The sequence below is a fragment of the uncultured Senegalimassilia sp. genome, assembly GCF_934636665.1.
In the GTDB taxonomy this organism is placed as follows: Bacteria; Actinomycetota; Coriobacteriia; order Coriobacteriales; family Eggerthellaceae; genus Senegalimassilia.
In genome coordinates, this window is record NZ_CAKUAT010000007.1 from 1 (window position 1) to 115,343 (window position 115,343).

The following is a 115,343-nucleotide window of genomic DNA, read 5'->3' on the forward strand; positions in this document are numbered from 1 at the left end:
CAGGTCGGCTACTACTTCGACCCGACGCACCCCACCAAGGCCGTGGCCGACGCCGCCGCGACCGTCGGGGCGCAGGCGCCGCTGCTGTGGCTGGGCGCCGTGGTCGTGGGCGCGGTCGTGCCGCTGGTCGTCTGCGTGCTCGCCCGCAAGAAGGGCGACGCCGCCAGCTGGAAGCTGTTCGGCTCCGTGGCCGTGGTCGCGGCCCTCGTCGGCGCGGTCTGCCTGCGCGTCGCCTTCTACAACGTGGGCCTGTCCGTGTTCATGTTCTACTAGGGCGCTTCCCCGGGTTCGGCCGGACCGCTTGGCCCGGCCGCCCATGGCGGCCCGGGCCGATGCCCTTGCGGGGCTTCGGCCCGCCAATCCCCCTGCTCCGCCGTCGGCGATCCCTCTCCGGCGACGGGGCGGGGAAGCGGGCGGCCCCGGCAGGGTTCCCGGCCCTGACAACCGAATACCCTCAAGCGGCCCCTTCCGCTTGGAGACACCCTTTCCCCAAACCCCCCTTGCAAACAGGGACGTCTCCAAGCGGAAGGGGCCGCCTTGGGTCTTGGGGCCGGACGCTTAGGGGATGTAGCGCTATCTGTTTGAATCGCGTTTCACTTGTGCATGGTTGAGCGGTGCGATGGCGTCCTGCTACGCTATGCAGCGCCAAACGCAAAGGCGATCCGCCTAAAGGAAGGAGCTCATCGTGCAGGAAGTGCTGTTCATCGAGTACCCGAAGTGCTCAACGTGCAAGAAAGCGAAGGCGTGGTTGGACGCGCATGACGTGGCGTATGCGGATCGCGACATTGTGGCGGATAATCCCACGGCGACCGAGCTGGCAGATTGGCACGCGAAAAGCGGGCTGCCGCTGCGCCGGTTCTTCAACACCAGCGGGCAGCTGTATCGTCAGCACAATGTGAAAGCCCAGCTAGATGCAGGCATGTCTGATGCGGAGGCTTATGACCTGCTGGCTACCAACGGCATGTTGGTAAAGCGTCCCATCGTCGTCGGCCCCGATTTCGTGCTAACCGGCTTCAAAGAAGCCGACTGGGAAGCTGCACTGCTATAGGCTTTTCGCATAGGCGTTTTGCGCTTCCGCTAGACAAATAGGAAAAAAGGAAACCGCCGAAAATCAATTGGCGGCTGAGCTTAGCGCCGGCGGAATCGCAAGGCCGATTTCGCAAGGCGCCCGTGCCGCTGTTTTTCCAGCTTCTTAATTCGGCATGCGTCAAGATCGGAAAGCGACGGATTAAAAAGCCCCGCATTGTGCGGGGCTTTTTGCGTTTGCTTGAGCTTGCGCTCGCGCCCACGAGGTGGGGTGCGGTGCTTTGCGCGCTCGATAAGCTATCGGGACGGTTCTCGGCCAACCTTTTTATGCCAGCTGTTCGGTGAAGTTGCTGGGCTCGATGGCGCACATGCGCTTGCCGTCTTGCAGGCGTATGCGGCCGATATGCAGCTTCATAACGCCGGCGGTTTCCAGGCTGGTGGTGGTGAAACGCGAAACCACCAGCTGCTTGCTTGCCTTTCCTGCCATGGAGTACACGCGGCGCGCGTCCTTCGCGTGCTCCTTCTCCTGCTTGTCGAGGGGCATCTCGGAGCCGTCGAAGTACTCGCGGCAGGGGATGAACCCGTTCACGAAACCGCTGATGATCAGCACCTTCGGCGAAAGCCCCGCGACTTGGTCGAAGGGGATCACCAGGACGGCGCTTGCGGCATCGATGCGGGGCGCCAGCAGGCGGCTGCGGAAGCGCTCGGCCATGGCGGCGGCGGAGTTATCCTGCTCACCCAAGCACAGCGCGCTCACGATGCCCGGTGCCGTTGCGCCCTTCTCGCCCGTGACCGCCTCGGCAACCTTGTCCAGCAGCGCCGTGCCCTCAAGGCCGCTTGCGGATTCGATGAGCGCAAGACCAGCTTCGTACGCGGCGCCGACGCGCTTGGCGCCCACGATGTGATCGGCATCGCCCTCGTTCGCGGCCAGCGCGCCGTTCGCCATGTCGCGAAGAGACCCCACCAGGTCCTTATCCTGCTCAGCGGCGTATTTGCGCAGGTTCGCCATGGCGGAGCTATTGGCCAGCCAGTCGCCGTACCCGCACCAGCAACGCCATGCCATCGCATTATCGGGATCGGCCACCAAATCCAACGCTGTCAGCACGCGGGCGGGCACGCAACGTTCGTTGTCGCGGATATCGCCGCGTACCGGCTGGCGATCGGCCAGCGCTTGCGCAGGAACCTTGGCGGCCAGCAGGGCCTTCACGATGTTGCGGCTCCATACGCCGTTGGGTGTCGCGACCGTCACGTCGGCGGGGCTCATGCCGCCAGCCACGGCATCGGCCACGAAGCGCGCGACGGCGCCGAACTCGTCTTCGGGTAGCGTGGCTTCCAGCATGGTCGTCTGACCTGCGACGGCGTCTTCCGCTGTGTGGAACGCGATCGACTGCATCGCGGGGTCGGCCAGCAGCTTGGCGGCTCCGGCCGCCCCGGCTGCGCAGGCGTGGCACGCGGAAAGCTCGATATCCTCGGCACCTTCGTGCGCATCCATGAACTCGTCCAAGCCCGCGGCGTAAGGGTAGCTATCGTAGACCTGCACGCAGGCGGCGCGGTCACCGGCGATCGTAAGCGTTTCGGATGCCACCAGGTCGGCCAGCAGCTGCGATGCCCTGCTGATGCGCTGATAGTCGTCCACTAGCACGTGGGCGAACGAGTGCGTGCTGCGCGCGCCGGCGTGGCCGCGCAGATAGTTCACCGCAAGGTTGCCCGCTTCGGGCTCGGCGATGCTGCGCGTGAAGGCCAGGTTCGCCTTGAGCAGCGCGTGCACGTTGGCCTCCTCGCCGGCCAGCAGCCAATTCGGATCGGCGTCGGCAAGCTCGGTCCAGCTGCGGTAGAAGAACTTCAGCATCTCGCGCAGGCGCTTCGGGCGCAGCCCGCACGTCTTCATGTCCTCAAGCAGGAAGAGCTCCTCATAGGCGGTGAGCAGGCGCGGCTCGCGGCCCGACCAGCGCACCGCCTCGGCATCGGAGAGCACCTCGAGCGCCAGGGCCCGCGGCGTGGTCACCGTGACCCCATCGGCGTTCACGTCGGCGACCTTGGCTGCAGCGCCCAGGCGCTGCGTGAACGATTCGCATGCCTGGGGCGTGGCGCACAGCGCCAGCACGCTCTCGGCTTTCTCTCCGTTCGAGAGCAGCGAGCATACGCGCTCGATCAGCTCCTGCGTCTTCCCGCAGCCGACGCCGCCGACGATGCGCGTTGCCTTGACTTGCGAAATATCCTGGCTCATGTTCGACCTCCCAGCCGTTGTTCCTTACCTATTTATATATATGTTCGCGATCTTCCCCGGCGGGCGGGTTGGAGCGCGCTGCCGTCGGGTGTCGCCGACGGGTCGTTGTCTCTGCGAATCCCCTCCTCGGGCCAGCCGTCGGAAGGGGCCGCCGCAGCGGGGAGGGGGACTTCCCGCTGCGGCTTCTCGGGTTGAAGGAAGGAACGGCGGCCCCTCCTGAAGTGGGGAGGGAGGGGAGGGTGAAGGGGCGCCGCTCCCGGGCAGAAGGTGGTCTATCCCCAGAACCCTTGCTAGGCCACCCTCTGTCCGGGAGGTCGGACGCGCGTCGCGCCCGGCTATTCCCGATGCTGCGTTTCCTGCGCTGCAGCTTGCGCATCGCCACGTTGTGACGCTTATTCGTCGTTGTCCTTCAGGGAAACGGGTTCGCCCTTCTTGGCGATCAGCGGCATGCTGATCGCGTGCGCAGGGCAGGCGTCCACGCATGAGCGGCATTTCGTGCACTCGCTCCATGCGGCTTCCGAAAGCTCGGGGTGGCGCGGGTCGATGCCCTCCTCGCAGGCGCGCCCGCAGGCGCCGCACTTCTTGCCCTGAGCCGTCTCCAGGCACTTCGAGTCGTCGATGGTGGGCTTGAACGTGCGGTTCAGCTTGGCGATCAGGCTCATGAACGCCGAAAGCGGGCACAGCTTATGGCACCATTTCCTGAACAGCAGCACCTCGGCGATCAGGATGGCGGGCACCACGATGAGCGACCACGTCACATCGCCCTGGGCGAACAGGTTCACCAGCAGCAGAATGGTGGCGAAGGTCAGCCCGATGGGGCATACCAGGCAAAACACCGGGAAACCGAAGATGAACGTGGACAGCAGCGCACCGCCCAGCACGAAGTGGCGGGCGTCCACGGCCTCGCCGCGCTTTTTCGCGCAGCTTGCGCAGCCGGCCAGGCCCTTCGAGTCCTTCTCGCAACCGGTGGCTAGCGCCGCCTTCTCGTCCTCGGTCAGCGGCGCGATGTCGGCCGTCTTACCATCGGCGGGCTTTGCGGTCTTCGCCTGCTTCTCGGGCTTGGTGAATATGCCGCGCAGCTTCTGCACCAGGGGAACAGGGCACATCCAGCCACAGAACGCGCGGGCGAACACGATGATGAGCATCACCATGATGACGAGTGAAATCACGGCGCGCGGCACCATCATCTTGCTGGCCAGCATGGTGCCCAGCGCTCCCAGCGGGCAGAGGATGGAGATATCCCAGATGCCCGGCGCGGAAATGGTGCCGATGCCCAGGTTCGTCAAAAAGCCCACGAATACGATGGCTATGATGGCGAGCGCGGTTATGGTGCGCAGCGTCTTCGAATTGCGTTTCATGACCGCACCTTACCTTTCGACCTGGTCAAGCGGCTTGATGGTGATGGCACGCGAAGTGGCGCCCTCGGAAATGGAGCCGTTTTGCAGCGACACGCACACGCTCTCGCAGGCGCCGCAGCCGTTGCACTTGTTGTCCAGCACCACGGGACGGTTCTCGTCGTCGAGCTTGATTGCCTCGTAGGGGCACGCGTCGTAGCAGAATCGGCAGCCGATCAGCTTGTATGCCAGGCACCAGTCGGTGTTGATGACGGCTTTGCCGATGATGGTGTTCTCCTTCGTGGCGCCCGCCGGCAGCTCCAGCGCGCGCGTGGGGCAGGCCGAGACGCATAGCGGCGTGCCGCCGTTCTCCTCGGTGCACCAGTCGCAGTAGCTGTCGCTGAAATCGAACGTAGGCGTGCGCATGTTCAGGATGCCGTCCTCGATGTGCGCCGGGCGGATGACGTCGCGCGGGCAGATCTCGTAGCATTTCTCGCAGCGGATGCATGCGCTAATCAGGCGGTCCTCATCCTGTCCTCCCGGAGGGCGGATGATGGCCTGCGGGTTCGCCAGCTTCAGCCCGCCCAGGCCCAGCATCACCGCGGCGCCGCCGATGCCTAGGCACAGCGTGCGGCGCGTCATGCCGCCGGTTCTCGCTTGCTTTTCCGCGGCGTCCGGCGCCGTTGCCGCGCCAGCCGCTTCCCTCGTCTTCTCCGCGCGGCCTTCGGGCAGGTCCGTGCGGTTGTCCGTGTTGTCCATCTCTCCTTCTTTCGCTCGCGCCCGATGCAGTCCCCCTTGGCCGACGCCCTCTACGCCGGGAAGCCTGGCCGTGCAAAACCGCCAGCGCGCCGGCTTCGAAGCGCGCTGGCGGGTGCTGCCCGTTACTCGTCCTCGGTCAGGACGTCGTCCAAAAACGCCTTATCGGTGTTCAGGAAGCCGTCGGTGAGGTAGGCAAGACCCTGGTAGAGGTCGGTTTTCGCGAAGCGCTTCATATCCGCGGTCATCATGGGAACCCAGGACAGCAGATGGTCTTCCAGGAAGTTCCTTTGCGTGGTCAGCAGCGCGGCGGCCTCTTCTTCGTCGCCCTTGCGCAGCGCCTCGGCGGTGCGGTTGGCCAGCACTTGCTCGAATTCCAGCTCCAGGGCTACGTGGTCCTCGCCTTCCTTCCAGCTGTTCTTCTTGTCAAGGCCGGCGGAGCGGTAGATGGCCAGCACCTCGTCGCGGGCGTCCTGCATGAGCAGGCGCTTCTCGGAGGTGTACACGCTCTCGAACGGATAGGCGGCGCTGTAGGCGTCCACACCGTGGCCGATGAACACGCGGGTGTAGTCGACGGCCAGGTCGGTCAGGCTATTCTCCCAGGTGTTGGACAGGTACTTCGCCAGACGCAGGTATCCTTCGTCCACATCGGCGTTGCCTGTGGAGGCGGGGAAGCGCATGCCGTGCAGGTCGTCGAGCAGCTCCTGGTCGATTTCCACACGGAACAGGCGGCTGAGCAGGCCGTACGTTGCGGCGCGCTGCTCGATCAGCTTGATCAGCTCGTCCATGGAAGCCTGCTCTGCGGTGGTGTTGGCGTTCTCGGTCATGGTTAGTCCTCCTTAGAATCGGCCGCGGACTCGTCCACGACATCTGCCAGCATTTCCAGGCCCTGCTTGCCCGTCTCGGTGGTGAACCAGGCCTTGCGCCACTCCAGCGCGTCGCATTGCTCCAGCTTGTCCACGAAATGCGGGGCGTACAGGCGGGGCTTCTGCACCAGCGGATCGTTGTCGACCTCGCCGTTGATGGTCGGGGTGGCGGCGCCGTTTTCGGCTGCGCACAGCGTGAGGATGCGCTTGTAGATGACCGCGTACGCCGCGTCCTCCTCAAGCAGGGCGCGCAGGCGCTCGATAGGTTTGTCGGAATCAAGTTTTGCCTGGCCAGGCTCGGTGATGCGCCAGAACATCTCGACGGGTTCGGCGGCTTCCAGATACTCCACGCCGTCCACGACCACGGTTTTGGGCTCGTTGTCGGCCTCGTCGGCAGGCTGGCCGTCGGCGGTGACGCGCTCGATGGCGCCGGCGCGCTCGAGCAGGTTGCACAGGTTTGCGGCGGTGTAGACGCTGAAGTTGTCCTGCTGAAGCTTATCGACGTGGGCGTTCACGGCCTCGGCGGTTTGCGGCTCCTCCACGAAGGACAGGATGCCCAGCAGCACCTTGCGGCGTGGGACCATGGAGTCGAACAGGTCGTCGATGCGCTCGGCAGGCGTGCGGTCGTCGGTTTTCGCTTCGGATTGCTGTGCGGGTGCATCGGTTGCCGAGCTGATGGCGGTGTAGTCGCCGCCCTCGTCGTCGTTGTCGTCCGCGCCGGTGTCCTCCAACGGATCGAACTCGTCAAGCTCGGAATCAAAGGATAGATCGAAAGTGGAATCAGACATGCTCCGCCCCTCCCAGACATTGCTAGCAACAAAACAAGCGCCTGCCTTCTGGCACGACGCTACAGTGCCGGCCCGTAAGACCGACTCCGGGAACTTCACCCCTGAAGCTCCGACTTTTGCAAACAATGTCTGCCGCACGCATATGGTGCGCCGGCGGACTCCCCGCGACGATGATAGGCGCGCCGCATCGGCGATGTCAAGCCCTGAGTTGCCGCGTCAGGTTATTCGAATTTGGGGATAGTCGTGTTCGCGTTTGACAATGCGCAGAGGGTTGCGCCATACTGCGCGGCGGGGTTTGGGGAAGAATGCAAGTGGACGACGGACCCGGCCGCGTGGGGACGTGCGCCGGCCCGCTTTGGTTTGGAGAAAGGAAGCTGAAGCCATGACCGCTTTTATTCGACCCTCACTGATTCTTCGCATGGACCTGGACGAACGTTTATTCAACGACGAATGCGTCTCCGACATCAAACGCTCGTACTCCTATGTGTCGCCATCGCTTGTGCAAGCGCACAAGCCGGTGGACGGACAGCGCCCGGAGAACGTGATGCGCTTCATGATCAAGCTGCACCGCGCCTACTGGGACAAGTCCGACGAAGCCGCGCAGCAGCTGTGGGAGGGCGTCATGCCCAAGTGGCTGCACAACATGCTCTCGAAGGTGTCCAATACCATTACCGCCGCCAACAACGTCCGCGCCGAAAATGGGCAGCCGGCGTTTCCGTACCACTGGCTTGAGCTGGAGTTCGGCGACAACGCGCTCATCGCTGTGAAGACGGGCTCCGACTCTTCTTTCCCGGCCGATGGGGTGGACATGGTGGAGCGCGTCCGCGACCTTATGAACGACGGCGCGTTGGGGCAGGATATTGCTTGCGTGCGCATTCCGTCGCGTGCCAGCTACGAGGCCCAGCTCGCAGCCGCCGAGCAGGTGCAAGCCGAAGCCGCCGCAGCCGCCGAGCAAGGCGAATCCGCAGGTCAGCAGGATCAGCAGGCCGTCGACGTCGCTGCTGCTGACGAGGGGGAGGCCGTCGTTGCGGCCGACCAGGTTGCCGACGTTGCCGACGCCGCCGAGCCGGCCTTCGCCATGCCCGAGCTGCCCGCGTTCGACGTGGACTACGGCACCTGGGGCATCGAGTACGCCGACGGCACCGTGCGCGAGTTCGATGCTGCCGCCGGCACTTTTGCGTAGGCGAACGGCTATACTAACCAGTGCAAGGGGGTAGACGAGAAAGGGGCAGCAATGCCAAGTGCCAAGAATTTCCTCGGTCTGCTCGAAAAACTACAGAGCGCCGATATCACGGTTCATCAGAACCGCTGCGCCGTCGTGCGCAATCGCAATGCCACGTGCATGAAGTGCGCGGAGGTGTGCACGTCGGGCTGCATATCCTATAACGACAACGAGCTGATCATCTCGCCGGAGAAATGCATCGGCTGCGGCACGTGCGCCACCGTGTGCCCCACGTGCGCGCTCGAGGCCCATCGTCCCAACGACGCCGAGCTGCTGCATCGCTGCATCCAGGCCATGCGCGCCGCCGACGGCGAGGTGGTCATCGCGTGCGAGCAAATCGTGAATGCTGCAGAAGGGCTGCTTGACCTGGAGAAAGTCGTGTCCGTCACGTGTCTTGGGCGCGTGGAGGAAAGCCTGCTGGTCACCCTGGCCGTGGCCGGCGCCAAGCACGTCAGCCTGGTGGAGGGCAAGTGCGCCGCCTGCGAGCACGCCACCGGGTTCCATATGGCCGAGCAGGTGCGCGATACCGCCAACACGCTGCTGGAAACGTGGAACAGCGACATGCGCGTCGACCTGGTGAAGAAGTTCCCGCACCAGGTGCGCCTCGAGGGCAAATCCAGCTTCGACGCCGGCAAGCGCAGGTTCTTCGCGGAAATGGGCTCCGAGGCGAAGGCAGCCGCCGGCACCACCGCCGACTATGCCGTGAAGGAAACGCTCGGCATCGAGGAGAAGCCCGAATCGCGCTTCCAGAAAGTGATGGAGGACGGCACGTTGCCCCACTTCATCCCCGATCGCCGTGAGCTGCTGCTGAACAGCCTGTCCAGCTTGGGCGAGCCGCAGGACGTCATGATCGAGACGCGCCTGTGGGGCCACGTCATCATCGACCCGGACAAATGCAGCAGCTGCCAGATGTGCGCGACGTTCTGCCCGACCGGCGCCATCAGCAAGTTCACCGACGAGGACGGCACGTTCGGCGTGGAGCATTTCCCTGGCGATTGCGTGAAATGCCGTTGCTGCACGGACATCTGCCCGCAGCAGGCGCTCACGCTCTCCGACGAGGTGTTCGCCGTCGACCTGCTCTCGGGTGCGGTGGAACGCTACGAGATGAAGCCGCCCGCGCATCCCGTGGGCGATCCGCATCAGATCTGGCACACCATGAAGGACCTGCTCGGCTGCGATCAGGTCTACGAGCGCTAAATCCGCTTCCATAGCTTCCGCATGCGGGGCCGTCCTACGGGGCGGCCCCGTTCTTTAAGCCCGTTTTCAGGCTGCGCCGTATACTGTTGACCAAAAGAATGCATGCCTGCGCCCTGCGGTGCGGGTTCGGGAATCGACGGAAGGCACACCATGCAGATCCTCATCGTGGAAGACGACGTGCGGCTGGCCCGCGCGCTGGCGCACATCCTGGAGGAGAACGGCTACGGCACCGACGTGGTGCACAACGGCGCCGATGGGCTGGCCTATGCCGAAAGCGGTATCTACGACGTGGTCATCCTGGACGTCATGCTGCCGAAGATGGACGGTTTCGCGGTAGTGGCCGAATTGCGCCGCAAGAACGTGAGCACGCCGGTGCTGCTGCTCACCGCGCGCGATGCCGTGCCCGACAAGATTACCGGTCTGGACAGCGGCGCCGATGACTACATGACCAAGCCTTTCAGTCCCGCCGAGCTGCTGGCGCATCTGCGCGCCCTCACGCGCCGCCAGGGCGAGGTGATCTTCGAGAAGCTCGATGCGGGCGATCTTTCGCTGAATCTGGAAAGCTATGACCTGACGTGCGGGCAGAAGACCATCCATCTGTCGTTCAAGGAGTTTTCCCTGGCGAAGGTGCTTATGAGCAATGCCGGCCAGGTGGTGTCGAAGGAGCTGCTCATCGAGCGCGTGTGGGGTGTGGAATCGAGCGCCGAGGACAACAATGTGGAAGCCTATGTCAGCTTCCTTCGCAAGAAGATGCGCTTTCTGGGCTCGCAGGCGTGCATCGAGACCATCCGCAAGGCTGGCTACCGTTTCGCCGCCGACGGCGCCGCGGCCTAAGGCGGCCGCCCTATGCTGAAAAAGCTCCGCATCAAGTTCATAGCGTTGAACATGGCCACCGTCGCCGTCGTGCTGACGGTGGTTTTCACGACTATCTGCGTGGTGAACCATCGGCAAAGCGTCGCCACGGTCGATGGCGCGCTCAACCAGGCCATCGCGCAGGCCGCCGAGCACCAGGGCAGGCAGATGGGGAAGGACGCGTTGGGCGAAGGCCAGCCCGCGCCTGACGATGGCGGGGCGGACGACCCGGCCGTCTCCGGCGACCAGGAGACGTCGGCCCAGGTTGCCGGGCAGGCCGCCGGCTTTGCGGAAGCCGATGCCGCCGTGGGCCGGGAGGACGTCGGGGCCGATGCGCTCGCCGGCTCTGCCGATCAGGAGCTCGCCGTTGCCGACTCCTCCGACGTCGCGGCGCCGCCGACCATCGGCGGTCGCGAGCGCGACGGGGGGCAGGTCATCCCCATGGCGCTGTTCTCCGTGTCCGTGGACGGGGCCATGACCGCGCTCGGCCGCTACAACACGGCGTCTATCAGCCAAGACGTGCTCGAGCAAGCCGGTCAGCAGCTCGCCGGCGCCGACGAGGGCTTCGGCAGCCTATCCGACCTGGGCCTGTTCTACGTGAAACGCCAGGCGGGCGGCGTCATGTATCTGGCGTTCGCCGACATGGGCAGCGCGAGCGGCTGGCGCACCCTGGCGGCCACGCTCGCCGTGGTGGAGGTCGCGGCGCTGGCGGTGTTCTTCGTTATCAGCCTGTTCTTCAGCCGCTGGGCGCTGCGCCCCGTCGCCCGCGCTTGGACGCAGCAGCGCCGCTTCGTTGCCGACGCGTCGCACGACCTGAAAACCCCGCTCACCGTCATCCTGGCCAACACGTCCATCGCGCTCGAGCATCCCGAGCGCAGCGTGGCAAGCCAAAGCCAATGGCTCGAGAGCACGCAGCACGAGGCCGAGGCTATGCAGGGCCTGGTGGGCGACTTGCTCGCGCTGGCGAAGATGGACGAGGAGGAGGCGGCCGCGCAGTCCGGCGCCGCCCGTCCGGCCTTCGAGGAAGTCGACCTGTCCGACGTGCTCGAAGGCGAGGTGCTGCAGTTCGAATCGGTGGCGTTCGAGCGCGGCGTGAAGCTGGAATCGCAGGTGGAGCCCGGCATCGAGCTGCGCGGCAACGAGCAGCGGCTGCGCCGTTTGGCGGGCACGCTCATCGACAACGCCTGCAAGTACGTCGACGATGGGGGAGCGGTCGACGTGTCGCTTTCGCGCTCGGCCAAGCAGGCGAGGCTTGCGGTGCGCAACACCGGCGCGCCCATATCTCCCGAGGACCTTCCCCACGTGTTCGACCGCTTCTATCGCGCGGACAAGGCGCGCACGGGCAGCGCCGGCGGGCACGGTCTGGGGCTCGCCATCGCGCGGGCCATCGCCGAGGAGCACGGCGGCACGCTAACGGTCTCCAGCACGCAGGCCGAAGGCACCGTGTTTACCGCAACCCTGCCGTTGAAGTAACCCGCGAACAGGGGACGGAGGTGTGTTCGCGGTTAACCCCCGCACTTCCGTCGACGTATCCGTGTGAACACACCTCCGTCCCCTGTTCGCGAATCAAGTGCCCCTGCCCTGCGCCGCTCGCCGCGTTGCTTTCGTGGAAGCTCCGCCGGGGCGCTCATCGGTGCTATCATACGTGTTTACTTGCAAATCACGGAACAAGCGAGGCAGCCCATGCTTTTGTGCGCGCAGTACGTGCTTCCCATCACGTCGGAACCCATCCACAACGGTGCGGTGCTCGTTCGCGACGGCGCCATCCGCGACGTCGGCGACGCCGCCATGCTCAAGTTGCGCTATCCCGATGAGGAAGTCTCCGATTTCGGCCAGGCGGCCATCCTGCCCGGCTTCGTCGACCTGCACACCCACCTGGAGAACGCGGTCATGCGCGGCATCGTCCACGATGTCCCCTACGCTACTTGGATCATGACCATGCGCGAGCTGTCCGCGAAGATGGACGCCGCCGATTGGTACGATTCGGCCATCCTGGGCGGCCTCGAGTCGCTGTCCAGCGGCATCACCACCGTGGCCGACATCACCACTTCGGGCGCCAGCTGCACCGCCATGCAGAAGCTGGGCATGCGCGGCGTCGTCTACCGCGAGGTGGGCGCCATGGACCGCCGCCGCGTGGACTTCGCCATGCATCAGGCTGAGAACGACCTGGCCCATTGGCGGGAAGAGGTCGATTCCGACCGCCTTGCCGTCGGCCTGGCCCCGTCGTCGCTGTTCACCTGCAACCCGGAGATCTTCCGCAAGGTCGCCCAGCTCGCCTCCAAGGAGAACCTCCCCGTGGCGCTGCGCCTGGCCGGCGACCGCGAGGAGTGCGACTTCGTGCGCTACGGCTCCTCGCCCTTCTCCGTCCACTCCATGGACACCACGCGCTGCTACGTGGAGGTCCCGCCGTGGCTGCCCACGGGCACCACGCCGGTCAACTACGTGCTGAACTGGGGCGCGTTCGAGAGCGACAACGTCATGATGGTGCACGGCGTCTACGTCGACGACCATGACGTGGCCAAGCTCAAGGAGTACGACGTCTCCGTGGCCAGCTGCCCGCGCATCAACGCCCAGCTGGGCATGGGCGTGGCCCCGCTCGCCGAGTTCCTGAACAACGGCCTGCGCGTGGGCCTGGGCACCGACAGCCCCGCCGCCACCGACTCCACCGACATGATCTCGGAGATGCACATCGGCATGCTCATCCAGCGCGCCGTGAATCCGCGCAGCTTCATGAAGTCCTCCACCATGCTGGAGATGGCCACCATCGGCGGCGCCCGCGCGCTGCGCATGGACGACAAGGTGGGCAGCCTGGAAGTGGGCAAGCTGGCCGACGTCATCGCCGTCGACCTGTCCGGCTCGCACCAAACGCCGGCCACCGACCCGGTCTCGGCCGTGGTCAACGCCTGCAACGGCTCCGACGTGCTCATGACCATGGTGGGCGGCAACGTGCTGTACGAGAAGAGCAGCTGGCATGTGGGCGTGGAAGTGGCCCGCAGCATCGCCCGCGTCATCGAGATCCGCAGCAAGCTGAGGTAGCGCGCCATGGGAACGAACCAGAAGCTCACGGCCAAGCAGAAGGCCGAACGCATCAAGGCGGCGCAGGAGCGCGAGGCGCGCGAGAAGGCGCGCCGCGAGGCGGCTGCCCGCACCAAGAAGATCTTCACCGTGGTGGTGTGCGTCATCCTGGTGCTGGCGCTCGGCATCCCCACCATCGCGCTTTCCGTGCTGTCCATGTAGCAACCCTTGGCAGCGGATAACGCCCCGGTCCCCGAATGCTGCTTCCCTAGCAGAACTTTTCTGTAAAGGAAGTGCGCGCGAAGGGGGTCGGGGCGTTTGTGCTACCATGAATGGCTGTCGCGCGCAAGCGCGAAAAGAGTAAAGGGAACGCACGCAAAGGGGAATGCTTTGTTTGGTATCGGTGGATTTGAGCTCTTTCTCATTCTGCTGTTCGGTTTCCTGCTGTTCGGCCCCGACAAGCTGCCCGCAATGGCGAAAACGCTTGGCAAGGCCATCGGCAAGTTCCGCAACGCGCAGGAGGAGATGAACAAGGTTATCAAGAACGAGGTGTACGACCCCGATTCCGACGAGCCGTTCAAGAACCCGCTCGACGTCATGGAGAAGGCCGCCGACGCCGGCAAGAAGGCCGCCAATGGCGCAAGCAGGGCCGTGAACAGCGCAAGCAAGGCCGTGTCCTCGCATAGCTCCTCCGCCACGGCATCCAAGCCGCGCCCGGCGGGGCAGCAGGAAAGCTTCAGCGAGCGCAAGGCCCGCTATGATCGCGAGCGCGCCGCCAAGCAGGCTGCCGAAGCCGAAAGGGCCGAGGCCGCCAAGCAGGCCGCGCTGGCAGCTGCCGACGCCAAGTCGGCCGAGGCCGCAGCTCCCGAAACCGCCGCGCAAGCGGCTCCTGCGGCGCCCGCCGCACCGGCAGCGCCCGCTGCAGAATCTTCCGCCACCGAAACGAAGGGGGAGTAACCGATGCCTATCGGACCGGCGCGAATGCCCCTATTCGATCATCTGGGCGAGCTGCGCATGCGCTTGGTGCGCATCGTCGTGTGCCTGCTCGTCGGCGTGTGCGTGTTCTACTTCGCCACGCCCACCATGGGCCAGTTCCTGATGATCCCCATCGCCGAGTACCTGCCGAAGGGCCCCGACGGCCTGCCGTCGTTCATGGCCATCGACCCGTTCGAGGCGTTCTCCACCCGCTTCAAGATCTCCATCTGGGCGGCCATCGTGGCCTGTTCGCCGGTTATCCTGTGGCAGCTGCTGGCGTTCTTCCTGCCGGCGCTCAAGCCCAACGAGCGCAAGTGGTTCATCCCCACGTTCGCCGCGGCCGTGGCGCTGTTCATCGTGGGCACGGTGTTCTGCTACTGCATCATCCTGAACCCGGCGTTCCAGTGGCTCACCGACCAGGCCATGGGCCTGGGCACCGTCACGCCGCGCATGGCCAGCTACGTGGATATCATCATCAAGTTCGAGCTGGGCTTCGGCGTGGCCTTCGAGTTGCCGCTGGTCATCTTCTACCTGGTGGTGTTCAACGTGGTGCCGTACAAGAAGCTGCGCGATAGCTGGCGCGGCATCTACGTCGGCCTGCTGGTGTTCTGCGCCATCGTTACGCCCGACGCCTCCCCGGTCACCATGGCGCTCATGTTCGCCGCGCTGATCGTGTTGTACGAGGTGTCGCTGCTGCTGGCGCGCATCGCCTTGGGCAGGCGCATCAAGAAGCAGAACGAGGAGCTTGCGAAGGAGGAGGGTGCTGCTCAGGTGGCCGCTCCCAAGACCAAGAAGCTCAAGGCCGTGAAGCGCAAGTAGCTTCGCCGGCAAACATATATGGTTAACCTGAAGGCCCGCTGCGTGCGGGCCTTCTTGGGATAGTATGGGGTTCGTACCAATGGCGTGCGGCGCGGGCGCTGCACGGTTTCGCGGATCGAAGGAGCTGCATGCACGAGCTAGGAATCATGACCGGCGTCATGGAGGCGGTGGAGAAGTCCGCCGTGCAGGCGGGCGCCACGAAGGTGCTCAAGGTCACGCTGTCCATCGGCGAGATGACCGAGGCCATCGAGGACTCGCTGCGCTTCGCGTTCGAAGTGCTCACGGAAGGCACCATGAGCGAGGGCGCGGAGCTTGAGATCAACATGGTGAAGCCTCGAAGCCTTTGCTTGGATTGCGGCGCCGAGTACGAGCACGACCGCTTCCACATGGTGTGCCCCGAGTGCGGCGGCTACAACACGAAGCTTTTGGCCGGTCGCGAGCTGCAGATCGACTCCATCGAGGTCGACCTGCCCGATGACTAACGGGCACCGGCACAACGTTGCGTGGCGGACGCTTGCCGTAGGGACGGCCGCCTTCGAGCGTACGCGCCCGATGACCCTGCCGGAAGACCGCGCGGGGGGCTCTTCCCCGTGTGGCGCTGCCGGAAGGCCGCGAGCGTTCGCGTTCGCCGCGCCTTCCCAATCTGGTTCATAACTCAAACCGCTGCTTGATCAATAGGAGGAATCAGCATGCAAATCGATATGAAGCAACCCATCCTTGACAAGAACGATCAGCTGGCGGCGCAGCTGCGCAAGCGCTTCGCCGACAACCACGTGTACGTGCTCGACCTGCTTGCCAGCCCTGGCTCCGGCAAGACGTCCACCATCCTGGCCACCATCGAGGCGCTGCGCGACGAGTTCAACATCGCCGTCATCGAGGGCGACATCGCCAGCAACGTGGACGCCGAGAAGATCAAGGCGCAGGGCATCGCGGCCGTGCAGATCAACACGGGTGGCGCATGCCACCTGGAGTCCAACATGATCAGCCGCGCCATCGACGTGCTCGACCTGGAGCGCCTGGACCTGATCATCGTGGAGAACGTGGGCAACCTGGTGTGCCCGACCGACTTCGACCTGGGCGAGAACGCCAAGGTCATGATTTTGTCCGTGCCCGAGGGCGACGACAAACCACTTAAGTATCCCGGCGTTTTCCAGGCGGCGAAGGTGGTCATCCTGAACAAGGTGGACACCATGCCCGTGTTCAACTTCGATCGCGAGGCGTTCGACGCCAGCGTGCGCCAGCTCAACCCGCAGGCTCCCATCTTCCCCATCGCCGCTACCAAGGGCGAGGGCGTCGAGGAATGGGCAACCTGGCTGGCCGAGCAGATCCGCGCCATCCAGTAGCACGGCGAACATATCCCGTCCAAGCAGGCGGCATGTCGCAAGGCATGCCGCCTGCTTGCGTTTTCGGACGTTTCCCGACGTATGCCCATTGCTGCTTCCAAAGGGGTGACAAAACTAGGCAAAAATTCCGACAAGTGCGGCGAATGTTACAAGCAGAATAGCAGGTCATGCGCTCAAACCGATAGATTCCCTAAATGATATCCCTCTGACTTGACACCCCTCTGCCACCTTGCAATAATCAGCATGAGTGGATTAAGGGCACATCGAGGAGCTCCGTTTCGCGGAACGGCCCTTCCCGGTTGCTGGTGATATGCCGACCGTCCCCTGGGGGCGAAACGCATCGCGTTCGCATGGGTGGGGAAGCGCCGGCAAGCGGCGCGCCGGCTCGTTCTTGCAGCAAGTTGACGCGTTCAGACGAGAACGAACGGAGCTGCTATGAACTCGACTCGCTATTCGGCCGTGTCGCGCGAAGCGTCTCGTGCGGCAACATGCGTCGGGCTGTCCCTGGCGCTTTCCCTGACATTGACGCCTATCGCCTTGCCGGCCCACGCTGACGAACCCGCAGCGGGCTCGCCGTCGCAGGTGGCGCAGGGCGTCGAATCCCTTTCCGTGCGCGGCATCGACACGCTCTCCGTCGGCGGCGACGCCTTCGACGTGGCAACGGCGGTGGGCCTTGGCGGCGCCACGCTGTACGCCGACGTGTCGGTCGGCGGCGAGGTTCGCCAACATGACCTGCAGTACGCGTACGACAACCCCCAGGACCAGGCGGGCGTCATCTCGCTGAACGCCAAGGCCGGCTATGTGGCCTCGCACAGCGGCAAGATCTCCCTTGACTTCTATACGGCGGCAACGGCCAATCGCCAGCAGGCGGCGCCGGTGCTTTCCGCAACGGTATACGCCGTCGCCATGTCGGTCGACGGTCAGCCGGCGGGCTCGGTCGCCGATTCGCTGGTGGGCATCCGCACGGCGGTTGCCGGCGACGAGACGCAGCCCTTCGAGGCGCCGCGCCTGATCGTGCGCAACGGCAGCACCTATCGCCTGGCCGGCGGGGCGTCGTCGGCCGTCCCCGCGCTGGAAGACGGCGTGCTCTACGTGAGCTACGAGAAGGTGGAAGCCGCCGACGTGGCTGCCAGCGTCGCATACGTCGACGAGGACGGGAACGTGCTTCTGCGCGATGAGCTGGGCATGCTCGGCGCCGACGAGTCGCAAACCGTGGCGGTGCGCGATACGGTGGAGGCGAACGGCCGCGTGTACGTGCCCGTTTCCAAGATGCCCGCCGTGACGGTGTCGGCCGCGCAGCCCGAGGTGACCATCCATTGCCTGCCGCGCCGCGAGGCCAGCACGGAAACGCAAACGGTATCCATTTCCTACATCTCCGCCGACGGCGCATCGCTTATGCGCGACAAGGTGGAGGTCGGCGCGGGCGGCTACCTGTACGCGCCGCCGACCGTGTTCTCGCAGGCGCATAGCGGCTCGGTCGACCGCTACGTGCTCAAGGGCGCGCGCGACAACCGCGGCAACGTCTACACGGCCGAGCAGGCCGCCAAGCTGTCGCTGACCCTGGACGGCGCTCCCGAGTTCACGCTGGAGTACGCATCCGAGAACGCCCAGCTCGCCTACACGGCGAACATCGCGTTGGTGACCCCGGCGGAAAACGGCCGGGTGTCCATCGAGGTGGTCTCCAGCGAAACGGCGCAGGTGGCAGATGGCCAGCCTGCAAGCATCTCCCTGCCCGCCACCTATGAGCGCGATGGCGAAACGTACACGCGCTTCGGCTCCGAGAGCACGCTGACCTATACCTGGCAGGACTTCACGAGCGGCCGCCCTGCATCGGACACCGTGTACTACACGCGTTCCGACGTGCAGGCGCCGGAAGCTTACCAGGTGAACGTCCGCTATGTGGACGTTGCTAGCGGCAAGCAGATCGGCGGGGAAACCCTGACTTGCCAGCCGGATGGCCAGGCGCTGCAGATCTCCGGGCCCGAGCAGTTTGAGGCGGACGGCGTCGCCTATCAGCGCCTGTCCGGCCAGGAAGCTCCCATCGTGCACAGTTTCTACGCGCCGTACCGCACATACACCATGTACTATGCGCAGCCCGGGACGGTGCTGGAAGGCGACGTCATCGTGGTGCGCACCGACATCGTCGACGGCGGCGTGCGCTACTACATCATCGACCCCGTAACCGGGGCGGTGACCGCGGACGGTTCCGCGGGCGGCCTGACCTCGGGTGCGCAATACGCCACCGTGACCACGGGTTCTGCGGATGGGGAAGCCGCCTCCGCGGCAGGCGGGCAGTCCGATGCGATCGCGCCCGACGGCAACACGGCCTACGAGGAGCGCATCGCTGAGAGCGAGACCCCGCTGTCCGACTACCAGGCCGGCGCCGAGTCGGGGATTGCTTCCATAGCGGGCCTTCGCGCATGGTGGCCTGCGGTGCTGGCGGGCGTTGCCGCCGTGGCGGCTGCCTGCATCGCGCTGTTCGTGCGCGGCCGCAAGCGCAAGGCGGAAGGCGAATCCGGCTCCAACGACATCAAGGGGGCGTAACGGGATATGAAGGCAAGGAACGAAGAGATGAACCGCCACGCGGTAGAGCATACGAACATGAAGACCCGCGCGCGCCGCATGCGCGCGGGCGTTCGCTCGCTGTCGAGCAAGGCGCTGTCCATTGTGATGTCCGCCATCCTGGTGGTGGGCCTGTCGCCGCTGACGAAGGTGTCCACGGCCACCGCCGGCGAGGGCGGAAGCAGTCAGCTGCCTTCGGGCACGTATTGGTACAACGGCGACGTGAACTTCACCACCATCGATTCGTCGAACGGGTTCACGTCCAGCGTGTGGAATGCGTACCGCGACACGGGCAAGGATGGCTCGGGCAATGCGCTAGGCATCGCCGGCAGCTTCCACCTGGTGGCGTTCAATACCCTGAACTCAAGCAGCCACATTTATGGCAACATCCTGGCGAACCATGTGTATGGCTTGCAGGACTTCGGCATCAAGCCCGAGTTCCTTAAGATTTACGGTCATTCCACGTTGAGCTATATCCAGGACTACCAGAGCACCTGCCCCCGTTTCGCCGAACAGTCTTACTCCGATCAGGCGATCGTGTTCGGCGGCAACACTTCCACGTTCAACCTGTTTGCGAAGACCACGAACAACAACCAGGTAATCAACTACGCCAACACGAAGACGTCGGGCACCGAAGTGCAGTTCCCGCGCACCGTGGCGCAGGACTTGGATACTGCAACTGCGCCGTTCATCGACATGAGCGCCGTGAAGGCTGAAACCTCGCAGCTGTCGAGCTCCCTTGCGGCGCACAAAACCGCCGGGGCAACGTTCGATTTCAAGGACCAGAACCGCAAGACCATCACGTACACGCAGGGCAAGGGCTGCGCGTATCTGACCCTGCCGCTTTCCGAGCTGACGAGCAATGGCAACCCCATCTATATCAAGGGCCTGCCGCTTGACGGTTCTGCTGCGCTGGTTATCAACGTGGACTGCGGCAACGCCGATGCTCCCATCCCCGATCAGGTGTGGCTTGATGCCGGCAACGGCCAGAACGCCGGTCTTGGCGAGAACGACGCCGATACGGGCTACGTGCTGTGGAACTTCACGAACGCTAAGTCCGTCACCGCAACGGGCGTGGTCAGCTCCATCCTGGCGCCCGGCGCAACCATCAATCTGAAGGGTAACTCGTGCGGCACGTTCATCGGCGAGAACATTAACGTGTCCGGCGAGACGCACACCCGCCCCTTCCACGGCAAGTTCGATGATGGCAAGCCTGCCACCACCTCCGTTTCCGTGAACAAGACGTGGCTCGACTCGAAGGGTAACGCCGAGACCTCCATCAGCCATAACGGCGTGCAGGCGCAGCTGTATGCGAACGGTAAGGCATCGGGTGATCCGGTGACGCTGAGCGCCGACAACAACTGGAGCCACCAGTGGACCGACCTGCCGGTGAACGATGAGTCCGGCAAGGCCATCGAATATACGGTGAAGGAGCTCACGCAGGTCGCGGGCTATGATTCGACCGTGACCGGCAGCGCGGCTGCGGGCTTCACCATCGTGAACAAGCATAAGCCCGAGGTGGAGATTTCCATCGCCAAGGTATGGGACGACAATGACAACATCGATCAGGTGCGCCCTGACTCCGTGACGGCTCGCGTTATGCGTAGCATCGAGGGCGGCACGCCCGAGCAGGTCGGCGACTCGATCACGCTGAACGCCGAGAACCGGTGGCAAGCAAGCGTAAGCGGGCTGCCCACCACGGACGCGAATGGCAACCAATATATGTATACCGTTGTGGAAGATGCGGTTAGCGGGTACAAGGGCACCGTTGAAGGTTCCTCTAGCACGGATTCCAACGGCAACGTGAGCTACATGTACACGCTGAGGAACTCGCACGCCCCGTCGGTGGTGAACCTGAGCGTTTCCAAGGTGTGGGATGACGCCGGCAACCAGGACGGCGTGCGCCCCGAGCAGGTGTCTGTAGACGTGCTGCGCTCCGAGGGCAGTACCACCACCAAGACCATCGTGGCGACTCTGAAACTTTCCGCCGAGAACAACTGGACCGCAACGCTGGAAAAGCAGCCGGTCTACGGCAAGAGCGGCAAGTACACGTACTCGATCAGCGAGGCGAAGGTCGACGGCTACACGGGTTTGGTCGAAACCGCCGTGGATGAGAGCGGCAACTACGCCTTCACGCTGACGAACACGCACGCCGTTGAAGCCACGCAGGTCGGCGTGACCAAGGTATGGGACGACGCCGAGAACGCCGATGGCCTGCGCCCTGATTCCGTCGAGGTTGAGCTTTTGGCCGACGGCGCGGCAACGGGCAAGACCGTCACGCTGAACGCGGAGAACAACTGGACCTTCACGTGGGACAACCTGGCGAAGAAGGCCGGCGGCAAGGACATCGTCTACACCGTGCGCGAGGCGAATGTTCCCGAGGGCTACGCGTCCGTCGTGACCGGCGGCTTGGCGAAGGAGAACGGGACGTTCTCCTACACGCTGGCCAACAAGCATGCGCAGGCGAAGACCTCCGTGTCCGTGAGCAAGGAATGGGTCGACGGCAACGATCAGGACGGCCTGCGCCCCGATTCCGTCCAGGTGCAGCTGTATCGCTCCGTCGACGGCGGCGTAGCCGTCGCCATGAACGGCTACAAGATCACCCTGAACGCTGACAACAGTTGGAAGGGAAGCTGGACCGACCTGCCGGCGAACGAGGACGGCAAGCAGATCGCCTACACTGTCAAGGAAGCGGACGTTCCCGCGGGCTACACCTGCGCGATCTCCGAGAACGCCGGCGAGAGCGGCGCGTTCTCGTACAAGCTGACGAACACGCACGAGGTGGGCAAGACCTCAGTGAAGGTGGCGAAGGCCTGGGACGACTCTAACGACCAGGATGGCCTGCGCCCTGCATCGGTGAAGGTGCAGCTGTACGCCGACGGCGTGGCGGCGGGCGGTCCGGTCGAGCTGAACGCGGCCGACGAATGGAGCTACGAGTGGACCGGCCTTGACGCGAAAAAGGACGGCAAGGACGTCGAGTACGCGGTCGCCGAGATCGACGTGCCTAAGGGCTACACCTGCGAGGCGTCCGAGAACGCCGGCGAGAAGGGCGCGTTCTCGTATCAGCTGACGAACAAGCACGAGACCGAGAATACCGCCGTCAGCGTGCAGAAGGTCTGGGACGACGCCGACAACGCCGACGGCCTGCGTCCCGCGTCGGTGCGGGTGCAGCTGTTTGCCGACGGCAAGGTAGCGGGCCAGCCCGTCGAGCTGAGCACCGCCAACGAGTGGAAGCACGCATGGGGCGACCTGCCTAAGCTGGCCGACGGCAAGGCCATCAAATACACGGTCGCCGAGGTTGATGTCCCCGAGGGTTATACCTCCTCGGTGAAGGGCAACGCCTCTTTCGGCTTCACCATCACTAACTCGCACACGGTCAAGACCACGGCCATCGGCGTGAAGAAGGTCTGGGATGACGGCAACGACCAGGACGGCCTGCGCCCCGCCGAGGTGACTGCGCAGCTGCTGGCTAACGGCGAAGTTGTGGCCGAGGCGAAGCTGAGCGCCCAGAACGCGTGGGCCCATCAGTGGACCGACCTGCCCACTATCGCCAACGGCAAGGCCATCGAGTACACGGTCGCGGAAACCAACATTCCCGAGGGCTATACCTCCTCGGTGATGGGCAGCGCCGCCGACGGCTTCACCCTGGTGAACGCGCACACCACGGCGACTACTTCGGTGAGCGCGCATAAGGAATGGAAGGATTCCGCGGGCAATCCGCAGTCCGGCGTGCATCCGGCCGTCACCGCGCAGCTGTATCGAACGGTCGCGGGTCAGACGAGCGTCATGGCCGGCTATGCGGCAACGCTTGATGAGGCCCATGGCTGGGCAGCCTCGTGGGACAACCTGCCCGCGAAGGACGCCGGCCGCGACGTGGAGTACTCCGTGCAGGAGGCCGACGTGCCCGCCGGCTACACGTCGAGCGTGACGAAGGCGGCCGACGGCACCTATTCGTTCACTCTTACGAACACCGCCGAGAAGCGCACGAGCGTCAGCGTGGCGAAGGTGTGGGCCGACGGCGGCAACGCCGACAACATGCGCCCGGATTCCGTGACGGCGCAGCTGTACCAGGTCGACGCGCAGGGCAACCAGGTTGCGGTCCCTGGCAAGTCGGTGGAGCTTTCCGAGGCCAATAACTGGGCGTTTACCTGGGACGACCTTGCGGTGAGCGATGCCGACGGCAACGAGACCTCCTACACCGTGCAGGAGGCGAACGTGCCCGAGGGCTACACGGCAACGGTTTCCGGCGGCATGGTGGACGGCGCCTATTCCTTCACGCTGACCAATACCCATGAGCTGAAGACGGTCGATATCAATGTGTCGAAGGTGTGGAACGACCAAGATGACGTCGACAACCTGCGTCCCGCTTCGGTGACGGCGCAGCTGTGCTACGTGAACGCCGGCGGGCAGACGGTGCCGGTCGAGGGCGCTGAGAACAAGGTGCTCGATGAATCGAACGGCTGGGCCGCCGGCTGGACGGGCCTGACCGCCAACGCGGACGGCAAGGCCGTCAAGTACACCGTGCGCGAGGCCGAGGTTCCCGAGGGCTACACGTCCGCGGTGTCCGGCATCGACAACGGCGACGGCACCTATTCGTTCACGATGGTCAACACGCATGAGGTCGAGGAAGCCGAGTTTGCGCTGAGCGGCTACTCGGTGCGCTCCATCTCCGCGCCGGCCCCCGAAGCCGACAAGGTGTGCTACGTGGACCCGAAGATCACGAAGGAGATGGTGGGGCGCGCGCTGCAGAGCGGCGAGTTCACCTTCCAGCTGATCGACGACCAGACGGGCGCCGTTGTGTCCCAGGCAACCAACGACGCACTGGGCATGATCGACTTCGACGCCGCGAACAACCAGGCGGCGCCGGGTATGGAGCCTTCCTGCCTGAGGTTCACGAATACGGGAACGTTCACCTATATGGTGCAGGAGCTTCCGGGAAGTGCCGACCCGACGGTCGAGTACTCCACCGAGCGCATCGAGTTCGTGGTGACCGTGGATGAGGTCGACGGCGCTCTGAAGGCGACCGACATGCATTACGTGTGCTACAAGGACAAGGACGACACGGTGGGCACGTCGATCGACGCGATGAGCGATTCGACCGTGCATCCCACCATCACCAACCACGTCAAGCCCATTCAGCTGGGCCTGACGAAGGTCGATGCAGCTGATGCGGGCAAGACGCTGCCGGGCGCGGTCTACGGGCTATATCGCGCGAGCGATTCCGGCGACGTGTTGGTGTCGAAGGCGACCAGCGACAAGGACGGCCACATGACCTTCCTGACGGGCGCCGGCAGCGCCGAGGTCATCTCGGAGGGCGTCGACTACTGGTTCGCCGAGATCTCCGCGCCGCAGGGCTATGCGTTTTCCGATACGCCCACGCAGAGTTTCCGCATCAATCGCGTGGGAACGGGCGCCGAGAGCAAGTATCAGCTGACTTATGATGACAAGAGCAAGGGCAAGTTCTACGATGCCGGCACCGTCATCGAGTTCGGCGACGGCGCCAAGCCCGTTACCGACACGGCTCTCGAGATAACCGTCGCGAAGGTGAACTCCGCGTGCACCGGCCTGGCCGGCGCGAAGCTGGGCGTGCGCCTGGCCGACGGCACCGACCCCATCAAGGAATGGGCCAGCACCGGCGCAGGCCAGGTGTTTACTGGCCTGAAGGCCAACACGCCCTACGTGCTCTACGAGGCAGAGGTGCCCGAGGGCTTTGCGAAGGCCGGCGACGTCACCTTCATGCTCGACGAGCGCGGCGCCGTCCAGCTCATCGATGGCGCATGGGGCGAGAACGTCCTGAACTCCTACGCCTCCGGCAGCCAGCTGACCCTGGTGGACTACACGAACAAGGAAATCGTGGAGAAGAAGCAGGTCCAGCGCGAGGAGGGCAAGACCGCAGGCAAGCTTTCGCAAACGGGCGACCAGCTGCCCGTAGCGCCGCTGGCCGTCGTAGCTGTGATCGCCCTGGCGGCAGCAGCGATCGCCAGCATCGCAGCGGCGAAGCGCCGCAAGCGCTAACGGCCGGGCCCGACGGGTCCTAAGCGGCAGCAGCAGGCATTGCGGCCGGCAAGCAAGGTTTCATGAAGCGGCGCGTCCTCCGGGGCGCGCCGCTTTTTGCGTGCAGGGAGGGGTGGACGCGTGAACGGGGTGAACAGGGGACGGAGGTGTGTTCACGATTCGTCGCCAGAAGCGCGAAGGTCAACCGTGAGCGCACCTCCGTCCCCTGTTCACGTTTCGCAGCCCGCGGGATGCCCGCCTTCGCGCCGTCTCGGGTTCGCTGGTCGTGGGATTCGACCGGTTGCCAAGCTGTTGCGTGCTGGCAATCACCTGGAAACACTGCTTGGGCATACTCATATGCGAAGGAATCCCGCTTGTGCTGAAAGGACAGCTTTATGCGAGCGAACGATATGTACAAGGCGTGCGCGGACGCGCTGCGAGCCTATGCGGAGGGCGCCGGCTTCACCGACATGGTGGTGGGGCTTTCCGGCGGTATAGACTCAAGCGTCATCGCCGTCATGTGCGCCGACGTGTTCGGTCCCGAACACGTGCACGGCGTCATGCTTCCCGGCCCTTATTCCACGGAGCATTCCCTGGACGATGCACGCGAGCTGGCGGACAACCTGGGCATCGAGACGCACGTCGTGTCCATTTGCGAGCCGTTCGAGGCGTTCGAGGCGGTGCTGCGCCGCTCGGGCTGCGGCAAGCTTTCGGGCACGGCGTCGGAGAACACGCAGGCGCGCTGCCGTACCGTGGTGCTCATGGCGCTTTCCAACGCCAACGACTGGATGCTCGTGAACACGGGCAACCGCAGCGAATCCATGATGGGCTACTCCACGCTCTACGGCGACACGGCCGGCGCGTTCGCCCCCATCGGCGGCCTGTACAAGACCGACGTGTACGCCATCGCGCGTTGGCGCAACGAGCGTGCCGAGCGCGACGGCCAGGTGCCGCCCATCCCCGAGCACGTGCTGGTCAAGCCGCCCAGCGCCGAGCTGGCGCCCGGCCAGGAGGACGAGAAGTCCATGGGCATTGACTACCCCACGCTCGACCGCATGCTCATCGCGCATTTCGAGCACGGCGTCAGCGAGGATGGCCTGGTGGAGGCCGGCTTCAACCGCGCCGACGTCGAGCGCGTGCTGGCGAAGGTGCGCTCGCAGGCCTTCAAGCGCGCCCTCGAGCCGCCGTATCCCGACACCAAGTTCTACGAATAGGGAAGCGCCCGCGGCGCCCCGCATATCGAGAAGATGTGACGCGCGCCGAACCGCCGGCCGCGTGCGCAGCGTGTGCGTTACCATGGCTGCGATATCGAAATGGGGGACGGTGCCCACTGCCGGTTGCACGGCGGCGGGCACCGTCCCTTCGCCATCTAGTGAAAGAGCATGCCCTACATGAAACGCCGCGATTTCTTCAAGCTGGTCGGTGCCAGCGCCGCCTTCGCCGCCGTGCCCCTGCTGTCGTCGTGCAGCTCCACTGTGATCCCCTCGGCGGACGGGACTGGCGTGCTCGGCCAGCCCCAGGTGTCGTTCTCCACGTCGGTGGACGTGCTCATCCTGGGCAGCGGCATGGCGGGTCTTTCGGCTGCCATGGACCCCTCCGAGGCGGGGCTGACGGTCATGGTGGCCGAGAAACTCGATGTGCTGGGCGGCGAAAGCTACGAGTCCAACGCCGTCATGGAGGTGTGCGGCAGCCAGCTGCAGAAGGACGCGGGCATCACCGAGACCTGCGACGATGTGTGGCCCGAGCGCAAGGAACAGCTGAAGAACGCCGGCGTGACCGATCTTGATTTCGCGAAGCGCCTGTTCTACGCGGCGCCCGAGTGGGTCGACCGCATGAAAAGCTCGTACGGCGCGCAGTTCGCCGACCCCGCAAGCTATTCCGCCAACGAGGCGAACCGCCGCCGCGTGCTCCCGAAAAACGGCATCGGCGACACGGAGAGCATCATGATGCCGCTGCGCGACAAGCTGGCGGCGAAGGGCGTGCAGTTCTCCACCGGCTACCGCGCCACCGGGTTCATCCTGGACGAGGCGGGCAAGGTGTGCGGCGTGCGCTTCTCCACCAGCAAGAAGGACCAGTCCGGCGTGGTCGACGTGCATGCGCGCGCCGTGGTGGTTGCCACGGGCGGGTTTGCCAGCAACCAGTCGCTCGTGCGCGAGTATCTGTCGGCGTGGGAACGCATCGGCTGCTACACCGCCGCGTCCATGGGGGAGGGCCACAAGCTGTGCCAGGCGCTCGGTGCGCAGCTCAGCGACATGAGCGTGACCCCTTCGGTGATCAGCGATCTTCCGCAGGCGGCCGCGTGGGGCATGTTCGCGCCCACGCTCGTGGTGGACGCGCAGGGCAACCGCTTCGGCAACGAGGACTACATGCGCGACCTGTGCGCGGCGTGCTTCACCCAGGAACGCGGCTATTTCTGGACCATTTTCGATAGCGGCATCTCGGAGAGCGGGCAGGCGCGCAGCGCGGCGCAGGTGACGGCGAAGAACGCGTCGCGCCTGGTCGGGCCGTGCGACACGGTGGAGCAGCTGGCGTCGGGCATGGGCGTGTCCGAGGACGTGCTGGGCAAGACCGTCGACCGCTTCTCCAGCATGGTCGAGGCGGGCAAGGACTCCGATTTCGGGCGTAAGCAGTTTTTGGAGAACCTCAAGCCGCCGTATTACGCGCTCAAGCAGTTCCCCGTGCGCTTCCGCACCCGCGGCGGCGCGGTGGTGGACGGCGGCGGGCGCCTGCTCGACGCCAACGGCAAGGCCATCGCGGGCGTGTACTGCTGCGGCGCCGCCGCGCAGGGCGGCGGCGAGAGCCTGACCACCAACGGAGCCTTCGGCATCCTCGCCGGCAAAGCCGTGACCGAGGACCTGGGAGCGGCGTAACCGCGTCCGCGTGATTACCCCGGGCGGCGTATGGCGCGCTCGGCGCGCTCGGGATACCATGGACGGCATGGATAACCTTCTTATGACATATCGCGACATGACGACGCGTGACTGGCTGGTAGATGCTGTGGTGGCGCTGGCAGCGTTCGCCGTAGGCTGCCTGCAGCTTATGCTCACCGCGTCGTCCATCATCATTCCCGACTTGGCGCTTCGCCAATATCTCGGCGTGGTCAACGTGGTGCCCGACCTGCAGGTGTTCGTGGGCCTGGGCATGACGGTGGTGCCGCTTGTGCTGCGCCGCCGCTTCCCGCTGCCCGTGTTCGCCGCGTGCCTGGTCATCTTCCTGGGCCTGCAGGTCAGGTTCTCGGGCTTCTCCATGACGGTGGTCGGGCCGCTGGTGGCGCTCTATACCGTTGCGGCGGAATGCGGTACCGTGCCCGGCGTCGCATGCGGCGCGGCGGCGGTGCTGTCGCTGCTGTTCGCCGGCGCGCCCATGCAGGCCGCCAGTATGGTGTTCTTCACACGCTTCCAGAACATCGCGCTCATGGTGGCGGCGGTGCTCGCCGGCTACGCCTACCGCACGCACGCCGCGTACGTGCACGAGGTGGAGCAGCGCGCCGTCGAGGCCGAGCGTACGCGCGAGGAGGAGGCCGCCCGCCGCGTGGAGGAGGAGCGCGTGCGCATCGCCCGCGAGGTGCACGACATCACGGCGCATTCGCTCTCGGCGGTGAGCATCCAGCTTGCCGCGGCCGAGCGGTTGGTGGAGCGCGACCCCCAGATGGCGAAGGAGGCCGTATCCACGGCCCGTGCCACGGCGAAGGCCGCGCTCGATGACATCCGTTCGATGATCGGCGTGCTGCGCCACGGTGATGACGCCGCCGAGACCATGCCCGCTGCGGGAACGAACCAGGTGGGCGAGCTGGAGTCTTATCTGCGTGGCGCAGGCCTGGATGTGACGCTCGACATGACGGCGTACGACCGCGCGCGCGTGCCCGCGCATATCGACATGGCGCTGTTCACCGTGGCGCGCGAGGCATGCACGAACGCGGTTCGGCATGCGCAGGCGCAGCGCGTGTCGCTGCGGTTCGCGGTGGAAGGCGGCGAGGCCATGCTCTCGGTGATCGACGATGGCGCCGGCTGCGGCGTTGCGGTGCAGCCGGCCGACATGGCCGCGCCGCAGCTGCCGCGGGCGGCAGACGGCGCGGGCCACGGCGTTGCGGGCATGGCCGAGCGCGTCCACGTGCTCGGCGGCTCGTTCTCTGCGGGCGATGGCGAAAACGGCGGGTTTTGCGTACGCGCAAGCATCCCGCTTCGCGGAACGGAGGCATAGCGAATGGAGCAGACGCTCAACGGCGAGGGCGCGGCGGGAGCGCAGAGCCCCGTGCGCGTGCTGGTGGCCGACGACCAGGACCTGGTGCGCAGCGGCTTCCGCATGATCTTGTCGTCCTACGACGGCATCGAGGTGGTGGGCGAGGCGCGCGATGGCGAGCAGGCGGTGCAGCTCGCCGAGCGCCTGCGTCCCGACGTGGTGCTCATGGACATCCGCATGCCGCGCGTCAACGGCATCGACGCCACGCGCGCCATCCGCTCCAACGCCGCGCTCGCGGACGTGCAGGTGCTCATCCTCACCACGTTCGACCTGGACGAATACGTCTACGACGCGCTGTCGGCGGGCGCCGGCGGCTTCCTTCTCAAGGACGCCGAGCCCGACGAGATCGCGTCGGCGGTGCGCGTGGTGGCGGCAGGCGAGGCGCTTATCGAGCCGTCCATCACGCGCCGGCTCATCGAGACGTTCGTGGCGGCGCGTCCGGGCGTGCCCGCGGGCGCCGCGGCGCGCGGCATCGACCAGCTGACCGACCGCGAGCGCGAGATCCTCACCCTGGTGGCGCGCGGACTGAACAACGACCAGATCGGCGAGCGCCTGTTCATCAGCCCCGCAACGGTCAAAACGCACCTCGCGCGCATCATGGCCAAGCTCGACGCGCACGACCGCGCGCAGCTGGTGGTGCGCGCCTACGAGAGCGGTTTGGTGAAGCCCGGCGTGGCATGAATAGCTGGCGAAAGGGGGAGTGCCGGCGGCTATCGGCCGCCGACGCTCCTTCTGTCTTATACGCTTGCACAAGAACTTTTCGGAGCGCGCTATAAATCACCGTAATCCACTTGCAATCGGACGGTCGGCTGCTATAGTAGGCAATGTGTTTAGCACTCGTTACCAAAGAGTGCTAGCACTCAGAAAGACAGAGTGGTTAAATAACGGGTATGCGAAACCAATCTCGCGTAATCGATGCGAAAGGAAGGCAGCGTTATGAATCTGAAACCCCTGGGCGACCGCGTTATCGTGAAGGCCGACGAAGCTGAGGAGACCACGGCTTCCGGTCTGTTCATCGCATCCGAGGCCAAGGAAAAGCCTCAGAGCGGCGTCGTTCTGGCAGTCGGCGCTGGCAAGCCCGATAAGGACGGCAACCTGGTTCCCGTTCCCGTGAAGGTCGGCGACAAGGTCGTCTACGGCAAGTTCGGCGGCCAGGAGATCAAGGTCGACGGCGAGGACCTGCTCATCCTGCGTGCCGACGATCTGTACGGCGTCTTCGAATAAGTTTCGATCGTTTCACCTCGTAAGTAAGCATGGGCCCGCGCCCGGTATCTTGGAACCGCGCGCGGGCCGCATTCGAAAGGAAGCTTTAGAATGGCTAAGGATATCAAGTTCGAGGCTGATGCCCGCAGCGCTCTGGCCGCAGGCGTCAACAAGCTGGCAAACGCCGTCAAGGTCACGCTCGGCCCCAAGGGTCGCTACGTCGCCCTTGAGAAGTCCTTCGGCGCTCCGCTGATCACCAACGACGGCGTCACCGTCGCCAAGGAAGTCGAGCTGGAGGATCCGGTCGAGAACATGGGCGCCCAGCTCATCCGCGAGGCCGCTGTGAAGACCAACGACGTCGCCGGCGACGGCACCACCACCGCCACGCTGCTGGCCGACGTGATCGTCTCCGAGGGCCTGCGCAACGTCACCGCCGGTGCTGACGCCCTGGGCATCCGTCGCGGCATCCAGAAGGCGACCGACGCCGTGGTCGAGGCAATCAAGGCCGACGCCACCCCGGTTTCCACCACCGAGCAGATCACCAACGTCGGCACCATCTCCGCTGGCGACGCCGTGATCGGCGCCAAGATTGCCGAGGCCATGGACGCCGTGGGCAAGGACGGCGCCATCTCCGTCGAGGATTCCCAGACCTTCGGCCTGGACATGGACATCGTCGAGGGCATGCAGTACGAGCGCGGCTACATCAGCCCCTACATGGCCACCGACATGGAGAAGATGGAAGCCAACCTCTCCGACCCCTACATCCTGCTGACCGATCAGAAGATCTCCAACATCCAGGATATGGTCCCGCTGCTGGAGCAGATCATGAAGACCGGTCGTCCGCTGTTCATCGTGGCTGAGGACGTCGAGGGCGAGGCTCTGGCCACCATCCTGCTGAACAAGCTGCGCGGCACCTTCACCGCCGTGGCCATCAAGGCCCCGGGCTTCGGTGACCGCCGCAAGCGCATCCTCGAGGACATCGCCGCCGTCACCGGCGCGCAGGTCATCGACAAGGACTTCGGCATGACCCTGGCCGATGCCAAGATCGAGATGCTCGGCACCGCCAAGACCGTCAAGGTCACCAAGGACCGTGCCCTGATCGTGGACGGCGCCGGCGACAAGGCCGCCATCCAGGACCGCATCACCCACATCAAGAAGGAGCTGGAGCGCGTCGACTCCGACTTCGACCGTGACAAGCTCCAGGAGCGCCTGGCCAAGCTGTCCGGCGGCGTGGCCGTGCTGAAGGTGGGCGCTGCCACCGAGGCCGAGCTCAAGGAGAAGAAGTCCCGCATCGAGGACGCCCTGCAGGCTACCCGCGCTGCTGTCGAGGAGGGCATCGTCGCAGGCGGCGGCGTGGCTCTGATCAACGCCATCCCGGCTCTGGACACGCTCGAGATCACCGATCCCGACGAGAAGGTCGGCGTGGAGATCATCCGCAAGGCCATGGAGGCCCCCATGCGCGCCATCGCCCAGAACGCTGGCTTCGAGGGCTCCGTCATGGTCGACAAGGTCCGCCACATGGAGAAGGGCGAGGGCGTGAACTTCGCCGACGGCACCACCGGCAAGATGATCGAGATGGGCGTCAACGACCCCGTCAAGGTCACCCGCACGGCTCTGCAGTCCGCTGCTTCCGTGGCTGCCCTGATCCTCATCACTGAGTGCACCATCAACGAGATCCCGAAGGATCCCGATCCGGCGGCCGCTGCTGCTGCCGCAGGTGCAGCCGGTATGGGCGGCATGATGTAAGCAACAGGTTCATAAACCTTGCAGCAAAAGGGCCCGCTTCGGCGGGCCCTTTTTACGTCTTGAGGGGGAAGGCGTGGCGGCTGTCACAGCCTGCTTATGCGTGCCTGCGGTGTTAGGCGCGATCGCGGCGAAGAGCGTCCCGGGCGCAGCCGCCGCGGCTTTTGCCCGGCATATCGCGATACGACCGGCGAAACGCTCGCATCGGAAGCTCGGACCGCCTACTTAGGTTCCCCGGCTGGGCGCCCTCGTCGCCACTATTCGATTGCCGGAATGCAGCAAAAAACGCCCTCCTGCGGTTGCAGGAGGGCGTTTGCGGCTTCGTGTGCGGTTAGCAGGAGGTCGGATGGCCTTTACAGCCCTTCGGCCTGGAAACGGCGCAGGAGGGCTTCCTGATGGTGCGAGTACTGCAGCGCGACGTCCTTCGCCACTTTGCCATCGCGCACGGCGTTGAACAGCGACTGGTCCATGGTCTGCATGCCGGAGGCGCCGTTGGAGGCGATCACGGAGTCGATCTGGTAGGTCTTCTCCTCGCGGATGAGGTTGCGGATGGCGGTGTTCATGTGCATGACCTCGAACACGGGGATGGTGGTGCCGTCGAGCGCGGGGATGAGCATCTGGCTGACCGTGGCCTGCAGCACGAGCGACAGCTGGGTGCGGATCTGGCGCTGCTGGCTGGCGGGGAAGGCGTCGATCATGCGCTCGATGGTGTCGGCGGCGCTGGTGGTGTGCAGCGTGGAGAGCACCAGCTGCGTCATCTCGGCGGCGTTGATGGCGGTGCCGATGGTCTCGGCGTCGCGCATTTCACCCAGCAGGATGACGTCGGGGCTTTCGCGCATGGCCGAGCGCAGCGCCTCGGAGTAGTTGGCGATGTCGGTGGGGATCTCGCGCTGCGTGATGATGCAGGAGCCGTGCTTATGCACGAACTCGATGGGGTCCTCCATGGTCAGGATATGGCCCGTGCGCTTGTGGTTCATGCGGTCGAGCATGCATGCCAGCGTGGTGGACTTGCCGCAGCCGGTGGGGCCCGTCACCAGCACCAGGCCCCTGTTCAGGTCGGCCAGGCGCATGACGGACTCGGGGATGTTCATCTCGTCGGGGTCGGGCAGCCCGAAGGGGATGACGCGGATGACGGCGCCATAGGAGCCGCGCTGGCGGAAGATGTTGGCGCGGAAACGGCCGACGCTCGGGACGGCGAAGCTGAAGTCATCGTCGTGGTTGACGCTGTCGGTGAACAGGCTCAGGTCGCGCCCGGCCAGCTCGTAGACCGTCTCGATGTATTCCTGCGTGTCGGCCGGGGTGAGCGGGGGCGTGTCCGTGCGCACATGCGATCCGCCTGCCTGGTACGCCAGAGGCAGGCCGGCGATGATGAACACGTCCGAAGCGTGCACCTCTATCATCTTCTCGAGTAGGCTTTTCAGTTGCATGGCGATCCTCCTATGCTATTGCTTCTCGTCGTTAGTTAGTGGAAAGAAGAGCTTGCTCGGGAAGCTCTTGCGCGGTAGTCATCTTCCAGGCGTCCACGGTATAGCCGTTCGCGGTGATGGTTGCCGTGGCGGCAAGCTCCTTGCCGTCTTGCGCGACGACCGTGAACGTGACCTGTGTGCCCGCCACGTCGATGAAGGACCGCAGGTCGTGGGCGCCGCTTGCCTCGGCGGCGTTCTCCAGCAGCTTGTCGGAGCGGTGCTGGACCAGCGCGGCGGCCGCTGCGGGCGAGCCGCTTTCGGTGATTTGCTCGTCTATCTGGGCGAGCAGCGCCTGGCCGAAGGCGTCGAGCTCGTAGGTTTGCGACAGCGCGTCGGCTTGCCGCTGGGCCATGGCCTCGGTTGCGTGCGTGGTGGTGACGCACAGCATGGCCAGCACCGCCAGCAGCAGCACGGACACCAGCGTCAGCAGCGTGATGGGGCCGATGCGCACGCCTTCCCCGGTTCGCCTTGCCATGCTATCTCACCCCGCTTTCGTATCGCGACGCGTCGAGCGCGTACACTTCGCCGGAATCGTCGCTCACGGTGATGTGCGCCGTGTACAGCGTGCCCCGGCCCTGCGCGTTAGAGTCGACGTCGCAGCTGACCGTCAGGCCGTCGGAGCCGTCGACGATGGATACGATCCCGGTGGCCACGCCCTGGCCGACCGTCTTGTCGGCGGCGACGGCCGCAGGGTCGGAGGAGAACTCCTCGGCGGCGTTCTGGGCCAGCAGCGTAGCCCTTGTCAGCTCCTCGGCCTGATGCGCTGCGACCGCCGAGTGCGCGAACAGCTGCGTGAACACGGCCATGGACGCGATCAGCACCGCCATAAGCACCAGCGCCTCGATGAGGAACGCCGTGTTGACCTTGGTCTTCGAGACGTCTTCGATCTGCTCGTTCTTCGTCATCCTAGGCACCTCCCTGCATGTAGCGAAGGGCCACCTCGGCGGTTCCCTGATCGGTGGTCACGGCAAGAAGGCCGTTGGAATACGAGAAATCGAAGGTGTCGGAAGTTGTCACCTCGGTGGCCTTCTCGGGCGTGTACCCGCTGCCTGCCAGGCTGTACTCCTGCACGACCTTGCCTTCGTACAGGTAGAAGCGCGTCTCGTACGTGCCGGAATCCAGCGGCTCCACCACCACGAGAGACTTGCCCTCCGGCCCCTGGCCTTGGGCGATGGCGCCCTTGGAATCGTTGGCGCGCACGACGTTGCAGATGAGCCCCGCCCCTTCGCGCTGTGCGCTGCTAGCCTGCTGATCTGCGGAAATGGCTTTGTATACGGTCACGCCCGAGATCATGGCCAAGAGCAGCGCCGCAAAGAACACCGCTAGCAGCAGCGTGGGGAAGGCGCGCCTTGCGGCGGCCCCTTTTTCGTTGGACGGCGCATCTTGCGTCACGGAAGCGATGGCGTGGATGCGCTGCTTGTGGGTTTCGTTCGCCTGCGGGTTCATCGGGGCGTCACCACCACGCTGGGCATGATGTTGTCGGCGAAGCACTCGTAGGTGATCACGTAGTCATCATGGTTGATGGTCAGGCCGTAGCTTTCCTCAAGGTGCTCGAGCGAGCTCGGGTAGCTGCCCTCGATGGCGCAGCACTGCTTGGCTGCGGCCAGGACGGAATCGCGCAGGGCCACGGCGCCTTGTGTCTTGGCGTTCTCCTGCACGACGCCGTATACGGCGAAGGCGGCGACGACGAGCGCCGCTACCAGGCATGCGGTGACGGCGATGCGCTTGCGCCGCCGCTTGATATCGTTGTCGGTGAGTTCGTGGAACATGGCTGTCACCTGCGGTTTCGCTACGCGATCGATCCCATGATGCCGATGAGCGGCAGCATGACGGCGATCAGGGTTGCGCCGACGGCGATGGTCAAAAACGCCGCCAGCGTGGGCTCGACTCGGTCGACCGCGGCGTCGATCTGCACGTTGGCGTCGTCGAAGAACACCTGCGCAAGATGGCCGAGCACCTCGTCGACGGAGCCAGCACGCGTGCCCATGAGCAGCATGCGGCCGTACACGGGCTCGACGATCTCGTGCTCGTTGATTGCCTGGGCAAGGCTGCGCGGGTTATCAAGGTCGATCATGGAATCGTAGGCGGCCTGCAGCTTTGCCTTAAGCTGCGCATTGTCGATGGTGGCCATGGCCTTGCGCATGGCGTCCTCTTCCTGCACGCCCGATGCCACCAGGGACGAAAGCGCGCTGACGAAGCGGGAGAGCGCCAGCTGGTACATGGCCCGGCGGGTGCCCGGGTAGCGCTCGAGCATCTTCAGCACGCGGTCGCGCCCGCCCTCGCTGCGTGCGCAGATGGCGATGTACAGGGCGGCTATGGTGGCGACCAGCACGATGGCCAGGGCGACCCAGCCGATGGCAACGGACACGCCCACGGTGTTGAAGGATCCCGAGGTCATGGAGCCGGACAGGTTCTCGTAGGCGCTGGAGAAGATGGGGAGGATGACCGCTACGGTGAACACCAGGATGACGCTCATGATGCACAGCAGCGCCGCCGGGTAGCCGACCGAGTTGCGCAGCTTGGCGAACGCGCGGCCTTCGCTATCGTAGTAGCGCCCGAGGCTTCGCAGCACGCGCTCGGTACGGCCCGATGCCTCGCCGACGCGCACCGTTTCCGTTGCGTAGGCGGGGAAGGCGCCGGTGGCCTCCATGGCGTCGGCAAGGTTGGATCCTTCGACGACTTTGGAGTAGACCGCGTCGCAGACGCGCTTGAACTCGGATTGCTCGCGGTTCTCCGCAAGCATGTGGACGGCTTCGTCCGTTTGGACGCCGGCAGCCAGCATGGTCGCCACGCTGCTGCAGAACGCGCTGATGGCGCCGCTCTCCAGAAGCTTTCCTGTCATCGGTACCTCCTGGGTTATCGGTTAAAACGTTCGTTATTGTCTCACATATAGTAGGCGATGACGTGCGTTTTCGCCTGTTTTTGAGAAGAAGCTGATACCCCGGGGCCACTATGTAGCGGGCGAAGGGATTTCAGTAGCGAGCGCTTCGGCCCGCGCGGGGTGGGATGCCGGTGGGATAGGGGCTTGCAACACCATGCGCCACCTGGGGGAACGGGGGTTGGCTTCGGGCGGCGCTTTCGGCAGCGATTCGGTGGGCTCCGTCCCTGCCGCATGGCTGCGGGGATGTTGCGCGGCTAGTACACGTAGCGGTCGGTGTAGCTTTCCCCGTCCCCGACGTTCGCCCCGCCCCCTGTTGCCGCGAAGGTCAAGTCAATGCGCGACCAGGTGTTCGGGGAAACGCTGAAGCGGGCGCTCTGCCAGGTGCCGTCGATGTTCACCATGATCCAGGCGTGGTAGATGCCCTGCGGCGAGACGGTTCCGGTGACGATCTTCGCGGGGATGCCTTGGCTTCGCAGCATGGCGGCGCCCAGGCTTGCGTAGTCGAAGCAGATGCCCTTGCCCGACTGCAGCGTCTCGTCCGGGTCGGGGATGTATCCGGTGGAATCCTTGAGCTTTGCGGCCTTGTCGTCGTCGTAGGCGACGTTGTCAACGATGTAGGTGCAGATCGCGCGTAGGGCCTCCCCTTGGTTCTCGCAGCCTTCGACTAGCTCGCGGGCCTTGGCCACGCAGCTGCTGGAAGCGGTGTAGCTGCAGTAGACGTTCGGGCGCAGGAACGGGGCGAACTCCGAGGTCAGCGCGACGTCGATGTCGGCGCTGCACAGCTCAACGTAGTTGTTGCCCGACGTGTTGCGCATGATGCGCACCGTGTACGGGCCGTCGCCGAACGCCAGCGGGCACGCGATGGGCGTGCCGTCTTGGGGAATGTCGAAGCTAGAGCTTGCTTGACCGCTGATGACCTGGGCTTTTATGCGCGCGCTCGAAGCGGCGCTCACGCTGACGTAGCCGTTTTGGGCGTGGGATGCATCGATGAGCGCGTCGTTGGCGCCCGTGGCGGCGCTCGCGTCGAACTGCGCTTCCTCGACTGTTGCGGCAGGGGAGAACGCGGCGCCGATGGCCTGGTCCTTGCCGGCGCCTTCCGCGCCGCCGGATCCGCTGCATGCGGTAAGCCACAGCAGGGCGCAGAAGGCCGTCGCCGCGATGGCGGCGATGAGCGGGGAGGTGCGCCTTGTCTGTGCGGATGATTCCATGATGCGTCGATTATACGCGTGGAGGGTGGGGTTTCGGCCTGCGCAGCTAAACGGTTTTGACACGAGATCGTTCGTTCGCTCCATCGTTCATCACATTGTCGGGAAAGCCCGGAAACCCCTTCTATCGGAGGGGTGACAGTTCTGTGGACATACAAAAGGGGCGTTGTTTGTTACGGGCGAATCGAAGAAATGGGCAGAATCGTATATTGAACTGGGATTTCGTATATGAATTTATTTGATTTGAATGCAGATAATTAGTGGCAGGGGAGGTACAGAATAGGGGGAATCGTTATATAATTGCCCACAATAGCCTACGCTAGGCCGACTGCGCGCTTCGAATGATCGCGCGCGGCGGCGAGACGGGCTGAAACGGTATTTCAACTGCGAACGTTTCCGACGGAAACGCTTGATGAGGTGAACAATATGAAGGCAAAGAACAACGAGCTGACGGTGGAGAGCATGACGCAGCGATATTCGCTGGGCCACAAGGCGCTGTCCGTGGCGCTGTCCGTCGTCTTGATGGGATTCGGCTGGCCGGCGGTCTCGCCGTCGCAGGTGTACGCCGGGGATGGCGAAGCCGCAGACGATGCGGCGGCGCAGGTGGAAGGCGCCTCGTCCGGTGCAGCCACGAGCTCGGCCGACAAGGCCGCTGATACGGTGGCAAGCTCCGCGGCGTCCGCGGCAAGTTCTGCAGCGCCTGCAGCAAGCGAGCAGACTGCGTCCACGACGTCGCAGCAGCAGGCGGCTTCGGGCGCTTCCGAGTCCGCGCAGCCCGCTGCAACGCAGCAGGTCGAAAGCGCGAAGGAGGATGCCGACACGGCCGACGTCGAGCTGGTGCTGGGCAACGCCTCCATCACGTATATGAACCAGGTCGTTTCCGCGCCTGCGCATAAGGTCACCGTGCCCGTGAAGGACGACTTCAAGTTCACGGTGTCCCCCGATAACGGCTATAGCCTCACGAAGGCGGTGCTCAAGGTTTCAGGCAAGGAGAACCCCATCTCCCCCGATGACCAGGGCGTCTACACCGTCTCCGCCGCCGACGTCGCCGCTGGCGCGACCGTGACGCTCGAGACCGAGGCTGTTTCCAGCGATTCCGGCAAGGATACCGCCGCTGTCTCTATCGAAGGCGACGACGCCGCCGCCGAGGAGGCGCAGGTCTCCGCCGTGGGCGCGGGTGCCATCTCCGGCCCCAACTCCGTAGCTCAAGGCAACACCATCACGCTTACCTATAACGGGGATATGAGGATCGACAACTGGTATGGCGGCGATGGCCTTTTCTCCGGATGGGACGTTTCGGCCGACAAGAAGTCCATCACGCTGACCGCAACCAGCAACTGGGCGTTCACCGGGTCCGAGAAGACGACGACCATCTACCTGGGATACATTGACCAGTCCGGCACGTGGCATAACCAAGGTGACGACCGCTTGGCTTTCAACGTGACCGTCAAGAAGCGCACGTTCACTGTCGTGCAACCGGAGCCGGTCGCGGAAGGCCAGGATCATTTCTGGATTCCGCAGATCAAAGACGACGAGACGGGAAAGGTGTTCAGCCTTGCCGATGCGCCAAGCGGCGCTTTCCTCCCGTTTGAATACTATCGAGATGGCCAGAGGATCGAAAACGCCAGCCAGTATTGGCATGATGCGAACGAGTTCTCTAAGCCCGGCACCTATACGGTAATTGTCAAGCCGAATAACGGATGGATCTACGACTTCGAAGCCGTGGGTCAGATCGAAATCACCATTCCCACCAAAAAGCCCGACAGCACGGACTTCGAGAAATGGATCTATACTGGCGAAAGCGTTGACCTGAAAGGCGACGGAAGCGCGTGGTGGGGCGAGTCGTGGACGGTGTCCAGCGGCTCCGAGAACATCGAGCTGTCCGAGTCCAGCAGCGGGTCGCGAATCGCAAAGGGCCTTAAGGTCGGCGATGCGACAGTGCAGCGCGAGTACTACGCTTTGGGCTGGCATACTGAAACATTCATCATCCATGTGATGAAGAAGCCGGCGGCGACGTCGCTGTCCATTTCGGGGGATGACACCGTCGAGCAGTTCAAGAACATCACGCTGACCACGGACTCAGATACGAATGTCACGTGGACGTCGAGCGACCCCTCGGTCGCCACCATCGATGCCTCCGGCAAGGTGATCGGCGTCAAGGCGGGCAAGGTCACCATCACGGCAACCACGGTCACTGCGGAGGGCAAGGTGCTCACCGCCACCCACGAAGTGACGGTGACGAAGTCGAAAGCCTCGGCGATGAGTTGCTATCTGTTCTTCCAGAATAGCCCTACCGCCAACCCGGACAGCAACGGCACTGCCTCCTGGTTTCCCTCCGGTGGAAATCATGCCTTAGGGGTCAAGGTCAATCTTGACGGTTTGAACCTTCCGGGCGGCAAGAACAGTTACGACAACGTGGCGAATCGCGTGACGCAATGGCCTGATGGAAGCACGGGTTCAAGCTGGGTGCTCGATAGGAACGGCGCATATAACCAGTACTGGAACGCCGTTTTCCAGGCGTGGAAGGACACGCTCTCCAAGGAGCAGGGCACTCAGATCACGGAAGACGACGTGGAGGAGATTGCGCTCTATCCGTACAAAATCTCGAATAATACGAACGTCGGTTGCGGGTACCACCTTGACTGCAAAGTGGTGGTGAAGTGCAGCAAGGCGATCAATGCGGTGTTCTATCTGCAGGATGCCAATGCGTCTGGCTTCGCTCAGTATGATGCTGCTACGTACAAGCTGGAAAAGGGCATTGCGCAGGTTGCCGCCCCTTCCAAAACCCCCGCTGATGAGAAGACCGTCAACGGTGTGAAATATAAGTTCATGGGATGGTATTCCGATCAGGCTTGCACGCAGGCGGTGTCGTTCCCCATGCGCACGAGCGAGAACGTGAACTACTACGGCAAGTATGTGGCTTGCGATCAGTCCATCCAGGTCAACTATTATCTTAAGGGGACCACAATCCAGGTTGCGCCATCCAAGACCCTTTCCGGCTACATGAAGGGTCAGAAGGTTGTGCAGAGCCCTATTTCCGTTGAGGGCTATACGCCTGTCTCCAGCGAGTCGAAATCCGGTGTGGTGGGCACTGATTCCTCCATCGACTTCTTCTACACCGCAAATCCGGTGGGCTATCGCGTCGAGTATTGCTGGACGGGTTCGGACACCCCGTTTTTGACTGAGAGCGATTCGGACCGCCATGATTCGGACCATCATGTGGGCGACACGGTCGCCGGGATTGAGCCCAAGACGTTCGAGGGCTATACACCGGTCAGCGATAACGTCAAGGACCTCAAACTCGGCGTCGACGAGTCCCAGAACGTGGTGAAGTTCTACTACCGCCAGAACGTTTCGCTGACGGCGAACACCGATTCCAAAACCTATAACGGCTCCGAGCAGAGCGTCGAAGGCTACAAGACGAACCTTCCCGGGGGCGAGAGCACCAGCTTCGACGGCGTGACGCTCGAGGGCGGCAAGGGCACGAACGCCGGTGACTACCCGTATACGTTCGCGGATGGCACCATCGGCAAGGTCAGCTCCGATAACAAGTACGTCGTGACCGGGACGACGGACGGCAACCTGCACATCAGCCCGGTTACCGACGAGGTCGTCGTGAAGATTACGGGCAAGACGGGTACCGAGAAATACAACGGCAAGCAGCAGGCCGTCTCCGGTTGGGACGTGACCGAGGCGCCCGACGGCTTCGATCAGTCGAAGATCGCCCTTGCGGAGAGCGCAACGGCTGAGGCCAAGGGCAAGGATGCCGGCACCTACAATATGGGGCTTACTGCCGCTAGCTTCGTTTCTTCTGACGGCAACTACGCCAAGGTGAAGTTCGAAGTCGTCGACGGTTCGCTTGAGATCACCAAGCGAAAGGTGACCCTGTGGTCCGAGGACGGCCATAAGAACTACGACGGCCGCACGCTCCAGCGTCAAACCGACATTCGCGTCGACGGGACGAAGGACGTCTACGACAAGGATAAGGACACCACCACCCAGAAGACCTTCGAGGGCGACGGCTTCGTCGAGGGCGAGGGCGTGGACAACAAGAACGTCAAATGGTTCGACGAGAACAACATCGCCCCCGGCTGTTATGACAACAAGTTCGAGTGCAAGCCCCGTTCCGGTACCAACTTCGATAACTACGAGATCACGTACGAGTACGGAAAGCTGTACGTGAACAAGCGTGCCGACAACAAGAAGTACGAGGTCACCGTCAAAGGTGCAAGCGGCACGTCCGGCTATGATGGGCAGCCTCATAGCGCAACCGGCTTGGAGACGACCTCCTATACTAATAAAGAAGGCGTTCAGTTCTCCATTCGGGCTAAGACGTCCGGTGCCGAAAGCAAGGTGGACGCCGGCACGTATGAGAACAAGGTTTCCGACGTCGTCGTTACCGACCCCCATGGCAACGACGTGACCGACCAGTTCAAGATCACGACTGAGAACGGAAAGCTCACCATCGATACGCGTCCGGTGACGATCACGGCTGGGTCCGCGGAAAAGGAATACGACGGCAGCGCGCTGACCGCTGATCAGGCCAACCCGAAGTTTACTACCAAGGGCTTCGTCGACGGCCAAGACATCTCCGACGTTGCCGTCGAGGGCTCGCAGACCCAGTGCGGCACCTCTGCCAGCACCATCAAGGACAATAGCTGGAAGTTCCAGGAGGGGACGAACGGGAACAACTACAGCGTCACCACTGCGCAGGGAACGCTGACGGTGAAGCATCGTTCGGACGACAAGAAGTACGCCATCACGCTGATGGGTAAGAGCGATAACGGCGCTACCTATGACGGCAAAGAGCACACGGTGTCTGGCGTGGAGCAGGATAAGTGGACCTTCGACGGCGTTGAGTACACTGTTTTCAATTACCATGCGAACGTTTCGGGCACGGATGCTGGCACCTACAAAAATATCGTCACGAGCGGCGAAGGCGGCTATAAGGTGACCGACCCGAACGGCAACGACGTGACGGCGGAGTTCTCCATCAGCGTCGCCCCGGGCACGCTGACCATCAAGCCTGCCGAGGTGACCGTGACCGCCGGCTCTGCGACCAGGGCTTACAACGGGTCTCCGCTGACCGCCGCTGAGGCGGAACGCGAGTTCGCCGCCGAAGGCTTCGTTGGCGAGGACGATATCGCATCCGCTAAGGTCGACGGCTCCATCACCGATGTCGGCGAAACCGCGAGCAACGTGGTGCAGGAAAGCGTTGTGCTCAAGAGCGGTACCAAGGCCTCCAACTACAGCATCACGTACAACCCCGGCAAGCTTGAAGTGACGCCCAACACCGACGAGGTGGTCGTCACCATCGCCAAGAAATCTGGCACGAAGGATTACAGCGGTTTCGAACAGTCCGTCAAGGGCTACGAGCTTCGCGACATCTCGAACAGGGAATATGCCGCCACGGATATCGAGTTCGTTGGCTCCGCTGACGATCAGGTTGCCAAGGGCACCGATGCCGGCACGTACGAGATGAACCTCAAGCCCGAGGACTTCAAGAACAACAGCGTCAACTTCACCAACGTGAAGTTCGAAATCCTCGACGGCTCGCTCACCATCACGAAGCGCGCCGTGACGCTGACTTCCGCCACGCCGGCTGAGAAAACCTACGACGGCAACCCGCTTGAGGATCGTACCGTGAGCGTTACGAGCGGTAGCCTGGCTACCGGGGACAAGTTCATCGCAGATGTTACGGGTTCTCAGACCGACGCCGGTAGCAGCGCCAACGCGTTCACGTACAAGCTGGTGAACGCTGCGGGCGAGGAGCTGGCGCAAGACGCCGAGGGCGCCTACCGCAACTATAACGTCACCAAGGCAGAGGGCGTCCTGAAGGTGAACCCGGTGTCCAATGAGGTCGTCGTGACCATTGTGGGCAAACATGCCGAAGGCGCTTACAACGGGAAGCCTTTGACGGCTACCGGTTATACCTTTGCGTCCACTAACGCGCTGTACACCAGCGCAAAGGTTGCTTTCTCCGGCGAGAACAGCGTGTCGCGCACCGATGCCGGCACGACCGTCATGGACCTGCAGGGCAAGTTCAAGAATGCCGATGACGTCAACTTCCCCAACGTGCGCTTTGAAATCACGAACGGTTTCGTTGCTATCTCCAAGGCGGAGGTGAAGCTTCAGTCCGCCGACCTTGAGAAGGAATATGACGGCACGGCTCTGACCAATAAAAAAGGTGGCGAAGAGCAGACCCCGCTTGCGGTGGAGTCCGGCTGGGCCGAAGGCGAAGGCGCCGCTTATACCTTCACCGGCTCTCAGACGTTGGTGGGCGGCAGCCCCAACGCGTTCAGCTGCACGCTGAATGAGAACACCAAGGCAGCCAACTACGAGATCAGCGTGATCCCCGGTCAGCTGACGGTGACCAATCGCCAGGCGCAGTACCAGGTCACGGTCGAAGCGAACTCCTCCACCGGCAATACGTACGACGGCGTTGAGCACGCGGCGACGGGATTGAAAACGTCCGAGTTCACGGTGGACGGCCAGAAGTACACGGTCGAGGGCCTGAAGACCTCCGACCCGAAGGCCGTTAACGCCGGCGAATATGCGAACACCATCAGCGGCGCGCCGGTGGTGAAGGATGCTGACGGCAACGATGTGTCCAGCCAGTTCGCCGTAAAGCTGGTCCCGGGTGAGCTGAAGATCGCGAAGCGCTCCGTCGCGCTGACTTCGGCAAGCGAGAGCCGGGTGTACAACGGCGAGGCGCTGACAAACGATCGCGTCACCGTTGGCGGCGACGGCTTCGTTGCGGGCGAGGGCGCAAGCTATAGCGTGACGGGCACCATCACCGACGCTGGCACGGTGACCAACTCGTTCACGTATGCGGCCAATTCGAGCACTAACTTCGACAACTACACTATTACTAAGAAAGAAGGCACCCTTGAGGTGACGCCGGTTGCCGACAAGGTCACCGTCACCATCACGGGCAAGAGCGACACGCTGTCCTACAGCGGCTCCGAGCAGAGTGTGGCCGGTTACGACATCAAGGCATCCAATCCTCTGTACAAGGAAGGCGACTTTGCCTTCAGCGGAAAGGCCGTTGCCAAGGGCACGAATGCCGGCACCTATTATATGAACCTGGCTTCCGGGCAGTTCTCCAACATTAGCGGCAACTTCAGCAACGTGGAGTTCGTGGTTGTTGACGGCGCGCTTAAGATCAAGGGCGGCACGATTGACGCTGACGGCGTTGTCTGGGACGTGCACGATGTGCAGAAGGTCTACGACGGCAAGCCGCTTTCTGCGTGTGTCGCAACAGCCACCGATGAGTTCGGCAATGCGCTCAAGGTGGAGTACAGCATCGACGGCAAGCAGTGGACGGACAACCCGTCCGAGATCACGCTGACCCATTTCGGCGCTCAGCTGGTGATGCTGCGTGCGACGGGCGCAAACTACGCTGATGGTCAGTACGCGGAAAACGGGGAGTGGGTCGCCATTACCAGCCGCCCGGTCAAGTTGACTTCTAAGGGCGATAACAAGAAATACGACGGCAAACCGCTTACCAATGATACCGTGACGGTTGAAACGAAGGGCAAGGGGACCGGCTTCATCGAAGGCGAGGGGGTGTCCATCAACGTCACCGGCTCTCAGACCGATGCCGGCGAAAGCGACAACACCTTCGACTACACCTTCAACGAAGGCACGAACGCCGGCGACTACCTGGTGACGACCAAGTTCGGTAAGCTCGTGGTGACCGCGAGCGATTCCGAGGTGTTTGCGACCATCGCCGGCCATAACAAGACCGTCGAATATAACGGCTCCGAGCAGTCCGTCGAAGGCTACGACTTCGTCGAGGAGGCATCCAATCCGCTGTACAAGGAAGGCGACTTCACCTTCAGCGGCGAAGCCATTGCCAAGGGGACAAATGTCGGAACCTACGACATGAACCTTGCTTCCGATCAGTTCGCCAACAAGAGCGGCAACTTCTCGAAGGTCACGTTCGGCGTAACGGATGGCGCGTTGACCATCACGCCGAAGTCCATCGTTCCCGATTCCGGGAACCCGAAGAACACGATGTCCGTCGATTCGCCTGCGGATGTCGTTTACAACGGCCAGGATCAGACATGGACGCCCGTCGTTAAGGATGGGGAGCGCACGCTTGAGGCGGGCAAGGATTACACCGTCGAATATAGCACCGCCGACCGCACCAATGTTGCCGGCGAGATCACGGTGACCATCAAAGGCATCGGCAACTATACCGGCGAGGTCAAGCGCACGTACCAGATCACCAAGCGCACCGTTAATCTGAAATCCCAGAGCAGCTCTAAGCCCTACGACGGCACCCCGCTTGCCAAGCCCGAGGTTTCCGGCTGGCAGCAGCAGGGAGACACCGGTTTTGTGACGGGCGAGGTTTTCAACGTTCGCGCTACGGGTTCCGTGACCACCGTTGCCCAGGGCGAGGTCACCAACTCGATCGCATACGATGCGAACGCTGGTTATAGCGCGAACAATTACGACATCTCCAAGGACGAGGGCAAGCTGAGCATCACGGCGCTTGCGGCCGAAGATGGCATCACCATTACGCCGAACAACGCTACCTATATATATGATACGTCATCGCATGAGGCGGGCGCCGCAACGGCTTGGGCTTCCGTTGCGGGAACCGACGTGAACCTTGAGTATCGTGTCAAGGGTAGCGCCGATACCGAGTGGCGCAGCAACCCTTCCGCGATTACGGCGATCAACGCCGGCACCCTGACCGTCGAGGTTCGCGCTTCCGCCGCGAACTACAGCGGCTATAAGTATGCAGAGCAGACGCTTACCATTCAGAAGCGCGACGTCGAGCTGACGTCTGCCAGCGCCTCTAAGGTCTACGATGGTGCGCCCCTTACGAAGGATTGGGTCGACATGGGCCCGAATCGTCCGGACACAGGCTTCATCTGGACCGACCTTGCCGGCGATGGCCAGGTGCGCGCAACGGGCTCGCAGACCGAGGTCGGCTCCTCCAAGAACGCGATCTCCTATCAGCTCAAGCCCGGTGCGGAGAACAACTACAACATCATCCCCGATCACGTCGGCACCCTTACGGTGACGCATCAGTCCATCGCGCCCGATCCGCAGAACCCGGATTCCTATAAGGGCGTCGCGATCAACGAGCCGAACGACCATGTCTACGATGGCGCGGAGCACAAGTGGGCTCCCGAGGTCACCGACAAGGACGGCAACAAGCTCGTTGAGGACGTCGACTACGAGCTGACGTATTCCGAGAACACGACTGACGCGGGCACGGTGACCGTGACGATCACCGGCAAGGGCAACTATATGGGCACGTGCGTGAAGACGTATGAGATTACGAAGGCCCCGCTGACCGTGAACGCCGGCAGCGCTTCCAAGGTCTATGACGGCGAAGCCCTGACAGCGGGCGCGACGATCGAGGGCCTTGTCGGCGACGAGACCGCGACCGCCCAAACCCAGGGTTCCCAGACTGAGGTCGGCTCGTCCGCCAACACGGTGTCGGGCTTCACGTGGGATACCGCCAAGGAAGGCAATTACAATATCGTCGCGCAGAACGACGGCACGCTGACCGTCACGCCGAAGGGCATCGCCCAGATGACCGTCGGCAGCCTGCCCGACGTAACCTACAACGGTGAAAGCCAGCAACAGAAGCCGGTCGTGAAAGACGGCGAAAAGGTGCTGACTGAAGGCGTCGACTACGAGCTGACGTATTCTGAGAACACGACCGATGCGGGCATGGTGACCGTGACCGTGACCGGCAAGGGCAACTACGCCGGCAGCGTCGACGTGGCGTACCTCATCACGCCCGCGCCGCTGACGGTGAGCACGCCGAGCGCCTCTAGGGTCTACAACGGCAACGCCCTGACCGCCGCCGGCTCCATCTCCGGCTTCGTCAACGGCGAGTCCGCGCCCTTCGAGACCACCGGCTCCCAGACCGAGGTCGGCACGAGCGACAACACCTACGCCATCGACTGGGCGGCGGCCGGCGCCACCGCCAAGCAGGCGAACTACACGGTCTCCGAGACCGTCGGCAAGCTGACCGTCACCGAGTTCGCTGGCCGCGTGGTCGCGACGCCGGGTAGCTATTCCGGCACCTACGACGGCCAGGCCCACGGCGTCGACGTGACGGTGTCCGGCCTGCCCGAGGGCTATTCGGTGAAGGCCGCGCGCTCCAACGCCACGGCCACCGACGCGACCGACGAGGCGGGCGTGACCGCCTCGGTCGATGAGCTGGTCATCGTCAACGCCCAGGGCGAGGACGTCACCGACAAGCTGGATATCGAGAAGCAGACCGGCGCCATCAAGATCGCGCCGGCGAAGCTGACGGTGACCACGCCGAGCGCCTCCAAGCCCTACGACGGCAGCGCGCTGACGGCCGAGGGCAAGGCGTCCGGCTTCGTGAACGGCGAGGCGGCCATCCTCAAGACCACCGGCAGCCAGACCACCGTCGGCACGAGCGCGAACGGCTACGAGCTGGTATGGGACGACAACGCGAAGGCGGAGAACTACACGGTCGAGGAGAACCTCGGCACGCTCGAGATCACCAAGAGCATGGTCGGCATCGTGGTGATCCCGCAGGGCGGCACCAAGGACTACGACGGCACGGCCCTTGAAAGCGCCGGGGTCAACGCGATCGGCGTGCCCGTGGGCTTCACCCTTTCGGCCAAGACCAAGGGCTCCATCACCGACGCCGGGTACGTTACGGCCGAGGTCGATTCCTATATCATCACGAACGCCGCCGGTGAGGACGTCACCGACCAGTTCGGTAATGTGGCAACCGGCAAGGCCTCGCTTGTGGTGACCAAGCGTCCGGTGACGCTTGTCTCCGGCGACGCCTCCAAGGTTTACGACGGTACCGCGCTCACCGAGAGCAAGGTCAGCGTGGAGGATGGCTCGCTTGCCTCCGGCGAGGAGCTCGGCTACGACTTCTTCGGCTTCCAGACCTCCGTGGGCTCCAGCAAGAACACCTTCGCCGCAAAGCCCGGCAACGGCGCCACGAAGGTGGAGAACTACGACATCACCTATAGGTACGGCACGCTGACGGTGAGCGCGCAGTCCATCAACCCGGACGACCCGACCCCGGGCGCGTATGCCGGGGTGAAGGTCAACGCCCCGAGCGACGCCATCTACGACGCGCGCGAGCATAAGTGGATTCCCGTGGTCACCGGCAAGGACGGCAACGCGCTCGTCGAGGGCCGCGATTGCACGGTGGCCTACAGCACCGACGACTTCACCAACGTGACGGGCGCCATCAAGGTGACCATTGCGGGCATCGGCGACTACACCGGCTCCGTCACCAGGGAGTACCAGATCACGCCCGCTTCCGTGAAGCTTGCGTCCAACACGCGCGAGTTCGTGTACAACGGCGCGTACCAGTCCGACGACGCGGTGACGGTCCAGGGCGCCGAGGCCCTGTTCCGCAGCCAGGTCGATGACCTGAAGGCGGTCGGCAAGGTCATGACGGTGGCCGAGGGCAAGGTTCCCAACACCATCGCCTTCACCTGGAAGGACGGCTTCAAGGCAAGCAACTTCGCCATCGAGAAGAGCGAGGGCGAGCTGTCCGTCGTCGCGAAGGACATCGTCTCCTCTGCCGACATGACGGTTTCCAGCCCGAGCGACCTTGTCTACGACGGCCGTGAGCACAAGTGGGCTCCCGAGGTGAAGGACGGGGAGAAGGTCCTGACGGAAGGCGTCGACTACACGGTGTCCTACGGCGCCGACGACTTCACCAACGTGACGGGCGCCATCAAGGTGACCGTGACCGGCCAGGGCAACTACGCCGGCAGCGTCGAGCGCGCGTACCGCATCGCGCCCGCGCCGCTGACGGTTACCACGCCGAGCGCCTCCGGGGTCTACGATGGCAACGCCCTGACCGCCGCCGGCTCCGTCTCCGGCTTCGTCAACGGCGAGTCCGTGCCCTTCGAGACCACCGGCTCCCAGACCGAGGTCGGCACGAGCGACAACACCTACGCCATCGACTGGGCGGCGGCCGGCGCCACCGCCAAGCAGGCGAACTACACGGTCTCCGAGACCGTCGGCAAGCTGACCGTCACCGAGTTCGCTGGCCGCGTGGTCGCGACGCCGGGTAGCTATTCCGGCACCTACGACGGCCAGGCCCACGGCGTCGACGTGACGGTGTCCGGCCTGCCCGAGGGCTATTCGGTGAAGGCCGCGCGCTCCAACGCCACGGCCACCGACGCGACCGACGAGGCAGGCGTGACCGCCTCGGTCGACGAGCTGGTCATCGTCAACGCCCAGGGCGAGGACGTCACCGGCAAGCTGGATATCGAGAAGCAGACCGGCGCCATCAAGATCGCGCCCGCCGAGTACCATGTCGTGACCGAAGGGGCCTTCAAGGTCTACGACGGCACCGCGCTGACGGCGCCCGGCAAGATCGTCGGCCTGGTCAACGGCGAGGAGGCGTCGCTTTCCGTGACCGGCAGCCAGACCGATGCGGGCTCCAGCGCGAACGCATACGTCATCGCGTTCGACAAGTCCGCGAAGGAAGGCAACTACGTCCACGGCGCCGATACCATCGGGTCGCTGGAAGTGACCGCCGCCAAGGCGGAGGGGAAGATCTCGCTGAGCGGCAGCTCCGCCTCCAAGGTCTACGATGGCAAGCCGCTTGCGGCGAAGGCGGCCACGGCAGCGGTCCCGACGCAGGATGCGGTGACCATCGAGTACAGCCTTGACGGCGCGACGTGGACGACCGACCCCGGCTCGCTCACGGCGACCGACGTGGCAGATTCCGCAACGGTCCAGCTCCGTGCGTCCAGCCAGGGCAATTACGAGGGCTACGTGTACGGTTCGCAGCAGCTGTCTATCGCCAAGCGCGCGGTCAACCTGAAGAGCGACAGCGCCTCGAAGGTGTTCGACGGCATCGTGCTCACCAGGCCCGAGGTTGCCGGCTGGAAGCAGCTCGGCGACGAGGGCTTCGTCGACGGCCAGGTATCCGACGTCCGCGCCACGGGCAGCGCTACCCACGTCTCCGACGGCAAGGTGGCGAACACGATCGCCTATACCGAGGGCGAGGGCTTCAACGTTGACAACTACGCCATCTCCAAGGACGAGGGCGTGCTGAGCGTCACGGCCAAGCAGATCGTCGCGGCCGACATGACCGTCCAGGCCCCGGCCGACGTCGTGTACAGCGGCAAGGCCCAGCAGCAGAAGCCGGTCGTCAAGGACGGCGACAAGGTGCTGGTCGAGGGCGTCGACTACGAGCTGACCTACTCCGGGAACGCGACCGACGCGGGCACCGTCACGGTGACCGTGACCGGCAAGGGCGACTACGCCGGCAGCGTCGACGTGGCGTACCAGATCGCGCCCGCGCCGCTTTCGGTGGCCACCGAAAGCGCTAACAAGGTGTACGATGGCAAGCCCCTGACCGCCGGCGGCAAGGTCGACGGCCTGGTCAACGGCGAGACCGTCGCGTTCAAGCTGGTCGGCAGCCAGACCAAGGTCGGTTCGAGCGACAACGGCTACAGGATCGAGTGGAACGGCACGGCGAAGCGGGCGAACTACAGGCTTGAGGCCGAGACCATCGGCAAGCTGACCGTCACCGAGTCTGCCGACGAGGTGGTCGTGACCACCACGGGCGGCACGTTCGCCTACGACGGCGCGTCCCACGGCGCCACCGTCAAGGTGGCCAACCTGCCCGAGGGCTACTCGCTCGAGACCGCCGAGTCCGCGGCAAGCGCGAAGGACGTCTCCGACGGCGAGGTGGCCGCCACGGCCGACGTGCTCGTCATCAAGAACGCCGAGGGCGAGGACGTCACCTCGAAGCTCAGCATCAAGTTCGTCGACGGCACCATCAAGGTGGAGCCGGCGAAGCTGACGGTGATTACCCCGAGCGCCTCCAAGGTCTACGATGGCGATGCGCTGACGGCCGAAGGCAAGACGTCCGGCTTCGTGAACGGCGAGGCCTCAACCCTCAAGACCACCGGCAGCCAGACCGAGGTCGGCTCGAGCGTGAACGGCTACGAGCTGGTGTGGGACGGTAGCGCGAAGGCTGAGAACTACACGGTCGAGGAGGACCTCGGCACGCTGACGGTGTCGGCGCAGTCCATCGATCCCGACGACGCCGGCGCGTTCGGCGGCGTGACGGTCGGCTATCTGGCCGACACGGTGTACAACGGCGCCGAGCAGCGCTTCGAGCCCGAAGTGGTCGACAAGGACGGCGAGGCGCTGGTGAAGGGCCGCGATTACGAGCTCTCCTTCTCCGGCGACGCGAAGAACGTCGGCGAGGTGACTGTGACCGTCATCGGCAAGGGCAGCTACGCCGGCAGCGTCGAGCGCACGTACCGCATCACGCCCGCGTCGTTGACGGTGACCACGGGCAGCGACTCGAAGGTCTACGACGGCAGCGAGCTTGTGAACGGCGAGCTGACGATCGAGGGCCTGCAGGGCGAGGATAGCGTCACGGCCGCCACCACCGGCAGCCAGACCGAGGTTGGCAGCTCGGAGAACACCTATCGCATCACCTGGGGCGATGTCGATGCGGGCAACTACGTCATCGACGAGCATCTGGGCACGTTGACGGTCACGCCGGCGCCGGCGCCCCCGACGCCGGAGCCCACGCCGGACCCGGAGCCCACGCCCACCCCGACCCCGGAGCCGGAGCCCACGCCGACGCCGGAGCCGACCCCGACTCCGACGCCGGGCGACGGCACGACGCCTGGTTCGACCCCGGATGGCGCGACGCCGAACCCGGGCAACGGCTCGACGCCCGCCCCGGCCACGACGCCGGACGGCACGGCGCCGGTGCCTGCGGCTGGCTCGCCGGCTTCGACCCCGGCGCCTGCGGCTGCCGGCCCGCTCGATGCGCTGGCCGATGTGCTCGAGGGCGCGTATGAGTCGGCGACGGGCGGCCCCGAGGCCGATAACCCGGTCGAGGAGGAGCGGATCTACGACGCCGAGAACCCGTTGGGCAGGGAGTCGGCGGCCGATCATTGCTGGGTGCACTGGTACATGATCGTCGGCATGGTCCTCACGGCGGCCTACGGCCTTGCGGTGGCGCTTCGCCGTAAGAACCACGAGCGCAAGCTGCGCAACGACATGAACGACGTCTTGGGCGACGGCGACGGCAAGGACCCCTCGGGGTCTCCCGCCGCCAAGCCCGCCGGAATGGAGGCTTAGGGTCATGAGGAAAAGCAACTATCTGGTGCTGGGCGTGGCGGCAGTCGTTGCCGCGCTGCTGCTGGTGCTGTGGTACCACCTGGGCTTCAACCGCATCGACAGCCCGCTCGACCTGACGCTGGCCATCGTATGGTGGGTCGGCATCGTGGCCATCGCCGCGATCATCATCCGCGTCGAGGAGCGTCGCCGCCGCCAGATCCGCACGCTGTACGTGTCGCCGAAGTCGCTGTACAGCAGCGAGCTCGGCATGGTGGGCATCGGGGAAGCCGGCGCGGTCGAGGTGATGCGCGACATGCTCGGCCAGCTGAAGTACGGCTTCGATTCCAAGGGCCTGCCGGACCGCAAGAAGTTCGACTACCGCTTCGTCGTGTGGACCGACGAGTTCAAGGAGCACGATGGGGAAGGCGGCAAGCCCGCCGATGACGCGGCGGCAAGCTCTGCGGCCCAGCGCAAGGACCCCACGTGGAAGGGCACGGTCATCAAGATCGACCGCCAAAACGGGAACAGCGAAACCCCGTTCGACGGCATCGAGCAGCTGAAGGCGGCGCTGGCCTAGCCGGTCTGCGCGCACGGCTTCGCTGGCCGCCCGCTGCATCAACCGCATCAGGCAAGACCCAAACGGGCCCGGGAGAAATCCCGGGCCCGTCCCATATCTGAACAGGTTCCAGGAACCTGTTCAAGTTCGCGTGGCACCGAGTGAGCATTCTCCTGGAACCTGTTCAAGCTCGCGTGGCATCGGGTGAACGCCCTCCTGGAACCTGTCCACGTTCGCGGGGGCGTCAAGTGAACACCCTCCTGGAACCTGTTCACCCGATTCCCGGCAGTTTTGCGTTGCGGGTTGCAAGGCGGATCCGTCCGAGGGGGCAAAAGCCGGGAAAGTTAGCCATCGTTCACGGTTTCTTCACGTTCGGCTTGACGCGTTCTGTAAACTGGGAACCTGACACACGGAGCGCATGCGATGCATGCGCAGGCAAGGGCATCATTCGATCGCAAGGCAAGGTTCATGGAAGACATCACGCATCTTATCGGGCACGTCCTCGAGCACTCCATCGAGGACACGCTGTACCTTATCCCGTTCCTATTCGTCACCTATTTGGCAATGGAATGGCTCGAGCACAAGGCGGGCGACAAGGCCGAGGAGGCCGTGCGCCGTGCGGGCGCGGCGGGGCCGGTGGTCGGCGCGCTCGTGGGCATCGTCCCGCAATGCGGCTTCTCGGCGGCGGCCGCAACGCTGTGGGCGGGCCGCGTCATCACGCTGGGCACGCTGTTCGCGGTGTTTTTGTCCACGTCCGACGAGATGCTGCCCATCTTCCTGGCCGAGCAAGTTGCGCCGATGACCATCCTGAAGATCATGGGCGTGAAGCTGATGATCGGCATGGTCATGGGCTTCGTAGTGGATGCGGTCATCCGCCTGGCGCGCCACGATCGCGAGAAGCTGCGCATCCACGAGCTGTGCGAACGCGACCACTGCCATTGCAACGGCGATTGCGATGCCTGCGAGCAGCAGCCGGAGCTGGCGTACGATTTCGAGCATGATGAGGAGCACGAGCACCACCACGAGGGCGGTTCCATCCTGCGCAGCGCCCTCAAGCACACGGTGCAGGTCACGGTGTTCATCTTCGTCATCACGCTCGTGCTCGACGGTGCGCTGGAGCTGGTCGGCGAAGACGCGCTCGGCGCGTTTTTGGGCAGCAACCCGGTGCTGTCGGTGCTGGGCAGCGCGCTGGTGGGGCTCATCCCGAACTGCGCGGCAAGCGTGGTGATCGCGCAGCTCTACGTCGAGGGCGCGCTCGGCGCGGGCGCCATGATGGCGGGTCTTCTGGTGTCGGCCGGCGTGGGCCTGCTGGTGCTGTTCCGCACGAACCGCCGCCTTCGCCAGAACCTCATCGTGCTGGCGGGCCTGTGGGCCACCGGCGTGTTCTGGGGCCTTATCATCTCCGCGTTCGGCATCGTGTTCTAGGGAGGCGAAATCGCGGCGCGTCGCTGCCGCCATGCGGTTATTTGCGTCCGAACGCGACGCGTTTGCGATGGCCGAGGAAATCCGAAGCCGCGCGTGGGATCGAAATCGCGGGCGCGACGCTGAAGCAACGTCCCCGTTGAAGGGTCGCATCCGAATCCCGTCAGGCGGGGGGCGGGTGCGGCCCTTCCGTCGTTTCGGGCACATGGCCGCGCGGTGCGCCGCTGTGATAGCATGGGCGTCAACGATGAAAGGAGCATGCAATGGCAACCCTTGATGCCGGGATCGCCCGCGAGGCGGCTTTCGATCTGCTGAAGGCCCACAACCAAGATGCGTTCCATATCGAGCACGGCGAGACGGTCGAGCAGACCATGCGCTATTTCGCCCGCGAGTTCGATGCGGAAAACGAGGGCTTTTGGGGCATCGTCGGCCTTCTGCACGACCTTGACTGGGAAGAGCACGACGACGACCCCGAGAACCATACGGTGTATGCCGCGGAGCTGATCGCGGCTGCCGGCGGATCGCCCGAGCTCATCCGCGCCATCCAGACGCACAACAGCGATTTCAACCCCAGCCTGCCCGCGCCCGAGCTGCAGATGGAGAAGGTCCTCTTCGCCACCGAGGAGCTGACGGGGCTTATCGGCGCGGCGGTCATCATGCGCCCGAGCAAATCCGTCATGGACTTCAACGTGAAGTCGCTCAAGAAGAAGTTCAAGGACAAGCGCTTCGCGGCAGGCGTGAACCGCGACGTCATCCGCCGCGGCGCCGACATGCTGGGCTGGGAGCTCGACGAGCTGTTCGAGCGCACCATCGCCGCCATGCAGTCGTTCGCGCCCGATCGCGACACGTTCGTCGCGGCAGAGTAGCGCTTCGGCACCCTATCAGCGCAAGACAACGAAACGCCCGGCGCCCCGTTGTGGGGTCGCCGGGCGTTTTCGCGTTTAGCGCTTGCCGTCCGCAAACTCGCTGCCTTCCCGGTCGCAGCCGCTTCGCCTTATGGCCTGCAGGCCTTGCTCGCTAGCGCCTGTTGAAGGGGCGCATGGTCACGGGGATGCCGTTCTCGCAGATCAGCTTCGGCTCGCCTTGGATGAGCGGGCGGAAGTAATCCAGCGCCTCGTCGGAGACGCCCTGGTAGTTCGGCAGGATCCATTCGCTGGGGAAGGGGCGCACGAAGTTCGCCAGATCGGCGGCGGGGCAGGCGAAGAACTCGGTGTTATAGCCGCCGTCGACGCCCTGGCCGCGGCGGATGCCCACCACCTGCCCGGTGAACTCGGGCTTCGCGCTGCGCATGTGGGCGGAAACGCCCAGGTCGTAGGACTCCTCAAGGTCCACCAAGCTCATGGCGAAGTTGCTCGAGCGCGCCACGCGCGACAGGTCCTGCACCACGCAGCGCGGCACGATGCCGGCTTCCACGATCATGGACTTCAGCCGTCCGGCGGCCCCGCCCAGCATGGCGTGGCCCAGCCCGTCGGCGGCCTTGCCGTTGGCCGACAGGTACGTGCCGTCGTACCAGCGCGCGCCCTCCGACACCACCACGTAGCAGCTGCCCTGCTGCTCCATCTTCGCGCGCACCTGCTCCAAGAAGATGCTGCGGCGGAAATCCACCTCGGGCAGCACGAGCAGGTCGACGTCGCCGGTCAAGCACGTGCTCGCCGCAAGCCAGCCCGCGTCGCGGCCCATGGTCTCCAGCACGAACACCTCGGGGCGGGTGTAGGCGTCGTAGTCCATGCGCGTGGCGTGCGTTATCTCGCACGCAACCTTCGCGGCGCTGGCGAATCCGGGGCAGTGGTCCATAAGACCCAGGTCGTTGTCGACGGTCTTCGGGATGCCGATGAAGCGCTTGTCCAGGTTGCGCTCGGCGGCCCAGGCGGTCATGGCGGCGACCGTGGACATGGAGCCGTTGCCGCCGATGTAGAACATGGTGGAGATGTCGTTCTCGTCCATGACGTCGATAAGGCGTTGGAAATCGGCCTCTTCAGAGAACTTGTAGCGGCATGTGCCCAGCGCGCACGAGGGCGTTTGCTTGAGCACCTCGATCTCATGGCCGCTCAAATCGGTCAGGTCGAACAGGTTGCCCGCCAGCGTTCCCTCGATGCCGTGAAGGCCTCCGAGGACGCGGTCGTAGAGCGGGTTGAGCTGGTTTGCACGGATGACGCCGGCAAGGCTGGCGTTGATGACGGCGGTGGGGCCGCCCGATTGGGCGACAAGGCAGTTGGCCATGCGATGCTCCTGCACGTTGTTCAGGGTAGGAAGGCCCCATTATCGCACGCCCGCGCCTGGCTGCATGCGAGGGGCGAAAGGCTGCAAAAAAGCTGCGAACGGCATGGCCAAAGGAATGGCGGCCGGGGTGGTGTCGCGTGGCCGTAGGCGTGGCGGCCGGGGTGGCGTCGCGCGGCTACAGGCGCGGCGGTCGGGGCGGCGTCGTGCGGCGGCGGGCGGGCTCGCGCGACCGCGCAACTCCTTCGCGCTCCTTCGCCCCGCGCTTGGGCGTCCCCCTGAACCGCTTGCCATGTTGCATGCCGACCGTGGCACTTCCCGGCGGCGGCGCGACGCACTTGTGCGACAATAGAGGCGAACTATAGGAAAGCACTGCAATAAGTAGGTACCCACCATGTCTGCCAGATTCAACATCAAGGCGGCAGAGCCCGAGGCGGTCGCATGCCTGCAGCGCGAGCTGCACATGCCGCACTTCATCGCGGCCACGCTCGTCTCGCGCGGCATCGACACCCCGGAAGCCGCGAACCGTTTCCTCACGCCGTCGCTGGATCGCGATTGGCGCGACCCCTACACCATCCCCGGGCTGTCCGAAGCCGCCGATGCGCTGGAGGCCGCCATCCGCCGCGGCGACCATATCCTCGTGTTCGGCGATTTCGACCTGGACGGCATCTCCGCCACCACCGTCATGACGCGCGGCCTGCGCGAGTTCGGCGCGCACGTCACGCCCTTCATCCCGCGCCGCTTCGAGGAGGGCTACGCCATCACTCCGGCGGCCATCGAGCGCCTGTCCCAGGTCAATCCCGACTTCCTGGTCACCGTCGACTGCGGCATCGCCTGCAAGGCCGAGGTGCGCCTGCTGCAGGAGCGCGGCATCGAAGTGGCCGTCACCGATCACCACGAGCCCTCCGACTTGGTGCCCGAGGGCGTGCCCGTGGCCGACCCGAAGCGCGACCCCGCCTGCCCCAGCGCCATCCTGGCCGGCGTGGGCGTGGCGCTCAAGATGGTGCAGGCGCTAGGCGGTCGCTTCGGCAAGCCGCATCTGTGGCGCCAGTACACCGACTTCGCCACGCTCGGCACCATCGCCGACCTCATGCCCATGCGCGATGAGAACCGTGCCCTGGTGGCCGACGGCCTGCGCCGCATCAACCAGGCCCCGCGCCCGTGCATCGCCGCGCTGCTGGATACCTCCGGCGCTTCCGGCAAGCAGGTCACCGCCACCAACCTCAGCTTCTCCATCATCCCGCGCTTGAACGCCGCCGGCCGCATGGGCGACGCGCAGCTGGCGCTCGACCTTCTGCTCACCGACGACTTCGAGCAGGCCAACCAGCAGGCGCAGCGCCTCGAGGGCGTCAACGACCAGCGCCGCGCCATCGAGGCCGAGCTCTCCGAGATCGCCAAGGCCCAGGCCGCCGAAACCTACAAGGGCCAGCGCGCCCTGGTAGTGGCAGGCGAAGGGTGGCACGAGGGCGTGAAGGGCATCGTGGCCAGCCGCCTGGTGAACACCTACGGCGTGCCCTGCCTGCTGTTCACCATCGACGGCGACGAGGCGCGCGGCAGCGGCCGCAGCGTGGGCCAGGTCAACCTGTTCAAGGCCGTGGAAAGCTGCTCCGACCTGCTGCTGCGCTTCGGCGGGCACGAGGCCGCCGTGGGCGTGACGCTTCCCACCGAGAAGCTCCCCGAGTTCGAGCGTCGCCTGTGCGAGTACATGGACGCGCTGCCCGAGGGCGCGTTCCATCCGCTCATCACCATCGACGCCTGCGTGAACCTCGACGAGCTCACGCTGCGCAACGTGGCGCAGCTCGATGCGCTGGCCCCGTTCGGCCAGGAGCATCCCGTGCCCGTGTACCTGGCGCGCGACGTCACGCTGCTGCACAGCCGCGCGGTGGGCGCCGAGCGCAACCACTTCTCGTGCTCGCTTTCCAACGGGCGCACCACGGTGGCGGGCATCATGTTCCACTGCAACGACATCGAGGCGCTCATGAAGACCGACAGCGTGGTCAACGCCGCGTTCGAGGTGCAGATCGACGAATGGAAGAACCGCCGCAGCGTGAAGGCCATGCTCAAGTCGCTGTCGCCGGCGCGCACGTGCGTCGCCTTGGAGGCGTGCCTGAACCCGGAGAACCTCAGCTTCGTGAGCGATTTGTACGCCACGCGCGACGAGGAGCTGTGCGCCGACGCGCCGCACGATCCCGAGGCCATCGAGGAGTACGAGAACGAGCTGGAGGTCAATCGCGCCCATTGGGAGGCCATGGCGCGGCAGGACCCGCAGCGCCTGCGCGAGCATATCGTGCGCGCCACCATCGGCGACGGCCAGCTCCATCAGGCCCAGCGCGACATCCTGGATAACCTTGCCGAAGGCAAGTCGGTGCTCGGCGTCATGGTCACGGGCCGCGGAAAGTCGCTGACCTTCCAGGTGCACGCCACGCTGCGCGCGCTGGCTGCCCGCGAGGCCAGCCTGTTCGTGTACCCGCTGCGCGCCCTCATCGCCGACCAGGCGTTTCATCTGCGCGAGGCGCTGGCGCCCTTCGGCATCACCGTGGTCACGCTCACCGGCGAGTCCACGGTCGACGAGCGCCGTCAGGCGTTCGCGGGCCTGGCCGACGGCAGCGTGGACATCGCACTGACCACGCCCGAGTTCTTGGCCTGGCACGCCGATTCGTTCGCCTACACCGGGCGTGTGAAGTTCGTGGTGGTCGACGAAGCGCACCACGTGGGCCTGGCGCGCGCCGGCCAGCGCGAGGCGTACGCCACCATCGGCTCCGCGGTGCGCAGGCTAGGCAACCCCACGGTGCTCGCGCTCACCGCCACGGCCGACGACGAGTGCGCCCAGGCCGTGCGCCGCGAGCTGCCCATCGACGCATGCGTGTTCGACGCCTCCGATCGCCCGAACCTGCGCCTGGACGACCGCCGCAACGTGCCCAGCCGCGACAACTACCTGGCCAACCTGGTGGCAACCGGCGAGAAGACGGTGGTGTTCGTGAACTCCCGCGAGCAGTCCGTGGCCGTCGCCCGCGCGCTGCGCAAGCACGCGCCGCAGGTGGCGCCGCTCATCGGCTTCTACAACGCGGGCTTGTCGCGCAGCGAGCGCAAGCGCATCGAGCAGTTGTTCCGCACCGACGCGCTTCTGGTGCTCATCGCCACCAGCGCGTTCGGCGAGGGCGTGGATATCCCGAACATCCGCCATGTGGTGCTGTACCACATGCCCTTCAACGAGATAGAATTCAACCAGATGTCGGGCCGCGCCGGACGCGACGGCAAGCCGGCCTGCGTGCACCTGCTGTTCAGCCGCAACGACTGCGCCCTCAACGAGCGCATCCTGGCGGACATGACGCCGTGCCATGACAGCTTGGCGCAGGTGTACCGCAAGCTGCGCGCCATGCAGCGCGCCTCCGACACGCTGTTCTTCACCACCAGCGACGCTGAGCTGGCCAAGAACGTGTCCACCGATATCTTCCCGGTGAACACGGCGTCGGTCACATGCGCCGTGGCGGTGTTCCGCGAGTTGGGGCTTATCGAGGCGCACGCCATGTTCGGTCCCGACGGGCTGGTGCGCTCCATCCACGTGAAGGACACGCAGGACAAGGTGCAGCTCACCGACAGCGTGCGCTATCGCGAGGGGATGGACGAGCGCGAGATCTTCCACGCGTTCCGCGATTGGGTCATGCGCAGCAACGCCGCCGACCTGCAGAAGCGCGTATCGCATCCCATCCTGCCAACCACCGCCGTTGCAAAGGAGGCTGGAAATGACCAAGTCGAATAGCAGACCGGACCAGAACCTGCTGGGGGCGCAGCCCGACGTGGTCCGACAAACCGTCGACGATAGCCTGCTGGGCCGCCCGCACGTGGCGGAGAAGGCGTTTTCCACCGAGGCCACGAAGGTGATGCCCAAGGGTGAGAAAACCCCTGACGAGCGCTTCGCCGACCTTCAGGATATGACGCGCGGCTACCTGACCGACGAGGAGGAGGCCAAGCTCGAGAAGGCCTTCCGCTTCGCCGCCGCGGCGCACGAGGGCGCGTGCCGCAAGTCGGGCGAGCCGTTCATCGCGCACCCGGTGGAGGTGGCCATCATTCTGGCCGACCTGCGCATGGACGTGGAAACGCTGTGCGCGGCGCTTCTGCACGACACGGTGGAGGACACCGACGTGACCAGCCAGCTGGTCGATCAGGAGTTCGGCCCGCACGTGGCGCAGCTGGTCGACGGCGTCACCAAGATCACGCGCATCGAGGTGGAAACGCTCACCGATGAGCAGGCGGCCACTATCCGCAAGATGTTCGTCGCCATGAGCAAGGACATCCGCGTCATCGTCATCAAGCTGGCCGACCGCCTGCACAACATGCGCACCCTGGCGGCGCTCAAGGAGGACCGCCGCATCTTCAAGTCGCGCGAGACGCTTGAGATCTATGCGCCCATCGCGCACCGCCTGGGCATCAACTCCATCAAGTGGGAGCTTGAGGACCTGAGCTTCTACTACCTTGAGCCAAACAAGTTCAAGCAGGTCTCGCGTATGGTCACCGAAAGCCGCTCCGAGCGCGAGGAGTACCTTGACCAGGTCATCTCCGTGCTGCGCGGCGAGATGGACAAGGTGAGCATCCAGGCGCAGATCATGGGCCGCCCCAAGCACCTATACAGCATCTATCAGAAGATGGCGAAGAAGGGCAAGGGCTTCTCCGAGATCTACGACCTGATCGCCGTGCGCATCATCGTCAAGTCGGTGAAGGACTGCTACTCGGCGCTGGGCGCGGTGCACACGCTGTGGCACCCCATGCCCGGGCGGTTCAAAGATTACATCGCCATGCCGAAGTTCAACATGTATCAAAGCCTGCACACCACGGTCATCGGCCCCGCCGGCAGGCCGCTCGAGGTGCAGATCCGCACCGAGGAGATGCACCGCCAAAGCGAGTACGGCGTGGCGGCGCACTGGCGCTATAAGGAGAAGGGCGGCCGCGGCGGCAGCGACTCCATGGACAAGCAGCTGGCCTGGCTGCGCGAGATGGTGGACTGGCAGGATGAGACGCACGATTCGCGCGAGTTCCTGAAGGACCTGAAGGTGGACCTGGCGCCTACCGAGGTGTTCGTGTTCACGCCGAAGGGCGAGGCCATGAGCTTGCGTGCCGGATCCACGCCCGTTGACTTCGCCTACGCCATCCACACCGAGGTGGGCAACCATTGCGTGGGTGCGAAGGTCAACGGCGCCATCGTGCCGCTGGCCTACGAGCTGCAGCTGGGCGATCGCGTGGAGATTCTCACGCAGAAGTCGGCAAGCCCCAGCCGCGACTGGCTCAACATCGTGAAAACGCCCAGCGCGCGCAACAAGATCCGCGCGTACTTCAGCAAGGTCACCCGCGCCGACGACCTGCTCAGCGGCCGCGACAAGCTGGCGCGCGAGATGCGCAAGCACGGCCTGGGCATCTCCAACACCCGCTCTGAGCGCGCGCTGCGCACCGTCGCCGAGCACCTGGGCTACAAGGACGCCGACGACATGCTGGTCAACATCGGCACCAGCAAGGAGAGCGTGCAAAGCGTGGCCAACCGTCTGCTCGCCGAGCTGGGTCGCAAGGGCGATCAGCAGCCCGACCCGCTGAACCTGGGCACGGCGGCCATGACCACTGGCAAGCTGCCGCCCATGCTCACGCTGGTGAACAAGCCGAAGAAGCACGAGACGAAAAGCTCCAACGGCGTGGTGGTGGAAGGAGTGGAAGGCGCGCTCGTGCGCTTGTCGCGCTGCTGCAACCCCGTGCCGGGCGACGACATCATCGGCTTCGTCACGCGCGGCCGCGGCGTGTCGGTGCACCGCCGCGACTGCCCGAACGCCAAGGAGCTCATGGCTCAGCCCGAGCGCATCATGAAGGTGCATTGGGAAAGCGACCTGCCGAAGAACACGTCGTTCAAGGTGGAGGTCTACATCGAGGCGCTCGACCGTCTGCAGCTGCTCTCCGATGTCGTGCTCGTGCTGTCGGGCATGGGGGCGAACGTCCTGTCTTCGAATACGGTGTCGCACCGCGACGGCATGGCCGAGATGCGCTTCCTGTTCCAGGTCAGCGACATCACGCACATCGACATCATCCTCAGCAAGCTCAAGGCGCTCGAGGGTGTGTTCGATGCCCGCCGCATGGTGCCGAAGGTAGGCGGAGGGAAGGATTCCGCGCAGCTGTAAGGGATGGGCGGCAAGGATGAAGATACTGATTCAGGAGGACAACATGGCATATAAGGTGAAGGGAACGTGCGTCGACGCATCGTTCCTGGTTCTGGGACCGTATCAGACCAACGTGTACGTCGTGTCGGACGGCTCCGCCACCTTCGTGGTGGACCCCGCAATCGACGCGAAGAAGATCGCGGCGGCTTTGGGCGGGTGCAAGCTCGACGCCATCGTGCTGACGCATCGCCACTCCGACCATGTGACGGCCGCTGCCGAGCTGCGCAGCCTTACGGGCGCCACCGTCATCGCCTCGGCTATCGATGCCGACATGATCTGCGGCGATAAACCCGTGCCGCGCGACGACCAGAAGTTCCCCGTATGCCCGGTCGACCAGCGCGTCAACCACGGCGACGTGGTGAAGATCGGCAACATGCCGTGGAAGGTCATCGGCACCCCCGGCCACACCGAGGGCAGCATGTGCCTGTTCCTGGATTCCTCGCTCACCGAGCGCCTGGACGCTAGCCCCGTCCTTATCGCCGGCGACACGCTGTTCTTCGGCTCCATCGGCCGCACCGACTTCAGCGGCGGCAGCATGTCGGCCATGCGCAAGTCGCTCAAGCGCCTGGCGGTCCTGCCCGACGACACGGTGGTCCTGCCCGGCCACGGCAACCTGACCACCATCGGCGGCGAGCGTCGCCGCGTGTTCGCCTTCTACGCATAAGGCGCAGCGGCCTGGCCGCAAACTTGCAATCACATGAGAAAGGCCCGCGTGAGCGGGCCTTTCGCGTTTCTATGGGTTTGTACGGCTTGCGCCTACACGTTCTTCAGCATGATGGTGTTCATGACGTCGGCTGCAAGCTCGCACGCATCGCAGCAGGCTTCCATGCTGTCGAACAGGTTCGTCCACACTTGCACGCGCATGGGGTTGTCGTAATCGTTCACGTGCAGGTCGCGGATGACCTTGGTGTAGAGCTGGTCGGCCTGCTCCTCGAGGTCGTGGACCTTCACGATGAGGTGCACGAAGTTCTTCGACTTCTTGAAGTTGCGGAAGTCGCACATGGCGTTGTCGAGCGCCTCGCAGCTGTCTTGGATGAGCTTTGCGAACTCGATGGCCTGGTCGTGCATGAAGTGGATGTCGTACATGTAGAAGCGCAGCATGACATCTTCGATGTCGTCGACGATGTCGTCGAGCGCCTGGCACATCTCGATGATGTCCTCGCGGTCGATGGGGGTGATGAAGTCGGTGGCGACCGTCTTGAAGATCTTGTGGTTGATCGTGTCGCCCTCGTGCTCGATCTCATGCGCCTTCTGCGTGTTCTCCTCGAGCGCGGATGCTTCCGTGAACTGCTCGATGGTTTCAACCAGCAACGCCGACTCGGCGACGGCCAGCTTCGAGTGCTGCTCGAATGCGCCGAAATAGTCGAACTTGTGCTTCCTGCCCATGGGGTCTCCTTCTAAGAACAAGTACCTACCACGTTCGCACGTGCGATTCCAAAGTGTAACGCAAGTTAACGTGCGTGAAACGGGGAATCCACGGCGACGTTGCGAAAGACGCGAACCGTCAACATCCCGTTATATTGGATGCCCCGTTTCCGCAACAGCTGGGGCGGATGCCCCAGCTGGCAGCCGAGTTGGGTGGAGGCGTTTGCCTGCCGGGCCTCTTGCGCGCTTTCGCCGGCGTAAGCGCTAGCGAGCGGGCTGGGCGCTCTGGCTAGCGGATGCGGCAGCGCGCCTGCTGCCGGTGCGGTTGGGGCATCCAGCTAGCAGCCGGAGCTCCGCCTGCTGCCGATCGGGCCTGTGGGAGCCCTTACGTCTCGCTCTCGGGACGCGGCGGCTGGTCGTCGCTTTCCGGATAGCAGCGGTTCTCGCCGTCGGTGCTGGTAACGCCGTTGCCCAAGGTGCTATCCAGCGACGAGCCGTCGGATGCGATGGGGGCCATGCTGCCGGTTGCGCTCGGAGAGGTGATGGGCGGCATGCTGCCGGTGACGCCCTTGGCGGTAACCGGGGGGATGGGGCCGGTCAGGCCGGTGGTCTGAGCCTGGAAGCCGGTGGGGCGGCGACGAGCGCGCACGCGGTTGGCCATGCGCTTGACCGGCTGGGCGACGGCCTGCGTGACCACGTCGGAGTAGTCGCGCGCCGGGCGGGTTCGCCAGCCGAACGCCAGCGATGCGTAGCGGATGCCCATGACCAGCGCGACGCATGTGATGGCCGCATACTGGTCGAGCAGGTGGTTCTGCTTCATGACAGCGAAGGCCAGCGCGCCGATGAACGCCGCGCTCACGTACACCGTGCCCGCTTGGAACGCCTCTGGTTCCCGGTTCATGCAGATGTCGCGCACGATGCCGCCGCCGTTGGCGGTGATGGTGCCCAGGATGACGGCGGGCACCAGGTCAAGGCCGGCGGAGAGCGCCTTGCCCGTGCCGATGATGGCCCACAGCGCCACCGACAGGTTGTCCAAGAAGTCCATGAACGGGTCGAAGTACGTCATGAGCTTGCCGAAGTAGAACGCCACGATGCCGGCGGCGATGCAAGCGAGGATCAGGTTAGGCTTCTGGAAGGCGTAAATGCCGTAATCCTGCAGCAGGATGTCGCGCGTGATGCCGCCGGCCAAGCCGACCACGATGGCGATGCAGCACACGCCGAAGATGTCGTATTTCGCCCGTACCGCGCTGAGCGCTCCGAAGATGGCGCCCGCAATGGTTGCGGCGAGCTCGAGCCAATAGGGGATAGCCAGGGCTACTTCCAGCATGAATACCCTTTCATATGGGAGTCGTTATATAGGATGAGGTTGCCGCCCGCATCGCTGCGGGCGGGCCGATGTTCGGATGTTCGGACGTTCAGGTTGCGCCGCGGGTGGGCAGGCGCCGGCGTGCGGGACATGCGGGCCGGCGACGTGCGAGCTGCCGGGTGCGCGGACCGTGCCGCGGGTGGATGCCTGCGTGCGGATCGCAGCCGCTACTCTACCGCTAGCACCTGGGCTTGCGTGGGGCGGCCGGAGAAGTCCAGCTCGCCGGTCAGCTCGCGTGTCCGCTCGACGGTGAAGCCCGGCTGATCGAACGCGGCGATCAGGTTCTTCGCCTTGTACTGCGCCTGATCGTAAAGATCCCAGAAGCCGGTGGTGCGCACGTCGCCGGTGAAGGGGTTGGTCCAGGCGTCGTGCTCGTGGTTGTCGAACACGCTTTCGGCGGCGGCCACCGGGCGATGGCTCATGGACTGGTAGAACGAATGCGGGCGCGCCAGGCGCTCGATGCGGCCGATGAGGTCGCGCTTGATGCCGGTGGGCGACCAGAACAGGCGCTGCACCAGGCGGAACCCGTGCACCGACAGGCGGAACAGGTTGTGCGGGATCACTTCGCCGTACACGTTCAGGGCCAGGTAGGCGTACATCTTCGACACGGCTCCGAGCACTGCCTCGCTTGCGTGCAGGATCTCGCGCGAGGGGTTGAACGCGGCCACGGTGTCGCCGCGCTTGGCGAACAGCACCATCTCGTCCAGCTCGCTTTCGATGACGCCGTGCACTTCGCTGCCGTCATCGCGCGTCAAGCCCGGCTCGCCTGCGTCGCACAGCGCGTGCTCGTGGCAGTACACCAGCGGGTGCACGGTGGAATCGAGCGCGTAGTGGCAGAGGAACCCCAGCGCGTAGGCGCGTCCGAGCGGCTTCTCCTCGGGGTCCAGGACGCCGAGGGAGTCCTTCAGCGCCGCCAGCAGCTCGGCGGGCTTTCGGCTGTGCATGGTGTTGCCCAGCTTGTGGTACGCCGTGGCGCGGAAGTCGGCCACCGCGTAGAACAGCGGGTCGGGGCCCTGGTTTCCCAGCAGGAACGCGTCGGCTTCGTCGCGCGATCCGCCGATGGTCTGGAATAGCGCGTCGTACACGTCGCGTCCGAAGAAATCATGGGTGATGATTGCTGGCATTCCGTATCCCCGTTTCTCGTGTGGCTGACATTCATTTTACGTGGACGATTATAGCCATCATATACAATGGATTGCGCGCCGCTCGGCGGCGTTCAACGTACATGCACGATTCGGTGTTCGGAACCGCACGGGCCTGCGCGTCGGCGGGTTCCCGCGGGCGGCGCGGGCCTTGCCGATAGCAAGGAGCAGCCATGGAATTGGGCCTTCGCAGCCTGTCGAAACGCGAGCGCAGCTGGGTTTTGTACGACGTGGGAAACTCCGCGTACGTCATGCTTGCGGCAACGCTTATCCCCATCTATTTCTCGGCCATCGCCGAGCCTGGGTCGTCCGCCGTTGTGGCCTGGGGCTATGCGACCACGGTGGCCTCGCTGGCGCTTGCGCTGCTCATGCCGTTTCTGGGCAGCCTGGCCGATCTGAAGGGCAATAAGAAGAAGTTCCTTGCGGGAACCATCGGCACGGGCGCGGTGTCGCTTGCGGTCATGGGCGTGCCCGGCAACGCCATGGTGTTCCTGGTGATATACGTGTTCTCATCGGTCATGCTCAACGCGTCGCTGGTGTTCTACGACGCGTTTTTGGTCGACGCCACCGAGCAGGACCGCTACGACGAGGTTTCGTCCCAAGGCTATGCGTGGGGCTACATCGGTTCGTGCATCCCGTTCATCGTGTGCCTGGTCATCGTGCTGTTCGGTAGCAGCTTCGGCATCGGGCAGCTTGACGGCATCCGCATCTCGTTCGTCATCACCGCGGTGTGGTGGTTGGTGTTCTCCGTGCCGGTGCTGCGCGACGTGCACCAGACGCATTTCAAGGCGCGCGAGGCGCACCTGTTCCGTCACACGCTCAAGGGCCTGGCGGGCACGTGCAAGAAGATCGCCCGCGACAAGCGTCTGCTCATGTATATGCTGGCGTTCTTCTTCTACATCGACGGCGTTCACACCATCATCACCATGTCCACCAGCTACGGCACCGACCTGGGCATCGACTCCACGCAGCTGGTGCTGGCGCTTCTGGTGACGCAGTTCGTGGCGTTCCCGTCCGCCATCGCCTACGGGCGCCTGGCTGGGCGCTTCGGCACGAAGCGCATGCTGCTGATCGCGGTGTTCGCATACTTCTGCATCACGCTGTTCGCCGCGTTCTTCCTGCGCTCCGCCGCCGAGTTCTGGGTGCTGGCCGTGTGCGTGGGCCTGTTCCAGGGCGGCATCCAGGCGCTGTCGCGCAGCGAGTTCGGCAAGCTCATCCCGAAGGAGAACGCCAACGAGTACTACGGCTTCTTCGATATCTTTGGCAAGTACGCCACCATCATGGGCACGCTGCTGGTAAGCGTGTTCACCCAGCTCACGGGCTCGAGCAGCTACGGCGTCCTCAGCGTGGCCGTGCTGTTCATCATCGGCTTCATCCTGCTTTGGAAGATGCCCGAGGAGGGCGCTCGCTAGCCTTCCCTTCGCAGTTTGCCCTTTCGCCTGGGCCTCCCGCCGCTTGCGTCGCGCTTGCCGCCTCCGCGTGTGCTACTGTGACGGTTGCGGTTTTTTCCGCATATGTTGATTCGACTCCGGCCGCTCGTGCGCTTGCACGGGCGGCCGCCGCGCTGTGGGGGCGCGGGAGAGAAAGAGGGGCGCGCCGCAATGCGCGCATCCGGGAAGGGGAAAGGCGGAATGGAAGCGGCAATCGAGCGTTTCTTCAAGGTAGGCGAGCGCGGCAGCGCCCTCCGGTGGGTCGCGCCTCGGCAGGCGCCTGCTAGCGGATCGCGCCTGGGTGGCCTCCTCGCTCCCCGCTATCCCGCAAACCGATAATGCGCTGCCGCTTGGCCCGATATCGCCAGCTCGTCCATACGTTCGCTGTGAAAAAACAACCTCGCAACCATCGTTTGATGCGGTGGTTACGAGGTTGTTTGCTATAGTGGCAGACAATCGAAACCCCGTCCGAAAAAGGAAACGCATGTCGCTAATCGTATGCAAATTCGGGGGCACGTCCGTTGCAAGCCCCGAGCGCATCCAAATGGTTGCGAAGAAGCTGATCGCGAAAAAGCAGGCCGGCCATGACGTGGTCGCCGTGGTGTCCGCCATGGGCAAGACCACCGACGAGCTGGTGGGCCTGGCCGCCGCGCTCAACGATAACCCGCCGCTGCGCGAGATGGACCGTCTGCTCTCCACCGGCGAGCAGGTGTCCATGTCGCTTCTGGCCATGGCCATCGAGGCACGCGGCTACAAGGCCATGAGCTTCACCGGTCGCCAGGCTGGCATTGAGACCGACAAGTTCCACAACAAGGCGAAGATCGTCATGGTGCACAGCGAGCGCGTGCGCGATGCGCTCGAGCGTGGCGCCATCGCCGTGGTCGCCGGCTTCCAGGGCGTGGACGCCGACGGCGACATCACCACGCTCGGCCGCGGCGGCTCCGACACCACGGCGGTTGCCGTGGCGCACGGCCTGAACGCCGACGTGTGCGAGATCTACTCCGACGTGGACGGCGTCTACACCGCCGACCCGCGCATCTGCCCGCGCGCGAAGAAGCTCGACGTCATCAACTACGACGACATGCTGGAGCTTTCCGGGTCCGGCGCCGGCGTCCTGCAGATGCGCGCCGTCGAGTTCGCCCGCAAGTACAACGTGGTCATCCATTCCCGCTCGGCGTTCTCCGACGCCGAGGGCACCTATGTCAAGGAGGAAACCGACATGATGGAGGAAGCCGTCATCACCGGCATCGCACACGACACGTCGGAAGTGAAGGTCACCATTCGCGGCGTGCCCGACATGTCCGGCGTGGCCGCCAAGCTGTTCAGCGCCTTGGCCGGCAACCAGGTGAGCGTGGACATGATCATCCAGAACGTGTCCGAGGACGGCATCACCGACATCAGCTTCACCTGCCCGGGCGCCGACGAGAAGCGCGCCTGCGAAACGGTCGAGCGCATCCTTCCCGACGTCAACGCGCGCGAGTACGTGGTCGACGAGGACATCGCCAAGGTCAGCATCGTGGGCACGGGCATGAAGTCCAGCCCCGGCATCGCCGCCAAGGCGTTCCAGACGCTCGGCGAGAACAACATCAACATCCTGGCCATCTCCACGTCGCCCATCCGCCTGTCCGTGGTGGTCGACGGTGCCCAGACCGCTGCCGCGGTGCGCTGCCTGCACACGGCGTTCGGCCTGGATTCCGACAGCGTGTTCGAGGAAACGCAGCTGTCCGCGGAGGAGATTGCCGCGAAGATGAACAAGGGCAGGTAGCTGTAGCTTCGTCTGCCTGACGGCAGCCGGACTGCCCGACGTTGCGGCCGCCTGTGGCACCCCGCCTTCGCACGAGCCCGAGGGCTCGCGTACCAAAGGCTGCCATACGGCGAACGGACTGCTTGGAGCCGCGGGGGTGAGAAGCATCCCGCGGCTCCTTTCCCATTGCGCGCAGGCAGGGGCCGGCGCGCATCCCCCAAGGCAATATGGGGCGCAAAAGCACCCATCATTGACGATATATCAACCCGGAACGTGAACGAGGAGGACCTCATGGCTTGGACCAAAGTTATGCCGGCTAACCCGGTGGTTGCGGTTTGCGGCGCTACGGGCGCCGTCGGCAACGAGTTCTTGAATGTGCTGCACGACCTGGATTTCCCGGCGTCGAAGGTCATCGCGCTGGCTTCCGCGCGTTCCGCCGGTAAGAAGCTGCCGTTCGAGGGCTGCGGCCAGGTTCCCGCAGGCGAGCTGACCGTGCAGGAGATGACGCCCGAATCGTTCGAGGGCGTCGACATCGCGCTGTTCTCCGCCGGCGGCTCCGTATCGAAGGCCATGCGCGAGGCCGTGGTCTCCCATGGCGCCGTCATGATCGACAACTCCAGCGCGTTCCGCATGGACGAGGACGTGCCGCTGGTGGTGCCCGAGGTGAACCCCGGCGACGTGAGCTGGCATAACGGCGTCATCGCCAACCCGAACTGCTCCACCATCCAAATGGTGGTCGCCCTCAAGCCGCTCTACGACCTGGCTCGCATCACCCGCGTGGTGGTCTCCACGTACCAGGCTGCGTCCGGCGCCGGCGTCCCGGCCATGGCCGAGCTGTACGACCAGACGCGTGAGTTTTTGGACGGCAAGCCCGAGGACGAGCTGACCATCAAGGCGTTCAAGCACCGCATCGCTTTCAACACCATCCCGCACATCGACGTGTTCCTGGACGACGATTCCACGAAGGAAGAGTGGAAGATGGTCGCGGAGACGAAGAAGATCATGGGCGACGAGGGCGTGCAGGTGGCCGCCACCTGCGTGCGCGTGCCCGTGCTGCGCTGCCACGGCGAGTCCATCAACGTCGAGTTCGTCGGCGACGTGCCGCCCGAGGCCGCTCGCGAGGCGCTTGCCGCCGCGCCGGGCGTCACCGTCATGGACGACCCCGCCAACGACGTGTATCCCATGCCGGGCCTGCTGGCCGGCACGAACGACACCTACGTCGGCCGCATCCGCCGCGACCCCACGGTCAAGCACGGCCTGGCCATGTGGGTGGTTGCCGACCAGATCCGCAAGGGCGCTGCGCTCAACGCCGTGCAGATCGCCCAGCTGCTGCTTCCGCAGGAGTAGGGAAACGGCGAAGGGCGCGCCCGAAAGGGTTCGCCCGAACAGCTTATGAAACGTGAACGGGGAGCTGCGGCACGGAGCCGCAGCTCCCCGTTTCTTATGGGCGGTACATCCCTTTGGCTCTCCGATGGGAGGGTGAAACTTCGCGAAAGACGCTCTTGCGGCGCTGATGGGACCCTGCTGTTCCGCCGCCGCAAAATCGCCGCGGGCGCTCGCAAGACGTGGGACGTCGAGCGCTTGTGGGCGATATTCCGGTGGGGTGGCGCGTTTGCCTGCGGGGTTGACGAGGTCTTTCGCTATAATGGGCCGCATGACTAAGAAACCGAAAAAGATACGCTTGGATGAGCTGCTGGTCGAGCAGGGGGTGTTCCCCGACGCCGGCACCGTGCTGCGCGCCGTTTTGGCGCACGAGGTGAAGGTAGACGACGTGTACGCCACCAGCGCCGCCATCAAGGTCGCGCCCGATGCCGACATCGTGGTGAAGGGCCGCAAGAAGTTCGTCTCGCGCGGCGGGCACAAGCTGCAGGGCGCGCTCGACGCGTTCGGGCAGGACGTCTCGGGCATGCGCTGCATGGATATCGGCAGCTCGACGGGCGGATTCTCCGATTGCCTTTTGCAGGCCGGCGCCGGCAGCGTGGCGTGCGTGGACGTGAACTACGGGCAGCTGGCGTGGAAGCTGCGCCAAGACCCGCGCGTGGCGGTGTTCGAGCGCACCAACATCAAGCTGGCCGATCCCGCCGAGCTGGGTGCGCCGTTCGACCTGCTGGTGGCCGACCTCAGCTTCATCGGCCTGGCGGCCCTGGCGCCCACGTTCGCGCGGTTCGCGCAGGCGGGCACCATCTTCATCGGCCTGATCAAGCCCCAGTTCGAAAGCCAGCACGACGAAACCGACCACGGCATCGTGCGCGATGAGGCTGTTCGCCTGCGCACGGTCGACGAGGTGCGCGCGGCCCTGGAAGCCGCCGGCTTCGAATGCACGGGCGTCACCGAAAGCCCCATCACCGGCCACGAAGGCAACGTGGAATACCTGGTGCGGGCGGTTTTTCGGGGGTAGCAATCCCTGTTACACGCGGTAGACGGCGATGCCCGTGAAGTTGAATATGCGCTTGCCGTTGCCGCGTACCGCCACATATGCGCGGTCGGTCGCCCCGTCGTTGTTCACGATGGGCGCATAGTATTCGTGGCGATAGAGATGCGACGGATGCATCATCTGACGTTCGTCGATAAGCGGCAGCTGATAGGCGACGAAGGGAACGCCCGTGTTGCGCGGCGCGGCAAGGTTGCCCTCGCCTTCGCCGAACAGGATGTCCGTGAGCGTCTTCTTCTTGTCGTAGTCAAGGTGCATGTTGACCAGCTGGTCTTGCGTGAGAACGCAATGACCTGCGGAATCTTTCATGAGCTGCTTTTGCGTCATACCGCCGTCCTTGGTCGTGTGCACGTTCGCGGCGTTGGCGGCGATCTGCACCTGATGCCCCGGCACCTGGTAGTAGCGGATGTTGTCGGCCCGTTTCACCAGCTTTTGCGCGGTGGCCATCGTCGCAACCTCGTTGGCGACGCCCGTCGCGGCGCCGTCGGCATCGTCGTCTTCGGCAAGCAAGGCCAGCGCCGTCTCGGGCAGTGTGGCGGTTCCGAACAGGCCCTTCCAAAATCCCAGCCACTCGGCAAGCTCGGTCTTCTTCTCGGGGTCGTCTTTGATGGCAAGATAGTGCTCGTTGAGGCAGAACGTCGAATAGTTGATGAGCGCCATGAAGTTCGACAGCACCGAGCTTTGGAAGTTCGCGCGCATCTCGTATCCGTGGTGCTCCCACTTGTAGCTCAGCACCATGAGCTCGTCGAACGCGCCGAACAGGTTCTTGTTCGTGCCGGTGTAGCACTGCATGATCTCGTTGCCCAGGACGCCGGCCATGTCGTAAACGTATCTGCCGCACACCTGGTAGCGGGGGTTCGAGTACAGGTTCTCGGCGAACTCCTTGCGGCGGGCTTCCTTCTCGTTCCCGTCGGGCAGCGCATCGATGGATTCCATCATGCTGTTGAGCTTCGAGAGGTCCCATCGCATCTCGGCGGAGAACTTGCTCAGGTAATTGTTCACCTGCAGGTAGCAGGCCTGTTTGTCGAATTGGGCTATGACCTGCGCAATCTTGCGCTCGATGTCGTCGAGCTGCCCTTGGATCTCGGTAAGCTTCGATATGATCTGCGCTGATTCGTCGTTGCCGCCGAACACCAGCTCGAGCAGCGACGAGCTCCCGTAGTCGAAGGCGCGCCCCGCCGTCTGCTCGCCGATGAATTTCAGGCCGGCGATCAGCAGGTCGATGGCCTCGATCGCGACGTCGGCCTGGGGAGCGGGGTCTTCCGCGCCCAGCGCGGCCACGTCTTGCTGGAAGTCCTCGGCCGGTTGATCGTCGGACGACATGTCGGGCTCGCCATCGGTTTCCAGGGGATCCTCGGGCGTGAAGGACAGCAGGTTCTCGTCGTTGTCGTCGTCGGCCGTATCCTCCGCGTCGATGACGACGTCGCTTGCAGCCTCGTCTGCGTAGGCGGTTTGAGGGGCGAAGGGGTTGGCGGAGGCGGCAGAGGCGGCAGCGGTGGCGCTGGCGGCGGTGGTTGCGGAAGCGGTGCCGCTGCCGGCGGGCGCCTTCGCCTGCTGGGTGGTTGCGGCGCCGGCCAGGGCGGCGATGGCGTCCTCCCAGGCCGCATCGTCGTTTGCGGCCTCGAGCAGCATGCCGTGTCGTTGCTCGGCGGCCCCTTCGTCGCCGGTGACGGTCACGCGCGCGCTGCCGGCGCCTTCGCCGGACACCTGGGCCTCGAAGGGCGCGTCGACGTCGCCCACGGAGCCGTTCGCGTTGATGATCAGATCGGCGCACGAATCGCCCAGCATCGCCTGCCCGATGTGCGCGCCGCCATGTGCGACGGCGTCGCTTTTGCCGACGACGATGAGGTGGTCGACCGACCCTTCGATATCGGCGGTTTTGATCGAGCCGAGGCTCAAAACGCCGATCGCCGCGTCAGGTTGGATGGAAACGACGCCGTCGGAGTTCACGCCGTCGACGTTGAGCATGCGCAGCGTTCCCGTCACGACGACCGGGGACCCGAGCGGCGCCAGCGTCGTACAGCAGGGGTCGGGGTTTTCGCCGTCGCGATAGCAGAGCGCTATGGTCCCGTCGGCAAGGTTCGGGACCAGGGAAAGCGCCGCGCCCGAGAACGCGGTTCCCGCAGCGTTGCCGTTGATGAAGAAACGCTGGTCCTCGACGTGAAGGGTGACCTGGTCGGACTCGTTTGAGGAAGCGCCGCCTCCGTTGTTGTCCGCGCTGTATCCGAGCGAGGCGACGCTCGTGAAACCGAGCGCGCACGAGCCGATGAGCACGGCGGACGTTTTGATCATGGTGCGGCGGGTGAGGCCGTTTCTGGCGGGTCGAGCGTCGAAGCTTGTCATAGGGGCTCCTCCCCGAAGGTGAAAACGTTGCGCACATGATATGACACGCGTGCTCGCTTCCGGAAGGGGGAAGCCCGCCTTTTTCGGCGGCGGGCGGCGGCCTGAGCCAGGCGCGAAGGCGGGCAACGCTGCCCTTGCCCGTTCGCTCGCGTCCTCCGGCGGCGGCTCGGGTGCCCTCATGTTTCGGGTTTTGAACGATGTTGTTTCGGCTTGGTTAACCGTATGACGCGGAAATAATCGCGTAACACGCGGCCCGCACACTGAATGCGGGCCGCTCATGTTCTCGGGCGGCCTTATCATCCAGACGAAGGACCGCATATGAACGCTGAACTTACCGAACAAGCCGAGGCAGCCCGCGAAACCGGGGCGGCCGCTGGCTTCACCGGCGCGCAATGCGCGAACGAAACGGCCGGTTGCACGCATGCCGCTCCGGCGGCGACCGCAACGCGCACGCCCGGCCTGTACCGATCCAGTTACGAACACGACGCGTGCGGCATCGGCGCGCTTGCCCACTTGAAGGGCCAGCGCAGCCACGCCATGCTCGACGACGCGCTTTCCGTGCTCGTGAACCTTGAGCACCGCGGCGGCACCGGCTTGGAGCGCAACACCGGCGACGGCGCCGGCGTGCTGTTCCAGATCCCGCACCGCTTCTTCCGCAAGGAAGCTCAGAAGGAAGGCCAGCTTCTGCCCGACGAGGGCGATTACGGCGTGGCCATGCTCTTCTTCCCGCACGACGACCCCACGGGCGTGCGCGATGCCAAGCGCACGTTCGAGGAGGGCTGCGCGAAGTGCGGCATCCCGCTGATGTTCTGGCGCGAGGTGCCCGTCGATCCGCACGACCTCGGCTCCACCGCGCAGGCGTGCATGCCCACCATCCTGCAGGCGTTCCTGCGCCGCCCTGCCGACGTCGACGCAGGTCAGGCGTTCGAGCGCAAGCTGTACGTGTGCCGCCGCACCATCGAGCGCGCCGCCGACGCCAACCCGGCGCTTGCAGGCAAGATCTTCTACGTGTGCTCCATGTCGTCGCGCACCATCGTGTACAAGGGCATGCTCGTGGCCACGCAGATGCGCCGCTTCTTCATCGACCTCAACGACGCGGCGGTGGAGACCAGCCTGGCGCTCGTGCATTCGCGCTATTCCACGAACACCACGCCCAGCTGGGAGCGCGCGCACCCGAACCGCTACATCATCCACAACGGCGAGATCAACACGCTGCGCGGCAACATCAGCTGGACGCGCGCCCGCGAGCCGAAGCTGTACAGCCCGGCGCTGGGCGATGACTTGCGACAAGTGCTGCCCATCATCAACCGCGAGGGCTCGGACTCGGCCATTTTGGACAACGTGCTGGAGTTCCTTACCATGAACGGCCGCCCGCTCGACCGCGCCGTCACCATGATGATCCCCGAGCCGTGGGACCACAACGACCGCATCTCCGACAAGCGCCGCGCCTATGACGCGTACCAGTCCATGCTCATGGAGCCGTGGGACGGCCCGGCGGCCATCGCGTTCACCGACGGCCGCATGCTCGGCGCCGCGCTCGACCGCAACGGCCTGCGCCCGGCGCGCTACTACGTCACGCGCGACGACTGGCTGATCCTGTCGTCGGAGGTGGGCACCATCGACGTCGACCCAGCCAACGTGCTGCAGGCCGGCTGCCTGGGCCCCGGCGAGATGCTGGAGGTGGACCCGGGCCAGGGCCGCGTCATCTGGAACGACGAGATCCGCAACCGTTACGCCAACGAGAAGCCGTACCGCGATTGGCTGGACGAGGAAACGCTGGCGGTCGACGACCTGGAGGCCCCGGCGCCCGGCAAGCTGCCCGTCGAGCGCGACGCGAACGTGGGCTTTACGCGCCGTTTGGCGAAGCTGGGCTACCATTACGACGATGTGCAGGAGCTGGTGCGCCCCATGGCCGAGCAGGGCAAGGTGCCGCTGGCGTCCATGGGCACCGACGCTCCGCTGGCGTGCCTGTCGAAGCGCCAGCGCAGCTTCTTCGACTACTTCAACCAGCTGTTCGCTCAGGTCACGAACCCGCCGATCGATGCGTTGCGCGAAAGCTTCGTCACCAGCAGCGTGCTCTACATCGGCAACCACGGCAACATGCTCGAGGACTGCCGCGACACGTGCCGCCTGGTGCGCCTGGAAAGCCCCATGCTCACCCACGACGAGTTCGACCGCCTGTGCGCCATCGACCGCGTCGGCTTCAAGACGCAGCGCTTCGTGTGCGCCTACGACCGCGATGCTGCCGAGGGTGCGCTCGAGGCGGCGCTCGGCGAGCTGTGCGTCGACGTCGAGCAGGCGGTGCGCGATGGCGTGAACCTGGTCGTGCTGACCGACCGCACCGCGGAAGGCGAAGTGCCCATCCCCAGCCTGCTGTCGCTGGCGGCCGTGCACAACCACCTGATCGCCGTGGGCCTGCGCACCGACGCCGACTTGATCGTCGAGACCGGCGACGCGATGCGCGCGCACGATTTCGCCTGCTTGGTGGGCTATTCCGCGTCGGGCATCTACCCGTATGCGGCGCACGAGTGCATCCGCGACCTGTGCGAGCGCGGCGAGATCTCCATCCCGGGCGATGAGGCCGTGGCCAACTACGACCGCGCCGTGACCGCCGGCATCACCTCCATCATGTCGAAGATGGGCATCTCCACGATGCAGGGCTACCACAGCGCGCAGATCTTCGAGATCTTGGGCCTGGACGATTCCCTGGTGGAGAAGTACTTCACGCACACCTCCACGCGCATCGGCGGCCTGGATGCCGCCGGCGTGCAGCGCGAGCTCAACGAGCGCTACGACAGCGCCCTGGCCCTGGAGAAGAGCCCCTCGCCCGAGCAGCTGCCCACGCTCGGCGTCACGGCGTGGCGTCCGCTCGGCGGCGAGGAGCACCTGATCAACCCGCAGACTATCTACCTGCTGCAACGCGCTTGCCGCGAAGGCGACTACGATCTGTTCCGCGAATACAGCGCCGCGTGCCACGTGCCCGGCCGCGCGGTCACGCTGCGCGACCTCATGGACTTCGCGCCCACGCGCCAGCCGGTGCCGCTTGACCAGGTCGAGCCCGCAAGCGAGATCGTCAAGCGCTTCAACACCGGCGCCATGAGCTACGGCTCCATCTCCAAGGAAGCGCACGAGTGCCTGGCCATCGCCATGAACCGCCTGGGCGGCCGCAGCAACACCGGCGAGGGAGGCGAGGACCCGGCGCGCGAGACGCCGCTGGCCAACGGCGACAGCAAGTGCAGCGCCATCAAGCAGGTGGCGTCGGGCCGCTTCGGCGTGACCAGCCGCTACCTGTCGAGCGCCATCGAGATCCAGATCAAGATGGCCCAGGGCGCGAAACCCGGCGAAGGCGGCCACCTGCCCGGCAAGAAGGTGTACCCGTGGATCGCGGAGGTTCGCCGCTCCACGCCGGGCGTGGGCCTGATCTCCCCGCCGCCGCACCACGACATCTACTCCATCGAGGACCTGGCGGAGCTTATCTTCGACCTGAAGAACGCCAACCCCGATGCGCGCGTGTCTGTGAAGCTGTGCGCGCTGGCGGGCGTGGGCACCATCGCCACGGGTGTGGCGAAGGGCGGCGCGGACAAGATCACCATCGCCGGTCACAACGGCGGCACGGGCGCGGCCCCGCGTGATTCCATCTACCATGCGGGCATCCCGTTCGAGATCGGCCTGGCCGAAACCCAGCAGACGCTTCTGCGCAACGGCCTGCGCAGCCGCGTGGTCGTGGAGACCGACGGCAAGCTCATGTGCGGCCGCGACGTGGCCATGGCGGCGCTGCTCGGCGCCGAGGAGTTCGGCTTCGCCACCATGCCGCTGGTGGCCATGGGCTGCATGATGCAGCGCGACTGCCAGCAGGACACCTGCCCGGTGGGCATCGCCACGCAGAACTGCAAGCTGCGCGGCTGCTTCGCCGGCAAGCCCGAGTACGTGGTGAACTTCATGATGTTCGTGGCCGAGGAGCTGCGCGAGATTATGGCTGAGCTGGGCTTCCGCACCGTCGACGAGATGGTCGGCCATCCCGAGTGCCTGCGCCAGGTGGAGGTGCCCGGCAACTGGAAGGCCAACGAGATGGACCTGTCCGACATGCTGGCGCCCGCGACCTGCGAGTTCGGCCGCGCCATCCCCGGCGCGGACGGTCGCCACTTCCTGCCGTCCATGGCGGCGGATTGCCAGCTTGACAAGTCGCTCGATGCCACGCTGTTCATTCCGTACACGGCCAGCGCGCGCGAGCACCTGGAGCCCATCCGCTTCCGCGCCGACATCGACAACGTGAACCGTTGCGTTGGCACCATGCTGGGCAGCCAAGTGACGCGCCAGCATCCCGAGGGCCTGCCCGAGGGGTCCATCACCGTGGATTGCGACGGCTCCGGCGGTCAGAGCTTCGGCGCGTTTCTGCCCTGCGGCGTGACGCTCAACATCACCGGCGACGCCAACGACTACTTCGGCAAGGGCCTTTCCGGCGGCATCCTGACGGTGCGCCCGCCCGAGACGGCAACGTACAAGTTCGACGAGAACGTGGTCATCGGCAATGTGGCGTTCTACGGCGCCACCAGCGGCAAGGGCTTCGTCAACGGCCTGTCCGGCCAGCGCTTCGCCGTGCGCAACTCCGGCGCCATCGTGGTGGTGGAGGGCGTGGGCAACCACGGCTGCGAGTACATGACCGGCGGCGTGGCGCTCATCTTGGGCGAGGTCGGGCCGAACTTCGCGGCCGGCATGTCCGGCGGCGTGGCCTACGTGTACGACAAGTTCGGCACGCTGGCGGCCAACTGCAACCTGGACATGGTGCGCCTGTGCGAGCCTTCCGCCGACGAGATCGAGCTGATCCGCAGCCTGATCGAGGAGCACGCCGAGCGCACGCAAAGCCCGCGCGGCATCAAGCTGCTGTACCAGTTCAACACGCTGAAGCGCCACTTCGTGAAGGTTATCCCGCGCGATTACGAGCGTGTGATGAACGTGGTGGCCGAGGCTGAGGCGGCAGGCAAATCGCGCACCGATGCGCTGCAGATCGCATTCGATGCCATGACGGAAGGGAAGTAGGAGATGGGAAAGCCCGGAGCATTTTTGGAACACGGCCGCTGCGCCCACAGCCTGCGTCCCGTGCAAGAGCGTACCCGCGATTTCGGTGAGCTGTACGAGCCGGTGCCGGAGGAGCGGACGCGTGAGCAGGCAAGCCGCTGCATGGCATGCGGCGTGGCGTTTTGCCAGGTAGGAGCGCCGTTCGGGAAGGCAAGGCCTTCCGGTTGCCCGCTGCACAACCTGATTCCCGAGTGGAACGACCTGGTGTGGCGCGGCCAGTGGGGGCAGGCGGCCGAGCGCTTGGCGCTGACCAGCCCCATGCCCGAGTTCACCAGCCGCGTGTGCCCGGCCTTGTGCGAGGCGGCGTGCAACCTTGCCCGCAACGACGAGGCGGAGACCATCCACGACAACGAGCGCGCCATCTCCGATTGGCAGTGGGCCCATGGCGGGCCTCGCCGCTTCGAGCCGGCGGGCCCGGATGCGCCGAGCGTCGCCGTGGTGGGCTCGGGCCCGGCGGGCCTGGTGGCCGCGTGGGACCTGGCGCGCCGCGGGGCGCGCGTGTGCGTGGTCGAGCGCCACGACCGTGCTGGCGGCCTGCTCATGTACGGCATCCCGAACATGAAGCTGGATAAGTCGGTGGTCAAGCGCCGTGTGGACCTGATGGCCGAGCTGGGCATCGAGTTCCGTCTGGGCGTCGACGCGGCCGATGCCGACGTGGCCGCGGGTTTGGCTGCGGAGTTCGACGCCGTGGTGGTTGCCGCGGGCGCCTGCAAGGCGCGCGGCGTGAACGCCGAAGGCTTCGACGCCGGCATCGCCGCGGGAGACGTGGTGTACGCGGTGGATTACCTGACCGAGCAGACGCGCGCGTTGCTTGAGGGTCGCAAGCCCGCCATCAGCGCCGAGGGCAAGGACGTGGTGGTCATCGGCGGCGGCGACACCGGCAACGACTGCATGGGCACCGCGGTTCGCCAAGGCGCGCGCACGGTTCGCCAGCTGGAATATGGCCCGCGTGCGCCGAAGGAGCGCGCGGCGTCGAACCTGTGGCCCGAATGGCCCAACGTTGCGAAGACGGATTACGGTCAGGAGGAGGCTATCGCGCTGCAGGGCGATGACCTGCGCGAATGGTGCGCCGACACGGAAAAGGTGCTGCTGGATGGCGCCGGGCATGTACGTGGGTTGCAGGTGCGCACATTCGATTGGTCGGCCGGCAAGCCCGAGCCCGTGGCGGGCTCCGAGCGCGAGGTCGATGCGCAGCTGGTGCTGGTGGCCTGCGGCTTCGCGGGTCCGGAGGGCGGCGTGTTCGATGCGTTCGGCGTGCCGCTGGCAACGCAGGGCCGTCCGCTTCCGGTGATGGCGGCCGGCGATTCGCATCGCGCTATGCGCGCCGCCGCTGGCAAGGACGACGCCGCCGTGTACGTTGCCGGCGATGCCCGCACGGGCAGCAGCCTGGTGGTCAACGCCATGGCCGACGCCCTCAAGTGCGCCGCCGAGGTTGCTAGCGACCTGGGGTTGTAGGGAGTTCGCTGCGGTTTCTTCGCCTAGTGTGACGGGTTGCGGCGCGGTGCGCGTGGACCGTGACGGCGGCGTCGGGTCGACGATGCGCCGAGATGATGCTCCCTCAAGCGCGACGGGAGCGGTGGATCGGTTTAGCCCTGCCGGGGTTTTGGCGGCAAGGGCGGTAACGAGCGCGTCGAGCTGATCTGCTTTCGAACGAAGCCTTGCTCCGGAGGGCCCTTCGTCTTCGATGAGGACGAAGGGCCCTCTTCGTTCGATGCCTATGCTGTGGCGAAGTTAGCCGAATATCGGATGCATTATTGCGCTTCCTTGATTCGTGCAATAGCATATTCAGCTACTGTTAATCACAACGAAATCGGAGTCGCATGTCACGTCGTCAAGCCACCTCACGCATCCTCTTCATCTGCCACGGCAATATCTGCAGGTTGACCATGTAATGGTGTATAAGTGCGGGTCAGAAGGGAATAGTTAGATTGCATAGGTAGTTCGTTGCGACGATCTTACAACAAACGATTCGAGTCCAAACACGACAACGCGATAACGAATTGCCTCAAGGTGATTTGGGTCGTACAACGCATCCCGATGTTTGAAGCGCGGGAGCTAATCGTGGCGATTTTGACGCAAAGGGTGGAGAGACTGCCTTGCCGATGCTACAATGACGGCACTAGCGAAGCCCGCTATGGTTTAAGTCACTCGGGCGACGCGGATTGGTTGAGGGGTCGTAGTTCCAGCTACGGCCCTTCTTTGTTTCCTACCTTGCCACCTGCTTGCTGCTGTCTTACTTCCTATCGTCGAAATATCGCCACACCTCGAAGAGGAATGCCCCGATCGTGGCCAGGGCTGCAACGAGATAAATAGTCTGCTCGAACATAGGCTTCGCCTCCTTGTGAAAGCGCCGCCCGCTACAGGCTTGCTAGTACCGTGGGTGGGATTATATCGGCTAATCACGAAGAGCGCTATGCAGGGCGGTCTACGATTCGGGCGAAGAAGGCAAAGAGGCTTGCTTCTCGAAGCAAAAGCGCGCATTGATCCAGAAAGCGAATTGCGATGAATATGCGGCTGAAACTATGTATGCATTGATTCAGACGTGCGATCCTTCGCTGACCAAGGACGAAGCCCACGCTATCGGGAGCGAAGTCATCGCCAACTACGAGTCGCTCGGTTCGGGCAAGGGAATGGGCCAAGCCTCAAAGAACGGAATTACCTATTCGCTAGCAAGCTCAAGCGGCCGGATCGTGAGCGCAAAAGTCGGGTAAACGGGAAGAAGTTGGCTGGCGTTGTGGCTGTTGGCTTGGCTTCGAGGAGCATCGGAGACCGTTTTTCGAAGGTGTTCGTCCTGTAGTTCGATGTGTCTTTCGCGGTGTTTCCCATTATGGTAGTTTGGCGTAGGGCGTTGGCCCCCTTTGTAGGTTATCGGCCTTTTGTCGTGTCCAGCAGTTGAGTTTCTTTTCGAGTGAGTCTTTGAGCTGGCAAGATGCAAATATGATTTGGGCATGCGGTCGGTATCGCTCGGTGGTTGCGTAAACGCGGAATTGGGGGAATGTTGGACAAGGAAGAGAAGGAACAGGTCGAGACCCAGCTTGCGAATGATGCGGTGGATGGGGAAGCGGCATCTTCGCAGCCTTCGAAGGCCGGCGGAATTCGGCAGTGGTGCGCCGATAAGAAGAAGCCGTTTGCGGCGATAATCATGCTTTCGGTTTTGCTCGTGGCTTCTATCGCGGCAGGGTGCATCGTCTATACCGCTGAGCATAATACGCTTGCCTCCGTGAATGAAGAGTGCGCTGGACTGCAAGTCGACCTTGACGAGGCCAATGCGAGGATCGCTTCTTTGCAGAAATCAAACAAGGAATTGGAAGGCAAGCTGTCTTCGGCGGAAAAGGAGCGCGATTCATTTAAGGCTGAGGTTGGCGGATATCAAGATCAGCAGGCGACTATTGCTGACGAGAAAGCAAAGCTCGAGGATTTGCATGCTCAGCTCGATGCGCTTCAAGCGGAGCGAGATTCCTTGCAAGAGCAAATTGATGCCAAGAAGCTTGCTGAGGAAAAAGCTGCGCAAGAGAAAGAGCAACGCAGAATCGAGAAGGAGAGCAAAAGCGCCGGGAATTCGCAAATCGTTTATTGGGTGTCCGGGGGCAAGGTCTACCACACCACTCCGGATTGTCCGACGCTGAAGCGTTCGTCGGGAATCCATAGCGGGTCGATTTCCGCAAGCGGGAAAAGTCGGTGCTGTAAAGTTTGCGGTTAAGAGTTCTCGTGGCGTCCGCTTAATCGATGCGTAGGGCGGCGCTCTGGTTGAGCCGCCCTCTATGGTGAAGCACGCATGACACAACATTTCAGATACGCTTGCTGAAAGGGTTTGCCCTGCTTCTCCGTTCGATGCCTATGCTGTGGCGAAGTTAGCCGAATATCGGATGCGTTATTGCGCTTCCTTGATTCGTGCAATAGGATATTCAGCTACTGTTAACCACAACGAAATCGGAGTCGCATGTCTCGTCGTCAAGCCATCTCGCGCATCCTCTTCATCTGCCATGGTAATATCTGCAGGTCGACCATGGCCCAGTTCGTGATGCAGGACCTGGTGAACAAGGCGGGGCTGGCCGACGTCCTGTTCATCGATTCCGCCGCCACCACCAACGACGAGATCGGGCATCCGCCGCATCACGGCACGGTCGATAAGCTCAAGCAGGTGGGCGTGCCGGTGCTGCCGCATCGCGCCCGCAAGGTCCGCGCCGACGAGTACGACGAGTGGGACCTGTTCGTGTACATGGATGACGAGAACGAGCGCCATCTGAGCCGCATCTTCGGAAGCGACCCGGAAACGAAGTGCGTACGCCTGCTCGCGTTCGCTCCCGGCGCGGGACTGGTGGGCGAGGACGGGAAGGCCCTTCCCGATGCGCAGGATGCCCGCGTGATCGCGCAAGCCGGCGCCAACGCCGCCGACGTGGCCGACCCCTGGTTCACCGGCAATTTCGACGACACCTACCGCGACGTGCTGGCCGGCTGCAAAGGCCTCCTGACCTGGTGTCAAGCGCAATAACATACGATTGTTAAACGGGGCCGCCGGCATATCTGCCGGCGGCCCCGTTCTCGTTCCTGTGAAATCGCTCGCTATGCTCGTTGCTTGCCGGTGAAGCGGTCGATGTCGATGCAGTAGATGTTCGCGCGGGCGAGCGCCTGGTCGGTGAAGTCGGTCGATGCTTCGGGCGCCAGGTGCTGCATGATGCGCGTGAGACCGTAGCGCTTCGCCTCGGTTCCCTGGATGCGATGGATGGTGCCCGTGCCCATGATGGAGCGGTATGCGTACGAATACGCGCAGGCATACGTGCCCGTGATCAGGCCTTCCTGCACGTCCATTTCGATCGCCACGCGCGGCTCCCGGTTGAACGCGTCCACCTTGCGGCCGACGCCGGCCGAGTGCACCCACAGCGCCAGGCGCGGCGCATCGGCGTCGATCTCCTCGGGGTCGGCCCAGTCGTAGCCGAAGCTCATGGGCACGATGAACGGGCCCTCCTCGTCAACGCAGGCGATGCGCACCGTCTGGCAAGCCTCGACCACCGCATGCAGCTGCGTGGTGCTGCGAAGCTGACGGCCCGCCTGCCGCATGGGGCGATGCGAAACGGGCATGGCGGCCTGCGCTGCGGCGCCGGCCCGGGTCATGCCGGCAGCCTGCTGCGCCTGTGCGGCCTGCGCCATGGCGGCCGCCTGCGCCGCAGCGGCGGCCTGCTGCATTTGCGCGGCCTGCGGTTGCGGCACCGCGCCCTCGGGATAGATGGCGGGGATATTCTGCAAATCCATGAGTGCTCCTGGGTTCGGGCGTTTTCGTTACCCCTATGGTACGGCGTGCCGTTGCGTTCGGTTGCCGCAATCCGCCGTTGCGCCAACATCACACGAGTTTCCCTACTCCTGTTCTACTTTCTATAGAACAGGGACGGGGAAACTGTTATAATTTGGCTATAACAGAATTCCAAGGGATCTAATGGCGAATAGTAAGAAAAGCGCAAGGGAAAACTTGGGAAGGGATGGGCGAGGGCGGCAGACTGCGGCAAAGGATCAGTGAAAGGAACCAATCATGTTCGTGCGTATCGACCAAACGCTCGATGTGCCGTTGTATCAGCAGCTTCGCAACGAAATCGTTCGCGGTATAGCGCAAGAGGAGCTTGCGCCGGGCGATGCGCTGCCGAGCGTGCGCAGCCTGGCTTCCGACCTGGGAATAAACCTGCACACCGTTAACAAGGCATACGCGTTGCTGCGCGATGAGGGCTATGTGGAAATGAAGGGCCGCAAAGGCGCGTTCGTGGCGCAGCCGGCAGCGGCGGCCGCGGGCACGGCGGCCGCAAAGGAGCGGCTGTCCCGGGATATCCATCAGCTCGCGCTGGCCTTCAAAGCTTCCGGAGGCGCGCGCGAAGTTTTCGAGCAGCAGGTAAAAGCCCAGTTAGATGAAGTGTTTAGCGAAAAGGAATAGGGGGCAACGATATGGAATCCGCCGATATGCAGCTTGTCATGTTCGCTTTGATCGCCACAATCCCGCTTGTTGGGGCGATGATGGCGATCACCCCGCTTTTGCAGCCTAACGGGCAAGCCTTCTCCGTTTCCGTGCCCGAGGTTGCGCAAAGCGACCCGGGTATTCGCGTCCTCAAGCATCGTTTCGTCGCGATAATTGCGGCGGTAACGGCGATTCTCACTTTGGCAGCTGTCGCCTTTTGCCTGATGGGGAGCATGAAGGCGGTCATGGCGCTTGTCGTGGCCGGTTCGCTTGCCCCTCTTGTACTGGGTTACGGGCTTATCGTGCGCTACCGCCGCTGCGTTCAGGCGATCAAGCGTGATCGCGGCTGGCAGGCTGAGGCGCAGCAACGTGTTGCGGCGATTGGGGAGGGCTCCGAGGATGCGCCAAAGGCGATCTCGTTGGCGTGGAATTGGCTGTATGCACCGGTGATCTTGCTGACCATCGTCGTTGCCGTCGCCGGCTACCCGGTCATGCCCGCCCAGATTCCCATGCATGTCGATTTTTCGGGTGCCGTTACCGATGTCGCGGCGAAAAGCCCGGCGGTTGCCGCGTTTCCCATAGCGCTCGAGTTGTTTTTGGTCGGCTGCTTCGTGTTCTCCCATTGGACGGTGCTGCGCTCTAAAAAGGGAACGGAGCCGGGCAATCCGGCGAGCTCCGCTTGGGCGTACGGGATGTTCGCCCATGCGCAAACCGTGTTTCTGCTGGTAGGCGGGCTGGCGATCACGGCGGTATGCGGGCTTCTCATCGAGCTTTCCACGATCGGCGTGCTGCCGATAACGGGAGCGGTGGCCGCCATCGTCGTGGTGGCGATGTTGGTAGCGGTGGGCAGCGTCATCCTCAATGCGGTGTACGGCCAGTCCGGCTCGCGGGTGTTTCGCATGCAGCGGTCTAGCATGCTTTTGGCCGACGATGATGCATACTGGAAGCTGGGCTTGTTTTATTACAACCCTGGCGATGCCAGCCTGTTTTTGCCGCAGCGTTCCGGCTTCGGCTGGACGGTGAATTGGGCGCGCCCGGTTGCATGGGCTGTGATGGTGGGCTTCATCGTGGCAACCGCCCTATTCGTGGTGCTGTGCGTGGCGATGGTCGATTGATCGCGATGTCGCGGATAGGTGCCCCTTCGGGGCTGGTTTCCCGTCCGAAGGCGTCGAGAGGCGAAGGATAAGACGAAGGAGATGGCGAACATGGTGCTGCCCGAGAACGTGGAAGGTTTCCAAAACGGGGCGGATTCCGGCAGTGCGGCGCAGGTGGGAGGTGCGGCGCCGGGGGCGAGCGCGTCGCGAACCGACCGCGGCGCCATGTCGCAGAAGGCGGCGTCGGCCGATTCGCTCGCTGGCCTGCGTAGCTCCCATGCGCACCCCGAGCCGCTTGCCGGTCGCGCGGATGCGCTGTCCGCGTCCCCTTCGCTAGAAGCCCCTGCGCTTTGTGCGCTGGTCACGGGCGCGACGGGCGGCATCGGCCGCGAACTGTGCGCGCAGCTGGCCCGCGAATGCGGCACGTTGGCCCTGGTGGGACGCGATCGGCACAAGCTCGAGGAGTTGGCGAAGGACCTGGCCGAACGCTTCGACGTGGACACGCACGTTTTCGTTGCCGACTTCGCGCAGCCGCGCGCCGTCGATGCGTTGGCGTCGCAGGTGCAGGCGGCGAACCTGCAGGTGGAGACGCTCGTGAACAACGCCGGCTTCGGTTACGATGCACCCTTCACGGAAAGCAGCTTGGAACGCCATCGCGCGCTTGTGCAAACCAACGATATGGCGCTTATGGAGCTTTGCCATGCGTTCGCGCCCGGCATGGCGGCGCGTGGGCACGGCGGCATCCTCAATGTGGCCAGCGTGGCCGGGTTCGTCCCCGGGCCGTACATGTCCACGTATTACGCCTCGAAGGCGTTCGTCCAATCGTTCTCAAGCGCGCTGCATATGGAGCTGCGCCCGCACGGCGTGCACGTGACCGCGTTGTGCCCCGGGCCTGTTCGCACGCCGTTTTGGGACAACGCCGACGCCGGCGGCACGGCGCTGGCGCGCATGACCATCAGCGCTCCGCGCGTTGCCCGCGCGGCCATCCGCGCCCTGGGCTGCAATCGCTTGCTGTGCTGTCCGGGGGTGCTAGCGAAGGTTATCGTGTTCGGCAGCCGCTTCGTTCCGCGCACCTGGGCCGCCGCAGCAGCTGCAGCCCTGCAAAAACCCGGGAAGTAGCGCAAGGCTCACGTTCGCGCGCTTCGAGAAGGGGCTTTTGGGCCCAAGCTCTTCGGAACCGGGTTCACCCGGGGCGAAGGTCTGTGTTCTTGCGCATTTGGGAGCCTTCGCCCTGGGCTTTTTCCGTGCCAAACTCATTTGGCGCGGAGGCGCCCTTGTTCGCGCGCTTAGCAAAAGGAACCCTTGAACTCGGGTTTTCTGCGCCCGTCTCGCGTAGGGTGAGGGCTCGCGTTCGCGTGCATTTGGCGAAGGGTGATATGCCTTTCCGCCGGTATATGGTTAAATCAAAGGAACGGCTTTTTCGGCGGGCAATGCCGCCGTGTCAAACATAAAGGAGCATCATGGCAGAGTTCATCTACCAAATGTACAAGGCGCGCAAGGCGCACGGTGACAAGGTCATCCTCGACGATGTCACCCTGTCGTTCTACCCCGGCGCGAAGATCGGCGTGGTGGGCCCGAACGGCATGGGCAAGTCCACGCTGCTCAAGATCATGGCCGGCATCGAAGAGGTCAGCAACGGCGACGCGCGCCTGACCCCCGGCTACTCGGTGGGCATCCTGCAGCAGGAGCCGCCGCTGGACGAGGACAAGACCGTCCTGGAGAACATCGAGATGGCGTTCGCCGACGTGAAGGCCAACATCGCCCGCTTCAACGAGATCGGCACGCTCATGGGCGAGCCCGATGCCGACTTCGACGCGCTCATGGAGGAGATGGGCAAGCTGCAGGACGCCATCGACGCGGCCAACGGCTGGGACCTGGACAGCCAGCTGTCCCAGGCCATGGACGCGCTGCAGTGCCCCGACCCCGACATGCCGGTGAACGTGCTCTCCGGCGGCGAGCGTCGTCGCGTGGCCCTGTGCCGCCTGCTGCTCGAGGCCCCCGACCTGCTGCTTCTCGACGAGCCCACCAACCACCTGGACGCCGAGTCCGTGCTGTGGCTGGAGAAGTTCCTACACAAGTACCCCGGCGCCGTGCTGGCCGTCACGCACGACCGCTACTTCTTGGACAACGTGGCCGAGTGGATCTGCGAGGTCGACCGCGGCAGCCTGTACCCCTACAAGGGCAACTACTCCACGTACCTGGAGACCAAGGCCGCGCGTATGGCGGGTCAGAAGCAGCGCGATGAGAAGCTGCAGAAGCGCCTGGCTAGCGAGCTCGAGTGGGTCCGCAGCTCCCCGAAGGCGCGTCAGGCGAAGAGCCGCGCCCGTCTGGAGCGCTACGACCAGATGGCCGCCGAGGCCGCGCAGTCCAAGAAGCTCGACTTCACCGAGATTCAGATTCCGGCAGGCCCGCGCCTGGGCGCCGAGGTCCTCAAGGTCGAGCACCTGCACAAGCAGTTCGGCGACCGCGTGCTCATGGACGACCTGTCCTTCGAGCTGCCGCGCAACGGCATCGTCGGCGTCATCGGCCCCAACGGCGTGGGCAAATCCACCCTGTTCAAGATGATCATGGGTATCGAGCAGCCCACCTCCGGCAGCCTGAAGCTCGGCGAGACCGTGAAGGTGTCCTACGTCGACCAGGGTCGTGCGGGCATCGACGGCGACAAGAACGTGTGGGAAGTCGTTTCCGGCGGCCTGGACTACATGATGGTCTGCGAGACCGAGGTGCCCAGCCGCGCGTACGTGGCCAGCTTCGGCTTCAAGGGCTCCGACCAGCAGAAGCCCGCGGGCGTGCTCTCCGGCGGCGAGCGCAACCGCCTGAACCTGGCGTTGACGCTCAAGCAGGGCGGCAACCTGCTGCTCCTCGACGAACCCACCAACGACCTGGACGTTGAAACGCTGTCCAGCCTGGAGGAGGCGCTGCTGCGCTTCCCGGGTTGCGCCGTGGTGACCAGCCACGACCGTATGTTCCTCGACCGCGTTGCCACGCACATCCTGGCGTGGGAGGGCACCGATGAGAACCCGGGCAACTGGCACTGGTTCGAGGGTAACTTCGAGAGCTACCAGAAGAACCGCGTCGAGCGCCTGGGCGAGGAGGCCGCAAAGCCCCACCGCCTGCACCGCAAGCTGACCAGGGATTAAGCGCAAGCGCAAATGCGAACGAACGGCTCCCGCGACCCCAAAGGCCGCGGGAGCCGTTTTTGCGTTAGCGGGGCAAAAGAAAAGCGGGGATTCCGAATATTCGGAATCCCCGCTTGCGTTCGGGTGGTGCTTGCCGCCGCTGCTAGTTCTTCAGCGAGTTGATGGGGGCTGGCATGCGGCCGCCGCGATGGGCGAACACGGTGCCGGCGTGGGTGTTCACGGGCATGACCGGCGCGTAGCCGAGCAGACCGCCGAAGTCCAGCTTGTCGCCGACCTTCTTGCCGATGGCCGGGATGACGCGCACGGCGGTGGTCTTGTTGTTGATCATACCGATGGCGCATTCGTCGGCGATGATGCCGAAGATGGCTTCGACCGGCGTGTCGCCGGGGATGGCGATCATATCCAGGCCGACGCTGCACACGCAGGTCATGGCCTCGAGCTTCTCCAGGCACAGCGCGCCGGACTCGGCGGCGCGGATCATGCCGGCATCCTCGGACACGGGGATAAACGCGCCGGACAGGCCGCCGACGCTGGAGCTGGCCATGACGCCGCCCTTCTTCACGGCGTCGTTGAGCATGGCGAGCGCGGCCGTGGTACCCGGGCCGCCGCACTGGCCCACGCCGATGGCTTCCAGGATCTCGGCCACGGAGTCGCCCTCGGCCGGGGTGGGGGCCAGCGACAGGTCCAGGATGCCCTTGGCCACGCCCATACGGCGGCTGGCCTCGCGGGCCATCAGCTCGCCGGCGCGGGTGATCTTGAACGCGGTGGCCTTGATGGCCTCGGCGATCTCGGTCATGTCGGCGTCCTTGGGCATGTTCGCCAGCACCTGGCGCACGACGCCCGGGCCGGAAACGCCCACGTTGACCACGGCGTCGGCCTCGCCCGAGCCGTGGAAGGCGCCGGCCATGAAGGGGTTGTCCTCGACGGCGTTGCAGAACACCACCAGCTTGCCGGCGGCGATGCAGTCGCGGTCGGCGGTCAGCTCGGCGCACTGCTTGACGATGCCGGCCATCTTCAGCGCGGCATCCATGTTGATGCCGGCGCGCGTGGAGCCGACGTTGACGCTCGAGCATACGCGCTCGGTAGCGGCAAGCGCGTTGGGAATGGAGTCCATCAGCTTGTTGTCGGCGGCCGATGCGCCCTTGTGCACGAGCGCGGAGAAGCCGCCCACGAAGTCGACGCCCACCTCGGCACCGGCCTTGTCCATGGCCACGGCGATGCGCGACAGGTCGGCGTCGGGCACGGCGGCGCAGATCTCGGCGATAGGCGTGACGGAGATGCGCTTGTTCACGATCGGGATGCCGAACTCGCGCTCGAGCTGCTCTGCGGTGGGCACCAGCTGCTCGGCGGCCTTCGTCATCTTGTCATACACCTTGCGCGCCATGGTGTTGATGTCCGAATCCGTGCAGGAGCGCAGGTTCAGGCCCAACGTGATGGTGCGGATGTCTAGGTGCTGCTTGCTGACCATGGCAAGCGTTTCGGCGATTTCTTCCGGGGTGATTTGCATGATGCTGTCCTTTTAACGGGCGACGCTTTTGCAACAGGATAGCAAATTGCGGCCGTATCGGTCGGGCGAAGGGGCCTTTAGGCAACGAAAAAGCGGGCCCGTGGGCCCGCTTTTGCGATCGGTTCGTTGTTGCGGCTTAGAAGACCGGGACGACTGCGCCTTCGTAGGTCTTGTTGATGAAGTCGCGCACGGCGTCGGACTTCAGGGCCTTGGCCAGAGCCTGGATCTTCTCGGAATCCTGGTTGCCGTCCTTGACGACCAGCACGTTGGCGTAGGTCTCGGCGGCCAGGGAGTCGGTGGCCTCGACGGCCAAGGCGTCCTTCTCGACGGACAGGCCGGCGGCCTGGGCGTAGTTGCCGTTGATGCAGGCGATGTCGACGTCCTTCAGAGCGTTCGGGATGTTGGCAGCCTCAAGCTCCTTGATCTGCAGGTTCTTGGGGTTCTCCACGATGTCCTTGGCGGTAGCGGTGATGCCTGCGCCGTCGGCCAGCTTGATCAGGCCCTCCTGCTGCAGCAGGAGCAGGGCGCGAGCCTCGTTGGTGGTGTCGTTGGGCACGGCGACGGTTGCGCCGTCGGTCAGGGCATCAAGGGAAGCGGTCTTGCCGGCGTACAGGCCGAAGGGCTCGAAGTGGATCGGCTCGACGGAGACCAGGTGCGTGCCCTTCTCCTCATTGAAGGAATCCAGGTAAGGCTGATGCTGGAAGTAGTTGGCGTCGACCTCGCCCTCCTCGGTGACCGTGTTGGGCTGGATGTAGTCGGTGAACTCCTTCACCTCGAGCGTGTAGCCCTGCTCCTTGAGCTGGTCGGCCACGGCGTTGGTGAGGATCTCGGCGTGCGGGGTGGGGCTGGCGGCGACGGTGATGGTCTTGTCGTCGGAGCCGGAGTTGGAACCGGAACCTGCGCAACCGGCCAGGACGCCGGCGGCCAGGACGCCGGCGGCGGCGAACGCCGCGAGCTTCTTCAGTGCGGACTTCTTCATGTAGGGTCTCCCTCCCATCGTTTTGCGCCCGGGCTGCACCGCGAGTTTGCGGGCGGGGCAGTGGCGCCTTGTTTTGCGTGACGCCTAGTATACCGAGCGTGGATTTTTGGGCAATAGCTTTGCTCATACGAAAAGGTGGGTGGACGCTATCTGCAAAATCGATAACCCGGTCGGCTATGGTGTAGAACAGGGCGAACGGCGGCAGGGCGTCCGCCACCGGCATCGCGCTGCTGGTGAATTGTTGGAAGCCGTGCTGCTCATCTATATATGTAGAGGTTGCGGGACTCGTTTGCAGGCGCGTTGCGCTCGTTGATTCCCACCTGCATGGTCGGTAAAATAACACTATTGAACACCTTGTCCATTATTGCCCGAGTTGTTCAAGACATGCAAAACAGCGCTGCTCGCCGTCATGATTTGGGCCTGCGCGCATCTGCGACCTGCGTACGCAAGGAAGGGGGCATATGCCCACGCAACGGAGTTCGGTTTCCGAATCGGCGACGGCCGCAAAGCCCGCCGCCGCAGCAGGGTCGGCAACCGGCGCGGAGTCCGCCGTAACCTACTCGGAAGCGAAGCCTGAAGTAACCGCATCGTCCACAGCAAGGCCGGCAACCGGCGCGAAACCCGCTGCGGCATCCAGCGTCGCAGACGGCTCGCCCGCCGTCGAGGATCGGCGCATCACGCGCTCGAAGCGCGCGTTGCGCGATGCCCTCGTGGAGCTGATCGAGGAGCGCGGCCTGACCAATTTCAGCGCCAGCGACCTGTGCGTCCGCGCAGACCTTAACCGCGGCACGCTGTACAACAACTTTGGCGACATGGAAGGCCTGCTCGCCGCCCTTGAGGACGACATCATGGACGACCTGGAGAACCTTCAGTCATGCATGCAGCAGCTCAGCCTGAAGGACGTGCTGCGCTACCGCGTGAACAAGAAGCCCATGCCGTTTCTGGTGAAACTGTTCGATTACCTGCGTGAACAGGGCGACTTCCTGCACGCGATTATGGGCCCGAAAGGCGACCCGAGCTTCGGCCCGCGCGTGCGCGACGCCGTATGCACCGAGGTCATCCAAACCATCCTGCACGAGCGCTACCGCAACGACCCCTCGCCGTTCGTGCAATATTACGTGGCGTTCTACGCCAGCGCATATCTAGGGGTAATCACCCATTGGATCGAAACGGGCATGAAGGAAAGCTCGCAGGAGATGGCCCTTGTGGCCATGCGCCTGTTCTTCATCAAACCCGGCGACCCCATTCGACTGTAAGGAATAAGGCGGAACATGAGCGAGAACAACCAGAACGAGAACCTGCACATCGGCATCGACGTGGGCTCCACCACGGTCAAGCTTGCCATCTTGGACGACGCGGACCAGATCCGCTACGCGGTGTATCGTCGTCACCACGCGGACGTGCGCGCCACCATCGTGGAGGTGCTGTCCGAGGCAGCGCGCGACTTCGGCGACAAGCGCATGACCATCGCCATCACCGGCTCGGGCGGCCTGCTTTTGGCACAATGGCTGGGCATCGAGTTCGTGCAGGAGGTCATCGCCAGCAAAACCGCCGTCGAAACCTTCATCCCGAAAACCGACGTGGCCATCGAGCTGGGCGGCGAGGATGCGAAGATCATCTACTTCGACAACGGCATCGAGCAGCGCATGAACGGCACGTGCGCCGGCGGCACCGGCGCGTTCATCGACCAGATGGCCGCGCTTTTGAACACCGACGCCGGCGGTCTGAACGAGCTGGCGCAGCATGCCACCACCATCTACCCCATCGCCAGCCGCTGCGGCGTGTTCGCGAAAACCGACGTGCAGCCGCTGCTCAACGAGGGCGCGCGCCGCGAGGACATCGCCGCGTCCATCTTCCAGTCCGTGGTCACGCAGACCATCTCCGGCCTGGCGTGCGGCCGCCCCATCCGCGGTTACGTCGCCTTCCTGGGCGGCCCGTTGCAGTACCTGCCTGAGCTGCGCAAACGCTTCTATGAAACGCTGAACCTGGACGAGGAGCACCGCATCGTCCCTCAAAACGCCCACCTGTTCGTGGCCGGCGGCTGCGCCATCGCCGGCGCGGCCAGCGAAACGGTGAAGGCCGAGCTGCTCTCCGACGTGCTCGAGCGCTTGAAGAACCTCGGCGACATCCAGGGCAGCGAGGTCGTGCGCCTGCCCCCGCTGTTCGCCGACCAGGCGGAACTGGACGAGTTCAGCGCCCGCCATGCCGGCGAGCGCGTGCCCCGCGGCGACCTTGCCAGCTACCGCGGCACCGCCTTCCTGGGCATCGACGCCGGCTCCACCACGTTCAAGGCCGCGCTCATCGGCCAGGATGGCGAGCTGCTGTGGACCCATTACGTGTCGAACAAGGGCGACGTGCTCGGTTGCGCGAAGGCCGCCATCGCCAAACTCTACCGCGAGCTGCCACGCGATGCCGCCGGCAACCCGCTGGTGACCATCGGCCACTCCACGGTCACGGGCTACGGCGAGCACCTGCTGCTCGAGGCGCTGCGCGTGGACTCGGGCGAGATCGAGACGGTTGCGCACCTGCGCGGCGCGCAGGAGATGCTGCCGGGCGTGGAGTTCATCCTGGACATCGGCGGCCAGGACATGAAGTGCCTGCGCGTGAAAGACGGCGTTATCGACCACATCATGCTCAACGAGGCGTGCTCCTCGGGCTGCGGCAGCTTCATCGAAAGCTTCGCCAGCGGCCTGAACCTGGACGTGTCCGAGTTCGCGAAGACTGCTATCGGTGCGGAAAACCCCGTCGACCTGGGCAGCCGCTGCACCGTGTTCATGAACAGCCGCGTGAAGCAGGCGCAGAAGGAAGGCGCCACCGTCGGCGACATCGCCGCGGGCCTGGCCATCTCGGTCATCAAGAACGCCCTGTTCAAGGTCATCAAGATCCGCGACCCGCATGACGTGGGCAGCAAGGTCATCGTGCAGGGCGGCACGTTCCTCAACGATGCCGTGCTTCGCGCCTTCGAGCAGCTCTCGGGTGTGAACGCCGTGCGTCCCGACATCGCCGGCAACATGGGCGCGTTCGGCGCGGCGCTTCTGGCCCGCGACCGCTTCAGCCGCCAGGATTCGCAGGTCAGCGGCCTGCTGTCCCTTGACGCGCTCGAGGCGCTCGCTCCCACGCACAGGACCGTGCGCTGCAAGGCGTGCTCGAACCACTGCCTGCTCACCGTCAACGACTTCGGCGTCGACGAGGCAACGGGCAAGCACCGCCGCTTCATCACGGGCAACCGCTGCGAGAAGGGCGCCGGCGCGCTTGGCCAGGCGACGAAGGCCGACAAGGTCCCCAACCTGTTCGAGTACAAGTCGAAGCGCCTGTTCGACCACTATACGCCGCTGGCGGAGCAGGATGCGCCGCGCGGCACCGTGGGCATCCCGCGCGCGCTGAACATGTACGAGAACTACCCGTTCTGGTTCACCTTCTTCACGAAGCTGGGCTGGCGCGTGGTGCTCTCGGACCCGTCAACGAAGAAAACCTACGAGGCCGGCATCGAGTCCATGCCGTCGGAGAGCGTGTGCTACCCGGCGAAGCTCTCGCACGGCCACATCATGAACCTGCTGGACAAGCGCCCCGACTTCATCTGGTTCCCCTGCAGTAAGTGGGAGCGCCAGGAGGACGAAGGCGCCGGCAACCACTTCAACTGCCCCATCGTGGCCAGCTACGCCGAGGCGCTGCGCCTCAACATCGACGAGCTGCGCGACTCGGACACGCAGTTCCTGAACCCGTGGCTGCCTTACGATAAGAAGGAGCACCTGAAGAAGCGCCTGTTCGTGGAGCTGATCCAGGCGCATCCCGAGCTGTGCGGCAAGGGCGTGGCGGCGCCTACGCAGGCCGAGGTCGATACCGCGGTGGACGCCGCATGGGCCGAGGACGAGGCGTTCAAGGCCGACATCCGCGAGAAGGGCGCCGAGACGCTGCTGTGGATGGAGAAGACCCATACGCACGGCATCGTGCTGGCGGGCCGTCCGTACCACAACGACCCCGAGATCAACCACGCCATCCCCGAGCTTCTGACCAGCTTCGGCCTGGCGGTGCTCACCGAGGATTCCATCGCGCACCTGGGCACGCTCGAGCGCCCCATCCGCCTGGTGGACCAGTGGATGTACCACACGCGCCTGTACGCCGCGGCGAAGGTTGCCTCGGAGCGCAAGGACCTCGACCTCATCCAGCTGAACAGCTTCGGCTGCGGCCTTGACGCGCTGACCACCGACCAGGTGCAGGAGATCTTGGAGCAGGCGGGCAAGGTGTACACCGTGCTGAAGATCGACGAGGTGTCGAACCTGGGCGCCGCGCGCATCCGCGTGCGCAGCTTGCTTGCGGCCCTGAAGGACCAGGCCGACGAAGAGGCCGAGGCCCGCGCGGCCGAGCAGGCGCAGAACGCTGCGGGCTGCGGCGCGTGCAGCCTGGACGTGGAGCAGCTGCTGGCCGAGGCCGAGGAGCGCGCGGCGGGCAAGCAGGCCGGCGGCGCCGACGCCGAGGCCGTGCAGGCCGCGGCCGCCGCCATCAAGCCGCCCGCAAGCTTCACGGATAAGGCGGCGCCCGAGGTGCAGGCCGAATTCAAGCAGCGCGATAGCGGCGCTTCGACGGAGTTCCCGCGCGCCCAGTTCACCAAGGAGATGCGCGATGCGGGCTACACCATCCTGGCCCCGCAGATGGCGCCGTACCACTTCGAGCTGCTCGTTCCCATCTTCGAGCGCTTCGGCTACAACGTGGAGCTGCTGCCTTCCGTGGACCACGGGGCGGTGGACGCGGGCCTGAAGTACGTGAACAACGACATCTGCTATCCGTCCATCCTGGTCACGGGCCAGATCATGGAAGCGGTCATGTCCGGCAAGTATGACACCGACAAGCTGGCCGTGCTCATCACGCAGACCGGCGGCGGCTGCCGTGCCACGAACTATATCTCGCTCATCCGCAAGGCGCTCAAGTCGGTGGGCCTGTCGCATATCCCGGTCATCGCCATCAGCTTCAAGGATCTGGGCGAGGTGAACCCCGGCTTCTCCATCACGCCGGCTATGCTTTACCAGGCGGTTTCGGCGCTGCAGTACGGCGACCTGTTGATGATGTGCCTGTACCGTACGCGTCCCTACGAGGTGGAGCCCGGCAGCGCGAACGCCCTGTTCGACCACTGGATGGCCGAGTGCAAGCGTCAGCTTGCGCGCGGCGTGAAGCGCGGCGAGTTCAAGCAAACGGTCAAGCAGATCGTCGAGGACTTCGACACGCTGCCTTTGCAAGGCGAGGGCACCAAGCCTCGCGTCGGCGTGGTCGGTGAGATCTTGGTGAAGTTCCACCCCACGGCGAACAACCAGATTGTCGACGTCATCGAGCGCGAGGGCTGCGAGGCCGTGGTGCCGGGGCTCATCGAGTTCTTCCTGTTCGGCGCGGCGGGCGGCATCTTCCAGAAGGACCCGCTGGGCCGTTCGGCCAAGGGCGCGTTCGGCAGCAAGATCGCCCTGCAGGTGGTGAAGGCCCTGCGCGCGCCGGTGACCAAGGCGCTTGAGGAGTCCACGCGCTTCAACCCGCCGGCGAGCATCTACGAGCTGGCCGAGTACGCAAGCGAGATCTTGAGCTTGTGCAACTCCATGGGCGAGGGCTGGCTGCTCACGGCAGAGATGGTGGAGCTCATCCGCACGGGCGCGCCGAACGTGGTGTGCACGCAGCCGTTCGCCTGCCTGCCGAACCACGTGGTGGGCAAGGCGGTCATCAAGGAGCTGCGCCGCCGCTATCCGGAGAGCAACATCGTGGCCGTCGACTACGACCCCGGCGCGTCCGAGGTCAACCAGCTCAACCGCATCAAGCTCATGATCGCGGTGGCGAAGAGCAACCTGGCCGACAAGGAGGCCGAGGCCCGCGCCGCCCGCACGGCGGCGGCAACGCCGGCGGTCGAGGAAGCCGGCGCGCTCGACGTGCAGGAAACGAGGGCGTGATGGCTGGCAAGCTGATCATCTGCCCGACGCCCATCGGCAACCTGGGCGACATGCCGCAGCGTGCGCTTGATGCGCTGACCAGCGCCGATGTGGTGTGCGCGGAGGACACGCGCGTCACCGGCAAGCTGCTGGCGGCGTTCGGCATCGGCAAGCGCCTGGAGCGCTTGGACGAGGCGCTCATCGGCTCGCGCGCCGATGGCATCGTGGCGCGCGTTGCGGCGGGCGAGGTCATCGCGTACTGCAGCGACGCCGGCATGCCGGGCGTGTCCGACCCGGGGCTGCGTCTGGTTCGCGCATGCCGGGAAGCGGGCGCGCCGGTGGAGGTGCTGCCCGGGCCCACCGCTACGGCCACGGCGTATGTGGCCAGCGGTTGCACGAACCCGCGCTTCTACTTCGGCGGTTTCTTCCCGCGCAAGGCCGGCGAACAGAAGGCCGCGCTCGATGCGGTGCGTACGCTCGACGCCGCGCTTATCTATTACGAAAGCCCGAACCGCATCGCCGGGGCGCTGGCGGCGTTGGCCGAGGCGTTCCCGCTGCGCGAGGCGGCGGTGTGCCGCGAGCTTACGAAACTGTACGAGGAAGTAGTGCGCGACACGTTGCCCGCGCTGCGCGACGAGTTCGCCGCCCGCGAGGCGGCCGGCGGCATCAAGGGCGAGATCGTCATCGTGATCGACGGGCCCAGCGAGGCGGAGGGGCAGGCTGCTCAGGAAAGCGCCGAGGATTCCGCCCGTGTCCGTGCTGCCCAGCTCAAGGCCGAGGGCGCGCGCAACAAGGACATCGCGAAAACGCTGGCGGCCGAGTTCGGCCTGCCGCGCAACGCCGCGTACGAGATCGCGCTGGAGGCGTAGGGCGTGGCCAGCGAAAACCGATCCGGCCCGGTGCGCACGCGCCGCGTTGACCCGGGCGAGCTCAAGCGGCAGGCAGCGAGCGGCTCGCGTGGGGCGGGCGCCGCGTCGCAGTCCCGTCCGTCCGGTGCCGCCCGCGAGAGCGGCGAGGCGGGGAAGGTTGCGGCGCGACAACGTCCGTCCGGTGCCGGACGCACGGCGGCCGGGGCCGGCAGGGCCGGTGCGCAGACCGCGCGCCGCAAGCCTGCGCGCGCGGCAGCGCCCGAGGTGCTTCACGTCGACGGCATTGAGGTGCGCCTGCAACGCAAAAAGGTGAAGAACCTCAACCTGCGCATCGCCCGCGACGGCGACCATGTGGACGCATCCGCGCCCGCCTGGATGTCGCCGGCCGATGTGGCCGATTTCGTGCATCGCAAGCACGAGTGGATAGAGACCCAGATGGAGCGCGTGTCCGCCACGCCCATGGCGCAGGCCTCGCAGGCGTCGAAAGCCGAGGTTGCTCAGTGGCGCGCGGTGGTGCAGGCATGCGTGCCGGCGCTGGTGGCGGCGTGGGAGCCCATCATGGGGGTGAAGGCGGGTCAGCTGGCGTATCGCAACATGACCAGCCGCTGGGGAAGCTGCCAACCTTCCACGGGCCGCATCTGCATCAACGTGCGCTTGGCGCTCTACCCGCCTGAATGTCTGGAATACGTGGTGGTGCACGAGCTGTGCCACCTGCTCGAGCGCGGCCACGGCCCAAGGTTTCACCAGCTCATGGACCGCTTCATGCCCGACTGGAAGCAACGCCGCGACAAACTGCGGTAGCGCGCTGCTCCTGCGCCTCTCCCGTTGGCGACGCGCGAGGCGAACGTGGGTGGGGGAGACGTTTGGGGGAAGGCTTCCGTTCTCCGAGCATCCGCCCCGAACGCCACTCCGTCATTTGCTCACCTGGAGAACCTCCTTCCGTGCGCGTTTCGTGCGCGGGCGGGTGCGGGTGGCCTGCAACTGCTACCATCGCGGTATGAATACGAACGAAGCTACTTCCGAAGACGTGGCGAACGCGTCTTGTACGAAAACGTCTGAACCTGCCATCGAGGCCGAACCCGAGCGCGACGGCTTGCCGCCGCGGCAGCGCCGCGTGGTGCTCGGCATCATGGTGTCGGGCACCACGGCGGCATGCATCTCCCAAAGCATGATGATCGCCGCGCTGCCGGCGGTCATGCATGAATACGCCATCAGCGCAAGCTCCGGCCAGCTTCTTACCACGGCCTACATCTTCGTATTGGGCCTGATCAGCGCCATGACGGGCTATCTGATGAACCGGTTCGATTCCAAGAAGCTGTTCTTCGCATCCATGGCGTCGTTCGCCATCGGGTGCGCTGCGGCCATCTTCGCGCCGAACTACCCGTGCCTGCTGGCGGCGCGCCTGCTGCAGGCAGGCGGCGCCGGCATCTGCCTACCGCTCGTGCAGCTGGTGGCGCTCAACATCTATCCGAAAAGCCAGTACGGCCAGGCCACGGCCATCGTGGGCATGATCATCGGGTTCGCGCCCGCCATCGGCCCGACCATCAGCGGCTTCCTCATCGATGCGTGGGGTTGGCGCTCCGTGTTCTGGATGCTCGGCGCCATCGCGCTTGCGGTGATGGCGCTGACGGTGCTGCTGCTCGACGACGTGGTGCAGCGCCCCGATCATCCGGGGCATTTCGACCTGGTGTCGGCGCTTCTGTATTCCGGGGGCTTCGTGCTGGTGATGGTCGCGGCAACCATGTTGGAATCGGGCGGGTCCGTGGGCGCGGGCTTCGTCCTTCCGTTGCTAGTGGGCTTGGCGGGGCTGGTCGTGTTCGCGCGTCGCCAGTTGCGCGTTCCCGAGCCGTTTTTGCGGCTGCAGTGCTTCCGCGACAAGACGTTCGCCATCTCCACGCTCATCGTCATTTGCGCGCACATGATGTTCATGGCGCCGTCGATCATGGTGCCGCTGTTCGTTCAGGATATCCAGGGGCTTTCGGCAACGGTGTCGGGCCTGACGCTTCTGCCCGGCGCCATCATGATGGGCGTGATGAACCCCATCACCGGACGCCTCCTCGATCGACGCGGCCCGCGTCCGCTCATCGTGGCGGGCTGCGTCACGGTGCTTGCGGGCACGGTGGCGTTCGCGCTTATCCCCGCAAGCGTTCCCGAATGGGTGGTCACGGTGCTCTACGGCGTCCGCGCGACGGGCATCGCGTGCCTGATGATGCCGCTGACGGCGTGGGCGTGCACCACGCTCGACCCCGACGAGCTGGCGCAGGCATCGGCCATCATCACGTCCGCGCGACAGCTCATCGGCAGCCTTTCGGCGTCGGTATTCATCGCCGTGATGGCGTTGGCCTCGCAAAATGCGCTAGGCGTCGACCTCGACGGCTTCGACTTCGGCTTCTGGCTGCAATGCGGCGTCCCCGTGTTGGCGTTCATCCTGGGCATGTTCGTTCTGCCGGCGAAGGGGAAGCGCTAGGCCGGTCGCGCCGGCTTGTTGTTGCCTGGCGGCGGATGGCGAAAGCTCCGGCGCATCTAGCGGCGAAGGGCTCGGGCTCGATGACGAAGAGCCCAGCGTCCAATAAAGAAACCCTAGCGCTCAAAGGCGAAACAGCAGCATACGCTACGGCGGAACCCTGACGCGCCAACTAGCAAGAAACCCGGCTCGTGGCCGGGTTTCCGTTTAGATCATATTCATTTGCGCGAGCGTTGCGTTGTACCAGTGCTCCCAGTTCGGCGGGCAGTACCTCTTGGCGGCATCCACCGAGATGGTGTAGCCGTAGCCGCGGGCAAGGCCGGCAACGTGGTCGCGGATGGCTTCTTCCCAGCTTCCCCAGCTGCAGCCGCCCCAGCCCCAGGCGTTGCAGCTGCCGGAGCAGTACAGGCCCTTGGAGCTTTCGGTGTTGGAGATGGCGGGCGACCAGCGCGGGTCCACACCGTAGTCCCAAGCAGCCTCGGCGAACACCTTGCCCGTGCCGGCCATGGGCGACCCGGCCAGGTACGCATCGATGCGGCCGGCCCACTGCGCTACGAACACGTCGCGCTCGCTTGCCCAGTCGGCGCCGTCGTCGCTGGGCGCCTCCACGGTGCCCGCGGAAGAGCCGCCGGTGGTTTCGGTGGCAGCGGCGGAGTCGGCGGAATCTGCCTGCTCCTGCTTGTCGGCCTCCTTAGCGGCCTCGGCCTTGGCGGCCTCGGCTTCAGCGGCCTTTGCGGCCTCCTCGGCCTGGCGGGCCGCTTCCTCCTGCGCCTTGCGCTGGGCCTCCTGGCGCGCTTGCTGGGCGGCGGAAAGCGCCTGCTCGGCGTTGGCGGCCTCGACGTCGGCGTCCTTCTTCGCCTGCGAAAGGTCGCGATGCGTCTGGTCGAGCTCGTCCTTCAGCTCGCCTAGGCGCTTGATTTCGGCCTGATTGCTGCTGTAGATATGGGACACATACTCGAGCGACGTGAAGAAATCCACGATGTTCTCGGAGCTGAGGACCATTTCCAGCAAGCCGGGCGTGGAAGCCTGGGTCTTGTACAACTTCACCGCTGCAGCGGAGCTGCGCTCCTGCTGGGTGGGAAGGGTCTCCTCGATCTCGGCTATGCGCGCCTCGTTGTCGGCGATCTGCTGGTTCAGGTCGCCGATGCGGCTTATGGCCTGGTCATATTCGGCGGCGGTGCGCTCGACCTCCTGCTGTGCGGCGTCTGCCTGCACGTTCGTGTCGATGTCCTCCGCCCACGCGGTTCGCTGAGCAAGGCCCGCGACCGGCACGCTTGCGAAAGCCAGCGTCGCGCTTAAGGCGACGGTCAGCGGCAAGCGGTGGCGAGGGCGGCTGCTCGGGTTCGTTTGAAGTTTGTTAGAAAACATCCGCCATCCTTCGATTTATAACAATTGCCGTTAATTATACCGGGCAGATATGTTCAAACCGTGCCGCTCATTAAACGTGCACAAGCGCTCGAGCCCGCCGGATCGCTCGCTGATTGCATGTTGCCGGCCAGCGGTGCATGCGATGCCCGTTTCCTGCGTGGTACAATCAGAGGCACTGCGAAAACCCAGGTTGGCGGGGCATCATTCGCCCGACTGCGACCGCGAGCAAAAGGAAGCACCATGTCAAAGGGAACCTACTCGTTCACCACGCCTATCTATTATGTGAACGCCGAGCCCCATCTGGGCACGGCCTACACCACCGTCGCCGCCGACACCGTCGCGCGCTACCAGCGCATGAACGGTTACGACGTGGCGTTCGTCACGGGCATGGACGAGCATGGCCAGAAAGTGGCCGATACCGCCGAGTCGAAGGGCATGACCCCGCAGGCCTGGTGCGATTCCATGGAGCCGGCGTTCCGCAACGTGTGGGACCTGCTCGACATCACCTACACCGATTTCGTGCGCACCACCCAGCCGCGCCACGCCCGCACCGTGCAGAAGTTCTGGCAGGACTTGTTCGACAAGGGCTGGTGCTACAAGGGCAGCTACGAGGGCTGGTACTGCGTGCACGAGGAAACTTATTACGCCGAGTCCGACCTTGAGAAGAACGAGGATGGCGAGCTGGTGTGCCCCGATTGCCATCGCCCGGTGCAGAAGGCCGGCGGTGAGGAGAACTGGTTCTTCAAGCTCTCCGAGTTCCAGGAGCCGCTGCTGAAGTTCTACGAGGAGAACCCCGACTTCATCCGTCCCGAAACGCGCAAGAACGAGGTGGTCACCTTCGTGAAGAGCGGTCTGAAGGACCTGTCCATCAGCCGCTCCACCTTCGATTGGGGCGTGCCGCTGCCCTTCGACGAGGGTCACGTGGCCTACGTGTGGGCCGACGCCCTGCTGGCCTACCTCACGGGCATCGGCTACGGCGACGAGCAGCGCGCCGGTGAGTTCGAGCAGCGCTGGCCCATGCAGTACCACTTCGTGGGCAAGGACATCACGCGCTTCCACTGCGTCATCTGGCCGGCCATGCTCATGGCCGCAGGCCTGCCCATCACGCACACCGTGTTCGGCCACGGCTTCTTACTCACCAAGGGCGAGAAGATGTCGAAGTCCAAGGGCAACGGCATGAAGCCCGCCGACCTGGTGAAGATCTTCGGTGTGGACGCCTACCGCTACTACTTCATGTCCGACGTGCAGTTCGGCCATGACGGCAACATCTCCATGGAGCGCATGGTGCAGGTGTACAACGCCGATTTGGCCAACACTTGGGGCAACCTGTGCAGCCGCGTGTTCAACATGACGAACAAGTACTTCGACGGCAAGGTGCCCGCCGTGCCGGCAGACGCCGCCGAGCGCGTTGCCAACCCCATGCTGCCCATCGTCGAGCAGCTGTACGCGAAGTACGACGCCTGCATGTCCCAGGTCGACTTCACCGGCGCCGCCGCCGCGGTGCAGGAGCTTGCCGGTCGCGTGAACCTCTACGTCGAGGAAAGCGCCCCGTGGAACCTGGCGAAGAAGGAGGAGACCCAGGGCGACCTGGCCGCCGTCATCTACAATGCGCTCGAGGCTATCCGCATCATCGCGCTGTACATGGCCCCGTTCATGCCGAACACCTCCAATGAGGTCTTCGATCGCCTGAGCTTGGGCAAGGTCACCGACGTGGTGGACGTCGAGGGCGCCACGAAGTGGGGCCAGCTGCCCGTCGGCAACACGGTCACCGTGGGCGATCCGCTGTTCCCGCGCCTGAACATGGACGAGATCCAGATCGAGGAATAAAGGGATTCCGCCTGCTAAACGGCAGGCGGAACGCTTGATGTTGCGGCAGATCGCGGCGAAGGAACCTCCTCCGCCGCGCCGCACATCGCGACGTCCCGGGCTCCGACGCCGGACGCTTCGGGGACGTAGCACTAAGTGTCCGGGCGAAGGGGAGGACCCTTCGCCCTGCTGTATATATGTATAGGGAAGGGATGCATGGCCGAGGAAGAGCAACAGCCGGTTTTCGCCGACGCGCTATTTCGACAGAAGCGCAAGCACGGAAGGTTTCGCCTGGTGGAGCCGCCGCGGCTTGCCGGCCCGGTGGTGGACACGCACGCGCATGTGCACCTGCTGGCGGATCCGGCCCTGGAGTTCGCGCGCTGCGCGGCGTGGGGCGTGGACTTCGTCTGCGATATCATCGACGTGCAGGAGGACGCCCCGGACGTGTTCGAGCGTTTCGACGGCTGGTACGCTCAGGCGCAGTCGCGCCTGCCCGAAGCGGTGGAGCGTACGCGCGAGGTGTTGGCCGCTGGCGGCGATGAGCTGACTCATCTGCCCGATGGCGCCGATGCGGCGCGTTTCGCCTTGCCTGCCGATGCGGCGTCGCGTCCGCTGCCGCGCTTGCGCCTGGCGGCCGGCGTGCATCCGCATAACGCGCGCTTCTACGATGACGCCATGGAGTCGCGCCTGGTCAAACGCTTGGCGGACCCGCGTATATGCGCCGTGGGTGAGATAGGCCTGGACTACCATTACGACCTGTCGCCGCGCGAGGATCAGCGGCGGGCGTTTCGCCGTCAAATCCGCCTGGCGCACACCACGGGCCTTCCCGCGGCGCTGCATGTGCGCGAGGCGCATGACGAGGCGTTCGCCATCCTGTGCGAGGAGGGCTTCCCCGAGGCGGGCACGTTGCTGCATTGCTTCGACCTGGACTGGGAAACGCTTGAGCCTTGGGTCGATCGGGGTTGCTTCGTGGCTTTGGGCGGTGCGCTCACGTTCAAACGCTGCCAGGACACGCGCGATGCGGTCGCGCGCACTCCGCGCAATCTGCTGCTCACCGAAACCGATTCGCCGTACATGACGCCCGAGCCCATGCGCGGCATGCCGTGCGGCCCGGCGCACACCGTGTTCACCGCGGCGTGCATGGCCGAGGTGCTCGGGTGCGAAACCGAGAAGGCCAGAAGCGAGATGCTGGCCCAGATCGCGCAAAACGCGCGCGCGTTGTTGGACCGCCCGCCCACGGCTTGGCAGATCGAACATGCGCAAACCGCCGCAACTGAAAGGAATTGCGAATGAAACGCCTGATCATCGTCGGGTCGCCTCGCGTCGAGGGGCGAAGCGGCGCGCTTGCGGACCTTCTGTTCGAAAGCTGTATCGAGGAGTGCCCGGAAGACGAGGTGTACCTGGCGCCCGTGTCCACGCTCGACGTGGCCGGCTGCAACGCCTGCGATTTCTGCAAGCGCAAGGCGCAGGGCGCGATGACCGAGCAGGAGGCCGCCGAGGACCAGGCCTTCGAGGAGCAGCGCGCCGAGGACGAGGCGCCGCGCCGTTGCGCCATCCGCGACGACATGGACGACGTGTACCCGCTGCTCGAGGACGCCGACGAGCTTATCGTCGTGGCGCCGGTGTATTTCGCCGGCCCGTCGTCGCAGCTCAAGTGCATGCTCGATCGCTTCCAGCCGTACTTCTGGACGCGCACCCGCGCGCGCAAGCGCCCGTGCACGCTGCATGTGGTGGGCGAGGGCGGCGACCCGCATGGCTTCGACCCGCTTGTGGGATGCGTTCGCTCTGCCGCCGCGGTGGCGGGCTTCCGCTTGGAGCGCGTGCTGGATTGGGTCGGCAAGATCGACGAATCCGGCGAGATCGTGGATGAGGCCGACGAGTACCCCGTCGAGGGGCCTGTGGTGCGCGCCTTCGCCGGGGGCAAGATGGCGGACCAGCCGGCTGATGCGCAGGAGCTGCCGGAAGAGGAAGAGCCGGCAGAGCAGCCTGACGAGCCCGAGGCGTTCGCCGAGGACGATTTCGCCGCCCAGCTGGCATCCCAGGCGCAGCGCCGCCAGGGCCGTGCGCGCCTGAACCTGGGCGAGAACGGCGCCGAGCGCCAGGTCATCCAACTTGACGAGGACGGCCGCCGCGTCGATGCGGCGCAGCACGGTCGCAAGCGTTCCGCCCAGAAGAAGCACGCCAACGCAAAGCGCGGCACGAACGGCACGGTGCAGGCCAAGCATGAGAACCCGCATGCCCCCAAGGGCAAAGGCGGGCAGGGCAAGTCCGGCAAGGGCGGCTCGAAGCAGGGCGGCGGCCGCGGCAAGCAGGGGAAGCGCCGTGGGTAGCGTATCGTCTTTGGCCAACCTTTCGGTCACCCGGCGGGTCCTGGCGGACCACGGGCTTTCGGCAAAGTACTCGCTCGGGCAGAACTTCCTGGTCAACGAGGCCATCGTGGCGAAAATCGTGGCGCTGGCGGAGCTCGAGGGCGCGGACAACGTGCTCGAGATCGGCCCCGGCATCGGCACGCTCACCATGGCCCTGCTGCAAAACGCGAAGCACGTCACGTCCATCGAGCGCGATACCGACCTGCCTGCGGTGCTGGCCGAAACGCTGGAGCCGTGGTGGGATTCGTTCACGCTCATCCAGAAGGATGCGCTTGACCTGGAGCTTTCCGACCTTGACGGGCAAGACGCCCCCAACAAGCTGGTAGCGAACCTGCCGTATGCCGTCGCCGCCACGGTGGTGCTGGACTATTTCCAGCGCATCGAATCGCTTGAGTCGGCAACGGTGATGGTGCAGAAAGAGGTGGCCGATCGCATGGCCGCCGAGCCGGGAACGAAGAACTACGGCGCCTACACGGTGAAGCTGCGGCTGTACGCGCAGCCGGCAGAGCGCTTCCCGGTCAGCCCGAACAACTTCTTCCCGCCGCCGCGCGTGGACAGCGCGGTCATCCGCCTGAACCGCACGCCCGTGCTCGATGAGCAGGGAAAGCCGCTTGACGGGGAAGTGGTGCGCGCGGCTTGCACCATGGCCGACGCCGCGTTCGCCAGCCGCCGCAAAACGCTGTCGAACTCGTGCAAAACCTACTTCGCTGGCCGTGGAGCCAATGGCGCTGCGGTGGCGCCGCATCTGCCCGAGTTGTTCGAGCAAGCGGGCATCGATTCCAAGCGCCGCGGTGAGACGCTCTCGCTGGCGGAGTTCGTGAACATGGGCAAGGCGCTGCTGGCGCTGCAGCAGGGTTAGCGATGGAATCCGATATGCTATTTGGGCCGCGTGCGTCGCGGCCCTTTTTGCGTGATGCGGGGTTAGGAATGCGAGTCTGCAGCAGCCTGGCAGGTGTGGGTTAGTTTGCCGTAGCAGCGTTTCCCCGGCCGCAAAGCCAGCAGTTGCAGGGAGGCTGGCGTTGTCATTGCGCCCTGTCAAACGCTGCATTCAAGCTAAAACGTGCCTGGAATATGGCTATTGTGTGGGAACTGCTATGGAATTAGGTGCAAAACATGGAGAAGTAAGCGTGCATTGACCTGCATGATACAATTTTGAGCTGTTATCTGTGTGTTATGTAGGAAAGAGCAACTATGGACTTAGCGAAACAAGCGCAAATCGTCGACTCCATTCATGATACGTTACACGATTTCGTCGGTCAACGCCTGAAAGTGCGCGCCAACATGGGCCGCTCCAAGATCGTCGAGAGCGAGGGCACGCTCATGCAGGTGCACCCGCAGTTGTTCATCATGGAGGTCGATCGCAAGCGCGGCCGCACCGCCCGTCAGTCGTACCAGTACGTCGACGTGCTCACCGGCATGGTCGAGCTGTCGCAGAACGGCGAGCCGCTGTTCGAGCCCTTCGTTCCCGAGGGTGACGAGCCGGGCATGGAGTCTCCGCTCATGGAGGAGCGCGTTCTGTCGTAAGCGGTTCTAACCGTGAACTTTTTGCGGATGCCCGCGAAGAAGTGTTTGACAAACAGCGTTTGAACGAGGAAAATACTTTCTCGCGCAAAGCGCAATACCCATGGGGATGTAGCTCAGCTGGGAGAGCATTACGTTCGCAACGTAGGGGTCGTGGGTTCGAATCCCATCATCTCCACCATGGAAATGCAAGGGCTGCTGGTATATCCGGCGGCCCTTTTTCTTTTTCAAAAGCACGCGGTAAAGGAGCATGATGGCTGGTCTGAAGGCGGTTTTGTTCGACAACGATGGCACGCTGGTGGATTCACGCGAGCTGCTTTTGGCGAGCTTTCACTATGCGGGCCCTGCGGTGCTGGGCCGTCAGCTCAGCGACGAGGAGTACCTGCGGAAAGTGGGGCAACCGCTGGCCGTGCAGGTCAAGGACTACACGGATGACCCGGTGCTGCAGGAGCGGTTCTGCGAAGCGTATCGAGCGCACAACAAAACGGTGCACGATAAGATGATCAAGGCGTTCCCTGGAACGGTTGAGGCGCTGGCTGAGCTCGCAGGCGCGGGCCTGAAGCTGGGCGTGGTGACGTCGAAGCGTCATGCGGTTGCCTGGCGTGGGCTTGAGGTGGTGGGCGCTGCATCGTATCTGGATTGCTGCGTGGGCTGGGACGATATCGAGCGCCCGAAGCCCGACCCTCAGCCGGTGGTACGCGGTTGCGAGCTGCTGGGATTCGATCCCGGTGAGTGTCTATACGTCGGCGACGCTCCGTTCGACTTGCAATCCGGCAACGCGGCAGGCGCAAGCACCGCGGCAGTAACTTGGGGCATGTTCAACGAGCTTGCCCTGACGGCGGAGCGTCCGTCGTTCGTCTCGCATACCTGGGACGAGCTGATCGCAAGCACGCTGGCGCTCCTATAGCTTCGGGTGTTTGCGGGCATCGGGTACTTTGGGGCCCTTAACGAGTGCAGCGCTACGTATCTGGAGCGACCGTAATCCCTAGTGCTCGACTAAAGCCTAGTTTGCGTTGGGAAGCCGGAAGTTTGGCAGATGGCGCTACGCCCCGAAGCGTCTGGGGTGCGGTTATCGTGCGGAAGCTTGTTTACGGGCTTTGGTTGCGGCTTTGGGGCGGTATACTTGCCGCGTGATTGATGGACAGTTCGAAAACCTCCTGTCGGTAAACAAAACTAGGTACCTTGCCCGCTTATCGCGGCGGGCGTTTTGCGCGACGGCGCGATTCTATCGGCGGGGGCGAAGGGCTCCTGCTGCATCGTTGCAGGTTGCCGCGCATTTCGAAAGGGCCTTTCCGATGGCGGTTTTCGCTTGATGGAAGGGCTTTTGCTATGTATGGGCTGAAAACGGAGAGCAGCTTCGACGCTGCGCATTTCCTGACCGATTACCACGGCAAGTGCGAGAACCTGCACGGTCATCGCTGGCGCGTGGTGGCGTATCTCGAGCAGGCCGAGCTGCAAACCGAGGGCACGCACAAGGACATGGTCATCGACTTCGCGGACTTCAAGCATGCGCTGCGCGATCTCACCGAGCAGTTGGACCACTCGTTCGTGGTGGAGGAGGGCTCGCTTATGCCGAAAACCCTGGATTGCCTGCGCGAGGAGGGGTTCACGCTGTCGATGATGCCCTTCCGCACCACCGCGGAGAATCTGGCGCGCTACTTCTTCGGCAAGCTTGCCGAGCAGGGCTTCCCCGTGTCGCAGGTGGACGTGTACGAAACGCCGAACAACTGCGCGATCTACCGCGCCTAACAAAGCTATGACCTGCGAAAACGAAACAGCAGCAATAACCTACGGCAGCCTGCGTGACGCCTTCTCGGCCTTCAAGCGCGCCGACGGCGCGCAAGCGTCTGCGTCCGGTGCCGGTAAGGCGTCGGCATCGGCGCCTGCCGCCGTACATGGCTCGCTGTCTGCGGCCATCCTTGCTAGCGATTCCCTGGCGTCTGAGTTTGTCGCTACCGATGGTGTCCAAACGGTTGCGCTTACCTCTGCGTCCGGTGCCGGTAAGGCGTCGGCATCGGCGCCTGCCACTGTACATTGCTCGTTGTCGGCGGCCATCGCTGCTAGCGGCGCGCAGTCGCCTGCGTCCGCTGCTGTTGGCGCAGCGCCGGCCTCTTCGCTTGCCGCCGCCTTTAAGGCATCGCAACGCCGAAGCGTCGACCAGTCCGGCTCTCAGGCGACTATGCCGGTTGCGGAGCGGTTCGTCAGCATCAACGGTGAAGGGGCGTGCGCGGGCAAGCTGGCGGCGTTCATCCGATTTACCGGCTGCAATCTGCGTTGCGGTTATTGCGACACCATGTGGGCGAACGTCCCGGGTGCCGCGGCGAAGGACGAAACTCCCGAGCAGTTGGCGGCATGGGTGCGGCAGACCGGCGTGGAATGCGTGACGCTCACCGGCGGCGAGCCGGTGCTGCAGTCGCTGTTGCCGCAGCTGGTGGAGCTGCTGCTGGGCGAACCTGGTCCGAGCGGGCGCGGCCTACGCGTGGAGATCGAGACGAACGGCGCCGCCGACTTGAACGAGCTTGCCGGGTTGCGCACGCGTATCGGCAACGCCGCGCCTGGCGTGCTCTCCTTCACCGTAGACTGGAAGCTGCCGTCAAGCGGCATGGAGCAGCAGATGCTGCCCGCGAACTTCCGCCTGCTCGACGCGCGCGACACGGTGAAGTTCGTGTGCGGGCAGGGCGATTTGCCGCGCGTTTTGGAAGTTGCCCGGCAGCTCGATCTGCCGGGGCGCGTGCCGGTGTACCTGAGCCCGTGCTTTGGGGACATCGAGCCGGCGCGCATCGTTGAATTCATGCAAGAGAACCAAATGACCTGGGCAACCGCTCAAGTGCAGCTGCACAAGGTCATTTGGCCCGATGTTGAGAGGGGCGTGTAAGGATGGGCATTTTCGAAGGACAGGCGTTCTCCTCGTTCGCGGCTGCGGCCGCCAACGCGCGCGAGAACCTGCGCGTGCACGGGACGCTGGGCGAAGAGCCGGCGCCGCGCGACGAGAACGGCAAGGTGTGTGGCGAGAACCCGCAAAAGGCGCTGGTGCTCAGCAGCGGCGGTGTGGATTCCAGCACGCTTCTGGCCTTGGCGGTCAAGCGCTTCGGCGCAGAGAACGTGTTCGCGCTGAGCATCTCCTACGGCCAGCGTCATGAGAAGGAGATCGAGAGCGCGAAGGCCGTCGCTGCGCATTACGGCGTTGAGCAGCGTTTCCTCGATCTTTCTGCCATCTTCGCCGACAGCGACTGCAGCCTGCTCGAGCACTCTTCGCAAGACGTTCCCGAGGAAAGCTACGCCGAGCAGATCGACGAGGCGGACGGCTCCCCGGTCAGCACGTACGTGCCGTTCCGCAACGGGCTGTTCCTATCGAGCGCTGCGTCCATGGCGCTGTCGCTGGGCGCGAGCGTGCTGTTCTACGGCGCGCACCACGATGACTGGGCGGGCGACGCCTACCCCGATTGCTCCCTCGAGTTCGTGAACGCCATGAACCTTGCCATCACGCAAGGCACGGCGGGCCAGCTGCACCTGGAGGCCCCGTTCGTGTCCTGGTCGAAGGCCGATATTGTGAAATGCGGCCTTGACCTGGATGTTCCCTATGAGCTTACGTGGAGCTGCTACGAGGGTGGCGCCCGCCCGTGCGGCAAATGCGGCACGTGCATCGACCGCGATCGCGCCTTCGCGGCCAACGGCATGCGCGACCCGCTGCTCGACAAGCTGGACGCCCAGGGGAGATAGGAGAGAAGCATGACCAACGAGAAACCTATGCGCTCCGGCGCCGACGATTTGTCGCTTCTGGGCAACCAGGGCGTGCAGTATCCGCAAACCTACGACCCTAGCGTGCTTGAGACGTTCGACAACAAGCATCCCGGCAACGACTATTTCGTGAAGTTCAACTGCCCGGAGTTCACGGCGTTGTGCCCGATCACCGGCCAGCCCGACTTCGCCACCATCTACATCTCCTATGTGCCCGATGTGCGCATGGTGGAGAGCAAAAGCCTGAAGCTGTACCTGTTCAGCTTCCGCAACCACGGTGACTTCCACGAGGATTGCGTCAACGTGATCATGAAGGACCTGATCGCGCTGATGGATCCGAAGTACATCGAGGTGTGGGGCAAGTTCCTGCCGCGCGGCGGCATCTCCATCGACCCGTACTGCAACTACGGCAAGCCCGGCACGCGCTGGGAGCAGGTTGCCTGGGATCGCCTGGCCAACCACGACCTGCATCCCGAGGCCGTGAACAATCGCTAGCAGCGCTCAACGCCCGCAAACATCGCCGTTTGCGGGCGTTTTCATGTGTGCGCCACATACATTTGCGCGTTTTTTGGCAGGAACCGTTCACGTGCGTTGACCTGGTGAAACATTGCATAATGCCAGATTAGGTACCCTGTCAAAACTTGCGGCTATGTGTGAGCTGGCAATCTAATTGTCCGCTTCCCCTTCTGCGCGAGGCGAACGGCCATGATATTGACGGAATGCGCGATAGAAGTTGCTGGTGGACGAGTAGCCCAGCATGTTCGCTACTTCCTCGACGGTTAGATGGGTGGAGTTAAGCAGCAAATCGGCACGCTTCATACGTGCGTCCAGTTTAATCTGCGAAAACGTTTTCCCTGTCTGCCTGCGCAGCAGTGCCGATAAGTAGTTTGGGTGATAGCCAAAGTGCGCCGCCGTGTTTTCCAGCGTGGCGCTTTCCGGATGGCTGGTAATCCAGTCCATTGCGTCTTCTATTGTACCGCCGGTTGCTACTTGCGGGTTTTCCTCTTCGTATTGGCGCACCATGTACATGGTAAGCGTGTAAGCTAGCATTTGCAGCACTTCCTGCGAACCGGGTCCACCGTTAGCGTACTCCACGATCATAAGGCTGAGCAGTTGTCGGTAAGGGTAATCTCGCCGCGCGCTTACGTGCAGGAACTCGTTGGAAAACGCGTTGTTCTCGGGGTCAAGGAAGAAATGCATAAGGCGACGGCTCCCGGAAACGAACGGCAGGAATTTGCGAAAGAACAGCTCCTTGCGAATAAGCACGCCAACGTTTACGACCTCTTCGTTAGTGGAGCTGTCAAGCGCGTAGCCTGTGAAAGGCTGGCCAGCCACCATTTCGTTTTGATTCACGGTGATGCGGTTGCCTTGCCGCTTGCTCACCGCCTCAAACGAGCCGGACCACGCATAGTTGAAAAAGAAGAAGTCCTGGCGATGAAACGGTTCATGGATGGCCGTGCCGCGAAATACGCATACCATAACCTGCTCATTGGGGCTGCCAAGCCAAAGCCATTGCTTCTCGGCTCCGCCTGTGCCCGCAACGTCATGCAGCTCCCAATTAAGGGTGTGAAACCTATCGGCTAGCGTGTCGATGGCATCGTCGATTGCTCGTCCCATAGCTATTCCTTTATCGAATCTTAAATAATCGCACATTTATTCTTAAGATACGCCGCTGAAGGTCGCGCGGCAAGCCCGTATAGTTCACCTTGCAAGGGCTCAATGCGAAGTAGGTGCGAACCCTACCGCAAGCTTAATGCGTAGCACTCATGGGGGAGACAGGAGTGTTACGTTTCTCCAGTTCAATAGCTTAATAGGTATGCGCAAAACGCAAACAACGGCACGATATGCGCCTCTGGCGAAGCTATGCTCGTAAGACGTTTGCCTTCTGTGCGCATAGGGATTTTGCGTCTAAAACCATTGCAGCCTTCGGGTTTCTCTATAGACGAGGAGGAAACATGGAAAACCTTTCACGAAGGAGCTTTCTGCAGGCCGGCGCCGCCGCCACAGGCGCTGCCGTGCTCACGGGCGTTTCCCCGCTGGCCAGTGCTACCGCAGATGCGGTTGAGGGTGCGGCAACGAAAAACGCTGTGCACGGCGAATGGAAGACGGTGCCGTGCTACAACAACTGCTCGTGCGATTCGTCGCGCTGTCTTCTAAAGTGCTATTTCGAAGATGGTGTGCCGGTGAAGATTCGCACGGACGAGTCGGGCGATGACTCCATTGTGCAGCCGCAGCGTCGTGCGTGCTTGCGCGGGCGCGCGGCCATCAGCGACAAAACCAGCCCCATGCGTCTAAAATACCCCATGAAGCGCAAGCATTGGAGCCCCGACGATCCGCATGGCGAATTACGCGGCATCGACGAATGGGAGCGCATCAGCTGGGACGAGGCGCTTGATTACGTAGCTGCAGAGATAAAGAAGTGTCTGGAAAAATACGGCCCGCATTCCATGCTTTCCTGCACGGAAATGTCGCTGCGCAATTGCACTTGGGATGCAGTATATAGCCTGTTCAACTACCTGGGAGCCATGACGAACGTGCATGGTGAGATCTCTTGGGGCGCGTGGAACGCGCCT

At 64.5% G+C, this 115,343-nt stretch carries 77 protein-coding genes, 1 tRNA gene and 1 pseudogene (1 of these 79 running past the window's edge); 57 read left to right on the top strand and 22 right to left on the bottom strand.

Translation table 11 applies throughout. From position 1 onward, the window contains the following. Both Q0G75_RS03960 and Q0G75_RS03965 read left to right on the top strand, forming a co-directional pair. Window positions 1-273 (top strand): annotated as a pseudogene (locus tag Q0G75_RS03960) (hypothetical protein); the annotation flags it as partial. Window positions 274-685: 412 nt separating this feature from the next. Beyond that, a complete protein-coding gene (locus Q0G75_RS03965; protein WP_294415041.1) occupies window positions 686-1,048 on the top strand; it encodes an arsenate reductase family protein in 363 nt (120 codons plus the stop codon). Window positions 1,049-1,351: 303 nt separating this feature from the next. Here the strand turns inward: Q0G75_RS03965 and Q0G75_RS03970 are convergent, their stop codons facing one another. The 5 genes from Q0G75_RS03970 to Q0G75_RS03990 form a co-directional block, all read right to left on the bottom strand. Further along, window positions 1,352-3,253 (bottom strand): UvrD-helicase domain-containing protein, encoded by a 1,902-nt coding sequence (locus Q0G75_RS03970; RefSeq protein WP_294415039.1) that lies wholly within the window; start codon window positions 3,251-3,253, stop codon window positions 1,352-1,354. Window positions 3,254-3,645: 392 nt separating this feature from the next. After that, a complete protein-coding gene (locus Q0G75_RS03975) occupies window positions 3,646-4,611 on the bottom strand; it encodes a 4Fe-4S binding protein (RefSeq protein ID WP_294415036.1) in 966 nt (321 codons plus the stop codon). A gap of 9 nt (window positions 4,612-4,620) precedes the next feature. Further along, a complete protein-coding gene (locus Q0G75_RS03980; RefSeq protein ID WP_294415033.1) occupies window positions 4,621-5,346 on the bottom strand; it encodes a 4Fe-4S dicluster domain-containing protein in 726 nt (241 codons plus the stop codon). A 122-nt stretch (window positions 5,347-5,468) separates the two neighbouring features. After that, window positions 5,469-6,170 (bottom strand): molecular chaperone, encoded by a 702-nt coding sequence (locus tag Q0G75_RS03985; RefSeq protein WP_294415032.1) that lies wholly within the window; start codon window positions 6,168-6,170, stop codon window positions 5,469-5,471. Between the two features lie 2 nt (window positions 6,171-6,172). Further along, window positions 6,173-6,997, bottom strand: a complete 825-nt coding sequence (locus tag Q0G75_RS03990; protein ID WP_294415030.1) for a hypothetical protein — start codon at window positions 6,995-6,997, stop codon at window positions 6,173-6,175. A 382-nt stretch (window positions 6,998-7,379) separates the two neighbouring features. Here Q0G75_RS03990 and Q0G75_RS03995 point away from each other — a divergent pair, with 382 nt between their 5' ends. From Q0G75_RS03995 to groL, 18 genes are all read left to right on the top strand, one after another. Next, window positions 7,380-8,180 carry a hypothetical protein gene (locus Q0G75_RS03995; protein ID WP_294415028.1) on the top strand — a complete coding sequence of 267 codons (801 nt, stop codon included), beginning with the start codon at window positions 7,380-7,382 and terminating at the stop codon, window positions 8,178-8,180. Window positions 8,181-8,231: 51 nt separating this feature from the next. Continuing rightward, on the top strand, window positions 8,232-9,416 hold the full coding sequence (locus Q0G75_RS04000) for a 4Fe-4S binding protein (RefSeq protein ID WP_294415027.1): 1,185 nt from the start codon (window positions 8,232-8,234) through the stop codon (window positions 9,414-9,416). 150 nt (window positions 9,417-9,566) lie between these two features. Beyond that, window positions 9,567-10,250, top strand: a complete 684-nt coding sequence (locus Q0G75_RS04005) for a response regulator transcription factor (protein WP_294415026.1) — start codon at window positions 9,567-9,569, stop codon at window positions 10,248-10,250. Between the two features lie 12 nt (window positions 10,251-10,262). Beyond that, on the top strand, window positions 10,263-11,741 hold the full coding sequence (locus tag Q0G75_RS04010; protein ID WP_294415024.1) for a HAMP domain-containing sensor histidine kinase: 1,479 nt from the start codon (window positions 10,263-10,265) through the stop codon (window positions 11,739-11,741). 210 nt (window positions 11,742-11,951) lie between these two features. After that, window positions 11,952-13,304, top strand: a complete 1,353-nt coding sequence (locus Q0G75_RS04015; RefSeq protein WP_294415022.1) for an amidohydrolase family protein — start codon at window positions 11,952-11,954, stop codon at window positions 13,302-13,304. Window positions 13,305-13,310: 6 nt separating this feature from the next. Then, on the top strand, window positions 13,311-13,505 hold the full coding sequence (locus Q0G75_RS04020) for a hypothetical protein (protein WP_042432613.1): 195 nt from the start codon (window positions 13,311-13,313) through the stop codon (window positions 13,503-13,505). A 168-nt stretch (window positions 13,506-13,673) separates the two neighbouring features. After that, window positions 13,674-14,240 (top strand): twin-arginine translocase TatA/TatE family subunit, encoded by a 567-nt coding sequence (locus Q0G75_RS04025; RefSeq protein WP_294415020.1) that lies wholly within the window; start codon window positions 13,674-13,676, stop codon window positions 14,238-14,240. Between the two features lie 3 nt (window positions 14,241-14,243). Further along, the gene (gene tatC, locus Q0G75_RS04030; protein WP_294415018.1) at window positions 14,244-15,077 is read left to right on the top strand and encodes a twin-arginine translocase subunit TatC; all 834 of its coding nucleotides are present in this window, start codon (window positions 14,244-14,246) and stop codon (window positions 15,075-15,077) included. 128 nt (window positions 15,078-15,205) lie between these two features. Beyond that, window positions 15,206-15,559, top strand: coding sequence for a hydrogenase maturation nickel metallochaperone HypA (hypA, locus tag Q0G75_RS04035; RefSeq protein WP_294415016.1), 354 nt, complete (start codon window positions 15,206-15,208; stop codon window positions 15,557-15,559). Window positions 15,560-15,766: 207 nt separating this feature from the next. Next, entirely contained in the window at window positions 15,767-16,420 is a 654-nt protein-coding gene (gene hypB / locus Q0G75_RS04040) for a hydrogenase nickel incorporation protein HypB (protein WP_294415013.1), read from the top strand. A gap of 435 nt (window positions 16,421-16,855) precedes the next feature. Beyond that, entirely contained in the window at window positions 16,856-18,964 is a 2,109-nt protein-coding gene (locus Q0G75_RS04045) for a hypothetical protein (protein ID WP_294415011.1), read from the top strand. 6 nt (window positions 18,965-18,970) lie between these two features. Further along, window positions 18,971-24,997, top strand: coding sequence for a Cna B-type domain-containing protein (locus tag Q0G75_RS04050; protein WP_294415009.1), 6,027 nt, complete (start codon window positions 18,971-18,973; stop codon window positions 24,995-24,997). A gap of 374 nt (window positions 24,998-25,371) precedes the next feature. Then, window positions 25,372-26,190, top strand: a complete 819-nt coding sequence (gene nadE / locus Q0G75_RS04055) for an NAD(+) synthase (RefSeq protein WP_294415007.1) — start codon at window positions 25,372-25,374, stop codon at window positions 26,188-26,190. A gap of 177 nt (window positions 26,191-26,367) precedes the next feature. Continuing rightward, window positions 26,368-27,846: an FAD-dependent oxidoreductase gene (locus Q0G75_RS04060; protein WP_294415003.1), complete on the top strand. Its 1,479-nt coding sequence runs from the start codon at window positions 26,368-26,370 to the stop codon at window positions 27,844-27,846. A gap of 67 nt (window positions 27,847-27,913) precedes the next feature. Then, entirely contained in the window at window positions 27,914-29,176 is a 1,263-nt protein-coding gene (locus Q0G75_RS04065; RefSeq protein ID WP_294415001.1) for a histidine kinase, read from the top strand. A 3-nt stretch (window positions 29,177-29,179) separates the two neighbouring features. After that, window positions 29,180-29,896, top strand: a complete 717-nt coding sequence (locus tag Q0G75_RS04070; protein WP_294415000.1) for a response regulator transcription factor — start codon at window positions 29,180-29,182, stop codon at window positions 29,894-29,896. A gap of 255 nt (window positions 29,897-30,151) precedes the next feature. Further along, window positions 30,152-30,439 carry a co-chaperone GroES gene (locus tag Q0G75_RS04075; RefSeq protein ID WP_042432634.1) on the top strand — a complete coding sequence of 96 codons (288 nt, stop codon included), beginning with the start codon at window positions 30,152-30,154 and terminating at the stop codon, window positions 30,437-30,439. Window positions 30,440-30,529: 90 nt separating this feature from the next. Next, window positions 30,530-32,164, top strand: coding sequence for a chaperonin GroEL (groL, locus tag Q0G75_RS04080; RefSeq protein WP_294414997.1), 1,635 nt, complete (start codon window positions 30,530-30,532; stop codon window positions 32,162-32,164). 350 nt (window positions 32,165-32,514) lie between these two features. Here groL and Q0G75_RS04085 read toward each other — a convergent pair whose 3' ends face one another. The 7 genes from Q0G75_RS04085 to Q0G75_RS04115 form a co-directional block, all read right to left on the bottom strand. Next, on the bottom strand, window positions 32,515-33,588 hold the full coding sequence (locus Q0G75_RS04085) for a type IV pilus twitching motility protein PilT (protein ID WP_294414994.1): 1,074 nt from the start codon (window positions 33,586-33,588) through the stop codon (window positions 32,515-32,517). A 31-nt stretch (window positions 33,589-33,619) separates the two neighbouring features. Next, complete coding sequence (locus Q0G75_RS04090; RefSeq protein ID WP_294414992.1) at window positions 33,620-34,102, bottom strand: hypothetical protein; 483 nt, start codon at window positions 34,100-34,102, stop codon at window positions 33,620-33,622. 1 nt (window position 34,103) lies between these two features. Further along, entirely contained in the window at window positions 34,104-34,532 is a 429-nt protein-coding gene (locus Q0G75_RS04095) for a hypothetical protein (RefSeq protein ID WP_294414990.1), read from the bottom strand. A gap of 1 nt (window position 34,533) precedes the next feature. After that, a complete protein-coding gene (locus Q0G75_RS04100; RefSeq protein ID WP_294414987.1) occupies window positions 34,534-35,073 on the bottom strand; it encodes a DUF4860 domain-containing protein in 540 nt (179 codons plus the stop codon). After that, window positions 35,070-35,396: a hypothetical protein gene (locus Q0G75_RS04105; RefSeq protein WP_294414985.1), complete on the bottom strand. Its 327-nt coding sequence runs from the start codon at window positions 35,394-35,396 to the stop codon at window positions 35,070-35,072. The genes Q0G75_RS04100 and Q0G75_RS04105 overlap by 4 nt, the downstream gene beginning before the upstream one ends. Before the next feature lie 20 nt (window positions 35,397-35,416). Next, window positions 35,417-36,469 (bottom strand): type II secretion system F family protein, encoded by a 1,053-nt coding sequence (locus Q0G75_RS04110; protein ID WP_294414982.1) that lies wholly within the window; start codon window positions 36,467-36,469, stop codon window positions 35,417-35,419. Between the two features lie 293 nt (window positions 36,470-36,762). Continuing rightward, window positions 36,763-37,716 carry a transglutaminase family protein gene (locus Q0G75_RS04115; protein ID WP_294414980.1) on the bottom strand — a complete coding sequence of 318 codons (954 nt, stop codon included), beginning with the start codon at window positions 37,714-37,716 and terminating at the stop codon, window positions 36,763-36,765. A 423-nt stretch (window positions 37,717-38,139) separates the two neighbouring features. Here Q0G75_RS04115 and Q0G75_RS04120 point away from each other — a divergent pair, with 423 nt between their 5' ends. The 4 genes from Q0G75_RS04120 (at window position 38,140) to Q0G75_RS04135 (ending at window position 55,632) form a co-directional block, all read left to right on the top strand. Further along, on the top strand, window positions 38,140-52,809 hold the full coding sequence (locus Q0G75_RS04120) for an Ig-like domain-containing protein (RefSeq protein ID WP_294414977.1): 14,670 nt from the start codon (window positions 38,140-38,142) through the stop codon (window positions 52,807-52,809). Between the two features lie 4 nt (window positions 52,810-52,813). Beyond that, on the top strand, window positions 52,814-53,365 hold the full coding sequence (locus tag Q0G75_RS04125) for a hypothetical protein (RefSeq protein ID WP_294414975.1): 552 nt from the start codon (window positions 52,814-52,816) through the stop codon (window positions 53,363-53,365). 447 nt (window positions 53,366-53,812) lie between these two features. After that, a complete protein-coding gene (locus Q0G75_RS04130; RefSeq protein ID WP_294414972.1) occupies window positions 53,813-54,769 on the top strand; it encodes a putative manganese transporter in 957 nt (318 codons plus the stop codon). Between the two features lie 260 nt (window positions 54,770-55,029). After that, window positions 55,030-55,632, top strand: coding sequence for an HD family phosphohydrolase (locus Q0G75_RS04135; RefSeq protein ID WP_294414968.1), 603 nt, complete (start codon window positions 55,030-55,032; stop codon window positions 55,630-55,632). 151 nt (window positions 55,633-55,783) lie between these two features. On the opposite strand, the gene Q0G75_RS04140 is transcribed toward Q0G75_RS04135, so the two are convergent. Beyond that, complete coding sequence (locus Q0G75_RS04140) at window positions 55,784-56,986, bottom strand: diphosphate--fructose-6-phosphate 1-phosphotransferase (protein WP_294414965.1); 1,203 nt, start codon at window positions 56,984-56,986, stop codon at window positions 55,784-55,786. A gap of 391 nt (window positions 56,987-57,377) precedes the next feature. On the opposite strand from Q0G75_RS04140, the gene recJ reads away from it, so the two are divergent. Genes recJ through Q0G75_RS04155 form a run of 3 tightly spaced genes read left to right on the top strand, consistent with a single transcriptional unit; the run spans window position 57,378 to window position 63,841 of the window. Then, window positions 57,378-60,743: a single-stranded-DNA-specific exonuclease RecJ gene (gene recJ, locus Q0G75_RS04145; protein WP_294414964.1), complete on the top strand. Its 3,366-nt coding sequence runs from the start codon at window positions 57,378-57,380 to the stop codon at window positions 60,741-60,743. Further along, window positions 60,727-63,138: a bifunctional (p)ppGpp synthetase/guanosine-3',5'-bis(diphosphate) 3'-pyrophosphohydrolase gene (locus tag Q0G75_RS04150; protein WP_294414963.1), complete on the top strand. Its 2,412-nt coding sequence runs from the start codon at window positions 60,727-60,729 to the stop codon at window positions 63,136-63,138. Before recJ ends, Q0G75_RS04150 begins: the two co-directional genes overlap by 17 nt. Before the next feature lie 16 nt (window positions 63,139-63,154). Then, window positions 63,155-63,841 carry an MBL fold metallo-hydrolase gene (locus Q0G75_RS04155; RefSeq protein WP_294414962.1) on the top strand — a complete coding sequence of 229 codons (687 nt, stop codon included), beginning with the start codon at window positions 63,155-63,157 and terminating at the stop codon, window positions 63,839-63,841. 92 nt (window positions 63,842-63,933) lie between these two features. Here Q0G75_RS04155 and Q0G75_RS04160 read toward each other — a convergent pair whose 3' ends face one another. From Q0G75_RS04160 to Q0G75_RS04170, 3 genes are all read right to left on the bottom strand, one after another. Continuing rightward, window positions 63,934-64,563 (bottom strand): DUF47 family protein, encoded by a 630-nt coding sequence (locus Q0G75_RS04160; protein WP_294414961.1) that lies wholly within the window; start codon window positions 64,561-64,563, stop codon window positions 63,934-63,936. Window positions 64,564-64,927: 364 nt separating this feature from the next. Next, a complete protein-coding gene (locus tag Q0G75_RS04165) occupies window positions 64,928-65,869 on the bottom strand; it encodes a trimeric intracellular cation channel family protein (RefSeq protein WP_294414960.1) in 942 nt (313 codons plus the stop codon). Window positions 65,870-66,075: 206 nt separating this feature from the next. Continuing rightward, window positions 66,076-67,032 carry a zinc dependent phospholipase C family protein gene (locus Q0G75_RS04170; protein ID WP_294414959.1) on the bottom strand — a complete coding sequence of 319 codons (957 nt, stop codon included), beginning with the start codon at window positions 67,030-67,032 and terminating at the stop codon, window positions 66,076-66,078. A gap of 191 nt (window positions 67,033-67,223) precedes the next feature. Here Q0G75_RS04170 and Q0G75_RS04175 point away from each other — a divergent pair, with 191 nt between their 5' ends. From Q0G75_RS04175 to Q0G75_RS04190, 4 genes are all read left to right on the top strand, one after another. Next, the gene (locus Q0G75_RS04175) at window positions 67,224-68,462 is read left to right on the top strand and encodes an MFS transporter (protein ID WP_294414958.1); all 1,239 of its coding nucleotides are present in this window, start codon (window positions 67,224-67,226) and stop codon (window positions 68,460-68,462) included. 502 nt (window positions 68,463-68,964) lie between these two features. Then, a complete protein-coding gene (locus tag Q0G75_RS04180; protein WP_114620166.1) occupies window positions 68,965-70,245 on the top strand; it encodes an aspartate kinase in 1,281 nt (426 codons plus the stop codon). A 270-nt stretch (window positions 70,246-70,515) separates the two neighbouring features. Then, window positions 70,516-71,571 carry an aspartate-semialdehyde dehydrogenase gene (locus Q0G75_RS04185; protein WP_294414957.1) on the top strand — a complete coding sequence of 352 codons (1,056 nt, stop codon included), beginning with the start codon at window positions 70,516-70,518 and terminating at the stop codon, window positions 71,569-71,571. Window positions 71,572-71,878: 307 nt separating this feature from the next. Beyond that, a complete protein-coding gene (locus tag Q0G75_RS04190) occupies window positions 71,879-72,622 on the top strand; it encodes a TlyA family RNA methyltransferase (protein ID WP_294414956.1) in 744 nt (247 codons plus the stop codon). Window positions 72,623-72,631: 9 nt separating this feature from the next. Here the strand turns inward: Q0G75_RS04190 and Q0G75_RS04195 are convergent, their stop codons facing one another. Beyond that, entirely contained in the window at window positions 72,632-74,998 is a 2,367-nt protein-coding gene (locus Q0G75_RS04195) for a hypothetical protein (protein WP_294414955.1), read from the bottom strand. A 318-nt stretch (window positions 74,999-75,316) separates the two neighbouring features. On the opposite strand from Q0G75_RS04195, the gene gltB reads away from it, so the two are divergent. The 5 genes from gltB to Q0G75_RS04220 all read left to right on the top strand — a co-directional run bounded on the left by gltB (window position 75,317) and on the right by Q0G75_RS04220 (window position 84,566). After that, the gene (gene gltB / locus Q0G75_RS04200; RefSeq protein WP_294414954.1) at window positions 75,317-80,035 is read left to right on the top strand and encodes a glutamate synthase large subunit; all 4,719 of its coding nucleotides are present in this window, start codon (window positions 75,317-75,319) and stop codon (window positions 80,033-80,035) included. Between the two features lie 3 nt (window positions 80,036-80,038). After that, window positions 80,039-81,529, top strand: a complete 1,491-nt coding sequence (locus Q0G75_RS04205) for a glutamate synthase subunit beta (RefSeq protein WP_294414953.1) — start codon at window positions 80,039-80,041, stop codon at window positions 81,527-81,529. Between the two features lie 1,025 nt (window positions 81,530-82,554). After that, window positions 82,555-82,785: a hypothetical protein gene (locus tag Q0G75_RS04210; protein WP_294414952.1), complete on the top strand. Its 231-nt coding sequence runs from the start codon at window positions 82,555-82,557 to the stop codon at window positions 82,783-82,785. A 284-nt stretch (window positions 82,786-83,069) separates the two neighbouring features. Continuing rightward, complete coding sequence (locus Q0G75_RS04215) at window positions 83,070-83,774, top strand: hypothetical protein (protein WP_294414951.1); 705 nt, start codon at window positions 83,070-83,072, stop codon at window positions 83,772-83,774. Between the two features lie 240 nt (window positions 83,775-84,014). Beyond that, entirely contained in the window at window positions 84,015-84,566 is a 552-nt protein-coding gene (locus tag Q0G75_RS04220; RefSeq protein WP_294414950.1) for a low molecular weight protein-tyrosine-phosphatase, read from the top strand. 71 nt (window positions 84,567-84,637) lie between these two features. On the opposite strand, the gene Q0G75_RS04225 is transcribed toward Q0G75_RS04220, so the two are convergent. Then, window positions 84,638-85,324 carry a pyridoxamine 5'-phosphate oxidase family protein gene (locus Q0G75_RS04225; protein WP_294414949.1) on the bottom strand — a complete coding sequence of 229 codons (687 nt, stop codon included), beginning with the start codon at window positions 85,322-85,324 and terminating at the stop codon, window positions 84,638-84,640. A gap of 274 nt (window positions 85,325-85,598) precedes the next feature. Here Q0G75_RS04225 and Q0G75_RS04230 point away from each other — a divergent pair, with 274 nt between their 5' ends. From Q0G75_RS04230 to ettA, 4 genes are all read left to right on the top strand, one after another. After that, window positions 85,599-85,991 carry a GntR family transcriptional regulator gene (locus Q0G75_RS04230; protein ID WP_294414948.1) on the top strand — a complete coding sequence of 131 codons (393 nt, stop codon included), beginning with the start codon at window positions 85,599-85,601 and terminating at the stop codon, window positions 85,989-85,991. Between the two features lie 11 nt (window positions 85,992-86,002). Beyond that, window positions 86,003-87,127, top strand: coding sequence for a DUF1648 domain-containing protein (locus Q0G75_RS04235; RefSeq protein ID WP_294414947.1), 1,125 nt, complete (start codon window positions 86,003-86,005; stop codon window positions 87,125-87,127). A gap of 81 nt (window positions 87,128-87,208) precedes the next feature. Next, on the top strand, window positions 87,209-88,225 hold the full coding sequence (locus tag Q0G75_RS04240) for an SDR family oxidoreductase (protein WP_294414946.1): 1,017 nt from the start codon (window positions 87,209-87,211) through the stop codon (window positions 88,223-88,225). A gap of 341 nt (window positions 88,226-88,566) precedes the next feature. Beyond that, window positions 88,567-90,246 (top strand): energy-dependent translational throttle protein EttA, encoded by a 1,680-nt coding sequence (gene ettA, locus Q0G75_RS04245; RefSeq protein ID WP_294361302.1) that lies wholly within the window; start codon window positions 88,567-88,569, stop codon window positions 90,244-90,246. Window positions 90,247-90,388: 142 nt separating this feature from the next. Here ettA and Q0G75_RS04250 read toward each other — a convergent pair whose 3' ends face one another. Both Q0G75_RS04250 and Q0G75_RS04255 read right to left on the bottom strand, forming a co-directional pair. Then, window positions 90,389-91,753, bottom strand: a complete 1,365-nt coding sequence (locus Q0G75_RS04250; protein WP_294414945.1) for a PFL family protein — start codon at window positions 91,751-91,753, stop codon at window positions 90,389-90,391. 136 nt (window positions 91,754-91,889) lie between these two features. Then, on the bottom strand, window positions 91,890-92,732 hold the full coding sequence (locus Q0G75_RS04255) for a MetQ/NlpA family ABC transporter substrate-binding protein (RefSeq protein ID WP_294414944.1): 843 nt from the start codon (window positions 92,730-92,732) through the stop codon (window positions 91,890-91,892). A gap of 461 nt (window positions 92,733-93,193) precedes the next feature. Here Q0G75_RS04255 and Q0G75_RS04260 point away from each other — a divergent pair, with 461 nt between their 5' ends. From Q0G75_RS04260 to Q0G75_RS04280, 5 genes are all read left to right on the top strand, one after another. Continuing rightward, entirely contained in the window at window positions 93,194-93,988 is a 795-nt protein-coding gene (locus tag Q0G75_RS04260; RefSeq protein ID WP_294414943.1) for a TetR/AcrR family transcriptional regulator, read from the top strand. Window positions 93,989-94,003: 15 nt separating this feature from the next. Continuing rightward, a complete protein-coding gene (locus Q0G75_RS04265) occupies window positions 94,004-98,656 on the top strand; it encodes a 2-hydroxyacyl-CoA dehydratase (protein WP_294414942.1) in 4,653 nt (1,550 codons plus the stop codon). Further along, window positions 98,656-99,504, top strand: coding sequence for a 16S rRNA (cytidine(1402)-2'-O)-methyltransferase (gene rsmI, locus Q0G75_RS04270; RefSeq protein WP_294414941.1), 849 nt, complete (start codon window positions 98,656-98,658; stop codon window positions 99,502-99,504). Before Q0G75_RS04265 ends, rsmI begins: the two co-directional genes overlap by 1 nt. A gap of 3 nt (window positions 99,505-99,507) precedes the next feature. Continuing rightward, window positions 99,508-100,305 (top strand): SprT family zinc-dependent metalloprotease, encoded by a 798-nt coding sequence (locus Q0G75_RS04275; protein WP_294414940.1) that lies wholly within the window; start codon window positions 99,508-99,510, stop codon window positions 100,303-100,305. A gap of 196 nt (window positions 100,306-100,501) precedes the next feature. After that, entirely contained in the window at window positions 100,502-101,971 is a 1,470-nt protein-coding gene (locus Q0G75_RS04280; RefSeq protein WP_294414939.1) for a DHA2 family efflux MFS transporter permease subunit, read from the top strand. 204 nt (window positions 101,972-102,175) lie between these two features. On the opposite strand, the gene Q0G75_RS04285 is transcribed toward Q0G75_RS04280, so the two are convergent. After that, window positions 102,176-103,336, bottom strand: a complete 1,161-nt coding sequence (locus Q0G75_RS04285; RefSeq protein WP_294414938.1) for a hypothetical protein — start codon at window positions 103,334-103,336, stop codon at window positions 102,176-102,178. A gap of 240 nt (window positions 103,337-103,576) precedes the next feature. Between Q0G75_RS04285 and metG the strand changes: the two genes are divergently transcribed. The 11 genes from metG (at window position 103,577) to queF (ending at window position 113,265) form a co-directional block, all read left to right on the top strand. Then, window positions 103,577-105,163, top strand: a complete 1,587-nt coding sequence (gene metG, locus Q0G75_RS04290) for a methionine--tRNA ligase (protein ID WP_294414937.1) — start codon at window positions 103,577-103,579, stop codon at window positions 105,161-105,163. A gap of 195 nt (window positions 105,164-105,358) precedes the next feature. Then, window positions 105,359-106,435 carry a TatD family hydrolase gene (locus Q0G75_RS04295; protein WP_294414936.1) on the top strand — a complete coding sequence of 359 codons (1,077 nt, stop codon included), beginning with the start codon at window positions 105,359-105,361 and terminating at the stop codon, window positions 106,433-106,435. Further along, a complete protein-coding gene (locus Q0G75_RS04300) occupies window positions 106,432-107,472 on the top strand; it encodes a flavodoxin family protein (protein WP_294414934.1) in 1,041 nt (346 codons plus the stop codon). Before Q0G75_RS04295 ends, Q0G75_RS04300 begins: the two co-directional genes overlap by 4 nt. Next, complete coding sequence (gene rsmA, locus Q0G75_RS04305) at window positions 107,465-108,370, top strand: 16S rRNA (adenine(1518)-N(6)/adenine(1519)-N(6))-dimethyltransferase RsmA (protein ID WP_294414933.1); 906 nt, start codon at window positions 107,465-107,467, stop codon at window positions 108,368-108,370. Before Q0G75_RS04300 ends, rsmA begins: the two co-directional genes overlap by 8 nt. 332 nt (window positions 108,371-108,702) lie before the next feature. Then, on the top strand, window positions 108,703-109,035 hold the full coding sequence (locus Q0G75_RS04310; protein ID WP_281624064.1) for a Veg family protein: 333 nt from the start codon (window positions 108,703-108,705) through the stop codon (window positions 109,033-109,035). Window positions 109,036-109,137: 102 nt separating this feature from the next. Next, a tRNA-Ala gene (locus Q0G75_RS04315) sits at window positions 109,138-109,213 on the top strand. Between the two features lie 72 nt (window positions 109,214-109,285). Beyond that, a complete protein-coding gene (locus Q0G75_RS04320) occupies window positions 109,286-109,939 on the top strand; it encodes an HAD-IA family hydrolase (RefSeq protein WP_294414932.1) in 654 nt (217 codons plus the stop codon). 422 nt (window positions 109,940-110,361) lie between these two features. Beyond that, window positions 110,362-110,781: a 6-carboxytetrahydropterin synthase gene (locus Q0G75_RS04325; RefSeq protein WP_294414931.1), complete on the top strand. Its 420-nt coding sequence runs from the start codon at window positions 110,362-110,364 to the stop codon at window positions 110,779-110,781. Between the two features lie 7 nt (window positions 110,782-110,788). Continuing rightward, the gene (locus Q0G75_RS04330; protein ID WP_294414930.1) at window positions 110,789-111,907 is read left to right on the top strand and encodes a radical SAM protein; all 1,119 of its coding nucleotides are present in this window, start codon (window positions 110,789-110,791) and stop codon (window positions 111,905-111,907) included. Between the two features lie 2 nt (window positions 111,908-111,909). Further along, the gene (gene queC, locus Q0G75_RS04335) at window positions 111,910-112,752 is read left to right on the top strand and encodes a 7-cyano-7-deazaguanine synthase QueC (RefSeq protein ID WP_294414928.1); all 843 of its coding nucleotides are present in this window, start codon (window positions 111,910-111,912) and stop codon (window positions 112,750-112,752) included. Window positions 112,753-112,761: 9 nt separating this feature from the next. Continuing rightward, window positions 112,762-113,265 (top strand): preQ(1) synthase, encoded by a 504-nt coding sequence (queF, locus tag Q0G75_RS04340; RefSeq protein WP_294417738.1) that lies wholly within the window; start codon window positions 112,762-112,764, stop codon window positions 113,263-113,265. Window positions 113,266-113,436: 171 nt separating this feature from the next. Here the strand turns inward: queF and Q0G75_RS04345 are convergent, their stop codons facing one another. Further along, a complete protein-coding gene (locus Q0G75_RS04345) occupies window positions 113,437-114,387 on the bottom strand; it encodes an AraC family transcriptional regulator (protein ID WP_294417079.1) in 951 nt (316 codons plus the stop codon). A gap of 338 nt (window positions 114,388-114,725) precedes the next feature. On the opposite strand from Q0G75_RS04345, the gene Q0G75_RS04350 reads away from it, so the two are divergent. Beyond that, on the top strand, window positions 114,726-115,343 hold the 5' end (the start) of the coding sequence (locus tag Q0G75_RS04350) for a molybdopterin-dependent oxidoreductase (RefSeq protein WP_294417077.1). It continues 2,019 nt past the right edge of the window; only the first 618 of its 2,637 coding nucleotides appear in the window; it begins with the start codon at window positions 114,726-114,728; the stop codon falls past the right edge of the window.

Excerpts from the sequence above, each read along its gene's own strand:
- Q0G75_RS03970 (WP_294415039.1), bottom strand. The coding sequence starts at position 3,253 with ATGAGCCAGGATATTTCGCAAGTCAAGGCAACGCGCATCGTCGGCGGC.
- Q0G75_RS03975 (WP_294415036.1), bottom strand. The coding sequence starts at position 4,611 with ATGAAACGCAATTCGAAGACGCTGCGCACCATAACCGCGCTCGCCATC.
- Q0G75_RS03980 (WP_294415033.1), bottom strand. The coding sequence starts at position 5,346 with ATGGACAACACGGACAACCGCACGGACCTGCCCGAAGGCCGCGCGGAG.
- Q0G75_RS03985 (WP_294415032.1), bottom strand. The coding sequence starts at position 6,170 with ATGACCGAGAACGCCAACACCACCGCAGAGCAGGCTTCCATGGACGAG.
- Q0G75_RS03990 (WP_294415030.1), bottom strand. The coding sequence starts at position 6,997 with ATGTCTGATTCCACTTTCGATCTATCCTTTGATTCCGAGCTTGACGAG.
- Q0G75_RS03995 (WP_294415028.1), top strand. The coding sequence starts at position 7,380 with ATGACCGCTTTTATTCGACCCTCACTGATTCTTCGCATGGACCTGGAC.
- Q0G75_RS04000 (WP_294415027.1), top strand. The coding sequence starts at position 8,232 with ATGCCAAGTGCCAAGAATTTCCTCGGTCTGCTCGAAAAACTACAGAGC.
- Q0G75_RS04005 (WP_294415026.1), top strand. The coding sequence starts at position 9,567 with ATGCAGATCCTCATCGTGGAAGACGACGTGCGGCTGGCCCGCGCGCTG.
- Q0G75_RS04010 (WP_294415024.1), top strand. The coding sequence starts at position 10,263 with ATGCTGAAAAAGCTCCGCATCAAGTTCATAGCGTTGAACATGGCCACC.
- Q0G75_RS04015 (WP_294415022.1), top strand. The coding sequence starts at position 11,952 with ATGCTTTTGTGCGCGCAGTACGTGCTTCCCATCACGTCGGAACCCATC.
- Q0G75_RS04020 (WP_042432613.1), top strand. The coding sequence starts at position 13,311 with ATGGGAACGAACCAGAAGCTCACGGCCAAGCAGAAGGCCGAACGCATC.
- tatC (WP_294415018.1), top strand. The coding sequence starts at position 14,244 with ATGCCTATCGGACCGGCGCGAATGCCCCTATTCGATCATCTGGGCGAG.
- hypA (WP_294415016.1), top strand. The coding sequence starts at position 15,206 with ATGCACGAGCTAGGAATCATGACCGGCGTCATGGAGGCGGTGGAGAAG.
- hypB (WP_294415013.1), top strand. The coding sequence starts at position 15,767 with ATGCAAATCGATATGAAGCAACCCATCCTTGACAAGAACGATCAGCTG.
- Q0G75_RS04045 (WP_294415011.1), top strand. The coding sequence starts at position 16,856 with ATGAACTCGACTCGCTATTCGGCCGTGTCGCGCGAAGCGTCTCGTGCG.
- Q0G75_RS04050 (WP_294415009.1), top strand. The coding sequence starts at position 18,971 with ATGAAGGCAAGGAACGAAGAGATGAACCGCCACGCGGTAGAGCATACG.
- nadE (WP_294415007.1), top strand. The coding sequence starts at position 25,372 with ATGCGAGCGAACGATATGTACAAGGCGTGCGCGGACGCGCTGCGAGCC.
- Q0G75_RS04060 (WP_294415003.1), top strand. The coding sequence starts at position 26,368 with ATGAAACGCCGCGATTTCTTCAAGCTGGTCGGTGCCAGCGCCGCCTTC.
- Q0G75_RS04065 (WP_294415001.1), top strand. The coding sequence starts at position 27,914 with ATGGATAACCTTCTTATGACATATCGCGACATGACGACGCGTGACTGG.
- Q0G75_RS04070 (WP_294415000.1), top strand. The coding sequence starts at position 29,180 with ATGGAGCAGACGCTCAACGGCGAGGGCGCGGCGGGAGCGCAGAGCCCC.
- Q0G75_RS04075 (WP_042432634.1), top strand. The coding sequence starts at position 30,152 with ATGAATCTGAAACCCCTGGGCGACCGCGTTATCGTGAAGGCCGACGAA.
- groL (WP_294414997.1), top strand. The coding sequence starts at position 30,530 with ATGGCTAAGGATATCAAGTTCGAGGCTGATGCCCGCAGCGCTCTGGCC.
- Q0G75_RS04085 (WP_294414994.1), bottom strand. The coding sequence starts at position 33,588 with ATGCAACTGAAAAGCCTACTCGAGAAGATGATAGAGGTGCACGCTTCG.
- Q0G75_RS04090 (WP_294414992.1), bottom strand. The coding sequence starts at position 34,102 with ATGGCAAGGCGAACCGGGGAAGGCGTGCGCATCGGCCCCATCACGCTG.
- Q0G75_RS04095 (WP_294414990.1), bottom strand. The coding sequence starts at position 34,532 with ATGACGAAGAACGAGCAGATCGAAGACGTCTCGAAGACCAAGGTCAAC.
- Q0G75_RS04100 (WP_294414987.1), bottom strand. The coding sequence starts at position 35,073 with ATGAACCCGCAGGCGAACGAAACCCACAAGCAGCGCATCCACGCCATC.
- Q0G75_RS04105 (WP_294414985.1), bottom strand. The coding sequence starts at position 35,396 with ATGTTCCACGAACTCACCGACAACGATATCAAGCGGCGGCGCAAGCGC.
- Q0G75_RS04110 (WP_294414982.1), bottom strand. The coding sequence starts at position 36,469 with ATGACAGGAAAGCTTCTGGAGAGCGGCGCCATCAGCGCGTTCTGCAGC.
- Q0G75_RS04115 (WP_294414980.1), bottom strand. The coding sequence starts at position 37,716 with ATGGAATCATCCGCACAGACAAGGCGCACCTCCCCGCTCATCGCCGCC.
- Q0G75_RS04120 (WP_294414977.1), top strand. The coding sequence starts at position 38,140 with ATGAAGGCAAAGAACAACGAGCTGACGGTGGAGAGCATGACGCAGCGA.
- Q0G75_RS04125 (WP_294414975.1), top strand. The coding sequence starts at position 52,814 with ATGAGGAAAAGCAACTATCTGGTGCTGGGCGTGGCGGCAGTCGTTGCC.
- Q0G75_RS04130 (WP_294414972.1), top strand. The coding sequence starts at position 53,813 with ATGGAAGACATCACGCATCTTATCGGGCACGTCCTCGAGCACTCCATC.
- Q0G75_RS04135 (WP_294414968.1), top strand. The coding sequence starts at position 55,030 with ATGGCAACCCTTGATGCCGGGATCGCCCGCGAGGCGGCTTTCGATCTG.
- Q0G75_RS04140 (WP_294414965.1), bottom strand. The coding sequence starts at position 56,986 with ATGGCCAACTGCCTTGTCGCCCAATCGGGCGGCCCCACCGCCGTCATC.
- recJ (WP_294414964.1), top strand. The coding sequence starts at position 57,378 with ATGTCTGCCAGATTCAACATCAAGGCGGCAGAGCCCGAGGCGGTCGCA.
- Q0G75_RS04150 (WP_294414963.1), top strand. The coding sequence starts at position 60,727 with ATGACCAAGTCGAATAGCAGACCGGACCAGAACCTGCTGGGGGCGCAG.
- Q0G75_RS04155 (WP_294414962.1), top strand. The coding sequence starts at position 63,155 with ATGAAGATACTGATTCAGGAGGACAACATGGCATATAAGGTGAAGGGA.
- Q0G75_RS04160 (WP_294414961.1), bottom strand. The coding sequence starts at position 64,563 with ATGGGCAGGAAGCACAAGTTCGACTATTTCGGCGCATTCGAGCAGCAC.
- Q0G75_RS04165 (WP_294414960.1), bottom strand. The coding sequence starts at position 65,869 with ATGCTGGAAGTAGCCCTGGCTATCCCCTATTGGCTCGAGCTCGCCGCA.
- Q0G75_RS04170 (WP_294414959.1), bottom strand. The coding sequence starts at position 67,032 with ATGCCAGCAATCATCACCCATGATTTCTTCGGACGCGACGTGTACGAC.
- Q0G75_RS04175 (WP_294414958.1), top strand. The coding sequence starts at position 67,224 with ATGGAATTGGGCCTTCGCAGCCTGTCGAAACGCGAGCGCAGCTGGGTT.
- Q0G75_RS04180 (WP_114620166.1), top strand. The coding sequence starts at position 68,965 with ATGTCGCTAATCGTATGCAAATTCGGGGGCACGTCCGTTGCAAGCCCC.
- Q0G75_RS04185 (WP_294414957.1), top strand. The coding sequence starts at position 70,516 with ATGGCTTGGACCAAAGTTATGCCGGCTAACCCGGTGGTTGCGGTTTGC.
- Q0G75_RS04190 (WP_294414956.1), top strand. The coding sequence starts at position 71,879 with ATGACTAAGAAACCGAAAAAGATACGCTTGGATGAGCTGCTGGTCGAG.
- Q0G75_RS04195 (WP_294414955.1), bottom strand. The coding sequence starts at position 74,998 with ATGACAAGCTTCGACGCTCGACCCGCCAGAAACGGCCTCACCCGCCGC.
- gltB (WP_294414954.1), top strand. The coding sequence starts at position 75,317 with ATGAACGCTGAACTTACCGAACAAGCCGAGGCAGCCCGCGAAACCGGG.
- Q0G75_RS04205 (WP_294414953.1), top strand. The coding sequence starts at position 80,039 with ATGGGAAAGCCCGGAGCATTTTTGGAACACGGCCGCTGCGCCCACAGC.
- Q0G75_RS04215 (WP_294414951.1), top strand. The coding sequence starts at position 83,070 with ATGTTGGACAAGGAAGAGAAGGAACAGGTCGAGACCCAGCTTGCGAAT.
- Q0G75_RS04220 (WP_294414950.1), top strand. The coding sequence starts at position 84,015 with ATGTCTCGTCGTCAAGCCATCTCGCGCATCCTCTTCATCTGCCATGGT.
- Q0G75_RS04225 (WP_294414949.1), bottom strand. The coding sequence starts at position 85,324 with ATGGATTTGCAGAATATCCCCGCCATCTATCCCGAGGGCGCGGTGCCG.
- Q0G75_RS04230 (WP_294414948.1), top strand. The coding sequence starts at position 85,599 with ATGTTCGTGCGTATCGACCAAACGCTCGATGTGCCGTTGTATCAGCAG.
- Q0G75_RS04235 (WP_294414947.1), top strand. The coding sequence starts at position 86,003 with ATGGAATCCGCCGATATGCAGCTTGTCATGTTCGCTTTGATCGCCACA.
- Q0G75_RS04240 (WP_294414946.1), top strand. The coding sequence starts at position 87,209 with ATGGCGAACATGGTGCTGCCCGAGAACGTGGAAGGTTTCCAAAACGGG.
- ettA (WP_294361302.1), top strand. The coding sequence starts at position 88,567 with ATGGCAGAGTTCATCTACCAAATGTACAAGGCGCGCAAGGCGCACGGT.
- Q0G75_RS04250 (WP_294414945.1), bottom strand. The coding sequence starts at position 91,753 with ATGCAAATCACCCCGGAAGAAATCGCCGAAACGCTTGCCATGGTCAGC.
- Q0G75_RS04255 (WP_294414944.1), bottom strand. The coding sequence starts at position 92,732 with ATGAAGAAGTCCGCACTGAAGAAGCTCGCGGCGTTCGCCGCCGCCGGC.
- Q0G75_RS04260 (WP_294414943.1), top strand. The coding sequence starts at position 93,194 with ATGCCCACGCAACGGAGTTCGGTTTCCGAATCGGCGACGGCCGCAAAG.
- Q0G75_RS04265 (WP_294414942.1), top strand. The coding sequence starts at position 94,004 with ATGAGCGAGAACAACCAGAACGAGAACCTGCACATCGGCATCGACGTG.
- rsmI (WP_294414941.1), top strand. The coding sequence starts at position 98,656 with ATGGCTGGCAAGCTGATCATCTGCCCGACGCCCATCGGCAACCTGGGC.
- Q0G75_RS04280 (WP_294414939.1), top strand. The coding sequence starts at position 100,502 with ATGAATACGAACGAAGCTACTTCCGAAGACGTGGCGAACGCGTCTTGT.
- Q0G75_RS04285 (WP_294414938.1), bottom strand. The coding sequence starts at position 103,336 with ATGTTTTCTAACAAACTTCAAACGAACCCGAGCAGCCGCCCTCGCCAC.
- metG (WP_294414937.1), top strand. The coding sequence starts at position 103,577 with ATGTCAAAGGGAACCTACTCGTTCACCACGCCTATCTATTATGTGAAC.
- Q0G75_RS04295 (WP_294414936.1), top strand. The coding sequence starts at position 105,359 with ATGGCCGAGGAAGAGCAACAGCCGGTTTTCGCCGACGCGCTATTTCGA.
- Q0G75_RS04300 (WP_294414934.1), top strand. The coding sequence starts at position 106,432 with ATGAAACGCCTGATCATCGTCGGGTCGCCTCGCGTCGAGGGGCGAAGC.
- Q0G75_RS04310 (WP_281624064.1), top strand. The coding sequence starts at position 108,703 with ATGGACTTAGCGAAACAAGCGCAAATCGTCGACTCCATTCATGATACG.
- Q0G75_RS04320 (WP_294414932.1), top strand. The coding sequence starts at position 109,286 with ATGGCTGGTCTGAAGGCGGTTTTGTTCGACAACGATGGCACGCTGGTG.
- Q0G75_RS04325 (WP_294414931.1), top strand. The coding sequence starts at position 110,362 with ATGTATGGGCTGAAAACGGAGAGCAGCTTCGACGCTGCGCATTTCCTG.
- Q0G75_RS04330 (WP_294414930.1), top strand. The coding sequence starts at position 110,789 with ATGACCTGCGAAAACGAAACAGCAGCAATAACCTACGGCAGCCTGCGT.
- queC (WP_294414928.1), top strand. The coding sequence starts at position 111,910 with ATGGGCATTTTCGAAGGACAGGCGTTCTCCTCGTTCGCGGCTGCGGCC.
- queF (WP_294417738.1), top strand. The coding sequence starts at position 112,762 with ATGACCAACGAGAAACCTATGCGCTCCGGCGCCGACGATTTGTCGCTT.
- Q0G75_RS04345 (WP_294417079.1), bottom strand. The coding sequence starts at position 114,387 with ATGGGACGAGCAATCGACGATGCCATCGACACGCTAGCCGATAGGTTT.